General features: G+C 70.5%; 100 protein-coding genes. 67 read left to right on the forward strand and 33 right to left on the reverse strand.

Annotated elements, in window-relative coordinates; genetic code table 11:
* The first annotated feature begins 263 nt into the window (after positions 1-263).
* From ACFY3D_RS29785 to treZ, 4 genes are all read left to right on the forward strand, one after another.
* Complete coding sequence (locus ACFY3D_RS29785; RefSeq protein ID WP_389985340.1) at positions 264-3,617, forward strand: BTAD domain-containing putative transcriptional regulator; 3,354 nt, start codon at positions 264-266, stop codon at positions 3,615-3,617.
* 289 nt (positions 3,618-3,906) lie between these two features.
* Positions 3,907-6,012 (forward strand): glycogen debranching protein GlgX, encoded by a 2,106-nt coding sequence (gene glgX, locus ACFY3D_RS29790; protein ID WP_389985343.1) that lies wholly within the window; start codon positions 3,907-3,909, stop codon positions 6,010-6,012.
* A 277-nt stretch (positions 6,013-6,289) separates the two neighbouring features.
* The gene (gene treY, locus ACFY3D_RS29795; protein WP_389985744.1) at positions 6,290-8,479 is read left to right on the forward strand and encodes a malto-oligosyltrehalose synthase; all 2,190 of its coding nucleotides are present in this window, start codon (positions 6,290-6,292) and stop codon (positions 8,477-8,479) included.
* Between the two features lie 3 nt (positions 8,480-8,482).
* The gene (gene treZ, locus ACFY3D_RS29800) at positions 8,483-10,210 is read left to right on the forward strand and encodes a malto-oligosyltrehalose trehalohydrolase (RefSeq protein WP_389985346.1); all 1,728 of its coding nucleotides are present in this window, start codon (positions 8,483-8,485) and stop codon (positions 10,208-10,210) included.
* Between the two features lie 61 nt (positions 10,211-10,271).
* Here the strand turns inward: treZ and ACFY3D_RS29805 are convergent, their stop codons facing one another.
* Both ACFY3D_RS29805 and ACFY3D_RS29810 read right to left on the reverse strand, forming a co-directional pair.
* A complete protein-coding gene (locus ACFY3D_RS29805) occupies positions 10,272-11,867 on the reverse strand; it encodes a DUF1722 domain-containing protein (RefSeq protein WP_389985349.1) in 1,596 nt (531 codons plus the stop codon).
* A 268-nt stretch (positions 11,868-12,135) separates the two neighbouring features.
* Positions 12,136-13,086 carry a MerR family transcriptional regulator gene (locus ACFY3D_RS29810; protein WP_389985352.1) on the reverse strand — a complete coding sequence of 317 codons (951 nt, stop codon included), beginning with the start codon at positions 13,084-13,086 and terminating at the stop codon, positions 12,136-12,138.
* A gap of 135 nt (positions 13,087-13,221) precedes the next feature.
* Between ACFY3D_RS29810 and ACFY3D_RS29815 the strand changes: the two genes are divergently transcribed.
* Positions 13,222-14,535: a cryptochrome/photolyase family protein gene (locus tag ACFY3D_RS29815; protein WP_389985356.1), complete on the forward strand. Its 1,314-nt coding sequence runs from the start codon at positions 13,222-13,224 to the stop codon at positions 14,533-14,535.
* Between the two features lie 164 nt (positions 14,536-14,699).
* On the opposite strand, the gene ACFY3D_RS29820 is transcribed toward ACFY3D_RS29815, so the two are convergent.
* The 6 genes from ACFY3D_RS29820 to ACFY3D_RS29845 form a co-directional block, all read right to left on the reverse strand.
* Positions 14,700-15,059, reverse strand: coding sequence for a hypothetical protein (locus ACFY3D_RS29820; RefSeq protein WP_389985359.1), 360 nt, complete (start codon positions 15,057-15,059; stop codon positions 14,700-14,702).
* Positions 15,060-15,095: 36 nt separating this feature from the next.
* On the reverse strand, positions 15,096-15,773 hold the full coding sequence (locus ACFY3D_RS29825; RefSeq protein ID WP_350948528.1) for a uracil-DNA glycosylase: 678 nt from the start codon (positions 15,771-15,773) through the stop codon (positions 15,096-15,098).
* A gap of 83 nt (positions 15,774-15,856) precedes the next feature.
* The gene (locus tag ACFY3D_RS29830; RefSeq protein ID WP_350948529.1) at positions 15,857-16,732 is read right to left on the reverse strand and encodes a carbohydrate ABC transporter permease; all 876 of its coding nucleotides are present in this window, start codon (positions 16,730-16,732) and stop codon (positions 15,857-15,859) included.
* Positions 16,729-18,354: an ABC transporter permease subunit gene (locus ACFY3D_RS29835; protein ID WP_389985363.1), complete on the reverse strand. Its 1,626-nt coding sequence runs from the start codon at positions 18,352-18,354 to the stop codon at positions 16,729-16,731. Before ACFY3D_RS29835 ends, ACFY3D_RS29830 begins: the two co-directional genes overlap by 4 nt.
* Before the next feature lie 12 nt (positions 18,355-18,366).
* Positions 18,367-19,695, reverse strand: coding sequence for an ABC transporter substrate-binding protein (locus ACFY3D_RS29840; RefSeq protein WP_389985366.1), 1,329 nt, complete (start codon positions 19,693-19,695; stop codon positions 18,367-18,369).
* Positions 19,696-19,798: 103 nt separating this feature from the next.
* Entirely contained in the window at positions 19,799-21,073 is a 1,275-nt protein-coding gene (locus ACFY3D_RS29845; protein WP_362897488.1) for an ABC transporter substrate-binding protein, read from the reverse strand.
* Positions 21,074-21,201: 128 nt separating this feature from the next.
* Here ACFY3D_RS29845 and ACFY3D_RS29850 point away from each other — a divergent pair, with 128 nt between their 5' ends.
* The 3 genes from ACFY3D_RS29850 to ACFY3D_RS29860 all read left to right on the forward strand — a co-directional run bounded on the left by ACFY3D_RS29850 (position 21,202) and on the right by ACFY3D_RS29860 (position 24,930).
* Positions 21,202-21,708, forward strand: a complete 507-nt coding sequence (locus ACFY3D_RS29850) for a PadR family transcriptional regulator (RefSeq protein WP_350948533.1) — start codon at positions 21,202-21,204, stop codon at positions 21,706-21,708.
* A complete protein-coding gene (locus tag ACFY3D_RS29855; RefSeq protein ID WP_362926522.1) occupies positions 21,705-22,457 on the forward strand; it encodes an ABC transporter ATP-binding protein in 753 nt (250 codons plus the stop codon). The genes ACFY3D_RS29850 and ACFY3D_RS29855 overlap by 4 nt, the downstream gene beginning before the upstream one ends.
* A gap of 193 nt (positions 22,458-22,650) precedes the next feature.
* Positions 22,651-24,930: an FtsX-like permease family protein gene (locus ACFY3D_RS29860; protein WP_389985370.1), complete on the forward strand. Its 2,280-nt coding sequence runs from the start codon at positions 22,651-22,653 to the stop codon at positions 24,928-24,930.
* A 74-nt stretch (positions 24,931-25,004) separates the two neighbouring features.
* Here the strand turns inward: ACFY3D_RS29860 and treS are convergent, their stop codons facing one another.
* The gene (treS, locus tag ACFY3D_RS29865) at positions 25,005-26,726 is read right to left on the reverse strand and encodes a maltose alpha-D-glucosyltransferase (protein WP_389985374.1); all 1,722 of its coding nucleotides are present in this window, start codon (positions 26,724-26,726) and stop codon (positions 25,005-25,007) included.
* Between the two features lie 555 nt (positions 26,727-27,281).
* Entirely contained in the window at positions 27,282-28,940 is a 1,659-nt protein-coding gene (locus ACFY3D_RS29870; RefSeq protein ID WP_389985377.1) for an asparagine synthetase B family protein, read from the reverse strand.
* 71 nt (positions 28,941-29,011) lie between these two features.
* Between ACFY3D_RS29870 and ACFY3D_RS29875 the strand changes: the two genes are divergently transcribed.
* The 6 genes from ACFY3D_RS29875 (at position 29,012) to ACFY3D_RS29900 (ending at position 36,852) form a co-directional block, all read left to right on the forward strand.
* Positions 29,012-30,919, forward strand: a complete 1,908-nt coding sequence (locus tag ACFY3D_RS29875) for a glycosyltransferase (protein WP_389985380.1) — start codon at positions 29,012-29,014, stop codon at positions 30,917-30,919.
* 156 nt (positions 30,920-31,075) lie between these two features.
* Complete coding sequence (locus ACFY3D_RS29880; RefSeq protein ID WP_389773239.1) at positions 31,076-31,831, forward strand: DALR anticodon-binding domain-containing protein; 756 nt, start codon at positions 31,076-31,078, stop codon at positions 31,829-31,831.
* 43 nt (positions 31,832-31,874) lie between these two features.
* On the forward strand, positions 31,875-32,687 hold the full coding sequence (locus ACFY3D_RS29885) for a neutral zinc metallopeptidase (RefSeq protein WP_362897494.1): 813 nt from the start codon (positions 31,875-31,877) through the stop codon (positions 32,685-32,687).
* A 274-nt stretch (positions 32,688-32,961) separates the two neighbouring features.
* Positions 32,962-34,344 carry a diaminopimelate decarboxylase gene (gene lysA, locus ACFY3D_RS29890; protein ID WP_362897495.1) on the forward strand — a complete coding sequence of 461 codons (1,383 nt, stop codon included), beginning with the start codon at positions 32,962-32,964 and terminating at the stop codon, positions 34,342-34,344.
* Positions 34,345-34,404: 60 nt separating this feature from the next.
* Positions 34,405-35,697 carry a homoserine dehydrogenase gene (locus ACFY3D_RS29895; protein WP_350948542.1) on the forward strand — a complete coding sequence of 431 codons (1,293 nt, stop codon included), beginning with the start codon at positions 34,405-34,407 and terminating at the stop codon, positions 35,695-35,697.
* 306 nt (positions 35,698-36,003) lie between these two features.
* Positions 36,004-36,852, forward strand: a complete 849-nt coding sequence (locus ACFY3D_RS29900; RefSeq protein ID WP_389985385.1) for a polysaccharide deacetylase family protein — start codon at positions 36,004-36,006, stop codon at positions 36,850-36,852.
* Positions 36,853-37,037: 185 nt separating this feature from the next.
* On the opposite strand, the gene ACFY3D_RS29905 is transcribed toward ACFY3D_RS29900, so the two are convergent.
* The 4 genes from ACFY3D_RS29905 to ACFY3D_RS29920 are packed head-to-tail and all read right to left on the reverse strand — an operon-like array spanning position 37,038 to position 43,019.
* Positions 37,038-38,882 (reverse strand): glycosyltransferase, encoded by a 1,845-nt coding sequence (locus ACFY3D_RS29905; protein ID WP_389985388.1) that lies wholly within the window; start codon positions 38,880-38,882, stop codon positions 37,038-37,040.
* Positions 38,879-40,813, reverse strand: coding sequence for a glycosyltransferase (locus ACFY3D_RS29910; RefSeq protein WP_389985391.1), 1,935 nt, complete (start codon positions 40,811-40,813; stop codon positions 38,879-38,881). The genes ACFY3D_RS29905 and ACFY3D_RS29910 overlap by 4 nt, the downstream gene beginning before the upstream one ends.
* Complete coding sequence (locus ACFY3D_RS29915; protein ID WP_389985394.1) at positions 40,813-42,540, reverse strand: glycosyltransferase; 1,728 nt, start codon at positions 42,538-42,540, stop codon at positions 40,813-40,815. The genes ACFY3D_RS29910 and ACFY3D_RS29915 overlap by 1 nt, the downstream gene beginning before the upstream one ends.
* On the reverse strand, positions 42,537-43,019 hold the full coding sequence (locus ACFY3D_RS29920) for a hypothetical protein (RefSeq protein WP_389985396.1): 483 nt from the start codon (positions 43,017-43,019) through the stop codon (positions 42,537-42,539). Before ACFY3D_RS29920 ends, ACFY3D_RS29915 begins: the two co-directional genes overlap by 4 nt.
* 410 nt (positions 43,020-43,429) lie before the next feature.
* On the opposite strand from ACFY3D_RS29920, the gene ACFY3D_RS29925 reads away from it, so the two are divergent.
* Positions 43,430-45,172: a glycosyltransferase gene (locus ACFY3D_RS29925; RefSeq protein ID WP_389985399.1), complete on the forward strand. Its 1,743-nt coding sequence runs from the start codon at positions 43,430-43,432 to the stop codon at positions 45,170-45,172.
* Between the two features lie 85 nt (positions 45,173-45,257).
* Here the strand turns inward: ACFY3D_RS29925 and ACFY3D_RS29930 are convergent, their stop codons facing one another.
* Positions 45,258-46,829 carry a glycosyltransferase gene (locus ACFY3D_RS29930; RefSeq protein ID WP_389985402.1) on the reverse strand — a complete coding sequence of 524 codons (1,572 nt, stop codon included), beginning with the start codon at positions 46,827-46,829 and terminating at the stop codon, positions 45,258-45,260.
* Positions 46,830-47,042: 213 nt separating this feature from the next.
* On the opposite strand from ACFY3D_RS29930, the gene thrC reads away from it, so the two are divergent.
* The 24 genes from thrC (at position 47,043) to ACFY3D_RS30050 (ending at position 72,063) form a co-directional block, all read left to right on the forward strand.
* Positions 47,043-48,101: a threonine synthase gene (gene thrC, locus ACFY3D_RS29935; protein ID WP_350948550.1), complete on the forward strand. Its 1,059-nt coding sequence runs from the start codon at positions 47,043-47,045 to the stop codon at positions 48,099-48,101.
* Between the two features lie 81 nt (positions 48,102-48,182).
* Positions 48,183-49,169, forward strand: a complete 987-nt coding sequence (locus ACFY3D_RS29940) for a homoserine kinase (protein WP_389985405.1) — start codon at positions 48,183-48,185, stop codon at positions 49,167-49,169.
* A gap of 466 nt (positions 49,170-49,635) precedes the next feature.
* Positions 49,636-51,675 (forward strand): transcription termination factor Rho, encoded by a 2,040-nt coding sequence (gene rho / locus ACFY3D_RS29945; RefSeq protein ID WP_389985408.1) that lies wholly within the window; start codon positions 49,636-49,638, stop codon positions 51,673-51,675.
* Between the two features lie 254 nt (positions 51,676-51,929).
* Complete coding sequence (locus ACFY3D_RS29950) at positions 51,930-53,249, forward strand: sensor histidine kinase (RefSeq protein WP_389985411.1); 1,320 nt, start codon at positions 51,930-51,932, stop codon at positions 53,247-53,249.
* A gap of 13 nt (positions 53,250-53,262) precedes the next feature.
* On the forward strand, positions 53,263-53,907 hold the full coding sequence (locus ACFY3D_RS29955; protein ID WP_350948603.1) for a response regulator transcription factor: 645 nt from the start codon (positions 53,263-53,265) through the stop codon (positions 53,905-53,907).
* Positions 53,908-54,184: 277 nt separating this feature from the next.
* Positions 54,185-54,403, forward strand: a complete 219-nt coding sequence (gene rpmE / locus ACFY3D_RS29960) for a 50S ribosomal protein L31 (RefSeq protein ID WP_350948554.1) — start codon at positions 54,185-54,187, stop codon at positions 54,401-54,403.
* A 104-nt stretch (positions 54,404-54,507) separates the two neighbouring features.
* Positions 54,508-55,560, forward strand: a complete 1,053-nt coding sequence (gene prfA / locus ACFY3D_RS29965; protein WP_350948555.1) for a peptide chain release factor 1 — start codon at positions 54,508-54,510, stop codon at positions 55,558-55,560.
* Positions 55,561-55,569: 9 nt separating this feature from the next.
* A complete protein-coding gene (gene prmC / locus ACFY3D_RS29970) occupies positions 55,570-56,424 on the forward strand; it encodes a peptide chain release factor N(5)-glutamine methyltransferase (RefSeq protein ID WP_350948556.1) in 855 nt (284 codons plus the stop codon).
* A gap of 31 nt (positions 56,425-56,455) precedes the next feature.
* Positions 56,456-57,100 (forward strand): L-threonylcarbamoyladenylate synthase, encoded by a 645-nt coding sequence (locus tag ACFY3D_RS29975; RefSeq protein ID WP_389985414.1) that lies wholly within the window; start codon positions 56,456-56,458, stop codon positions 57,098-57,100.
* Between the two features lie 167 nt (positions 57,101-57,267).
* Positions 57,268-60,102: a hypothetical protein gene (locus tag ACFY3D_RS29980; RefSeq protein WP_389985418.1), complete on the forward strand. Its 2,835-nt coding sequence runs from the start codon at positions 57,268-57,270 to the stop codon at positions 60,100-60,102.
* Positions 60,103-60,279: 177 nt separating this feature from the next.
* Positions 60,280-60,660 (forward strand): hypothetical protein, encoded by a 381-nt coding sequence (locus tag ACFY3D_RS29985; RefSeq protein ID WP_350948559.1) that lies wholly within the window; start codon positions 60,280-60,282, stop codon positions 60,658-60,660.
* Positions 60,661-60,974: 314 nt separating this feature from the next.
* Positions 60,975-62,240 (forward strand): serine hydroxymethyltransferase, encoded by a 1,266-nt coding sequence (gene glyA, locus ACFY3D_RS29990; RefSeq protein WP_362897506.1) that lies wholly within the window; start codon positions 60,975-60,977, stop codon positions 62,238-62,240.
* Positions 62,241-62,297: 57 nt separating this feature from the next.
* Complete coding sequence (locus ACFY3D_RS29995; RefSeq protein ID WP_389985421.1) at positions 62,298-63,677, forward strand: glycosyltransferase family 4 protein; 1,380 nt, start codon at positions 62,298-62,300, stop codon at positions 63,675-63,677.
* A 152-nt stretch (positions 63,678-63,829) separates the two neighbouring features.
* A complete protein-coding gene (locus tag ACFY3D_RS30000; RefSeq protein WP_389985424.1) occupies positions 63,830-64,255 on the forward strand; it encodes a hypothetical protein in 426 nt (141 codons plus the stop codon).
* Between the two features lie 72 nt (positions 64,256-64,327).
* Complete coding sequence (locus ACFY3D_RS30005; protein WP_343975662.1) at positions 64,328-64,543, forward strand: AtpZ/AtpI family protein; 216 nt, start codon at positions 64,328-64,330, stop codon at positions 64,541-64,543.
* Between the two features lie 67 nt (positions 64,544-64,610).
* A complete protein-coding gene (gene atpB / locus ACFY3D_RS30010) occupies positions 64,611-65,399 on the forward strand; it encodes a F0F1 ATP synthase subunit A (protein ID WP_389985427.1) in 789 nt (262 codons plus the stop codon).
* Between the two features lie 65 nt (positions 65,400-65,464).
* A complete protein-coding gene (atpE, locus tag ACFY3D_RS30015; protein WP_350948564.1) occupies positions 65,465-65,692 on the forward strand; it encodes an ATP synthase F0 subunit C in 228 nt (75 codons plus the stop codon).
* A 30-nt stretch (positions 65,693-65,722) separates the two neighbouring features.
* A complete protein-coding gene (locus ACFY3D_RS30020) occupies positions 65,723-66,268 on the forward strand; it encodes a F0F1 ATP synthase subunit B (protein WP_350948565.1) in 546 nt (181 codons plus the stop codon).
* 46 nt (positions 66,269-66,314) lie between these two features.
* The gene (locus ACFY3D_RS30025; RefSeq protein WP_389985431.1) at positions 66,315-67,124 is read left to right on the forward strand and encodes a F0F1 ATP synthase subunit delta; all 810 of its coding nucleotides are present in this window, start codon (positions 66,315-66,317) and stop codon (positions 67,122-67,124) included.
* Between the two features lie 23 nt (positions 67,125-67,147).
* Entirely contained in the window at positions 67,148-68,797 is a 1,650-nt protein-coding gene (atpA, locus tag ACFY3D_RS30030; RefSeq protein WP_389985434.1) for a F0F1 ATP synthase subunit alpha, read from the forward strand.
* Between the two features lie 3 nt (positions 68,798-68,800).
* On the forward strand, positions 68,801-69,703 hold the full coding sequence (locus tag ACFY3D_RS30035) for a F0F1 ATP synthase subunit gamma (RefSeq protein WP_362897513.1): 903 nt from the start codon (positions 68,801-68,803) through the stop codon (positions 69,701-69,703).
* Position 69,704: 1 nt separating this feature from the next.
* Positions 69,705-71,132 carry a F0F1 ATP synthase subunit beta gene (atpD, locus tag ACFY3D_RS30040; RefSeq protein ID WP_389985437.1) on the forward strand — a complete coding sequence of 476 codons (1,428 nt, stop codon included), beginning with the start codon at positions 69,705-69,707 and terminating at the stop codon, positions 71,130-71,132.
* Between the two features lie 68 nt (positions 71,133-71,200).
* Complete coding sequence (locus ACFY3D_RS30045; protein WP_389985440.1) at positions 71,201-71,608, forward strand: F0F1 ATP synthase subunit epsilon; 408 nt, start codon at positions 71,201-71,203, stop codon at positions 71,606-71,608.
* 44 nt (positions 71,609-71,652) lie between these two features.
* Positions 71,653-72,063, forward strand: coding sequence for a DUF2550 domain-containing protein (locus tag ACFY3D_RS30050; protein ID WP_389985443.1), 411 nt, complete (start codon positions 71,653-71,655; stop codon positions 72,061-72,063).
* Between the two features lie 152 nt (positions 72,064-72,215).
* Here the strand turns inward: ACFY3D_RS30050 and ACFY3D_RS30055 are convergent, their stop codons facing one another.
* On the reverse strand, positions 72,216-72,806 hold the full coding sequence (locus ACFY3D_RS30055) for a cob(I)yrinic acid a,c-diamide adenosyltransferase (protein ID WP_389985446.1): 591 nt from the start codon (positions 72,804-72,806) through the stop codon (positions 72,216-72,218).
* A 65-nt stretch (positions 72,807-72,871) separates the two neighbouring features.
* Here ACFY3D_RS30055 and ACFY3D_RS30060 point away from each other — a divergent pair, with 65 nt between their 5' ends.
* The 7 genes from ACFY3D_RS30060 (at position 72,872) to ACFY3D_RS30090 (ending at position 80,654) form a co-directional block, all read left to right on the forward strand.
* Positions 72,872-76,057 carry a S41 family peptidase gene (locus ACFY3D_RS30060; RefSeq protein ID WP_389985449.1) on the forward strand — a complete coding sequence of 1,062 codons (3,186 nt, stop codon included), beginning with the start codon at positions 72,872-72,874 and terminating at the stop codon, positions 76,055-76,057.
* Between the two features lie 94 nt (positions 76,058-76,151).
* Positions 76,152-77,267, forward strand: a complete 1,116-nt coding sequence (locus ACFY3D_RS30065; RefSeq protein WP_389985452.1) for an ABC transporter ATP-binding protein — start codon at positions 76,152-76,154, stop codon at positions 77,265-77,267.
* Between the two features lie 2 nt (positions 77,268-77,269).
* Positions 77,270-78,067, forward strand: a complete 798-nt coding sequence (locus tag ACFY3D_RS30070) for an ABC transporter permease (RefSeq protein WP_389985747.1) — start codon at positions 77,270-77,272, stop codon at positions 78,065-78,067.
* A gap of 40 nt (positions 78,068-78,107) precedes the next feature.
* A complete protein-coding gene (locus tag ACFY3D_RS30075) occupies positions 78,108-79,379 on the forward strand; it encodes a sensor histidine kinase (protein WP_389985455.1) in 1,272 nt (423 codons plus the stop codon).
* The gene (locus ACFY3D_RS30080; RefSeq protein ID WP_389985458.1) at positions 79,376-79,537 is read left to right on the forward strand and encodes a hypothetical protein; all 162 of its coding nucleotides are present in this window, start codon (positions 79,376-79,378) and stop codon (positions 79,535-79,537) included. Before ACFY3D_RS30075 ends, ACFY3D_RS30080 begins: the two co-directional genes overlap by 4 nt.
* The gene (locus ACFY3D_RS30085) at positions 79,534-80,127 is read left to right on the forward strand and encodes a response regulator transcription factor (RefSeq protein WP_350948605.1); all 594 of its coding nucleotides are present in this window, start codon (positions 79,534-79,536) and stop codon (positions 80,125-80,127) included. Before ACFY3D_RS30080 ends, ACFY3D_RS30085 begins: the two co-directional genes overlap by 4 nt.
* Positions 80,128-80,336: 209 nt before the next feature.
* Positions 80,337-80,654 carry an STAS domain-containing protein gene (locus ACFY3D_RS30090; protein ID WP_389985461.1) on the forward strand — a complete coding sequence of 106 codons (318 nt, stop codon included), beginning with the start codon at positions 80,337-80,339 and terminating at the stop codon, positions 80,652-80,654.
* Between the two features lie 120 nt (positions 80,655-80,774).
* On the opposite strand, the gene ACFY3D_RS30095 is transcribed toward ACFY3D_RS30090, so the two are convergent.
* The 5 genes from ACFY3D_RS30095 to ACFY3D_RS30115 all read right to left on the reverse strand — a co-directional run bounded on the left by ACFY3D_RS30095 (position 80,775) and on the right by ACFY3D_RS30115 (position 85,363).
* Entirely contained in the window at positions 80,775-81,380 is a 606-nt protein-coding gene (locus ACFY3D_RS30095; protein WP_350948578.1) for a TetR/AcrR family transcriptional regulator, read from the reverse strand.
* A gap of 349 nt (positions 81,381-81,729) precedes the next feature.
* Complete coding sequence (locus ACFY3D_RS30100; RefSeq protein WP_389985465.1) at positions 81,730-82,353, reverse strand: response regulator; 624 nt, start codon at positions 82,351-82,353, stop codon at positions 81,730-81,732.
* A gap of 3 nt (positions 82,354-82,356) precedes the next feature.
* Positions 82,357-83,673: a histidine kinase gene (locus ACFY3D_RS30105; protein WP_389985468.1), complete on the reverse strand. Its 1,317-nt coding sequence runs from the start codon at positions 83,671-83,673 to the stop codon at positions 82,357-82,359.
* Positions 83,631-84,473: an ABC transporter permease gene (locus ACFY3D_RS30110; protein ID WP_389985471.1), complete on the reverse strand. Its 843-nt coding sequence runs from the start codon at positions 84,471-84,473 to the stop codon at positions 83,631-83,633. Before ACFY3D_RS30110 ends, ACFY3D_RS30105 begins: the two co-directional genes overlap by 43 nt.
* Positions 84,474-84,520: 47 nt before the next feature.
* Complete coding sequence (locus ACFY3D_RS30115) at positions 84,521-85,363, reverse strand: ABC transporter ATP-binding protein (protein ID WP_389985474.1); 843 nt, start codon at positions 85,361-85,363, stop codon at positions 84,521-84,523.
* A gap of 462 nt (positions 85,364-85,825) precedes the next feature.
* Between ACFY3D_RS30115 and ACFY3D_RS30120 the strand changes: the two genes are divergently transcribed.
* The gene (locus ACFY3D_RS30120) at positions 85,826-85,918 is read left to right on the forward strand and encodes a DUF397 domain-containing protein (RefSeq protein WP_389985477.1); all 93 of its coding nucleotides are present in this window, start codon (positions 85,826-85,828) and stop codon (positions 85,916-85,918) included.
* A 56-nt stretch (positions 85,919-85,974) separates the two neighbouring features.
* Here ACFY3D_RS30120 and nucS read toward each other — a convergent pair whose 3' ends face one another.
* The 5 genes from nucS to ACFY3D_RS30145 form a co-directional block, all read right to left on the reverse strand.
* Entirely contained in the window at positions 85,975-86,634 is a 660-nt protein-coding gene (gene nucS / locus ACFY3D_RS30125) for an endonuclease NucS (RefSeq protein WP_389985480.1), read from the reverse strand.
* Positions 86,635-86,760: 126 nt separating this feature from the next.
* A complete protein-coding gene (locus ACFY3D_RS30130; RefSeq protein WP_389985483.1) occupies positions 86,761-87,915 on the reverse strand; it encodes an ABC transporter permease in 1,155 nt (384 codons plus the stop codon).
* Positions 87,912-88,790 (reverse strand): ABC transporter ATP-binding protein, encoded by an 879-nt coding sequence (locus ACFY3D_RS30135; protein WP_389985486.1) that lies wholly within the window; start codon positions 88,788-88,790, stop codon positions 87,912-87,914. The genes ACFY3D_RS30130 and ACFY3D_RS30135 overlap by 4 nt, the downstream gene beginning before the upstream one ends.
* Positions 88,787-89,191, reverse strand: a complete 405-nt coding sequence (locus tag ACFY3D_RS30140; RefSeq protein WP_389985489.1) for a winged helix-turn-helix domain-containing protein — start codon at positions 89,189-89,191, stop codon at positions 88,787-88,789. The genes ACFY3D_RS30135 and ACFY3D_RS30140 overlap by 4 nt, the downstream gene beginning before the upstream one ends.
* A complete protein-coding gene (locus tag ACFY3D_RS30145; RefSeq protein WP_362897545.1) occupies positions 89,188-89,628 on the reverse strand; it encodes a hypothetical protein in 441 nt (146 codons plus the stop codon). Before ACFY3D_RS30145 ends, ACFY3D_RS30140 begins: the two co-directional genes overlap by 4 nt.
* 125 nt (positions 89,629-89,753) lie before the next feature.
* Here ACFY3D_RS30145 and ACFY3D_RS30150 point away from each other — a divergent pair, with 125 nt between their 5' ends.
* Positions 89,754-90,203: an ATP/GTP-binding protein gene (locus ACFY3D_RS30150; RefSeq protein WP_389985492.1), complete on the forward strand. Its 450-nt coding sequence runs from the start codon at positions 89,754-89,756 to the stop codon at positions 90,201-90,203.
* Positions 90,204-90,366: 163 nt separating this feature from the next.
* Positions 90,367-91,080 carry an alpha/beta hydrolase gene (locus tag ACFY3D_RS30155; protein WP_362897547.1) on the forward strand — a complete coding sequence of 238 codons (714 nt, stop codon included), beginning with the start codon at positions 90,367-90,369 and terminating at the stop codon, positions 91,078-91,080.
* Positions 91,081-91,294: 214 nt separating this feature from the next.
* On the opposite strand, the gene ACFY3D_RS30160 is transcribed toward ACFY3D_RS30155, so the two are convergent.
* Together ACFY3D_RS30160 and mce are read right to left on the reverse strand one after the other, a co-directional pair.
* Positions 91,295-92,575 (reverse strand): DivIVA domain-containing protein, encoded by a 1,281-nt coding sequence (locus ACFY3D_RS30160; protein ID WP_362897549.1) that lies wholly within the window; start codon positions 92,573-92,575, stop codon positions 91,295-91,297.
* A gap of 157 nt (positions 92,576-92,732) precedes the next feature.
* Positions 92,733-93,194 (reverse strand): methylmalonyl-CoA epimerase, encoded by a 462-nt coding sequence (mce, locus tag ACFY3D_RS30165; protein ID WP_389985495.1) that lies wholly within the window; start codon positions 93,192-93,194, stop codon positions 92,733-92,735.
* An 83-nt stretch (positions 93,195-93,277) separates the two neighbouring features.
* On the opposite strand from mce, the gene ACFY3D_RS30170 reads away from it, so the two are divergent.
* Both ACFY3D_RS30170 and meaB read left to right on the forward strand, forming a co-directional pair.
* A complete protein-coding gene (locus ACFY3D_RS30170) occupies positions 93,278-94,465 on the forward strand; it encodes an acetyl-CoA C-acetyltransferase (protein ID WP_389985498.1) in 1,188 nt (395 codons plus the stop codon).
* Positions 94,462-95,406 carry a methylmalonyl Co-A mutase-associated GTPase MeaB gene (meaB, locus tag ACFY3D_RS30175; protein WP_389985501.1) on the forward strand — a complete coding sequence of 315 codons (945 nt, stop codon included), beginning with the start codon at positions 94,462-94,464 and terminating at the stop codon, positions 95,404-95,406. Before ACFY3D_RS30170 ends, meaB begins: the two co-directional genes overlap by 4 nt.
* A 160-nt stretch (positions 95,407-95,566) precedes the next feature.
* Here meaB and ACFY3D_RS30180 read toward each other — a convergent pair whose 3' ends face one another.
* Both ACFY3D_RS30180 and ACFY3D_RS30185 read right to left on the reverse strand, forming a co-directional pair.
* Positions 95,567-96,244 carry a DUF4230 domain-containing protein gene (locus ACFY3D_RS30180; protein ID WP_350948594.1) on the reverse strand — a complete coding sequence of 226 codons (678 nt, stop codon included), beginning with the start codon at positions 96,242-96,244 and terminating at the stop codon, positions 95,567-95,569.
* A gap of 55 nt (positions 96,245-96,299) precedes the next feature.
* The gene (locus ACFY3D_RS30185; RefSeq protein ID WP_389985504.1) at positions 96,300-97,715 is read right to left on the reverse strand and encodes a hypothetical protein; all 1,416 of its coding nucleotides are present in this window, start codon (positions 97,713-97,715) and stop codon (positions 96,300-96,302) included.
* 291 nt (positions 97,716-98,006) lie between these two features.
* Here ACFY3D_RS30185 and ACFY3D_RS30190 point away from each other — a divergent pair, with 291 nt between their 5' ends.
* The 10 genes from ACFY3D_RS30190 to ACFY3D_RS30235 all read left to right on the forward strand — a co-directional run bounded on the left by ACFY3D_RS30190 (position 98,007) and on the right by ACFY3D_RS30235 (position 109,580).
* Complete coding sequence (locus ACFY3D_RS30190) at positions 98,007-98,540, forward strand: MarR family transcriptional regulator (RefSeq protein WP_350948596.1); 534 nt, start codon at positions 98,007-98,009, stop codon at positions 98,538-98,540.
* A gap of 379 nt (positions 98,541-98,919) precedes the next feature.
* On the forward strand, positions 98,920-100,587 hold the full coding sequence (locus tag ACFY3D_RS30195; protein WP_350948597.1) for a methylmalonyl-CoA mutase family protein: 1,668 nt from the start codon (positions 98,920-98,922) through the stop codon (positions 100,585-100,587).
* 46 nt (positions 100,588-100,633) lie between these two features.
* Positions 100,634-101,572, forward strand: a complete 939-nt coding sequence (locus ACFY3D_RS30200; protein ID WP_389985507.1) for a tetratricopeptide repeat protein — start codon at positions 100,634-100,636, stop codon at positions 101,570-101,572.
* 178 nt (positions 101,573-101,750) lie between these two features.
* The gene (locus ACFY3D_RS30205) at positions 101,751-103,163 is read left to right on the forward strand and encodes an NAD-dependent malic enzyme (protein WP_389985750.1); all 1,413 of its coding nucleotides are present in this window, start codon (positions 101,751-101,753) and stop codon (positions 103,161-103,163) included.
* 187 nt (positions 103,164-103,350) lie between these two features.
* Positions 103,351-103,929: a YqgE/AlgH family protein gene (locus tag ACFY3D_RS30210; RefSeq protein WP_329091052.1), complete on the forward strand. Its 579-nt coding sequence runs from the start codon at positions 103,351-103,353 to the stop codon at positions 103,927-103,929.
* A gap of 155 nt (positions 103,930-104,084) precedes the next feature.
* A complete protein-coding gene (locus tag ACFY3D_RS30215) occupies positions 104,085-104,336 on the forward strand; it encodes a DUF3039 domain-containing protein (protein WP_362504743.1) in 252 nt (83 codons plus the stop codon).
* Positions 104,337-104,579: 243 nt separating this feature from the next.
* Positions 104,580-105,344, forward strand: a complete 765-nt coding sequence (locus ACFY3D_RS30220) for a zinc metalloprotease (RefSeq protein ID WP_389985510.1) — start codon at positions 104,580-104,582, stop codon at positions 105,342-105,344.
* Positions 105,341-106,726, forward strand: a complete 1,386-nt coding sequence (locus tag ACFY3D_RS30225) for an MFS transporter (protein ID WP_389985513.1) — start codon at positions 105,341-105,343, stop codon at positions 106,724-106,726. The genes ACFY3D_RS30220 and ACFY3D_RS30225 overlap by 4 nt, the downstream gene beginning before the upstream one ends.
* Positions 106,727-106,825: 99 nt before the next feature.
* Positions 106,826-107,692, forward strand: a complete 867-nt coding sequence (locus tag ACFY3D_RS30230; RefSeq protein WP_350949853.1) for a hypothetical protein — start codon at positions 106,826-106,828, stop codon at positions 107,690-107,692.
* A gap of 136 nt (positions 107,693-107,828) precedes the next feature.
* Positions 107,829-109,580 (forward strand): DEAD/DEAH box helicase, encoded by a 1,752-nt coding sequence (locus ACFY3D_RS30235; RefSeq protein ID WP_362925131.1) that lies wholly within the window; start codon positions 107,829-107,831, stop codon positions 109,578-109,580.
* 242 nt (positions 109,581-109,822) lie between these two features.
* On the opposite strand, the gene ACFY3D_RS30240 is transcribed toward ACFY3D_RS30235, so the two are convergent.
* A complete protein-coding gene (locus tag ACFY3D_RS30240) occupies positions 109,823-110,596 on the reverse strand; it encodes a hypothetical protein (protein ID WP_389985517.1) in 774 nt (257 codons plus the stop codon).
* A gap of 198 nt (positions 110,597-110,794) precedes the next feature.
* On the opposite strand from ACFY3D_RS30240, the gene ACFY3D_RS30245 reads away from it, so the two are divergent.
* Positions 110,795-111,358 (forward strand): hypothetical protein, encoded by a 564-nt coding sequence (locus tag ACFY3D_RS30245; RefSeq protein ID WP_389985520.1) that lies wholly within the window; start codon positions 110,795-110,797, stop codon positions 111,356-111,358.
* 7 nt (positions 111,359-111,365) lie between these two features.
* Here the strand turns inward: ACFY3D_RS30245 and ACFY3D_RS30250 are convergent, their stop codons facing one another.
* Together ACFY3D_RS30250 and ACFY3D_RS30255 are read right to left on the reverse strand one after the other, a co-directional pair.
* Complete coding sequence (locus tag ACFY3D_RS30250) at positions 111,366-111,941, reverse strand: isochorismatase family protein (protein WP_350949849.1); 576 nt, start codon at positions 111,939-111,941, stop codon at positions 111,366-111,368.
* Positions 111,942-111,945: 4 nt separating this feature from the next.
* Positions 111,946-113,235 (reverse strand): nicotinate phosphoribosyltransferase, encoded by a 1,290-nt coding sequence (locus tag ACFY3D_RS30255; protein WP_389985524.1) that lies wholly within the window; start codon positions 113,233-113,235, stop codon positions 111,946-111,948.
* 40 nt (positions 113,236-113,275) lie between these two features.
* Between ACFY3D_RS30255 and clpS the strand changes: the two genes are divergently transcribed.
* From clpS to ACFY3D_RS30280, 5 genes are all read left to right on the forward strand, one after another.
* Entirely contained in the window at positions 113,276-113,563 is a 288-nt protein-coding gene (gene clpS, locus ACFY3D_RS30260) for an ATP-dependent Clp protease adapter ClpS (protein WP_329091067.1), read from the forward strand.
* Positions 113,564-113,681: 118 nt separating this feature from the next.
* On the forward strand, positions 113,682-114,206 hold the full coding sequence (locus ACFY3D_RS30265) for a DUF2017 domain-containing protein (protein ID WP_389985527.1): 525 nt from the start codon (positions 113,682-113,684) through the stop codon (positions 114,204-114,206).
* Positions 114,207-114,215: 9 nt separating this feature from the next.
* Positions 114,216-114,632, forward strand: a complete 417-nt coding sequence (locus ACFY3D_RS30270) for a M67 family metallopeptidase (protein WP_350949846.1) — start codon at positions 114,216-114,218, stop codon at positions 114,630-114,632.
* A 144-nt stretch (positions 114,633-114,776) separates the two neighbouring features.
* The gene (locus ACFY3D_RS30275) at positions 114,777-114,941 is read left to right on the forward strand and encodes a hypothetical protein (protein WP_350949845.1); all 165 of its coding nucleotides are present in this window, start codon (positions 114,777-114,779) and stop codon (positions 114,939-114,941) included.
* An 89-nt stretch (positions 114,942-115,030) separates the two neighbouring features.
* Entirely contained in the window at positions 115,031-115,309 is a 279-nt protein-coding gene (locus ACFY3D_RS30280) for a MoaD/ThiS family protein (protein ID WP_350949844.1), read from the forward strand.
* Positions 115,310-115,343: the final 34 nt, after the last annotated feature.

A 115,343-nucleotide genomic window follows, 5' to 3' on the forward strand; every position in this document is an offset into this window, starting at 1 on the left:
TGCACCTCCTGTTCGTGATGGCTGGGGCTGGTCAATACGGGCTCAAGGCACCAGGCGGCACCTCAAGCCCCCTCCTTCAGGAGGGGGTCGTTGACTCGTGAGGACGGTCGCTTTGCCCACCTGGCGGCGGCCAAACTTCCGTCTTTTTCCGGAATTTTCTCCGGTGAGGACAATACCGGCAAGCCTGCGCGCAGCCGTACCGGCCGAATGGGGCAGCGAGGGTGAAAGGTTACTATCAGCGCATTCACGAGCGAGGTGGCCGGATGGACTTTCGTGTGCTGGGCCCTGTCGAGGCGTTCACCGACGAAGGGGTGGCGCTGGACATCGGCCCCTACCAGCAGCGGCTGGTGCTGGCCATGTGCGTCCTCGCCGCCCCGCGGCCGGTCGGCCCGCACCGGCTGATCGACGCGCTCTGGGAGGGCGACCCCCCTCCGGGGGCGCTCAACACCGTGCAGGCGTACGTCTCCAAGCTCCGCCGCGTCTTCGAGCCGGGCAGGACGAGGAACGTTCCCCCGACGGTTCTGGTCAGCAAACCGGGAGGCTACCTGCTGGACGTCCCCGGCGACGCGATCGACCTGGGCAGGGTGCGGGAGCGGCTGGCCGAGGGCAGGAGCCTGGGGGCCGGGGGCGACCACGAGGGAGCGGTCGGGCGGTTGCGGCTGGCGTTGGGGGAGTGGAGGGGGGAGCCGCTCGCGGACCTCTCCGACACCTCCTGGGCGGTGGAGGAGAGCTCACACCTGGCCGAGCTGCGGCTCACGATCGAGGAGGATCTGGCCGAGGCGGAACTCGCGCTCGGCCGGGGGGCGGCGCTGACGAGTGGGCTCGCCCACCTGATCGGCGCCCACCCCTTCAGGGAACGGCTGCGCGTGCTCTCCGCCCACGCGCTCTACCAGGCGGGACGGCAGGCCGACGCGCTCGGTGTGCTCGCCGAGGGACGCCGGTTGCTGATGGAGGAGATGGGGCTGGACCCCGATCCTCGGTCGAGGGAGATGGAACGGCGCATCCTCGACCAGGATCCCGAGCTGAGGCCCCGCCTCGTGGCGAGCACGGGCCAGGCGACGGTGAAGGAGTCGGCGAAGGGGGAGGGCGCCGGCCTGGTGGGCCGGGACGCCGAGGCCGAGGTGCTGGAGCGGGCGGTCGCCGGTGAGGGGCATCGGGTGGTGCTGCTCGCCGGGGAGCCCGGTATCGGCAAGACCAGCCTGGCCGAGCACGCCGCGGAGGCCGCGCGGGCGCGGGACCACCGGGTGGTGTGGGGGCGCTGCTGGAGCGATGCCGGCGCGCCGCCCTTCTGGCCCTGGACACAGGCCGTGCGGGACCTGGTCGGCAGGGACGGCGAGCTGGCGCGGCTGGCCGGAGCCGGGCAGGCCGGCGCGGGGCAGGCCGGGCAGTTCGCGTTGTACGAGGCGTTCGCCCGGCTGCTGAACGAGCACGGCCGGGTCCTGGTGGTCCTCGACGACCTCCAGTGGGCGGACACCTCGTCGCTGCGGCTGCTGGAGTTCCTCGCCTCCACCAGGCTCTGCCCCGAGTTGACCGTCGTGGCCACGTACCGCGACACCGACGTACGCCCCGGCGAACCGCTGGATCACGCCCTCGGCGCGCTGCTGCGGCTGCCGCACGTGCGGCGGCTGCTGCTGCGGGGCCTGGCCGAGGAGGAGATCCGCGAGTATCTGGGACGGGCGGGCGCGGACCCGGACCTGGCGGCGGAGATGGACAGGCTGACCGCGGGCAATCCGTTCTTCCTGGGGGAGGTGCTGCAACTGGGGGAGACCCCCGAGGCGCTGTCGGACGTCGTGCGCGGCCGGATGGCCGGTCTGCCGCCGGGTACCGAGGAGGTGCTGACCGTCGCGGCGCTGCTCGGCAGGGAGGCGGCGACCGACATCCTGACGCGCGTGGCGGAGCTGCCGGAGGAGCGGATCCTCGACATCGTCGACGCCGCCGTGGGCGCCCGGTTGCTGGTGGAGGGGGACGGGCCGAGCTGCCGGTTCGTTCACGACATCGTCCGTGACGTGCTGCGCGAGGCACTGCCGCCCCTGCGCCGCAGGAAGCTGCACGCGCGGATCGCGGAGGTGCTGGAGGAGCGCAGCGGGACGCGCCTCACCGAGATCGCCCACCACTACCGCGAGGGCCTGCTGAACTCCCGGATGGCGGGCAGGGCGATCGGCTACACCCGGCGCGCGGCGGCCCAGGCGACCGCGCAGTTCGCCCACGAGGACGCGGTGGAGAACCTGGAGAGGGCGATCGCGATGATCGACCGGCTGCCGGGCCCCGACGACGCGCTCCGCTGCGACCTCCTGCTCGACCTGGCCGAGGCGCAGGCCGCGGCGGGGATGAGCGCCGCGGCCCACGCCTCCCTGGAGGCCGCCGCGGAGATCGCCGAACGGTTCGGCGACGACAACCGGCTGGCCAGGGCGGTCCTGGGGTTCTCCGACCCGATCTCTTCCGCCATGTACGAGGAGATGACCGGCATCGCCCGGCTGGCCGAGCGCATCGATCGGGTCCTCGCCTCCGGCCTGGCCGGGGACTCGCCGTGGCGGGCGCGACTGCTCGCCGCCGCCGCGCTGACCGGCTCCACCGTACGGCCCGTCGAGCGGAGCGCGGAGATGGCGGAGGAGGCGGTGCGGATGGCCCGTCTCACCGGTGACGAACGGACCCTGTCCAGGACGTTGATCGTCCTGCAGATCCTGCTGCGCTCCGGCCACGACCACGGGCGCCGCGAGGCGGTCGCCCGCGAGATCGCGGAGATCGGCCGCCGCGGCGGGGACCTGGTCGTCGAGTGGATCGGCAGGGAGAACGAGTACGTCGAGCTGAACGCGAGCGGGGACAGTGGGGACACGGAGCGGGCCGTGGAGCTGCTCGCCTGGCTGCGGGAGACCGCGGAGCGGCTCAGACTTCCCTCGATGATCAGCCTGGCCGCCTGGCAGACCGCGGTGCACGCCTACCTGTCCGGACGCTTCGACGACGCGCTCGCCGCGGCCGACGCCTCCGGTGCGGCCCACCCGGAGGGGGCGCTGGGGCGGGACGACGCGTCGTTGCGCCGGGAGATGTTCCGCTTCCTGGCCCTGCGGGCGGCGGACAAGGGCGACGGGCCGGATCGGCCGCACGAGGTGGGTGCGGGGCACGGGCCGGGCGGGGCTCACGAGGTGGGGAAGGGCCGCGACCGGGGCAGGGCGGACGAGGCGCTCGCGCTGGCCGACGCGATGCTCGCCCGGCGCCCCGGCCAGAAGCCCTGGCGCGTCCTGCGCTGCCTGGCCCTGATCGACCTGGGCCGCACGGCCGAGGCGCGCGACGCCTTCGCCGAGCTCTCCCGCGACGGGTTCGCGGAGATAGGTCCCGAGTTGTCCTACCGGTTCGTCCCCGACGCGGTGAGCGAGGTCTGCGCGGCGCTGGGCGACGAGGCGGCGGGGAAGATCCTGTACGGCAGGCTCGCCCCGCACGCGGGCCGTCTGCTGGGCTGGTCCCTGACCGACCTGTGCCTGGCCAGGCTCGCCCTGCTCGGCGGTGACGAGGATCGGGCGAAGGCCCACCTGCGGGCGGCCGAGGCGTTCGCCGCCGGGGCGGGGACACGCGTCTACGAGCCCGCGATCCGCGCGCTGGGCGAGAGGCTCCGCTCGCCGTGACGTCTCGCGGTCCGCTCGCCGGGCCGGTACGTTTCGCCCGTGACGAGCGGGTTAGGTGATGAAGGTGCGAGGAGGTTCACGGCCGGGCAGAGATCACCGTCACAGGAATGGGAATGTGCGCATGGCCACGCGAACATGGGGCATATCTCTCCACCGCCGAAAGGCGGTGCGTTGACATCCTCCCCACCGGCCGAGTCCGCTCATACTTTCGAGAGAAACCGCAGTACGGCGATGCGCCGTGTTCCCTCCCCCGCCTGAAGGCGGGGGTCACCACGCTCAAGAGGGACTGATGATCGAGATCTGGCCGGGTGACCCTTATCCTCTCGGGGCCACTTACGACGGCGCGGGAACCAACTTCGCGCTCTACACCGAGGCCGCCGAACGCGTCGAGCTGTGCCTGTTCGACGAGGAGAACAAGGAGACCAGGGTCACCCTCACCGAGTGTGAGGGCTTCGTCTGGCACGGATATCTGCCGGGCGTCGGCCCGGGACAGCGGTACGGCTACCGGGTGCACGGCCCGTACGACCCGCCGAGAGGGCAGCGGTGCAATCCCGCCAAGCTCCTCCTCGACCCGTACGCCAAGGCGGTCGAGGGGGATGTGAAATGGGACGAGGCGGTGTACGGCTACCGCTTCGGCGAGCCCGACAGCCGCAACGACGCCGACTCGGCCGACTTCGTGCCGCGCTCCATCGTGATCAACCCGTTCTTCGGGTGGGGGCACGACCGGCCGCCGAGCACCCCGTACCACGACACGGTGATCTACGAGGCGCACGTCAAGGGCCTGACGATCAACCACCCGAAGATCCCCGAGCGGATCCGCGGCACGTACGCCGCGATCGGCCACCCGGAGATCATCGATCACCTGACCGCGCTCGGAGTGACGGCGATCGAGCTCATGCCGGTGCACCAGTTCGTCACCGACCACGTCCTCACCGAGCGGGGCCTGACGAACTACTGGGGCTACAACAGCATCGGGTTCTTCGCGCCGCACAACGCCTATTCGAGCACCGGGCAGCGCGGCGGGCAGGTGCTGGAGTTCAAGGCCATGGTCAAGGCCCTGCACGAGGCGAACATCGAGGTCATCCTCGACGTGGTCTACAACCACACGGCCGAGGGCAACCACCTGGGTCCGACGCTGAGCATGCGCGGCATCGACAACGCCGACTACTACCGTCTGGTCGACAACGACAAGCGGTACTACATGGACACCACGGGCACCGGCAACAGCCTGTTCATGCGCTCCCCGCACGTGCTTCAGATGATCATGGACTCGCTCCGCTACTGGGTGATCGAGATGCACGTGGACGGCTTCAGGTTCGACCTGGCCTCCACGCTCGCGCGTGAGCTGCACGAGGTCGACCGGCTGAGCGCCTTCTTCGACCTGGTCCAGCAGGACCCGGTGCTGTCGCAGGTCAAGCTGATCGCCGAGCCGTGGGACGTCGGGCCGGGCGGCTACCAGGTGGGCAACTTCCCCGCCAGGTGGACCGAGTGGAACGGCATGTACCGCGACACGATCCGCGACCTGTGGCGGGGCGAACCCGCCGCGCTGCCCGAGTTCGCCTCCCGGCTGACCGGCTCCAGCGACCTCTACCAGGACGACAGCCGCCGCCCCGCCGCTTCCATCAACTTCGTCACCTGCCACGACGGGTTCAGCCTGCAGGACCTCGTCTCCTACAACCACAAGCACAACGAGGCCAACGGCGAGGACAACCGGGACGGCGCCGACGACAACCGCTCCTGGAACTGTGGTGAGGAGGGGCCCGCCTCGCTCGCGATCGAGTCCCTGCGCGAGCAGCAGAAACGCAACTTCCTGACCACGCTGTTCCTGTCCCAGGGCGTTCCGATGATCTCCCACGGCGACGAGTTGGGCCGCACCCAGCGGGGCAACAACAACGTGTACTGCCAGGACAACGAGCTGAGCTGGGTCGACTGGTCCGACATCAGGGAGAACTGGCTGCTGCTCGAGTTCACCCGGCGGCTCGCCAAGCTCCGCGCCGACCACCCGGTGTTCCGCCGACGCCGGTTCTTCTACGGGCGGCCCGTACGCGGTTCCGAGGAGAACCTCAGCGACATCGCCTGGCTCACTCCGAGAGGGGAGAAGATGACCGACGCGGACTGGAACGTGGGGTACGCCAAGTCGCTCGCCGTCTTCCTGAACGGCGACGCCATCACCGAGCCGGACCGCCGGGGCCGGCAGATCGTCGACGACTCCTTCCTGCTGCTGTTCAACGCCCACCACGACGTCATCAAGTTCACGCTTCCGAAGGACTACGGCGAGATGTGGCTGACGGAGATCGACACGGCGATGCCGATCACGGTCGACACCCGGGTCTGCCGGGCCGGAGAGAGCGTGCCGGTGGTCGGCCGCTCGGTGAGGGTGCTGCGCCGTGTCTGAGCCGACGACCCAGCCGGTCCCCGAGCCGGTTCCCGAGCCCGCCTCTGAGCCCGCTCTGCCGCCGGACCCCCTGCCCGATGTCCGGCCCGGTTCGGTGCCGCCGCAGGTCGCCCATGACGAACTCCTCGCGGACGCCGCCCTCGGGACCGGCGGGGACGTGACCGACCCCTTCGAGCTCCCCGAGGAGGCGCCCGCGCCTCCGCCGTCGCCCGGCTCGTACGAGGTTCCGGTCTCGACCTACCGCTTCCAGCTCACCCCCGACTTCGGGTTCGACAAGGTGGCCGAGCTCGCGCCGTACCTGCGCGATCTGGGAGTGAGCCACGTCTACCTGTCGCCGATCCTGCAGGCCGTGCCGGAGTCGCGGCACGGCTACGACGTGACCGACCACTCGCGCGTGCGCGAGGAGTTCGGCGGCGTCGAGGGGCTGCGGGAGCTGTCGGCGACCATGGCCCTGCACGGGATCGGCATCGTCGTCGACATCGTGCCCAACCACATGACGATCCCGGTGCCCGAGTCGGGCAACGCGCAGCTGTGGTCGGTGCTCAAGGACGGGCCGGGCTCGCCGTACGCGTCGTGGTTCGACATCGACTGGTCCGTGGAGGACGGCGACGGCGGCGTCGGCAAGGTGAACATGCCGGTGCTCGGCGACGAGGGCGAGACGGTGGCCGACGGCGACGTGCTGCGCTACCACGACCACGAGTTCCCGCTGCCCGACACGTACTACCGGCTGGTCGACTGGCGGCGCGGCCCCGGCTACCGCCGGTTCTTCGACGTGTCCTCGCTGATCGGGGTGCGGGTCGAGGACCCCGAGGTGTTCGACGCCACGCACGCCGTCATCCTTTCGCTGGTGGAGGAGGGGGTGATCCAGGGGCTGCGGGTGGACCATCCCGACGGGCTCGCCGAGCCGCGCGGCTACCTGTCACGGCTGCGCGAGAGGTCGGGCGTGTGGACCGTGGCGGAGAAGATCCTGGTCGGCTCCGAGCGGCTGCCCGCCGACTGGGAGTGCGACGGCACCACCGGCTACGAAACGCTCAACCGGATCACCGGCCTGTTCGTCGACCCGGCGGGCAGGGAGCCGCTGGTCGAGCTGTTCACCCGGCTGACCGGGGTCGGCGGCGACTACGCGGCGGTGGTCCGCGAGTCCAAGGCGGAGGTCCTGGACCTGTTCTTCGGCGCCGAGATCGACCGGCTGCACGCCGTCGTCGGCTCCGACCGGCAAACGCTGGTGGAGTTGCTCGCCGCGATGCCGGTCTACCGGGCCTACGCGGTGCCGGGCGAGCCGGTGCCCGAGGTCTCGGCGAGGATCGTCGAGGAGGCGGGGCGGGTCGCCGCCGGACGGCTGCCGGAGGGCGCCCCGGTGGCGGAGGTGGTCGAGCGGGTCCTGACCGGGCCCGCCGACGCGGTCACCCGCTTCCAGCAGACCTGCGGCCCCGTGATGGCCAAGGGGGTCGAGGACACCGCCCTCTACCGCTGGTACCCCCTGTCCTGCCTGAACGAGGTGGGCGGCGAGCCCGACCGCTTCGGCGGGTCCGTCGAGGAGTTCCACGCGTTCTGCCGGGAGATGTCACCGGGCACGATGACGACGCTCTCCACGCACGACACCAAGCGTTCCGAGGACGTACGGGCCAGGCTCGCCGTGTTGTCGGAGATGCCGGAGGAGTGGGCGGCCGCGGTCGGCGAGTGGTCGTCGAAGGTCTCCTTCGACCCGGCCCTCGACTACCTGGCCTGGCAGAACCTGATGGCCTCCTGGCCGATCGGGCCCGACAGGTTCTTCGACTACCTGTTCAAGGCGGCCCGCGAGGCCAAGACCTCGATCTCCTGGGCCACCCCCGACCCGGCCTACGAGCGTGGCATCCGCGACTTCGTCGGCCGGGCCGTCGAGGAGTGCGGCGCCTCGGTCGCGGAGTTCGCCGCGAGGATCGAGCCGTACGCCAGGTCCAACTCGCTGGGTCAGAAGATCGTCCAGCTCATGCTGCCCGGCGTGCCCGACGTGTACTGGGGCAACGAGATCACCGACTTCTCCCTGGTCGACCCGGACAACCGGCGCCCGGTCGACTTCCAGCTGCGCCGCCGGATGCTCTCGGCGGCCCAGGCCCACGCGAGCCAGGAACACCCGGACGAGCCGCACCCGAGCCCCGCCGCCACGGCCGCCCTCAGCTGGGACGAGGCCAAGCTGGCGATCACCGCCCGCGCCCTGGACCTGCGCCGGAGGCTGGACCCCGAGGCGCCGTACGTCCCGATCGAGGCCGGGGAGCACGCGATCGCCTTCGCGAGGGGGGAGCGGGCCGTGACGGTGGCCACCCGGCTGCCCGTCGGCCTGGAGCGGCGCGGCGGGTGGGGGAGCACCACGCTCACCCTGCCGCATGGCACCTGGCGGGACCTGCTGTCGGGTACCGAGTACACCGGCCGGATCCCGCTCGCCCACCTGCTCTCCGTTCACCCTGTCGCGCTTCTGGAAAGGGTCTGACCGATGTTCGAGGTATGGGCGCCGTCGGCGACGGCGGTTGACGTGGAGATCGGCGAGGTCCGCTACCCGATGTCGTCGGCGGGCGGCGGCTGGTGGGCGGTGGAGGTCCCCGGCGCGGGGCACGGCACCGACTACCGGTTCCGGCTGGACGGGGGCGAGGCGCTGCCGGACCCCAGGACGAGGTGGCAGCCCGAGGGGATCTTCGGGCCGAGCCGGGTCTACGACCACGGCCGCTTCGAGTGGGGCGACGCGCTGTGGCGGGGGCGTGACCTGCCGGGCGCGGTCATCTACGAGCTGCACATCGGCACCTTCACCCCCGAGGGCACCTTCGACGGGGCGATCGGCAGGCTGGAGCACCTGGCGGAGCTCGGCGTCGACTTCGTGGAGATCATGCCGGTGCCGCCGGTGCCCGGCGGGCGCAACTGGGGTTACGACGGTGTGGACCTGTGGGCCGTCACCGAGACCTACGGCGGCCCCGACGGGCTCAAGCGTTTCGTGGACGCCTGCCACCGGCGCGGGCTCGGCGTGATCCTCGACGTCGTCTACAACCACCTCGGCCCCTCGGGCAACTTCCTCGCCCCCTTCGGCCCGTACTTCCACTCCAGTGCCTCCTCCTTCTGGGGGCAGGCCGTGAACCTCGACGGCCCGGGCTCCGACGAGGTGCGCGCCTACTTCGTCGGCAACGCGCTGCAGTGGCTGCGCGACTACCACATCGACGGCCTGCGGCTGGACGCCGTGCACGCCCTGCACGACAACCGGGCCGTGCACCTGCTGGAGGAGATCGCCGTCGAGGCGGAGGCGCTGTCGGCGGCGGTGGGCAGGCCGCTCACCCTCATCGCCGAGTCCGACCTCAACGACCCCCGGCTGATGACCCCCCGCGAGGCCGGGGGGTTCGGCCTCGCGGCGGCCTGGAACGACGACGTCCACCACGCCCTGCACGTGGCGGTGACCGGTGAGCGGCACGGCTACTACGACGACTTCCACGGCGCGCTGCCCAAGGTGCTGGCTCGCGCCTACTACCACGACGGGACCTACTCCTCCTTCAGGGGGCGCTCGCACGGCCGCCCGGCGTCCCACGTGCCCGGTTACCGCTTCGTCTGCTGCGCGCAGAACCACGACCAGATCGGCAACCGGGCCGAGGGCGACCGGATGGCGCCCGAGGCGCTGCGGCTCGCCGCGGGACTCCTGCTGACCTCGCCGTTCACGCCCATGCTGTTCATGGGGGAGGAGTGGGGGACGCGATCGCCGTTCCTGTTCTTCACCGACCACGTCGAGCCGCAGTTGCGCGAGGGCGAGGGGGATCGGCGGCGGCGGGAGTTCGTCGGCTTCGGTTACGACGACTGGGCGGACAAGGCCCCCGATCCCGGTGAGGAGATGACGTTCCTGCGCTCCAAGCTCGACTGGAGCGAGCTGGACGACGACGCCCACCGGGCACACCTCGACTGGTACCGGGCGTTGATCGCGCTGCGCCGCGCTCACCCGGAGCTGACGGACCCGAGGCTGGACCGGGTACGCGTCGATCACGGCGAGTCCTGGCTGGTCGTGCACCGGGGAGGGCTCAGGGTGGCGGCGAACCTCGGCCCGGTCGCGCTCACGGTGAGGCTCGGGACGGGCAGGGCCGCACCCGGTCACATCCTGCTCGCCTCCGACCCGTCGGCGACCGTGGAGGGGGAGGAGCTCTTCCTGCCTCCCCGATCCCTCGCGATCGTGCGGCTGGATCCGGCGCTCTGACCGGCCGGTGATCCCCTGATCCGCCTGACCGTCGCGGCGGCCGTCACGGCGGCGGTGACGGTCAGGCGGCCACGTGGTTGCGCAGCCGGAGGTCCTCCGGGTACGGGGAGAAGTAGGTCTGGTCCCGCACGTAGTCGGCGGCGAGGCTCTGGGCGTGGTGGCGGATCAGGGTCGCCGGGACGCTCAGCGCCACCTGCCCGGCCCGGTAGGAGGCGATGACCTCCGCCAGGTCGGCCCGGCGTGCCGGGTCGAGCGCGTCGCCCACCATTCCCACGCAGTGCTGCAGGACGTTGACGTGCCGGCCGATGCTCGCCTTGGTGGCGAACGCCGTGTCGAACACCCGGGTGTAGTCGGCGGCCAGCTCCTCACGGGGCCGCGTGCCCGCGCCGGCCACCAGCCGGCCCGCCTCCCTGAAGGCGACGGGGTCGTGGGCGAGTAGCTGCATCTTGTGCCGGGCGTGGAAGGACACCAGGTCGCGAGGGCGCCAGTCGCTTTCCAGCAGGGCGCGGAGCCGGGCGCGGGCGAAGATCCGTTCCACGAAGTTCTCGCGGAGCAGCGCGTCGTTGAGCCGTCCCTCGTCCTCGACGGGCAGCAGTGGATAGGCGTCGAGGACCACGCCCGCGAACACCCCCCTGCCCTTGCGGCCCACGGTCGTGCCACCCGCGTGGACGGGGATGCCGTGCACCCCGCAGCTGGGGCTCTTGGACTTGAGGATGTAGCCGTCCACCTCCAGCAGGGCGGGAACCCGCTCGGCGGCGAGGGCGGTCATCCTGTCGGTGAGGTCCACCCGGCTCTTCCTGGTGACCAGCCGCGTGCCCTCCGGTGAGCGCTCCAGGCGCAGCGTCTCGCGCGGGCTGCCGAGGCCGATCTCCATCTCCGGGCAGATGTGCACCCACTCGACGTGTTTGTCCAGTTCGTTGTTGAGGAATCGGTTGCGGCTGTGTCCGCCGTCGAACCGGACCGGCTCGCCCATCAGGCAGCTGGACACCGCGACCCTCGGCCTGACGGCCCGCCGGCCCGCCTCGCCGGTTCCGTTCATCTCGCCCACCTCGTCCATCTCGTCCATCGCGCTCGAACCGCTCGCGCCACGCACGGCGGACACTGTCTCCCGGTGTGGTGCGGCGTCCCGGTCGCGCGCCGTGACGGTGCCGAGGATGCCGGACAGGCGGCGCAGGCCGCGTGCCGTACGGGCCTTGATCGTGCCGAGTGGGATGCTCAGCTTCTCGGAGATCTCCCGCTGGGTCAGGTCGTCGTAGTAGGCCAGCTCGATCGCCTGGCGCTGCGGCTCGGGCAGCCTGGCGAGTGCCCGCCGCACCTGGTCGCGCTCCGCCAGCTCCTCGCCGTCGTCCCGGCCGTCGTCGCCGACGGGGTCCGCGATCACATCCAGCGGCACCGTCTGGAAGGTGCGTATCCGCAGCTGGTCGACCGCGCGCTTGTGGGCGATCCCGAGCATCCAGGCGGGGAGGCTGCGTTCCGGGTCGAAGCGGTGCCGGGAACGCCAGACCTCCGCGAACACGACCTGCTGAAGATCCTCCACATCCTGCGGCCGAACGAATCGCCGCAGGTAGGAGCGGATGAGGGGCCCGTGGGTGCGGAGGCACTCGGTCAGGGCCGCCTCGTCGCCCTCGGCGAACCGGGTGTTCAGGTGGTCTGTCATGATGCCCCCCTTGCCTCAATAACCTACTCAAAACTTATTCATAGTCGCTCGACGGCGGTGATCGCAAGTGGAGGCAGGGAGATATCCGCAGGTCCGGCGGGTCTGGCGGAGAGTTCGGTGAGGAGAGGACGACACCACGTGACCGGGAGCGAAGAAGGCGGGACATTTCCGAAAGGTGGCCCCGCGCGACAGGAGGAGGCGACGCGGGACGGTCAGGAGAGGGCGGGCCGAGGGAGCCGAGGGCGGAGGACGGCGTGCCGGGAAGGGGTCAGGCGAGGGCCGCGGTGGTGACGCGGGTGAGGGCGTCCTGGAACGACGTGACCCGGGGGACGGACGCGGGCAGGCTGTCCCACCAGCCGGGGCCGCCGGCGACGATCAGGCTCGACGGGCGGAGCGTGGGCAGAGAGGCGAGGGGGGCGGGGTCGCCGGTCTCGGACTGCTGGGACCAGACGAAGACCACCGAGGGGCGCAGCCGCCGCATCGCGTCCGCCAGCGCCGGGTACGGGGTCCTGGCGCCCAGCACCCTGGTCTCCACGCGGTGGTCGGTGGTGAGCGCCGCGGCGAGCGCGTAGAGCGGCAGGCTGTGCAGGTCGTGCTCGGCGCAGGCGAGCAGGACGGGGCGGTCACCGGCCGGCCGGGCGGGGCGCTCGGTGAGAGGGATGAGCGCGGCGAGCAGCCGGTCGGAGAACAGATGCTCGATCTCGATGCTCGCCCCGCTCTCCAGCTGGCGCCTGCAGATCGTCTCGAAGACCGGCAAAACCAGGCACTCCCAGGTCCACCGCACGCCGTGTCTGGCCAGCGCCGCGCCGATCCACTCCTGGACGGCCCTGCTGTCCAGCGTCATCGTCGCCCGCTTCAGCATCGCCACCGTCGGCACGCCCGGCGGCCGCGTCGCCGTGAAGGGCGAGATCTTTTCGCGGGCGGGCCGCCCGGACTCCCGCTCCACCGGAGGCGGTGGGACGGTCTCGATCTTCAGGACCTCCCGTGCCGCGTCGGAGGCGGGCACCCCGCTCCTGATGAGCCGGTTCATCTCCTCCAGGCGCCACAGGTCGCGGGCGTCGTAGCGGCGGTGCCCCCCCGGGCTCCGGCGGCTCGGACCCACGCCGTAGCGTAGGTTCCAGGTCCGCAGTGTGGGGGCGGGCACTCCGAGGCGTCGTGCTACGGCCCCGATGCCGTAGCTCGGTTCCCCGACGATCGCCACCTGACGCTGCTCATCCATCTCGTCCCATTTTAAGCCTGCTATCCGCCGTACCAGCCTGACAGGCGACGCGAGCGGTTGCTCCATGAACACCTATTCGATTTCCGGGCCCCTGGCGGATGCAACCAACGGAGTGTGACCGGCCGAAGGGGAATCGTGACCGATACTGTGATCGTTTTGTTCAGCCGTGATCTTCGGGTGCACGACCATCCCGCACTCGCCGCGGCGTGCGAGCACGCACGTCATGTCGTCCCCCTCTTCGTCGCGGACCCCTCCGTGCCCGGGGGCGACCGCCGGGGATTTCTCGCCGAGTGCCTCGCCGATCTGAGCGAATCGCTCCGCGAGCGGGGTGGTGAGCTGGTCGTGCGCCGTGGTGATCCGATCGCCGAGACGATGCGCCTGGCGCGGGAGACGGGGGCGCGGGCCGTCCACGTCAGCATGGACGTCAGCACCCTCGCGCGGCGCAGGCAGCGACGCCTGGCCGAGGAGTGCGAGCACGCCAGGACGGCGTTCCACATGTTTCCCGGTCTGACGATCGTGCCCCCCGACGCGCTCAGGCCGTCGGGCGGAGGCGACCACTACCGGGTCTTCACGCCCTACTGGCGGGCCTGGGCCCGGCAGCCGCGCAGGGAGGTGCTCAAGGCCCCCGGTGTGGTGCGCGTTCCCGAGGGCGTGTGGGCCGGGAGGCCGCCCGAGCCGGGGCGCGCGTCGCACGAGCTGTTCAGGGGCGGTGAGACGGTTGGGCGCCGGAGGATGAGGCAGTGGCTGAAGCACTGCGTGGACGACTACGCCGACGGCCACGACGACATGGCGGGTAACCGCACCTCCAGGCTCAGCCCCTACCTGCGCTTCGGCTGCGTCTCGCCGCTGGAGCTGGAAGCGCTCGCGAGGGAGGTGGGAGGCGTGGGAGAGGGCGAAGGCGGGGGTGCCGAGGAGTTCGTCAGGCAGCTGTGCTGGCGTGACTTCTTCTACCAGGTGACGCGGGCCTTCCCGCGCATCAACCGCGACGACTACCGGCCGCGCGGGCACGAGTGGCGCGACGACGACCACGCGGCGCAGGCGTGGAAGGAGGGCATGACCGGAGTCCCGATCGTGGACGCGGGAATGCGGCAGTTGCTCAGCGAGGGATGGATGCACAACCGGGCCCGCATGATCGTGGGCTCGTTCCTCGTCCGGCGGCTCGGCGTCGACTGGCGCGTCGGCGCCGACCACTTCTTCGATCTGCTGCTCGACGGCGATGTCGCCAACAACTACGGCAACTGGCAGTGGGTCGCCGGGACGGGCAACGACACCCGGCCCAACCGGCCCGTCAACCACATCCGGCAGGCCAAAAGGTACGACCCGGAGGGCGAGTACGTCCGCCGTCACGTCCCCGAGCTCGGCACCGTGCCCACGAGGATGATCCACGAGCCCTGGAGGCTCCCCTCGGGTGTCCCGGGCTATCCGGCGCCCCTGGTGTCCATGGACTGAGCCGGCCGGGTCGTCGCCCGCCGAGGCGCGAGCCCTCGCGACGGGGCCCCACGATGAGAGGCCCCGGCGGCAGTGGGCTTTCCCGGCCGAGGCGCCTGGCCGGGAAAGCCCACCACCGCCGGGGGCGGGGTCGTTCTCAGTGCCGCGTGCTCAGTCTCGCGGTCTCAGTGCTTGTGGTCGTGGCCCGCGTGGTCGTGGCCTGCCTCGTCCTCGTCGTCGTCCTCGTCCGAGGGGCCGTCGGAGGGCTCGACGCCCAGCACGGCCTCGCGGGGCTCGATCTGTTCGACGTGCTCGATCAGCCCAAGGACGTGGTCCGGCTCGATCAGCCACTGCAGTGCGGTGGCGCCGGTGTCGTCGGCCGAGACCAGCTCAGCCTGCTCCTTGCGCTCGTCGTCGTCCAGGTCGGCGTCAGGGTGGCTGATCTCCTTCAGCGCGGCGGCCTGCAGGGCGGCGATGTCCTGCACCTCCACGGTCAGCTCAACGGTCAGACGCAGGTAGCGTTCGGTGCCCGATACATCACTCATGGTGTAAATCCTAGTGCCTGGGTGGGGTGGACCAGCCTAAGGGAGCTTCCACTCCACGGGGGTGGTGCCCTGCTTCTCGAGAAGTTCGTTCGTCTTGCTGAACGGGCGGGAGCCGAAGAAGCCGCTGCGGGCCGACAGGGGACTGGGGTGCGCCGACTCGATGGCCGGGACGGAGCCGAGCATCGGGCGCAGGTTGCGGGCGTCGCGTCCCCACAGGATCGCCACCATCGGCTTGTCGCGGGCGACGAGGGCCTTGATGGCCTGCTCGGTGACCTCCTCCCAGCCCTTGCCCCGGTGTGAGGCGGGCTTGCCCGGCATGACGGTGAGCACCCGGTTGAGCAGGAGCACGCCCTGCTCGGTCCAGGGGGTGAGGTCGCCGTTGCTCGGCATCGGAAGCCCGAGGTCCTCGGTGAGCTCCTTGTAGATGTTGCGCAGGCTGCCCGGGATCGGGCGCACGTCCGCGGCGACGGAGAAGCTCAGGCCGATCGGGTGACCCGGCGTGGGGTACGGATCCTGGCCCACGATCAGCACTTTGACCTGGTCAAACGGCTGTTGGAAGGCGCGGAGCACATTGGCGCCCGAGGGGAGGTACTGCCTGCCTTCCGCCACCTCCCTCCGGAGGAACTCGCCCATCTCGGCGATCTTCTCGGCGACGGGTTCGAGGGCCTCGGCCCACCCGGCTTCTACGACTTCGTTCAAGGGACGTGCGGCCATGTGCAGGACCCTATCGAGGTTTTAGGCCCGGTACGGCGCGTGCTGGGAATCAGCGCGTGCCGCACCGGGCCTGCCCCTGTTAACTATTTCACCGAGCCAGCCATCATCCCCTGGACGAAATACCGCTGGAAGGCGAAAAAGAGGATCAACGGGATAATCAGCGACAGGAAAGCACCCGGCGCAAGAATGTCCACGTTGGTCCCGAATTGCCGCATTTGGGACTGTAGGGCCTTGGTCATCGGCTGGTTCTCGGTGTTGGCGAAGACCAGCGAGACGAGCAGGTCGTTCCAGACCCAGAGGAACTGGAAGATGCCGAGCGAGGCGACCGCCGGTTTGGCCAGCGGGAACACCACGGTCGAGAAGATCTTCCATTCCCCGGCGCCGTCCATCCGCGCCGCCTCCAGCAGCGAGCGTGAGATGCCCGCGAAGAAGTTGCGGAGCAGGAAGATGGCGAAGGGGAGACCGAAGGCGACGTGGAAGAGCACCACGCTCGCGATGGAGCCGAAGATCCCGGCCGAGCCGTACAGTTTCGCGATCGGGATCAGCGCGATCTGGGTCGGCACCACCAGCAGGCCGACCACCACCAGGAACAGCGCGTCCCTGCCGGGAAACTCCATCCAGGCGAACGCGTACGCCGCCATGGCGGCGATGCCGATCACCAGGATGGTCGAGGGCACCGTGATGAACACGGTGTTCCAGAACGACGCGGTGAACCCGGTGGCGAGCAGGTTGGAGTAGTTCTCCAGGGTCAGCTCGGCCGGCTTGGTGAGGATCGTCCACCAGCCGCTGGAGTTGTTGGCCGCCTCCTCGCGGATCGAGACCACGAACAGGCCCAGGGTGGGAACCAGCCAGAACAGGCCGACCAGCACCAGTACCGCCTGGACCAGGCCGTTGCCCAGCCGGTCCACGATCCTGCCGAGGACGCCGCGAGGTGGGGTGCCAAGGGTGGAGGTCGTCACTGGTTGTCCCTCCTGAACCGGCGGATGTTGAGAATCATGAAGGGAAGGACGAGGAGCAGCAGGAAGATGGCGAGCGCGCTGCCCAGCCCCTGGTTGCTGCCTCCGCCGAACGAGACCCGCCACATCTCCAGCGCGATCACATTGGCCTGCGGCTGCACCGATCCCGGTGCGATGACGAAGACCAGGTCGAAGACCTTCAGGGTATTAATGATCATCGTGACGAACACGACGAGCAGTACCGGGGAGAGCAGCGGAACGGTGATCTTGCGGAACACCTGCCACTCGGTGGCCCCGTCGATGCGGGCCGCCTCCAGCGCGTCGCGCGGGATGGCCGCGAGCCCCGCCGCGATCAGTACCATCGCGAATCCGGCCCACACCCAGACGAACGCGCCGATGATCGCCGGAGTGATCAGTGTCGGGCCCAGCCAGGGGATCCCGCCGAACGCCGCCTCGAAGTTCGACTGCGGCAGTCGCACCTGGTAGTCGCCCGGAGCGAGCCCGGTGAAGCGGAAGGTGCCGTCGGCCCCGCTGGTGGTGGTGGCCTTGACGGCGCCGTTCTGCACCGCCTCGACCGTCATCCCGGCCAGGGCCTTCTCGGTGCCGTCCACCTCGTTGGCCGCGCCGCCACCGCCCTGGGTGAAGTCGACCCAGACGGTCCCCGCCAGCTCGCCGGGACCCGGCTGGACCGCCTTCGCCGTGGAGGCCGAGGCGAGGGTGTCGGGCTTCACGCCCACGAGCGGCAGGAGCACCGCCTGCCCCGGCTGCGCGGGCTGCTTGGTGACCACCCCGCCGCCCTGTTCCGCGGTGACGGGGGACTGGTCGTTCTCCCTGGGGCGGGCATCCGGGTAGCCGTTGCTCGAACCGAAGAGACCGGTCACCGAGGTGATCACCGCGTTGGCCACGCCCCGGTCGGGGGCCTGCTCGTAGACGAGGCGGAAGATGACGCCGGAGGCCATCAGGGAGACGGCCATCGGCATGAACACGACCAGCTTGAACGCGGTCGCCCAGCGGATCCGCTCGGTCAGCACCGCGAAGACGAGGCCGATCACGGTGACCAGGGCGGGAGCCACCGCGACCCAGATCAGGTTGTTCCTGATCGTGGTCAGGGTGGAGGAGTCGCTGAAGATCGTCGCGTAGTTCTCCGCCCCGACGAAGGTGCTGCCGCCGGCGTCGTAGAGGCTACGGAAGATCGAGTAGATGATCGGGTAGATCACCATCACGCCGAGTACGAGCGCGCCCGGCAGCAGGAACCAGATCGCCATCCTCGGCGGCGGCCCCAGCCGGGAGGCCCCGGCGGGCACCTTCGCGGGCGTGGCCGCCGGGGCGGCCGCCCCCGCCGTGGCGAGCTCCGGCTCGGCGGCCGGCGCGGCCGGGTCGTCCGACCTGACGTCGGCGAGGGCCGGGTGACCGTCCCCGCCGTCCGTCTTCTCCGAGGTCTCAGGGATCTCAGGGGTCCCGGAGGTCTTCGAGGGCTCGCCGCCGGACGGGGTGGCGTCAGAGGTGTGGGGGGAGCCGGCGCCTCGCGCCGGCCGCTGGGTGTCGTCAGGTCCGGAGGAGGGACCGCGGGCGGCGTCGTCGTCGCCGCCACGCGAACCCTGCGGGCCGTCTAACCGGTCGGTCACGGCCTTACTCCCCTACTTCCAGGCCTTCTTGGCCTCGGCCTCAAGCTTGTCCTGGATGCCCTTGACGTCCGAGGGGGTGCGCACGAAGTCCTGCAGGTACTTCCACAGGGCCTTGCCGTCGGTGCCACCGAAGGCGCTGGGCGCGAGGTCGGACATGTCGTAGCGGACCGTGTCACCGGCGGCGATGATCGTCTCGGCGAGCTTCTTGGTCATGTCGTCCGGGTAGTTGTCCGGCGAGACGTTGCGGTTGGGAGAGAGGTAGCCGGGAAGCTTCGCCCAGACCTCGCCGCCCTCCTTGGAGGCGAGGAACTCCAGCAGCGCCATCGAGCCCTCGGACTCCTTCAGTGCCACCGCGATGTCGCCGCCCAGCACGACCGGCTCGGTGTCGCCGACCTTGGGGAACGGGAAGTACTTGGCCTCCTCGCCGAGCTTCGCGCCCGACTGCTCGGCCGTGACGCCCACGAAGTCCGCCTCGATGACCATCGCCGACTTGTCCTGGCCGTAGACCTGGGTCACGCAGGTCGGGAAGTCGGTCTGCAGGGCGCCGGCGGAGCCGCCGAGCAGGAACTCCTTCTTGCCGACGAGCTGCGCGATCTTCTCCAGCGCGGTGGTCACGCTGGGGTCGGTCCACGGGATCTCGTGCTTGGAGAGCTTGGTGTAGTTCTCCGGGCCCGCGGAGGACAGGTAGACGTTCTCGAACAGGTCGGTCAGGGTCCAGCCGGAGGCGCCGCAGAGGGAGAACGGCGGGGTGCCCGAGTCGGCGATCGTCTGGGCGGCCTTGATCAGGTCGTCCCAGGTGGCGGGGGGCGTCACACCGGCGTCCTGGAAGGCCTGGTCGCGATACCAGATGAGCGACTTGTGGGCCGCCTTCACCAGCACGCCGTAGGCCTGGCCGTCGGCGGAGCCGAGCTCCTTCCAGTACGGGGTGTAGTTGTCGTCGATCTGCTTCTGGACCTCGGCGGTGAGCGGCTTGAGCGCCTTCTGGTCCGCGTACTGCTGGACCAGGCCGGGCTGGGGCAGGATCGCGACGTCCGGCGGGTTGCCGCCCTCGATGCGCGGCCCGAGGTAGGCGCCGGTGTCCTCACCGGTGGAGGCGTAGGTGACCTTGGCGCCGGTCTTCTCCTCGAACGCCTTGAGCACCTGCTCGAAGTTGGTCTGCTCGGCGCCGGTCCACTTGGCGGCGACCTCGACGGTCACCCCTTCGAGGTTCTTGGCGGCCGGGGCCGACGCGGGCGCGCTGTCACTCGTGGCCGGTGCGGGGGCGGCCGATTCGCCGCCGCCGCACGCGGCGAGTGCCAGGGCGAGTCCCGCCGTCGTCACCGCTGCGATGGTTTTGCGCATACTGAACAGACCTCCTGAGACGTTGAGGCTTGAAATCGGGATATGTAGGACGAACAACCAGCCGAAATGGGGATGACGGCTTCTGCCGGGGGATGCCCCGGCCTCATTGGGCCCGGATTATCTCTTCGAGTTGACCCTTCATGGAGGAGACGACGTCGTCGCCGTCGCCGTCCTTCGCGAAAGGCGGTGTGAGGGCGTTGGAGACCGCGCTGGCGATCACCAGGCTCACCTGGTTGTAGTTGGCGCCGGCGGGCCTGGGCCGAGCGGAGAGGATGCTCTGCTTCAGGACCGGCAGGTAGGGAAAACGCCTGATCAGATCGGGATCGTCGTACAGTTCGGCCCACACGGGCGGGAACGAGCCGTCGGCGAGCACCCGCCGCTGGTTCTCAAGACCGGTGAAGTAGCGGATGAACTCGGTGGCCGACTTCTGCCGCTTGGAGAAGGCGCTCACCGCGAGGTTGTAGCCGCCGAGCGAACCGGTGCCGGGGCCGTCGAGACCGGGCAGCCGGGTCACCCCGAACTTGCCGGCGACCGCCGAGGTGGTGGCCGGTCCGTAGGCGTGCGGCCAGTTGCGGGCGAAGGCGAGCCGTCCCTCCTCGAAGGCGAGCTGCGCCTCGTCCTCCTTGTAGGAGAGCGACTCCTCCGGGATCCACCCCTCCCGGAACCCGTCCATCAGGAAGTCAAGGCCGGCCTTCGCCTTGGCCACGTCCATGGTCACCTTGGTGCCGTCCAGGCTGAGGATCTGCCCGCCCGCCGACTGCACGGCCTCGGTGAAGTTGACGGTCAGGCCCTCGTAGGCCAGGAACTGCCCCGCGTAGCCGCCGATGCCGTACTTGTCGTGCAGGGCGCGCGCCTGGGTGCGCAACTCCTGCCAGGTCCTCGGCGGCTTGAAGCCCTCCTTGGCCAGCAGGTCCCTGCGGTAGTAGAGGAGGCCGGCGTTGCTGGTGTAGGGAACCGCCCAGAGCTTGCCCCGGTAGACCGCCGTGTCGACGACCGGCGGCAGGAACCGGTCGAGCGGGAACATCGTGCGCTCCAGCGGCAGGATCCAGCCGGCCTCGGCGAACTCGGCGGTCCAGATCACGTCCAATCCGATCACGTCGTATCGGTCGCTTTTGGCCTGGAGGTTGGCGACCATCTGCGCCCGCTGCTCGTCGGCGGCCTCGGGGAGTTCGAGCAGGGTCGCCCGCTCCCCGGGGTGGGCCTGGTTCCAGCGGTCGAGCAGCGGCTGCAGGTAGGCGGTCGCGGGGCGTCCGATCACCAGGGTGAACGGACCGGTCCCGCCGAACCGCTCATCCTCCTGGGCACCGGCCGCCGAACATCCCGCCAACCCCGCCACGAGAAGCACGGCGAGCGCGACGGGGATGAGTCGGCGCACCATGACCTCCCGGTTTCCAGTTGGTTACATACGTGTTAGGTAGATGCATGCATGTTATGCATAGCGGTATCATCACCGTCAACGGATAACCCCGTAACGCTCACGTAACGAGCTCTCCGAGGAGGTGGGGCGTGCGGCTGACGCTGCTGGCGCTCCTCGCGAAGGAACCTGCCCACGGCTACGAGCTCAAACAGGCACTTGAACAGATCTTCGGCAGCGCCTACCCTTCACCGAACATCGGGCAGATCTACGTCACGCTCGGCCGTCTGGAGAAGGACGGTCTGGTGCGCGCCGTGGACGTCGAGCAGTCCAACCGGCCGAACAAGAAGGTCTACTACCTGACGGCCGCCGGCCGCGAGATCCTCGACACGTGGGTGGACGAGCCCACCGAGGGCCCCAGGGTCCGGGACGAGTTCTTCATGAAGCTCGTGCTGGCCCCGATGACCGGCATCGCCGACAGAATGGCGATGATCAATCGCCAGCGCCGTCACTACCTCGGACTCATGCGTGACCTCAACGAACTCGCCGAGCGGACCGACCCGGAGAACCAGGTCGCGCTCCTGCTGGTCGAGGGGGCCATGCTGCACCTCCAGGCCGACCTCGACTGGCTCGAACGCTGCCAGGAGGAGCTGAGTTGACCTCTCCCGTGGTTCCCGTGGTCGAAACCGTCAACCTCGTCAAGATCTACCAGGACGGCGGGGTGCCGGTGCCCGCGGTGCGAGGGGTCGACCTGCGGGTGAGCCCGGGGGAGTTCGTGGCGGTCATGGGCCCCTCCGGCTCGGGAAAGTCCACCCTGGTCCACATGATCGGTGGTCTTGAGGCGAGGACCAGCGGTGAGATCTGGCTCGACGGGCAGCGGGCCGACACGCTCAGCGAGAGCGCCTGGGCGCTGCTTCGCCGCCGGAGGATCGGTTTCGTCTTCCAGTTCTTCAATCTCGTCGCCAACATGACCGTGGCCGACAACGTCGAGCTGCCCGCGCTGCTGGCGGGGGCCTCCACGCGCGAGGCCCGCCGCCGCCGCGAATACCTCCTCGGCGAGCTCGGCCTCACCGCCCGCGCCGACGCCGCCCCCTCGCAGCTCGCCGGGGGCGAGCAGCAGCGGGTCGCGCTCGCCCGCGCGCTGGCCAACGAGCCGAGCCTGCTGCTCGCGGACGAGCCCACCGGCAACCTCGACAGCCGCAACACCCGCGACGTCCTGCGCCTGCTCGGCGAGGTCCACCGCGAGGGCCAGGCCATCATCCTGGTCACCCACGACGCCAGGGTCGCCAGCCTGGCCGACCGGGTGGTCTCCCTCCTGGACGGCCAGGTCGTCGACGACGGGGGCGCCGGGCTGGTCCGCCGCCGCCCCAAGGGCAGCGCCGGCGACGTCGTCGAGCTGAGAGGCTGACGGTGCGCCCTCCGCCCTCCCCGTCCGAGGGGCCGCCCCGGCCCGTGCTCCCCAGGCTCTTCCGGGTCGGCGACGTCGTCGCGGGCGGCATCACGGGTTCGCCTCCGCCGGTGCCTTCGGGGCTCGCCGGTCCGACGGCCCCGCGGGCTTCGGGGGCCCCACGGGTTTCGCGAATCATGCGGAAGGCATCGCGGTGAGCACCGTCCGCGCCTCCGTGAGGTGGATCCGCGCCGATATCAGGGCCCGCAGGGGCCAGGCGCTGCTCACGCTGCTCGCCGTCGCCGGGATCGTCACGGCGCTGATCACCTCCGCGACCCTCCTGGAGGACGGCACCAACCCGTGGCGGGGGCTGTTCGCCGAATCCAGGGGCGCGCACGTGTGGATACACACCAAGGACGCCCCCGACCCGGCCGCGCTGTCGAGGCTGCCCGGCGTGGTCCAGGTCGCGGGCCCCTACCGGTCGGCTCCGGTCACCCTCACGCTGGACGGCAAAAGGTCGCCGGTGGCGCTGCGGGAGATGTCCGCGACGCCGCCCCGGGTCGCCGCCCCGCTGATCCGCGAGGGGCGCCCGCTGCGCTCCGGCGACACCGACGGCGTGGTCGTCGAGCGCTCCTTCGCCAAAGCGCTCGGCCTGAGGGTGGGCGGAGCCTTCCCGGTGACCGCGCTCAACGGCGCCACCCACCCGCTCATCGTGGTCGGCCTGGCCGACACCGCCGACCAGGGGTTCTACCCCGAGTGGACGCCCGGCCTCGCCTGGACGCTCGCGCCCGTGCTGGCCAGGGTCGAGCCCGCGCTGGGGCGCAGCGAGTCGGTCACCGGGCTGCGCCTGGCCGACGGGGAGGCCACGCTGCCCGCCGTCCACGGCGCCGTCACCCTCCTGGACGAGCAGATCCAGCGGATGTCCACCTGGCGTGAGGTCCGCGCCTCGATGGAGCTGGACAACCGGCTGCTCGGCCTGCTGCTCGCGCTGTTCGGAATCACCGGGCTGGTGGCCGCCGCGCTCGCCATCGCCAACGCGGTGGGCGGCCGGGTGCTGAGCCAGACGCGCGACATCGCCACCCTCAAGTCCCTCGGCTACACCCGGGGCCAGGTGTTCGGCGTGCTCATGGCCGAGCACGGCGCGCTCGGGCTGCTCGGCATCGCCCTCGGACTGGTCTGCGGGCAGATCGCGGCCTCGTTCGTCCTGGACGGGGTGCCGATACTGCCGCTCTCCCCGGTCCCGCTGCTCGCCATCACCGGCGGCACCGCCGCCGTGGTCCTGATCGCGGTGGCACTGCCCGCCTGGCGGGGCGGCCGTACCGCTCCCGTCCCCGCGGCGCCCGTCGCGCCGCCCAGGAGGCACCTGTCCCGGCTGGCGCGCCTGGCGCTCCTCGTACGGCTGCCTCCCGCCCTGGTCCTGGGCACCCGGGACGCCTTCACCCGTCGCGTCCCGGCGTTCCTGAGCATCTTCGGCGTCGCGATCCCGATGATGATGATCACTATTGGGCTCGGCTGCTGGGCCACCCTGGACGACTTCCTGCGGCACCCGGAGCGGGTCGGCCAGGCGGCGGCGCTCACGGTGCGCCCGGACAAGCTCTCGGCCGACGACGCTCTGCGGATCGCGAGGGCCGACCCCGGGGTGCTGGCGGTCTACCCCGGCACCGAGGTGCCCGCGCTGGAGCCCGAGCAGACCAGGAGTGTGCTGGCCCGCGCCGCCGGAACCTCCGCCGAGCCGTACCCCTTCTCGGTCGTCGAGGGGCGGATGTACGCCGCCAGGGGGGAGGCCGTCGCGGGGCAGGGGCTGCTCGACCTGCTGGGCGTGAAGATCGGAGACCGGATCCGGCTCACCGTCGGCGGCACCCCGCTGATCGTGCACCTCGTGGGCCGGGTGGTGGAGCCCGACCAGGACGGCGAGGTGCTCTCCTTCGGGATCGACAGCCTCGCGGCCAAGGACGCGGTGCCGCCGCAGTTCTACAGTCTGGTGCTCAGGCCGGGCGCCGACCCGGCGGAGGTGAGGGCACGGCTGATGGTCGCCTCGGGAGAGGCCCTCGAGGTCCGGCGGGTGGTGAATCCGGCGGAACGGCTCGCGATCATCCGCGTGGTGATCGTGGCGCTGATCGTCGTGCTCGCCCTGCTCGGCCTGGCGAACCTCCTGACGGCGAGCGCCCTCGGCCTGCGCGACCACGCCCTCGACCTCGCGGTGCTCAAGGCGATGGGCCTCACCCCCCGGCAGGTGGCGGCCACCCTGGTCACCGGGACCGGCCTGCTGATCGTGCTGGGGGTGGTCGCGGGCACCGCGGCCGGGGCCTCACTCGTCGGCGGGCTGATCGACCTGCAGGGGCACACCAGCGGCGTCGGCGCGGGCATCGGCCGTACGCCCTCGGCCCTGACGCTCGCCGTCGCGGTGCTCGTCGCGGTGGGGAGCGCCCTGCTGGTGACGCTGATCCCGGCGGGGTACGCGGCCCGCGCCCAGGTCCCGGTCACCGCGAGATGACCCTGAACCGTCGGCGTTCACCCGGGACGGCCCCGGGACGATGACCGTCCCGGGGCCGTCCAGGAAAAGGGGGTTCAGCCGTCGATGCCGGGGACGTCGGCGTTCTTGAGCGAGAACCAGTAGAAACCGTGGCCGGGCAGGGTGAGCAGGTACGGCAGGGTGCCCACGGGGGGGAACCGCACCCCGCCCCTCGCCTCGACGGGGATCATGCCCGCGAAGCGGCGCAGGTCGAGCTCGACCGGCTGCGGATACTTCGAGAGGTTGTTGACGCACAGCATCAGGTCCTCGCCGTCCTCGCGGACGAAGCTGAGCACCGCCGGGTTGCTCGACCACAGCTCGTTGTAGACGCCGGTGCCGAAGACCTGGTGGCTGCGGCGGATCGCCAGCATGTTCCTGGTGAAGTGGAGCAGCGAGGCGGGGTTCTTCTGCTGCGCCTCCACGTTGACCGCCTGGTATCCGTGGATCGGGTCCATGACGACGGGCAGGTACAGGCGTCCGGGGTCGGCCGTGGAGAAGCCCGCGTTGCGGTCGGGGCTCCACTGCATCGGGGTGCGGACCGCGTCGCGGTCCTCCAGCCAGATGTTGTCGCCCATGCCGATCTCGTCGCCGTAGTACATGACCGGGGAGCCGGGCAGCGAGAGCAGCAGCGCGGTGAACAGCTCGATCTGGTCGCGGTCGTTCTCCAGCAGCGGGGCGAGGCGGCGCCGGATGCCGAGGTAGGCCCGCATGCGCGGGTCCTTGGCGTACTCGGCGTGCATGTAGTCGCGCTCCTCCTCGGTGACCGTCTCGAGCGTCAGCTCGTCGTGGTTGCGAAGGAAGATGCCCCACTGGCCGCTGTCGGGGAGCTTCGGGGTCCGCGACATGATCTCGGAGATCGGCTCGCGGCTGCCCCGTCGCACCCCCATGAAGATGCGCGGCATGAGCGGGAAGTGGAAGGCCATGTGGCACTCGTCGCCGCCGGTCGCGGGGTCGCCGAAGTATTCGACCACGTCCTCGGGCCAGCCGTTGGCCTCGGCGAGCAGCACCCGGTCCGGGTAGAGACGGTCGACCTCGGCGCGGATCTTCTTCAGGTAGGCGTGGGTCTCCGGCAGACCCGAGCAGTCGGTGCCCTCGCGCTCGAAGAGGTAGGGCACCGCGTCGAGCCTGAAGCCGTCGATGCCCAGGTCCAGCCAGAACCGCAGGACCTCCAGCATCGCCTCCTGGACCGCCGGGTTCTCGTAGTTCAGGTCCGGCTGGTGGTGGAAGAAGCGGTGCCAGTAGTACTGCTTGCGGACCGGGTCGTAGGTCCAGTTGGACTCCTCGGCACCGATGAAGATGATCGGCGCGTCGGGATACCCGGTCGGGGTGTCCGACCACACGTAGAAGTCGCCGTACGGCCCCTCGGGGTCGTGCCGGGACGCCTGGAACCAGGGGTGTTTGTCGCTGGTGTGGTTCATCACCAGGTCGGTGATGATGCGCAGGCCCCGCTGGTGCGCCGACTCGATCAGCTCCACGAAGTCCCCGAGGTCCCCGAAGTCCGGAAGGATCTTCATGTAGTCGGAGATGTCGTATCCGCCGTCACGTAGGGGAGATTCGTACAGCGGAAGGAGCCACAGGCAGTCGACGCCGAGCCACTCGACGTAGTCCAGCTTCTCGATGAGACCGCGCAGGTCGCCGGTGCCGTCGCCGTTGGAGTCCTTGAACCCGCGGACCAGCACCTCGTAGAAGACCGCGCGCTTGTACCACTGGGGATCCGCCGAGACGAAGTCCTCGGCCACGGACTCCTGGGAAGGGGAGGGGAAGGGGGATGGGGTCATCGTGTTCTCGCTCACGGTGATGAAGGGCAGGACGAAGTCACCGGATGCTCCGGCTGATGATGTTTGGTGACCGCGCCGGCGGGAGCCGTCATCCCCACGAGCTCCATGGCCGCGGACAGGACGAATTTGTGATTCAGGACTGTCCGTTGTGGCGCTTTCTGGGCCGAACACTACCAGCCACCTGAGACCCCCGAAGCCCTCTTGGCGTGGTACATCGCCGCCGCCCCACGGAATTTTCGCGCGCATCGCGCCACGACCGCGTAATCGTCGCGTCGCTGATTGTTTTCCTGCGTGAAACACGACACGCCGCAGAGGGGTGACCTCGTCCTATGCCCGGGGATCCGGCCGATACACGGATCCTCCCGCGCGGCCGGGAGCCGGTCCTTTGCGCGGATGTTGCGCATCGGGTCCCCGAAGCATTCCCGAAAGCATTCTCAGGGCACTCCGGGGGCACTCACGGGGCACGGAGAAACCCTCACGGAACGGACGCCTCGGAAAGGACCGGGGCGGGCACAGGACGGACGGAGACCGCTCCCGACGCGGAAGGGGAGGGGATCAGTTCCAGGGCGGGGTGAGGTCGGGAAGGTGGTCCTGGTAGTCGCCGAGCCAAGCGCCGAACAGCACCAGGCCGCGCACCCAGAATCGGTCGTTCCAGCCGTTGAACCGCGCCAGCGCGTCGGGGCCCTCGGCGACCACGGCGTGGAGCTGCTCCGACAGCAGCGAGGGCACGGCGCCGGCGACCCGGGTGAGCATCAGGTGGCCGTACTCCCTGGCGGGCGCGGCGGCCGAGCGGAGCGGGACCCGCTGGAGCGGCTGCTTGACCACGTTGGTGGAGGGCAGCGCGGCCACGCGCGGGTTGGCCGCGTACAGGACCTCGCGGTAGAAGCGCCCCTGGTCCTTGCGGTGCACGCCGACCGAGAGCGCCGCGTCGAAGAAGGCGGGGTGGATGAACGGTGCCGCGAAGGACGCCTCGGGGCCGACCAGGTTGACCGGGGAGCGGGCGATGCCCCGCGCGGTCCTGGTGTGCAGGACCGAGAGCGGCAGCTCGGCCCGGTGGCCGTTGAGCATCGCGGTCGACTGGGTGAAGGCGTGCCTCACGCTGTCGGTGATCCACGCCTCGGCCCCCTCCGACAGGAACGGCACGGACGGGGAGCCGAGCGCGAGCGAGCCGAGCAGCGCGGCCTTGCGCTCGGCCTGCGTGGAGGCGCCGAGCGCGGCCCCGCTGACCATGAAGTTCTTCAGCAGCGGCCCTCCGGCCAGCCCGTCGACGAGGGTCCGCCCCGCCCGGTGCACCTCGCGGGCGAACGGGGTGTACCAGGCGTGGTGCGGGGTGAGGAACTCCAGCCGCCGCGCCGCGGCCAGCGCGTCGTCGGGATAGGCGTCGGCGTCCTGGGTGATCACCCTGTGGCGTACGCCCAGCTCGCGGGTGATCGCCTTGGCGAAGACGATGTCGGTGTCGGTGCCGTCGTCGGGGCTGGTCGTCCACGATTCCACGTCGGCGCCACGCGCCACCGCCACCGAGCACAGCAGCCGTGAGTCGTAGCCGCCGCTGACCGGGACCAGCAGCGGGCGCCCGTCGAACTCCTTGTAGACCTCGTGCAGGATCTCCAGGATCTCCCCGGCGGTCCTGCCCGCCTCGTAGGGCTCCTCGCGCAGCCAGCGGGGCAGCATCCGCTCGACGCCGATCCGGTCCGACGCCCGGTCGAAGACGAGCGCGCTCGCCCCCGCGAGCCGTTTCACCTGTGTGTACGGGGTGTCGTCGCGCAGCGGGAAGGTGAGCTGGATGATCGAGGCCCAGGCGTCCCAGTTGATCTCGTACGGCGTGCGCGCGAGGGAGAGCAGCGGTTCGAGCAGCGAGGAGAAGTAGACGGCCCCGCCGTAGGACAGGTAGTAGACGTCCACGAGGCCGAGACCTCCGGTGTGCAGCGTGATCCGCTCACCGTCGTCGATCAGGCCGGGTGTCTCGTAGGTCTCCGCCACCGTGATCCACGGCGCCGCGCCGCCGGGCCTGCGCTCGCCCCAGGCGAAGGCCCAGGTGCGCTCGTCGCGCCGGTACGGGGGCAGCGGGGAGGAACTGAACAGGGCCGCGTTCTGAGCCTGGACGGCGGGTCTGACCCGCGGCCCCGCCTCGCGCAACCTCTCCAGGACGGCCTCGTCGAGGTGTCCGATGCCGCCGCAGACGTACGGCCTCACATTGAACGTCGGCCACTGCACCGTGCTGACTCCTCTGTGTCGCGATTGACCAAAGGGTATCCTTTCGCCCGGCTCACGAAACGGAGGACGGCGTGGCGGGCGAGCAACTCGAAAGCACACGACAGGCGTTGCGGGAGGCGGTGGCGCACGCGGAGAGGGCTTCCGAGCTGGCCCGCCTGCTCGACGCGGCACAGGCCAAGATCGCCGATGCGGAACGTGCGGCCGAGGAGCTGCGCGGGGTGAAGGAGCTGCTGAGCGAGACCGAGGAGCGCCTTGAGGCCGCGAACGCGGCCGAGGAGAAGCTCCGCAAGGAGCTGGCGGAGCAGCGCTACCAGGCCGAGGTGGCCAAGTGGAAGCTCTCCTCGGTGCAGGTGGCCCGCTGGTCACGGCTGGGCGACGCGATCAAGACGGGCAAGAGCAACCCGGTGCGGCTGGCGCGCGGCCTGCGCGGGGCGGCCAAGCCGGCCAAGCGCCCGACCGCTCCCAAGCGCCAGCCGGTGCCGCGCAAGGCGGGCGACAAGGCGCCGGTGCCCGGGGCGTCCTTCCAGGCCACCAGCTCCGTCAGGACCGTCGGCGGCAGACCGGTGAAGCTCAAGCCGTACCGCGTCCCGACCGGCCCGAACACCCGCCCGCACCTCACCGCCGCCGTGATCGCCGCGCCGCACGGCGAGGCGCTGCTGCGCTACGAGTGGCGCCAGACCACCGGTTTCACGCCGAAGGACTTCGCCAGGGTGCTGGCCGCCGAGGTCCCGCACCTGCTGCTGGTCGAGTCGGTGACCGAGGGGCCGTGGGCGGAGGAGCTGCGCCGGCCCGGCCAGGGACTGCACGCGCTGCTGGCCTGGTGCGCGGAGCGGGGCATCCGCACGGTCTTCTGGCACACCGGGGGCACGCCCGCCGAGTTCGTCGCCGCGGCCCGGCTGTTCGAGCACGTCGTGACCGCGCTGCCCAAGTCCGTGAAGCCGTGGGGCACCGCGCTGGCGGCTCAGGAGCCCGAGCAGGGACGCCGGGCGCCCTCGCTGGGAATCCTGCCCTTCGCGATCCAGCCGCGCGTGCACAACCCGTTGCCGCTCGCCGGGGACCGGTTCGAGCGGGTGCTCTCGCTGGAGGAGCTGCTTCCGGGGCACCTGTCGTACCCGGACGTCCTCACCTCCTACCGCTGGCCCGTCGCGGTCGACTGCCCGCCGGGCACGGAGCCCTGGCGGATGGCGGAGCTCGCCGCCTGCGGCACCCCCATCGGCACCGAGCCCGACGCGCGCCGCGCCCACCTGGCGCTCCGCCAGGCGTACGCCTCGGGCACGATGACCAACAAGGTCGACGACCTGCTGGACGCGATCGGCCTGCCCAGCGGCAGGGCCACCCTGAACATCTCGGTGATCATGATCGACCGGGGCGACCTCGACTACGCGCTGGCCCAGGTCGCGCCGCAGAAGGGCGTCGTGCAGCTGGTGCTGCTGTCGGACGCGTCGGACGCCGCGGCGCGTGCCCGCGACGCGATGCCCGACGGCGTGCACGTCACGGTGCGCCGCCCCACCTCCAACCTGACCACGGGCGGCCTGCTCAACCGGGCCCTCGACCTGTGCCAGGGCGACCTGGTGGCGGTCATGGACGCCCGCGACCGGTACGGCGAGCACTACCTGGCCGATCTCAGCCGGGCGTTCCTGTTCGCCAGTGCCGACATCGTCGGTAAGGCGGCCTACTACGCCCACCTGCGCGACGTCGCGGCGACCGTGCTGCGCCAGCCCTCGGCCGAGTACTCCTACCTGCCCGACGTCGCGGGAGCCACCCTGCTGGCCCGCCGCGCGGTCCTGCGGGACATCGGCTTCGCCGACGTCTCGGACAACTGGGCCGACGTGCTGATGCGGCAGTGCCGCGCGGACGGGATCAAGGTCTTCTCCGCCGACCGCTTCGGCTACGTCTGCCTCCGCGACCGTGACCGCTGGCTGCTCGGCTCGGCCCAGCTCGTCGACTACGGTCCGGCCGACCCGCACGCCCTGGTCTGAACACCGGCGACCGTCAGGCGACCGTCGGGCGGTCGACGGCGCCACCGACCGCCGGCCGCCCCGTCGCCGCCTGACGACCTCACCGGGAAGTTAGGCTGCCGGGTTGACTTCCTCTCCGGGGCCGAAGCCCGGGGTCTCCACGCTGGAGGGATTTCGATGACGCCCGGCACGCTCGGCGAGGTTCTCGGCCTGCCGCCGATTCCCAGGGGGACGTGGGCGGGGGAGGCGGTCTACGTCTCCCCGGTCGCGCTGCGCAGGGGCGAGGACCCCGAGGAACTGGCGGAGCGGCTGCGCGCGCTGCCGGGGATCACGGCCGTCCGGGTACGGCCCCGGGGTTTCCTGGAGATCGTGGTGGCCGTCCCCGGCGAACTCGTCACGGAGATCGGCGCGACCGTTCCCGTGCCCACGGGCGAAGAGCCCGTTCCCGCGAGGGAGGTCCCCGTGGCCCCCGGTGACACCTCCGTCGTTCCGGTGGCCGAGGGCGGAGTTCCCGTGGACACGCTCGGGGGAGGGTCCGCGTGGGGAGACCTGCCCAGGACGTGGGCCAACCCCGGGTTCGTCGTCAGGTACGCGCACGCGCGGGCGGTCGCCGTACAGCGCTGGGCCGTCGAACTCGGCGTCGGCGGGGATTTCAGGCCCGAGTTGCTGGAGGACCGCAGGGACCGGGCGGTGCTCAGGCTGCTGGCCGAGATCCACGGCAGGCGGGTGAGCCGGGACCCCGGGTGGGCCGCCTACGCCGAGCAGCTGGCGCTGGCGTACCACGACGCGTTCGAGGGGGCCGCCGCGCTTCCCTCGGGGGACGAGGAGCCGTCGGAGCTCCACACCGCCCGGGTGCGCCTGGCGCGGGCCGTGCGGGACGTGCTGGCCGAGGCGTTGACGGCGCTTGGCGAGACGGCGCCCGAGAGACTGTGATAGACCCTCCCAAAGGAGTTCAAAAGGATCAGGGGAGAGGTGAATGGTCGGGCCTCGTGACTGGGAGGCGCACGAGCCGCGCCGATCAGGGGTGGTCCGGCGGACGCTGCCGACCCTGCTCGCCTTCGCCGTCATCCTCGGCGGGCTCGCCTATCTCGGCGGAGACCTCAGGGAGCTCCTCGGCACCGCCCCCGGCTCGCCCATCTCGGCCGCGGCCAAGCATCGCCTCTACGGGGACACCGAGCCGGTCGACGGCCGCTGCGACACCCTGCCGAAAGACATCGACGCCGACGTCAGGGCGTCGTTGGAGGCTCTGGCCGGCTGCCTGGAACGGATGTGGGCGGCCACCCTGGCGCGGGCGGAGATCGACTACGAGCCGCCGGGGGAGGTGCGGCTGGTCGACGCTCCCGAGGAGGCCGCGTGCGGGATCGACGACTACGACTGGGCCGGGATCTACTGTCCGGGGCCTCGCGTGGTGAACGTGCTGGTCGAGGGCGAGCGGGCCTTCCCGATGATGTTCACCCTCGCGCACGAGTACGCCCACCATGTCCAGGAGGTGAGCGGGATCGCCGACCAGAGGGGTTCCGAGGCCTTCGACGAGGCGTGGTCGCGACGGCTCGAACTGCAGGCCGACTGCCTGGCCGCGGTGGCGCTGCGAGGCGTCGCACCGCGCCGGCTGGAGAATTTGCGCCTTCTCGCCGGGCGCGGCCCCGGCGCGGACGAGGGGGCGGAGGCGGGCTACCGGCAGTCGCACGGCTCGGGGACGAGCAGCGCCGGGTGGATGCTGCGCGGCCAGAAGGGCGGCACCGTGGGGTCCTGCAACACCTGGGGCGCTCCCGCCGAGCAGGTCTCCTAGGCTCGGCGGGCCTTCACCGGTCTTCCCGCCGTACCCTCACGCTTGGCGCGGCGCGTCCGGCTTCCCGCCGTACCCGCCACGCCGAGCGCTCGGTCCTCCGGCCTCCGGGAACGCGCTCACCCGGTCTCTCCCGAGGATCGTGTCGCGGTGCGACCTTAAAATATGTCGTCAAAATGGCCCATAACGTAAAAAGTTCGCGTGTTCGAGCAGGATCGCGTCTCGATGGGTGGGCAATCGTCTCAGGGGGATCACCGGGTCCGATAGCCTCGATCGGGTGAGTCGATTCGTCCACCCCGCCGGTGACCGGCATGCAGAAGTGCTGCCCGAGGAGCGCCCTCCGCACGCACCCGCAAACCTGAACGCGCTCGATCCGACCATCTGGCCCCGAACGTCGAGCCGCGCCGACGGCTCGATCACGATCGGCGGCGCGGACGTGAGGGACCTGGTCGCGGAGCACGGCACCCCGCTCTACGTGGTGGACGAGGAAGACTTCCGCTCCCGCTGCCGTGACTACGCGAGCGCGTTCTCCGGCGGCGAGGTCCACTACGCGGGCAAGGCATTCCTGTGCCGAGAGGTCGCCCGCTGGATCATGCAGGAGGGCCTCGGCCTGGACGTCTGCAGCGCCGGGGAGCTCGCCGTCGCGCTCAGCGTCGGGTTCCCGCCCGAGCGGATCACCATGCACGGCAACAACAAGTCCCTCGCCGAGCTGGAGAAGGCCGTCGAGGCCGGGATCGGGCACATCGTGGCCGACTCCTTCGAGGAGATCGCCCGCCTGGGCTTCCTCGCCGACAAGCACGGCACGCGTCCCAAGGTGATGATCCGCGTCACCGTGGGCGTCGAGGCCCACACCCACGAGTTCATCGCGACCGCCCACGACGACCAGAAGTTCGGCTTCTCGCTGAGCAGCGGCGCGGCGGCCGAGGCGGCACGGCGGATCCTCGCCCTGCCCCAGCTGGAGCTCGTCGGCCTGCACTCCCACATCGGCTCCCAGATCACCGACACCGCGGGGTTCGAGGTGGCCGCGGCCCGCCTCGCCACCCTCCTGGTCAAGATCAAGGACGAGCACGACGTCGTGCTGCCCGAACTCGACCTCGGCGGCGGCTACGGCATCCCGTACGTCGAGGGCGACACCGCGCCCGACGTCAAGGAGATCGCCGACAACCTGCGGGAGATCGTCAGCAGGGTGGCGAGGGGCGCCGGCCTGCCGGTGCCCAAGCTCACCGTCGAGCCGGGCAGGGCGATCGCCGGGCTGGCCGGCGTGACGCTCTACGAGGTCGGCACGATCAAGGACGTCGAGGGCCTGCGCACCTACGTCAGCGTCGACGGCGGTATGAGCGACAACATCCGCACCGCCCTCTACGGTGCCGACTACACCGCGCGCCTCGCCTCCAGGGAGAGCGACGCCAAGCCGATGCTCTCCCGCATGGTCGGCAAGCACTGCGAGAGCGGCGACATGGTCGTGCGCGACCTGTGGCTCCCGGCCGACCTGGCCACCGGTGACCTGATCGCCGTCGCGGGCACCGGCGCCTACTGCCGCTCGCTCGCCAACAACTACAACTACCTCCCCAAGCCCGCCGTGGTCGCGGTCAAGGACGGGGTGTCTCGCGTGATCGTCCGCAGGGAGACCGAGGACGACCTGCTGAGAGGACAGCTGTGAAACGACCCGGAGCGGCCGAGAGCGCCGTCCACGGTGTGAGTGACAAGGGGGCGTGACCGGATGGCACTGAAAGTCGCACTTCTGGGATGCGGCGTCGTCGGTTCCCAGGTGGTCAGGCTCATGCACGAGCAGGCCGACGACCTCGCCGCCCGCGTCGGGGCGCCGCTGGAGCTCGCCGGGGTCGCCGTACGGCGCCTGGGCCGCAGGCGGGACGCCGACGTCGACCCCGCCCTGCTCACCACGGACGCCGAGGCCCTGGTCACCCGCGACGACATCGACGTCGTCGTCGAGGTGATCGGCGGCATCGAGCCCGCCAGGGCACTCATCCTGGCCGCGCTGAACAGCGGCAAATCGGTTGTCACGGCGAACAAGGCGCTGCTCGCCGAGCACGGGGCGACCATCCACGCCGCGGCCAGGGCCGGTGGCGCCGACCTCTACTTCGAGGCGGCCGTCGCGGGCGCGATCCCGCTGATCAGGCCGCTGCGCGAGTCGCTCGCCGGTGATCACGTGCATCGCGTGCTCGGCATCGTGAACGGCACCACCAACTACATCCTCGACCAGATGGACTCCAGCGGGGCCTCGTTCTCCGACGCGCTGGAGGAGGCGCAGGCGCTGGGCTACGCCGAGGCCGACCCCACCGCCGACGTGGAGGGCTTCGACGCCGCGGCCAAGGCCGCGATCCTCGCGGGGATCGCCTTCCACAGCCGGGTGACGGCCGCCGACGTGCACCGCGAGGGCATCACCGAGATCACCGCGACGGACGTGGCCAGTGCCAAGGCGATGGGATACGTCATCAAGCTGCTCGCGATCTGCGCCCGCTCCGAGGACGGCAGGTCGTTCGGCGTACGGGTGCATCCGGCGATGATCCCCAGGACGCACCCGCTGGCCGGGGTCCGCGAGGCGTACAACGCGGTGTTCGTCGAGGCGCGCTCCGCCGGGCAGCTCATGTTCTACGGCGCGGGCGCGGGCGGCGCCCCGACCGCGAGCGCCGTGCTCGGCGACATCGTGGCCGTGGGACGCAACGTGCTGGCGGGCACCCGAGGACCTGAGGAGTCCACGTACGCGGACCTGGTCGTGCACCCGATGGGCGAGACCGTCACGCGCTACCACGTCTCCCTGGACGTCGCCGACAAGCCGGGCGTGCTCGCGAGGGTCGCCGACATGTTCGCCAAGCAGGACGTCTCCATCCAGACCGTGAGGCAGGAGGGGCACGGCGCGGACGCCCAGCTGGTGCTGGTCACCCACCGGGCGAGCGACGCCGCGCTCTCCGCCACGATCGAGGGCCTGCGCGAGCTGGACATCGTCCGCGACGTGGTGAGCGTCATGCGGGTGGAGGGCGAGGACGCCTCCTAGCGGCATCCGCCGGACTGTTCTCCTCCGCGTGGGCGGGTCGAGGGCGGGGACGCGCCTCCTGGCGGCGCCTGCCGGTCCGCCGTGGCCGGCCCGCCCGCCCGAGCCCGTTCGGCGTCGGCTCGGTGTCGGTCCGCGCCCGCGCCGAACCGGCGCGGGCGCGGACCGCTGTCGGTCGGCACCGTCGCCGACACTGCCGAGGGCTCTCCCGGCACTCGCGGTGATCATGCCGTGTCGGCCCGGCATCGGGTTCCTGGGCATTTGATAACGGTTCATTTGGTGGTCTTTACCGACTTATAGGGTTCTTTCATGCCCTGTCTGCCGTTCCGCGAAAGGGAGTCCACCGTGAAGGTCTTCCACCGGGTGGTGGCGTTCGCCACGGCGCTGGCCGTCGTGGCGACGCTGAGCCCGGCCGCCCACGCGGCGACCGCGCGTCCCTCCAAGAAGATCAAAACGATCGTCGCGCTCACCTTCGACGATGGCGACTCCACCCACCCCGCCGTCGCCCGCATGCTGGAGAAACGCGGTATGCGTGGCACGTTCTACGTCAACACCGACACCGTCGGCGGCGAGGAGAAGCTGACCCGGCGCGAGCTCGCCGCGATCGCGAAGAAGGGGCACGAGATCGGCGGTCACACGCTGACCCACGTCCGCCTCACCGAGCTGACCCGGAGCGAGCAGGAGGGGCAGATCTGCGACGACCGCAGGGCGCTGATCGCGTGGGGGTACCGGCCCACGACCCTCGCCTACCCGTTCGGCGCGGTCGACTCCGACGCCAAGGCGGTGGCGCGGCGGTGCGGCTACGACGCGGCCCGCGGGGTCGGCGGGCTCAAGGAGTGGGGCTGCCCCGGCTGCCCGGCCGGTGAGCCCTTCCGCCCGCAGGACCGCTACGACATCCGCACCTCCGGTTCCGTCCGCGAGGACACCCTGCTGCGGCACCTGAAGCAGCAGGTGCTCAACGCGGAGAAGACCGGCGGCGGGCTGGTTCCGCTCGTCTTCCACCGCGTCTGCGACGACTGCGGCCTCTACTCGACGACTCCCAGGCTCCTGAATCAGTTCCTCGACTGGCTGGGGACCAGGAAGTCGCACGGCACGGTCGTGCGTACCCTGCAGAGCGCCGTCGGCGCCCGCTACCGCCCCCTGCCCGTGCGGGAGTGAACGCGGCCGAGACCGCACGGAGACATCCGGGTGTCCTCGGCGGCGGGCCTCGGCGAGCCCGCGGAGGCGGCGGAGCGTCAGGTCCCTCGGCGAGCCCGCGGAGACAGTGGGACGTCAGGTGCCCTGTGAGCCTGCGGAGGCGGTGGGACGTCAGGTGCCCTCGGTGATCCTGCGGCGGTGGGGCGTCAGGTGCCCTCGGTGAGCCTGCGGAGGCGGCGGGCGGCGCGGGAGAGCAGGGAGCGCTGCTGGGCCTGGCGCAGGGCGACGGCCTCCAGGCGGCGCTGCTCGGCCTTCTCCTTCCACCTGAGGGTGTCCCGGCTGCCCTTGGCGGCCTTGGAGCGCAACTCCTTCAGTTCGGCCTTGAGGGCGGCGACCTGCCGCTTGGCCCGCTCGGCCTCCTTCGCCCGCGACTCGGCCGCGGCCTTCCAGCGCGCGGCCTCCCTGTTGCGGTTGACGGCCCAGTAGGGGTAGGCCTGGGCCGCGGGCCGCAGCTTCCACGACTCCGCGTCCAGCCAGGTCGCCCCGTGCAGGTCGGCGATCACGTCGTCGAGCCGCTCGCCCTCGCGGGCCACGCGCATCGCCCTCGCGACGGCGGAGGTCCGCTCCAGGCGGGCGGCGAGGACCCCCGACTCGTCCTCGTCCAGCGCCACGAGCAGCAGGCCCTCGTCCTCCTTCTCCGCCCGCTCGATCAGCGTGGCCAGCGAGTCCGCCCCCGGCACCCATCCGGCGGGGCAGAGCAGGCGGAACGGTGCGGGCGCGGAGGTCGCGGGGACGTGCTCGGCGAAGGAGACGCGGCCGTCGTGGGCGTACTGGCCGCGCAGCAGCCGCAGGTCGAGCAGCGGGTCGTCCAGCGGGGCCGGGCGTTCGCCGGTGAGCGACCCCCACGGCCCGGTGAGGGTGACGCGCACGTCGGGCAGGGTGCTGGCCAGCGCCCCGTCGACGCTCGCCCTGACGTCCTCGAAGGAGGCGCCCTCGGCGTCCACCACGACGTCGACGTAGGGCACCAGCCACTGCCTGCCCGCGTCGGTGCGCAGGTGGCGCCGGTACGGGATCCGGTCGGCGATGAACGGGTCGTTGTGCCGCCTGACGTCCGCGGGCCTGCGCATCGCCGTCGTCGTACCCAGGTGCCAGCTCAGCGCCTCGGCGTCGGGGACGAACACCGCGCCCGTCTGGGTGAGCCGGTAACCCAGCTCGGTGTCCTCGCCGAGGGTGAGGGAGGTGTCCAGCCCTCCCGCCTCCCTCAGCAGGGCGGCGGGCAGCGAGACCGTCGCGCCCACGTGGACGCGGTGCAGGAGCGAGCTGGGCGCGTCGCGGAAGTCGCGGTGGGTGGCGACGAGCTCGCCGATCCAGTCGTGCCCGTGCTCGGGATCCTCCTCGAAGAGGGAGTCGGCCCTGTCCTTGGCGACGGCGATCTGGACCTCGGCCGGGGTGGGCGGGGTGCCGGCCATGGCGGTGAAGCGCAGTGTCCCCGTCACCACCAGGTAGCCGGCCAGATGGTGCCAGCGCATGTGCGCCTCGACGTGCTCCCGGTAGGAGACGATGTCGGCGTCCATCCGGTGGATCACCTCGCCGTCCGCGACGGCCACGCCGGTCTCCAGGGCCCAGGCGATGCCCCGGCGCCCCGAGGCGTTGCCGACGAGCCGGGTGTGTTCGGGGGCGATCTCGGGGAGCCGGAGCGGGGGCGCGCTGCCGTCGTCCACGACGATCACCTCAAGGAGGTGGGAGGGGTAGGTCTGGGCGGCGAGCGCGGCCAGCGTGAGGTCGAGCCTGTCCTGCCGTCCCCTCGCGGGGATCACCACGCTCACCGGCAGGCGCGGCTCCCACGTGCCGGGCGCGGGTGCGGGCAGCACCCCGTAGTCGTTGCCCGGAATCCGGGGCGTGGCGACGGCGTCGCCGGCGAGGGCCCGCGACGTGCCCGCAGCGCCTTCCGTGGCCGGAGCCGGGGACGGGGCCGGAGCTGGTGTCGATGTCGGTGTCGGGTACGGCGTGCCGGGGACACGCCGTGCGTCAGAGGGGGGCGGCGTGCTCACGGCGTCTCCGTGGAGAGTTCCATGAGCGCGCTGGGCCGGAAGCCGCGCCACTGGCGCTTGTTGCGCCGCAGGAACGTGCCGATCGGCTCGCGCCAGGTGTGGTTGGCGACGTTGCCGCGCCGCAGGATGTAACCCAGTCCCTGAGTGCGGTAGATCTGCCCGCCCGCGGCCTGCACGGCGTGCTGGAACTGGGCGTCGATCGTTCCCGGCAGGGGACGGAAGCCGCCCACGGCCTCGAATGCGGAGCGTTCGGAGAAGATGGTTCCTCCGGCGATGAAGTTCGTGATCTGCTCGGTGATCTGCTCGCGGTGGACGGTCACCCCGATCGAGGCGAGATAGACGAACTCGGGGACCATGCCCACGACCTGGGCTCCCGAGTAGGAGTGGGCGAGCAGCAGGTCGGAGATGAAGTCGGGCCCGTACCAGTCGTCGTCGTCCATCTTCAGCAGGAACGATCCCGACGCCCTCGCCGCAGCCTGGTTCAGCACGGTTCCGAACACGGTCTGCTGGTCGGCCTCGACCACGGTGATCGGCCGTTCGAAGGACGCGAGGGCCTCGGCGACGCCCGGATGCGTCGCGGGGACGCCGTGCAGGGCGAGGATCACCTCGAACGTGGCGCCGCGCTGCCTGGACAGTTGCCTCAGCGCGAAGCCCACCATCTCCGGGCGGCGGGTGACGAGCAGCACCGAGACCGTCGGCACGGGCGCCACGGGGGCGCCCAGCTGCTCCCATCGGGCGCGGACCCCGTGCAGGCGCAGCGCCTCGCGGCGCAACCGGATGCTGTGCTCCTCGCGCTCCAGGTCGTCCTTGAGCGCGGGCTCGTCGACCGAGGTGATCAGTCTGGCCAGCTCGGGGCCGAGGGCGCCCGCCCAGCGCGGCACGGTCTCACAGATCAGGGGAACCCCGGCCGCGGCCAGTCCGGTGACGACCCGCAGTGCGGCGGCAGGGCCGGTGTGGCTGTGCCGCCAGTCCACCCGTACGCCCCTGACCTGCCTGATCCGGCTGACGTCCACGTCCGTGACGCGGCCGGAGGCGTCGAAGGAGGTGAGCGTCCCGCCCCCGCAGGTGATCGTCCAGCGCCCGGACTCGGAGGACAGGTCGGCCGTGCCGAGGGTCGGCACGGTGACGAAGTTCATGGGGTTGACCGAGCGGCTGTCGACCGGGGGAATGGTCCAGGGCTCCGACAGGTCGCCGATGCCGTTCTCCAGGATCTTGCCGCCGCCGGGGCGACCGAGTCTCTCCCAGGTCATCAGCTCGGCGACCGGGCGGTCCACCGTGGTCTCGCCGGTGGGATCGGCGCCGGACCAGGGCGGCGGCTCCTCGCCGACCGCGCGCACGACCAGGTCGGCGCCGCGGGCGCCGAACCTGTCGGGAACGGGGCCGGTGAGGGGCGCGGGGGCCGCGTTCGGGTCGCCGGGGCGCCAGTGGGCCGCTCCCGGGCCCGCCAGCGCGCCGACGGGGCCGGCGACGGCGTCCATCCGGTGTCCGCCGAACGCCCGCGCGGTCGCGGCGAGCGTCCGCCCGGCGGGCACCGGTTTGGAGAAGCCCGCCTCGACCACCCAGGCGGGCTGTTTCGGCTGGTGGACGCGGAGCTCCACGAGCGCGCGCCAGCGGTGGGCCGGGGTCGGGGACAGCACCGGCGCGGTGTACCAGTGCGGCGTCTCCAGTACGGCGACGACGACCCGGGGGGCCATGGCGAGCAGCGACTGCAGGCTCGCGGCCCTGCGGACGTCGGTCGCGGTGCGGGCGAGCACCAGGATCTCCGCGGCGCCCTCCTCGGCGCGCGGGAGGCCGTCGAGGTCGCCGTCGAGGTCCATCGCCCCGTACGCCTCCAGCTCGCCGAGCGTCTCGAGGCCCGCGCAGTAGACGAGGACGCGTCGCTTGCCGGCGCGCTCCCTGGCGGCGCGGACCAGATCGATCAGAAGGGACATCAGCCGGTCTTCCCCCGCAGCCTGGCCGTTGAGATGATCTTTTTGAGTGGCCCGCGCCGCAGCTCGTCCTCCAGGCGCGCGTTCTTCGCCCGCAGCCGTTCGGTCTCGGCGCGGAGGCTCTTCACCTCGCTCCTCAGGCTCTCCGCCTCACGCTTCCGGCGCGCGGAGTCGGCCCGCCACCTCGCGGTGTCCCCGGCGACGGGCTCCGCCTCGCCCGCGGTCGTCACGCCGACCTCGGCGGCGCCCACCCAGAGTGAGCCGAACAGCTCGTGGACGACCCCGTCGATGTCACCGTCGATGTCACCGTCGGGATCACTGCCGAGGCTCCGGCGTCCGTCACCGCTCACCAGCGCGGCCCTGGCGAAGGCGGCGGTGCGTTCGAACCTGGCCGCCCTCACCCCGGAAGGCCCCTCGTCGAGTGCCACGCTCAGCAGCCCGTACTCCTCGCGTTCGGCGAGCTCGACCAGTTCGGCCAGGCTTTCCGCGCCGAGCGCCCATCCGGCGGGCAGGGTGAGCCTGAACGGCGCGGGAGCGGAGTCGGCGGGCGTCTCCTCGGTGAAGGAGACGCGTGGCTCGTGGGCGTACAGGTTGCGCACCAGGCGCAGGTCGAGCAGTGGCTCGTCGAGGGAGGGGCGGCGCCCGGTGGGGAGGTCCGTCCACGGCCCGACCACGGTGACGGCGACGTCGACGAGGGTGCCCGCGAGCGCGGAGTCCACGCTCGCCCGCACGTCCTCGTAGGAGGCGTCGCGGGCGTCGACGACGACGTGCACGTACGGCACCAGCCAGGTCCTGCGCGGGTGGGTGCGCAGCCATCGCAGGTCGGGAATGAGATCGGGCAGTACCGACCAGTTGTGCCGGTGCACCTCCTTCTCCCGGATCATGACCGTGGACGGTCCGAGATGCCAGCCGCGGGCCCGCGGGTCGGGGATGAAGACCGCGCCCGCCTGCGCGAGACGGAAGCCGAGATCGGTGTCCTCGGCCATGTTCAGGGTGGTGTTCACGCCGCCGACCGAGCGCAGCAGCGTCAGGGGGACCGAGGTGGTGGCGCCGGAGTGGAGCCGGTAGGCCCCGGTGCCCGCGTCCCGCAGCCACCGGGTCTCCTCCAGCACCCCGGCCCGCCACTCGTGCGGCGCGGACTCGTCGAACAGCTTCTCCGCGTCCCGGGCGTTCACGGCCGAGAAGACCTCGTCGGCCGAGGGCCCGATCCCGCCGGGGGTGAAGCGGACGTCGCCCATCACGACGGCGTAGGGGAGGAGATGGTGCCAGCGCATGTGCGCCTCGACGTGCTCGGTGTCGAGGATCATGTCGGAGTCGACCCAGTGCAGGATGTCGCCCGCGGCGGCGGTGGCGCCGGTCTGACGGGCCCAGCCCCGGCCCCAGCGGCCCTCGGGCACCCGGACGAGCCTGGTGTTGGCCGGGGTGATCTCGGGGACGCGCATCTGCGGGTCGCTGCCGTCGTCGACCACGACCACCTCCATGAGGTGCGCGGGGTAGGTCTGCGCGGCCAGCCCGGCGAGCGTGCGGTCCAGGGCCTCCTGGCAGTCGTGCGCGGGGATCACCACGCTCACCCTGAGCCGGGGCTCCCACGTGCCCAGGTCCGGCGGGAGCAGGGAGCCGTAGTCGTTGTGCCTCACCCCGGCGCGCGGGACGGCGGTCCGGTCGTCGCGGGGGTGGGCGGGAGAGGGAAGGGAAGCGGTGTCGGGGGTGGCGAAACCAGTCCCGGTCACGCCTTTCCCTCCACTTTCTCCCCCGCGCCCCGTGCGGTTCTCGCCTCCACCGCGGCCAGGCGCGGCAGCAGGTCGTGAACCATCTCCTCGATTTCCTGATGCCGGGGTACGGAGGCCAGCCGGTCCTCTCCCAGGGAGACCAGGATCGCCTGCAGATCCTCGTCGCGCTTGTGCTCGTGCTTCTTGAGCAACTCGACGATCTCGTCCAGTCGCCGGTCGAGCCGCTGGGTGGCCGCCTTGACCGTGGCGAGTTCCGTCTCGTAGCGCTTGACCCGGGCGTCGATCCGCTGGGCTTTTCCGTCGACCCTGCGTACGGTCGCGACCGCGAACACCTGGACGGCGAGCACCGTCGCGATCGCGCCGAGCACGATGGCCGCGGTGACCGAGATGATCTCGAAGCTCGCGAGCAGCGTCAGCGCGATCAGGAACACCGGGCCGAGTGTCGCCGCCAGAAGCGTCAGTTTTCGGGGTGTGGACATCCGCGCTTACCTTCCGTGCCGCTCTGTAATCTTTACCTGTCCTTGTCAGTGGTAAATGAGGTTATCGGCTCTTCAAGTGCAAATACGTCGACAAATAAGAAATTCGAAGGTTCCTGTGACCTGTGTGACAGCTGTGAGCCTTTAGCAGTGATCCTCAATGTCAAGTGGGAAGTGTGGTGAGAAGGGATCTTCCTGCCTCGCTATCCTTCGCTCGTGCCCGCGCAGCCGACCTCCCCCTCCCCGCCCCCTTCGGCCACTCCGACGGGCCTCCCGCGAGCGAGCGCCCACCGCGCCGGCGGCCCGGATCACCCGCCCCGGCACCCGGTCCCGAGGCCCCCTCGACACCGGCTCCCCTCCGTCGCCCCGAACCCGTGGCGCGGTCCTCGCCGGAGCCCGACCCCGGAAGCGCCATGACGGCACGGATCACCGGTAACGACTACCGGAGCCTCACGCCGGCCGCCCTGGGCTCCCTGGCACCCTCGCTCCGGGTCAGCGTCGTCGTTCCCGCCTACGGTGACCAGGAGAAACTCGACCTCGCGCTCGCCGGGCTGGCCACCCAGACCTACCCCGCGGCCCTGACCGAGGTGATCGTGGTCGACAACGGCAGCAGCCCGCCGTTGCGGCTGCCCGCGCTGTGTCCCGAGAACACCCGCCTGATCGTCTGCCCCGTCCCCGGCCGCGCCCACGCCAGGAACGCCGGGCTGTCGGCCGCCACCGGCGACGTGATCCACTGGCTCGACTCCGACGTCGTCCTGGACCGCAGGTCGGTCGAGGCGCACATGCGCTGGCACCACGCCGCCCCGTACCTCGTGGTCACCGGATACCTGCGCTTCACCCCGGCGGCGCTGCCGGCCCCCGAGGTGGTCGCCGCCGCCGACGACCTGGCCGAACTCTTCGAGCCCGCCGAGCCGCACGCCTGGCTGGTCGACCTCGTCGAGCGCACCGACGGCCTCACCGCCAACCCGCACCGCGCGTTCAGCATGCACGTCGGCGGCGCGACCTCGGTCAACGCCGCGCTGCTCGCCGCCGCCGGGCCGATGGACACCGACCTGATCCTCGGCCAGGACACCGAGATGGGCTACCGGCTCGCCCAGGCGGGCGCCGTCTTCGTCCCCGAGCCGCTGTCGCGCGCCTTTCACCTGGGCCCGACCATGCGCATGCGCGACAAGGCGCCGATCGACCGGGTCAGCCACGCCTTCGTGGCCGACCGGATCCCGTCCTACCGCTGGCTCCGTTCCCACCCGGCCAGACAGTGGAAGGTGCCGTACGTCGAGGTGGTCGTCGAGCCGGGCGGAACAGGAGGGCCCGGGAAGTACGCCTACGACGAGGTCCGCGCCACCGTCGACGCCGTGCTGGCGGGCACCGTGCCCGACGTCGCGGTCACCCTCACCGGGCCGTGGGACCGCGTCGGCGTCGAGGGGCGCGCCCCCCTGAGAGACCCCGACCTGGACCTGGTGCTGATCCGCGGCCACTACGCCCACGAACCCAGGGTCCGCTTCGCCGCCGAGACCGCCGAGACCTCCGAGACCTCCGAGACCTCCGAGGCTCCCCGTGACCGGCCGGGGTCCTCGCCGAGTCCCGCCCGGGCGGTTCCGTACCGTCTCCGGCTGCCCGCGGGGTGGGTGCCGGGCGAGGACACCCTGGCCCGCCTGCTCGACCTGGCCGTGGACGAGGGATACGGCCTGGTCTCGGTACTGCTGGCCGAGGAGGACGGCGGCGGCACCGACGGCACGGGTTCGGGGCGGGGGGTCGTCGCGGCGCGGCTGGAACGTGCCGCCGCGTTCGCGCGCGCCGCGATCGTGTCGAGGGAGGGGGAGGACCTCGACGACGCCGTGGACGACACCTTCGGCGTGATCTGGGTGGACGCCGAGACCTACGGGTTCGCGCCGGAGGCCCGTGCCCTCACCGGCCGCCGCAGCGCCTACCGGGTCAGGAGCGAGGCGGAGGCCGAGGTGGCGCGCCTCGCCAAAGAGGCGGAACGGCTCCGTGAACAGGTGGTCAAGTGGCGCGACGAGGCGGGTCGCTGGCGCAGGAGTACCGTCGAACTGCGCCGCGAGGTCGGCACCCTGCGCAAGGAGCTGGCGGCGGCCAGGAAGGTCGTCCAGTACGGGCTGCTGTCCTCCGTGAAACGGGTCATCACCCGCCGTCGCTGACGACATGACCGCATCTCGGCCGCCGCTCGCCTCCTGAACGCGGAGCTCCGTGTTCAGGAGACGCCCCGGGGGCCTGCGCCCGCGCTCAGCTCCTGAGCGCGGTGCGGAGCCTGCCGAGGAGGGAGCCACGCCCCTCCCGGCGACTTCCCTCCTGGTGCCGTTCCTGTCCGGGAGCCCGCTCCGCCACGGGTCTCGCGGGTTCCCGCCCCCGATCCGGGGCCGGACTCTCGGACGTGGCCGGAACCTGGGCGGGCGGAGGAGCGGGGATCGGGGAGGCGGGCCAGAACTCCGACCGGTCGCCGCGCCGTACGCCGTGGGTGGCCTCGATCGACGCGGCGACGTCGTCCGCGCCCAGCAGCCTCGCCCGGCCCAGCGCCTCGGTCCGCTCCAGCCTCGCCTCGCCGTCGTCGCCGAGATCGGCGACGAGCATGCCGGAACGGTCGTCCTGCATCACGCGGATCATCCGCTCCAGCGTCTCGCGTCCCAGCGGCACCGAGACCGGGCCCGTGTAGCGGAACGCGATCGGGGCGGGGGTCGCGGAGATCTCGTCGGCGAAGCGTATCCGCTCGTCGTGGGCGAAGTGCTCGCGCAGCAGCCGCAGGTCGAACAGGGGATCGTCCAGCACGGGGCGACGCTCCCCGGACAGTTTCGACCACGGGGCGACCAGGGTGACGATCACGTCGCCGAGCGACCCGTCGAGCGCCGCGCCCACCGCCTCGCGCACCTTCTCCCAGGGCCCGTCGGCGCGCAGCACCACCTCCACGTACGGGACCAGCCAGTGACGGCCCCGGTCCTTGCGCAGGTCGCGGCGGAGCGGCACCCGATGGGCCAGGTAGGGGGCGACGACCCGCACCGCCCGCTCCGGATCGCGCCGCTGGGCGGGAAGCCCCAGGTGGACGGCCTGGGCGGCCATGTCGGGGACGAAGACCACCCCGTGCGCGGCCAGCCGGTAGGCGAACTCGGTGTCCTCACCCCGTAGCACCCCGGGGTCGACCCCGCCCACGGCCTGGAAGATCTCGCGCCGCATCGACACCGTCGGCCCCGTGCACACGTGGTAGGGGTTGCGGCTGGCACGCAGGCCGTCGGTGCGGGAGATCGTCTGCTCGGTGGAGCTGGGCAGGGCGCCCGACAGGTCGAAGAGGGACGCGAGCGAGCCCGCGCGCACGCCCTCGTGGACCCGCGCGGCCGTGAGCGCCGGCTCCTCGACGAACTTCTTCGCACCGATCGTGACCAGGTAGCCGGCCAGGTGGTGCCAGCGGGCCAGAGCCTCGATGTGCTCGCGGCAGACGACCATGTCGGCGTCGAGGCGCTGGATGATCCGCCCCTCCGCGAGGGCGGCACCGGTGTTCACCGCGTGGGCGATCCCCCAGCCCGAGGAGCCGGTGGTCACGATCCTGGCGCCACTCGGAGTGATCTCCGGCAGCCGCAGCGGCGGGTCGCTGCCGTCGTCGACCACGATCACCTCCATGAGGTGATCGGGGTAGGTCTGCGCGGCCAGGGCGGCGAGGGCGAGGTCGAGCCTGTGCTGCCCGCCGTGGGCCGGAATGATCACGCTCACCGAAAGCTCCGGATCCCACGCGCCGAGCGCGGGCGGGTCCAGGGGTGAGTAGTCGTTGTGCCGGATCGGCGGCAGGTCCGCCGCCGTGCCGCCCGTCATGATGTGGCACCCCTTGTCTCGATTCCCCGTCTGTCAAGCCCTGTCAAGGCTCGCAGACCATATCGGCTGATCCTTAGAGTTCCCTGGAGAGACGCCTGGCTTGTCCATTTGGTGGACATCGCATCCCGGGGCCGAGCGCGTTGCCCGTAGACTCGTTTCCCAATACCGCAGGTAGCACGCGCACGGATCGGCCGTGCGCGGTGAGGAGCAATCATGACCAGGGCGTGGCGTGGCCTCATCGAGGAGTACCGTGACCGACTTCCGGTGACCACGGCGACGCCCGTTGTCACGCTTCTGGAGGGCGGCACCCCGCTCGTCCCGGCGAACCGGGTGTCGGCGCTGACCGGCTGCGAGGTCTATCTGAAGGTCGAGGGCCTCAACCCGACCGGAAGCTTCAAGGACCGTGGCATGACCATGGCGATCAGCAAGGCCGTCGAGGACGGGGCGAAGGCCGTCATCTGCGCCTCGACCGGCAACACCAGCGCCTCCGCCGCCGCCTACGCGGTCCGGGCGGGCCTGACCTGCGCGGTGCTGGTGCCCCGAGGCAAGATCGCGATGGGCAAGCTGGCCCAGGCGCTGGTCCACGGGGCGAGGCTGCTCCAGGTCGAGGGGTCCTTCGACGACTGTCTGGAGATGACCAGGAAGCTGTCGGAGAACTACCCGATCGCCCTGGTCAACTCGGTGAACCCGTTCCGGCTCCAGGGCCAGAAGACCGCCGCCTTCGAGATCGTCGACGCGCTCGGGGACGCCCCCGACATCCACTGCATCCCGGTCGGCAACGCGGGCAACATCTCGGCGTACTGGATGGGCTACACCGAGTACGCCGGGGACGGCGTCGCGACGAGGACGCCGCGGATGTTCGGCTTCCAGGCCAGCGGCGCCGCGCCGATCGTCAACGGCGCGCCGGTGACCCACCCGCACACGATCGCGACCGCGATCCGCATCGGCAACCCCGCCTCGTGGCAGCTCGCCGAGGCCGCCCGCGACGAGTCGGGCGGTGTGATCCAGTCCGTCACCGACCGTCAGATCGCCGCCGCGTACAAGCTGCTCGCCCAGGAGGAGGGCGTGTTCGTCGAGCTCGCCTCCGCCGCCAGCGTGGCGGGCCTCCTCCAGGCCCACGGGCAGGGCCTGGTCGAACCGGGACAGCGCATCGTGTGCACGGTGACCGGAAACGGCCTCAAGGACCCCGACTGGGCCATCTCGGGCGCCCCGACGCCGGTGACGATCCCGATCGACGCGCACGCGGCGGCCACCGCCCTCGAACTCGCCTAGCCGGACCTCAAGCTCGCCCAGTGAACATCACGTGAACCTCAGGAGAAGCGACGTGCCCCTCACGGCCCCCCGAGGACCCCGATGACCGGCGGCACGGCGAAGGTGACCGTCCACGTCCCCGCGACGTCGGCCAATCTGGGGCCCGGATTCGACACGCTGGGGCTCGCTCTCGACCTTCACGACGAGATCGAGGCGGAGCTGTTCGATCCCCAGGGCGGGCCGGACTCCCGAAGCGTCGACATCGTGGTCGAGGGCGAGGGGGCCGCGGAGCTCGACCTGGGCGAGGGGCACCTCATCGTCACCACGATGCGCGCGACCTTTGACGCGATGGGTCTCCCACGGCCGCGTGGCATCCGGCTGCGCTGTCTCAACCGGATCCCGCACGCCCGTGGCCTCGGCTCCTCGTCCGCGGCGATCTGCGCCGGAATCCTCGCCGCCCGCGCCCTCGCCGCCACCCCGTACGCGCGAGACGACCGTGTCGGGGATCGGTCGCCGGAGGGGCCGCCCGAGCTGACCGACGACGCCGTCTTCGCGCTGGCCACCGAGATCGAAGGGCATCCCGACAACGTGGCGCCGTGCCTGGCCGGCGGGTTCACCGTGGCGTGGACGGACGCCGGGGGCGTGCCGCACCTGGTGCGGCTGCCGCCCCACGAGGCCGTCAGGCCCGTGGTCCTCGTCCCCGCGCACCGGCTGTCCACCGAGGTCGCCCGCGGGCTGCTGCCCAAGGACGTCCCGCACGCCGACGCCGCCGCGAACGCGGGAAGGGCCGCGCTGCTGGTCGCGGCGCTGACCGCCAGACCCGAGCCCGAGTTGCTGCTCGCCGCCACGCAGGACCGTCTCCACCAGGATTACCGCGCACCCGCCATGCCGCGGACCGCCGATCTGGTGCGACGGCTGCGCGAGGCGGGGGTCGCCGCTGTCGTCTCGGGAGCGGGGCCCACGGTTCTTGCGTTTTCAACGGTGAATACGCAGGATTTGATCGCACCGGAAGTGGGTAATGACTGGCACATCCAGCCACTGGATGTCGAAACCAGAGGAGCCCGCGTTGTTTCTCTCGAGACACGCTGACACCTCTTCGACCCTCAGGGAATAGCTGTGTGCGCTGGTGATGTTAGGCTGATAGCCGCACCAGGTGCCCCGCGTTGGGTGCGTGCTTGTCAGCCACACATCGCTGTGCCATGTCTCACCTGGTGAGACATGGGCGCCGCAGTGGCCTCCCCGAATCCGTTGCCTCCGAATGCCCCGTATTTCGGTAGGGGCATTGAGAAGCGGCGTTTAGGGGGGCATGCGCGTTCGAACCACCTCGACATCTGGTTGCCGGTAGCAATCCGGGGGGTGTCCTCCAAGTCCCACCGTCGGCGATTCTCGATGGTGACGGCCTGGATCCGCCCTTCTCCGACAGTGGCGGCGGCTCTCGATGGGCCGTCGAGGATCGCAACGTGCAACCCGACCCGGTCTGTCCCACCGGGTCGATCGCACCACCGGGACGATTGGCTGATCATGGCCACGCCCGACCCCTGGGAAGGACCCATTAGTGAGCGACACCACCGAACTCCTCTCCGACGTCACCGGTACGGCGCCGGCGTCCGGCGACACCCCCACCCGCCCCGCGGCCAAGCCGCGCCGTCGCTCCGGCACCGGCCTTTCCGCCATGGTGCTGCCTGAGCTGCAGGCCATGGCCTCCGGGCTCGGCATCAGCGGGACCGGGCGGATGCGCAAGAGCCAGCTGATCGCGGCCATTCAGGAGAAGCAGGGCGTCTCCACCGAGAGCGCCCAGGCTCCCGCCGCCGTCAAGGAGACACCTGCCGTGGCCGCCCCCGCCGTCGTGGCCGAGCCGGTCGCCGAGCGTCCGGCGCGCACCCGCAGGGAACGGTCCCGTCCCGTCGTGGCCGCCGAGCCCGTCGTGGAGCAGGCGCCCTCCGCCCCCACCCCCGAGCCCGTGGCCGCCGTCGTCGCGCCCGAGCCCGTCGTGGAGCAGCAGACCATCGAGACCGCCCCGGCCGAGGGCCGTGGCGAGCGCGAGAGCCGTCGCGAGCGCGGCGAGCGCCGTGGCCGCAACAGCGAGCGCCGCGAGCGTGGCGAGCGTGGCGACACCCGCCCCGACAACCGGACCGACGGCCGCCCCGACCAGCGCGCCACCGACACCGGCCAGAGCCGTGGCGAGCGGACCAACGACCGTGGCGAGCGGGCCAACGACCGCGGAGACCGTCTCAACGACCGCGGTGAGCGGACCAACGACCGTGGCGATCGTGGTGACAGGGGCGAGCGAGGCGACCGTGGTGACAGGGGCCCGCAGAACCGAGGCCCGCAGGACCGCAACGACCAGCACGGCGTGGGCGACGACGACGACCGCCGTGGCCGCCGTGGCCGGTTCCGTGAGCGCAACCGCCGTGGCCGTGAGCGGTTCGACAGCAACGAGCCCGTGGTCGGCGACGACGACGTCCTCATCCCGATCGCCGGAATCCTCGACATCCTCGACAACTACGCGTTCGTGCGGACGAGCGGTTACCTGCCGGGCTCCAACGACGTCTACGTCTCGCTGGCCCAGATCCGTCGCAACGGCCTGCGCAAGGGTGACGTCGTCACCGGCGCCGTCCGCCAGCCCCGCGACGGCGAGCGCAGGGAGAAGTTCAACGCGCTCGTCCGCCTCGACACGGTCAACGGCATGGACCCGGAGCAGGCGCGGCAGCGGCCCGACTTCAACAAGCTCGTCCCCCTCTACCCGCAGGAGCGCCTGCGTCTGGAGACCGAGCCGAACATCCTGACCACCAGGATCATCGACATGGTGGCGCCGATCGGCAAGGGCCAGCGCGGTCTCATCGTCTCCCCGCCCAAGGCGGGCAAGACGATGGTGCTCCAGGCGATCGCCAACGCGATCACCCGCAACAACCCCGAGTGCCACCTCATGGTCGTCCTCGTCGACGAGCGTCCGGAAGAGGTCACCGACATGCAGCGGTCGGTGAAGGGCGAGGTGATCCACTCGACCTTCGACCGCCCCGCCGAGGACCACACCACGGTCGCCGAGCTGGCCATCGAGCGCGCCAAGCGCCTGGTGGAGCTCGGCCACGACGTGGTCGTGCTGCTCGACTCGATCACCCGTCTGGGCCGCGCCTACAACCTGGCGGCCCCGGCCTCCGGCCGCATCCTGTCCGGTGGTGTCGACTCCACCGCGCTCTACCCGCCGAAGCGTTTCTTCGGTGCCGCCCGCAACATCGAGAACGGCGGCTCGCTGACGATCCTCGCCACCGCGCTGGTCGAGACCGGCTCCAAGATGGACGAGGTCATCTTCGAGGAGTTCAAGGGCACCGGCAACCTGGAGCTCAAGCTCAACCGGCAGCTCGCCGACAAGCGGATCTTCCCCGCGGTGGACGTCGACGCGTCCGGCACCCGTAAGGAGGAGATCCTCATGGGTAAGGACGAGCTCCAGATCATCTGGAAGCTCCGCCGCGTGCTGCACGCCCTGGACATGCAGCAGGCCCTTGAGCTTCTCCTGGAGAAGATGAGGGAGACCAAGTCCAACGCGGAGTTCCTGCTCCAGGTGCAGAAGACGACGGTCAGCTCCGACCGCGACTGATCGTCCGCCGTACGTCGAACGCCCCGGCCCCTCCGGCCGGGGCGTTCACGTTTTCCAAAGCCCTTGTGTGACCCGGTACTTCGGGATATCCCTACTTCAGGACCCCTTTTCCCCGTGACTCTCGTGCCCGGGACGGTCGCGAGTGCGGACGGCACGCGAGGAGGGCGGGCGCGGGGAGACGCCGGGGGCAGCGGGAACGTCGGGGACGGCGGGGCACAGATGACGAGGGTGGGCATCGGGGGCAGAGGAGGCGCATGACGGCCGAGACGCTGGGAGGCACGACCCCGGTCAGGACGCCGCTCAGGTGGCGTGTCCCGCTCGGGCCGAACGGTCCCCTGGGCATGCTCGTCGACCCGATGACCTGGCGGGCCGTCCCCTACCTGCTGGTGAGCGTGTTCTACGGCCTCGCCTGCTTCGCGTTCCTCGCGTCCGTGATCCCGGCCTCCCTGGTGATGGTGCTCGTGTGGATCGGGCTGCCGCTGCTCGCCCTGACCATGCTCGCCTGGCGGGGCGCCGCGATGCTGGAGCGCCGGTTCCTGCGCCTGGCCTTCGGCGTCGACATCCCCAGCCCCTACCGGCCCTCCGAGGGCGACAACCTGTTCCTGCGCTGGAAGGACATGTTCGTCGACCCCGCGACCTGGAAGGACCTGCTCTACCTGTTGTTGCTGCTGCCGGTCGGGATCGCGGAGTTCACCGTCACGGCGGTCCTGTGGGTCCTCGGGCTGGGCCTGACGTTCGCGCCACTGCCCCTGCTGCTGGCCGGGCAGCCGATGACACCCATCGGCGGGCTGCCGATCGACAGCGGGCCGAGGGTGCTGCTGTGCGCGTTGATCGGGGCCTGCTTCCTCCTCGCCGCCCTGTACGCGACCCGGGGCATGGCCTGGCTGCACGTCCTGTTCGGCGTCGCCCTGCTGGGGACGAGTGAGAAGAACCGGCTGGCTGCCCGCGCCGCCCACCTGAGGGCCAGCAGGGCCCGCGGGGTGGACGCGGCGGAGGCCGAGCGGCGCCGGATCGAACGGGACCTGCACGACGGCGCCCAGCAGCGGCTGCTGTCCGTGGCGATGGACCTGGGCCGGGCCCAGGCCAAGCTGGACTCCGACCCCGACGCCGCGAGGGAGCTCCTCGCCCAGGCGCACCGGGGCACCAAGGCCGCCATCGCCGAGCTGCGTGACCTCGCCAGGGGCATCCACCCGGCGATCCTCACCGACAGGGGGCTGAGTGCGGCCCTGTCGTCGCTCGCCGCCCGCGCGCCCGTACGGGTGGACCTGTCGGTGGAGGTCTCCCACCGGCCGCCGCCCGCGGTGGAGAGCATCGCCTACTTCGTCGTGGCCGAGTGCCTGAGCAATCTCGCCAAGCACTCCGAGGCCACCGAGGCGTTCGTCCGGGTGAGCCGCGAGGGGCAGCGGGTGATCGTCGAGGTCTACGACAACGGGGTCGGCGCCGCCGTGCCGCGGCCGGGCAGCGGCCTCGCCGGGCTGGCGGACCGGGCCGCGACCATCGACGGCACCCTGAGCATCGACAGCCCGCTGGGCGGTCCCACGATGATCAGGGCGGAGTTGCCCTGCGAATGGTGAGAACGTGGGACCCATGCGGGTGGTGATCGCCGAGGACTCGGTGCTGTTGCGTGAGGGACTGGCGAGACTCCTGGCGGACGGGGGCATCGAGACCGTGGGGGTGGCGGGCGACGGTCCCGGGCTGGTGGCGGTGGTCGACGAGCACGACCCGGACCTCGCCGTCGTCGACGTGCGGATGCCGCCGACCCATACCGACGAAGGGCTGCGCGCCGCACTGGAGGCGAGGTCCAGGCGGCCGGGGCTGCCGATTCTCGTCCTGTCGCAGTACGTCGAGGAGCAGTACGCCACCGAACTCATCGGCGGCGGCGCCGCGGCGGTCGGCTACCTGCTCAAGGAGCGGATAGCCGACGTGGCCGAGTTCCTCGACGCCGTACGCCGGGTGGCGGCCGGTGGGACGGTCATCGACCCCGAGGTGATCGGACAGCTCCTGAGCCGCCAGCGCAGGGGCGATCCCCTGGAGTCCCTGACCGCGAGGGAGAGCGAGGTCCTGGCGTTGATGGCGGAGGGGCGCTCCAACACCGCGGTCGCCGGGCGGATGCTCGTCACCGAGGGGGCCGTGGAGAAGCACATCTCCAGCATCTTCTGCAAACTCGGGCTGGAGCCCGCCGCCGACGATCACCGCCGTGTCCTCGCCGTGCTGGCGTACCTCGGACGGTGACAGCCTGGAGCACCCGGTTTCCTCGCGGACGCCCGCCTGGCGCGGCCTCCGCGCGGATATCGCGACAGGCGTGGGCCGTGAGCGGCCTGAAGGGGCAGGTCACGGGGGCGGGGAATGTCTTGTGGCCTGGGATGGTTGGAGGATCTGGCACACTGGTAGCCGAACCGTAGCGGTTCCGGTTCCCGCCCGCGCGCACCTCGGTGTGCTCAGCGCGCAAGCCCCACAGGCGAGAGACAGTGGCGACCCGGCGACCGCGTTTTGGAGAGGAAAAGGCAACATGAAGCCCGACATCCACCCGGAGTACCACGCCACGCAGGTGACCTGCACCTGTGGTAACTCCTTCACCACCCGCAGCACCGCCAAGAACGGCGTGATCCACGCCGACGTGTGCTCCGCCTGCCACCCCTTCTACACGGGCAAGCAGAAGATCCTGGACACCGGCGGCCGGGTGGCGCGCTTCGAGAAGCGCTTCGGCAAGAAGCCCGCGGGCCAGTAGCTCTCATCTCGGCGCCGGCTCGGATAACCCCCTTCGCGGGGTGCCCGGGTCGGCGTTCGTGGTGATGAGGCAGGCTGACAAGGGCTTTCAAGGAAGGACGCACGGTGAATCTCGACGAGCTGCTCAGTGAGTACGCCGAGCTGGAACTCAAGCTCGCCGACCCCTCCGTGCACGCCGACCAGAAGCAGGCGCGCACCTTCGGCAGGCGCTACGCCGAGCTGACCCCGATCATCGCCACCTACCGTGAGCTTGAGGGCGTCCAGTCCGACCTCGGCACGGCGAGGGAGCTCGCCTCGGAGGACGAGGGGTTCGCCGAGGAGGCGAAGGAGCTGGAGGCCCGGATTCCCGAGCTGGAGGAGAAGCTCAGGCACCTGCTCGTCCCGCGCGATCCCAACGATGACAAGGACATCATCATGGAGATCAAGGCGGGCGAGGGTGGCGAGGAGTCCGCCCTGTTCGCCGGAGACCTCCTGCGGATGTATCTGCGGTACGCCGAGCGGATCGGCTGGAAGACCGAGCTGATCGACGCCACCCACTCCGACCTCGGCGGTTACAAGGACGTCACGATCGCCCTGAAGGCGAGGGGCGACGAGGGCGTCTGGTCGAGGCTCAAGTTCGAGGGCGGCGTGCACCGCGTCCAGCGGGTCCCGGTCACCGAGTCGCAGGGGCGCATCCACACCAGCGCCGCCGGCGTGCTCGTCTACCCGGAGGCCGAGGATGTCGACGTCCAGATCGACCCGAACGATCTCCGTATCGACGTCTACCGCTCCAGCGGACCCGGTGGGCAGAGTGTCAACACCACCGACTCGGCCGTGCGGATCACCCACGTGCCGACGGGTGTCGTCGCCTCCTGCCAGAACGAGAAGAGCCAGCTTCAGAACAAGGAGTCGGCGATGCGCATCCTGCGGGCACGTCTGCAGGCGATCGCCGAGGAGGAGGCGAACGCCGCCGCCATGGCCGAGCGCAAGTCCCAGATCCGCACGGTCGACCGCTCCGAGCGCATCCGCACCTACAACTTCCCCGAGAACCGCATCTCCGATCATCGCGTCGGTTTCAAGGCCTACAACCTCGACCAGGTGCTCGACGGGGATCTCACGGCCGTCATCCAGTCCCTGCTCGACGCCGAGATGGCGGAGAAGCTCGCCGCCCATTCATAGAACGCGCCCATGACCTTTCTGCTGGACGAGATCGCCCTCGCCACCGCCCGGCTCGCCGAGGCAGGTGTGCCGTCGCCGCGCACCGACGCCGAGGAGATCGCCGCGTGTGTGCACGGCGTACGCCGCAGCGAGCTGCACATGGTGAAGGACTCCGACTTCGACGCCCTGTTCTGGGAGGGCGTCGCCCGCAGGGAGTCCCGCGAGCCGCTCCAGCACATCACCGGGCGGGCCTACTTCCGCTACCTGTCCCTGGAGGTCGGGCCAGGCGTGTTCGTGCCGCGCCCGGAGACCGAGGTCGTGGTGGGCTGGGCGATCGATCGGCTGCGGGAGATGGACGTCGCCTCGCCCGTGGTCGTGGATCTCGGCACCGGTTCGGCCGCGATCGCGCTGTCCATCGCCCAGGAGGTCGCGCTCGCCACCGTGCATGCGGTCGAGGTCGATCCCGGCGCCTACACCTGGGCGAAACGCAACATCATCGAACACGGCCAAGGCCGTGTCCACCTGCACCCCGAGGACCTGGCCGACGCCCTCTCGGAGCTGAACGGCCAGGTGGACCTGGTGATCTCCAATCCGCCCTACATCCCGCCGGGCGCGATCCCCCGTGACCCCGAGGTTCGCGACTACGACCCGCACCGCGCGCTGTACGGATCGGGCAGCGACGGCCTCGACGAGGTCAGGGCGGTGGAGCGGACCGCGAGGCGGCTGCTGCGCCCCGGCGGGTTCGTCGCCGTGGAACACGCCGACCAGCAGGGCACTCCGGTCTATCTGATCTTCTCTGAGGAGAACGGCTGGCGCGACGTTCGCAGCCGCCAGGACCTGACTCGCAGGGACCGCTTCGTCACCGCTCGATTCGGCCAGGAATAGGATGCACGCCGTGAGCCGACGTTTTGACTGTATGGATGCCACCCAGCGAGCCACGGGCCTACTCGAGGCCGCGTCCGCCCTCCAGCGGGGGGAGCTCGTGGTGCTCCCGACCGACACCGTCTACGGTGTCGGCGCCGACGCCTTCACGCCCGCCGCGGTCACCGCCCTGCTTGACGCGAAGGGACGCGGCCGTGACATGCCGGTTCCCGTGCTGGTCGGGACCGTCCGGGCCGCGAACGCCCTGGTGGAGAACCTCGGTCCGTACGGCCAGGATCTCATCGACTCCTTCTGGCCGGGGCCGCTCACGCTGATCTGCCGGGCGAACCGGTCGCTGTCGTGGGATCTCGGCGACGCCAAGGGCACCGTCGCGATCCGGATGCCGCTGCACGCGGTCGCCCTCGACCTGCTCAAGGAGACCGGCCCGCTCGCCGTCTCCAGCGCCAACCGCTCGGGGGCCCCCGCGGCGACCACCGCCGCCGACGCGGAGAAGCAGCTCGGCGACTCGGTGTCGGTCTATCTCGACGCCGGGCCGTGCGAGAGCGACATCCCCTCGACGATCCTCGATCTGACCACGGCGGTGCCCAGGCTCCTGCGGCGTGGGGCGATCAGCGTGGAGAAGCTGCGCGGCGTGATCGGCTACGTCGCCACGGACGCGGGCCCGGAGCCCGGCGACTGACGGTGAGGGCGGTGTGAGGACACGGGCGAGCGCCTCCACGGGGGCGCCCCGATGTCTGAGCGCGCGTCTCCGGCATATGCCGTGATCCATGCCATCTGATTATCACCGTGACGCCGGGCTGTCTCCCCGGTACCTTGAAGTGGGCCGACACTTCCTGGGAGACGTCCATGGGCAAGTTCGAAGGAATGGACCCCAAGCTGGTCCGCGATCTGTTGTCCGAGGTTCAGCGGGCGGCCGAGCGGATGCGGGACGTCGAAGGCAAGGTCTCGCAGATGATGAGCGGGGCGGGCCTGTCCTCTCAGTCGACCCACAGACCCGTCCAGATCGCCGACGCGTGCGACGTGATGGTCCGCGACGTCTCCGCCCGCGTGGCGCTGCTGGAGAAGAGGGTCAGCCAGAACGGGACGGCGCCCCCCACCGAGCCGAAGGCCGGGGACACGAAGCCCGAGGCGGGTTCCCAGGGCGAGGGCGCGAAGCCGGAGACGGACGCCCAGAACGGTGCCAAGCCCGAGTCGGGCTCTCAGAACGGCGCCAAGCCGGAGAGCGGTTCTCAGAACGGGGCCAAGCCCGAGACCCCGAAGGCGGACGAGCTCAAGCCGGCCGTCGGGACGGACGACAAGCCCCGCGTCGGCGACCAGTCGGCGGAGGCCACCCAGCGCGACGATCCCAAAGACTCCTCCAAAGACGACAGCAAGCCTGACTCCAAGCACGAGTCCAAGCCCGACGGCAAGCACGACTCCCCGAAGGCCGACTCCCCGAAGGCCGACGAGGCCAAGCCGGAGGCCGGTTCGAAGAGCGACGAGACCTCCCCGCGGGATGAGCGGGATGATCGGAAGGAGACGCGGAAACCCGAGGCGTCCGGGGCCGACGACCGGAAACCGGAAACGGGGTCGAAGGCCGACGAGACCTCTCCGCGCGAAGGAGAGAAGGCCAAGGAGGAGCGGGAGGGGGAGAAGTCCAAGGAGGAGCGGGAGAAGCCCAAGGAGACCGCGAAACCGACTGAGACCGCGCCGCGCGAGACCTCCAGGCCCGATCCCACACCTGAGCCGCCCAAGGCGGAGCAGCCGCGTCCTGAGCCTCCCCGGCCCGATCCGACGCCTGAGCCGCCCAAGGCCGAGGAGCCCCGTCCCGAACCTCCCAAGGCGGAGGAACCCCGTCCCGAGCCTCCGAAGGCCGAGGAGCCCCGTCCTGAGCCTCCCCGCCCGGACCCCGTGCCGGAGGCCCCGAGGGACGATGCCGTGCCTCCGTCGGAGGTGTACAACCCGGACTCCCAGTCCGTACCGGACGTGCCGAGGGGCGAGGACACCCGGCCGGAGGCCCCCGCGCCGGGTCGCGTCCCCGAGATGCCGAACGTCGAGGGCGCGCCCACGCCGGGTGCCCCGAACGCCGAGGGCGCGGAGGTGCCCAGGCAGGATTCCGCGCCCGCGCCGGACGTCCCCAGAACCGAGGGGACGCATCCCGAGACGCCGAGGGTCGAGGATCTGAAGCCCGCGGTTCCCGGACCGGGGGAGAACCCGCAGGGGGGAGGGCAGCCCGTCGACACCGCGCCGCGCGAGACGCCCGACCTCCCGCGTACGCCCGGGGCTCCCAACCCGGACACCGCCCCCGCGCCCGGGGCGCCGCAGGGGGACTCCACGCCCACGCCGGAGCCGCCCAGGGCCGACGACGGGGGGAGGGAGGTCATCAACTCGGGCGACACGACGCCGCGCGGGCAGGATTCGACCGGCACCGTGCCGGTGAACGATTCCGACGCGAAGGGCGACACGGGGTCCAAGGGTGATGAGACGACGCCGCGTGGGGATTCCACGGGGAACGCGCCCGACGCCAAGGGCGATGAGACGACGCCGCGCGGGCAGGATTCGACCGGCACCGTGCCGGTGAACGATTCCGACGCCAAGGGCGACACGGGGTCCAAGGGTGATGAGACGACGCCGCGTGGGGATTCCACGGGGAACGCGCCCGTGAACGATTCCGACGCCAAGAGTGACACCGGCTCCAAGGGCGACGAGCGCTCGCCCAGAGACGGGGGAGGGTCGTCCGGCGACACCGTTCTCGACACCCCGAGGAAGGATCACCCCGACGACATCGACCAGAGCGGCGATTCCAGGGCGAAGGTCGTGGAGGTCGACGGGGTGAAGGTGCTCCAGATCCCGCTCGACGCGCCCACGGCGGCCGAGGTCGACGAGCTGCTGAAGAACATCGAGGACATCCCGCCGCTGGAGATGCCGGGTGTCGACAACGTCTCCGTCACCGGGGGGCAGCCCGGCTGGGTTGAGCCGCACCAACCGCTCGATTCCGCCAAGCCCGCGTACCCGCTCCTCGACACGGCGGGCCCGACCACGGACCAGACCGTCCAGCCGCCGGGCACCGGTGGCGACGCGACTCCCCAGTCCACGGGTACGACCTCGGGCGATCCCGCCCCGAGGCCCGCCGATGTGACGCAGGGAGACTCCCCTTCCCGGTCCACCGGTGAGGCCGCGCTCCGGCCCGTCGGGACGGCTTCGGGCGAGCCCGCGATCCAGACGGCGAATACGACCTCGGGCGAGGCCGCCGCGCGGCCGGACGGGATGCGGGTGCCGGCCGTCGGTGACGCGGTTTCCGCTGTGGCGCAGGATGCGGCAGGGGTTTCCGGACAGGCGGGAGCGGCTCCCGAGGGTGTGTCCGCGCAACCGGCCGTACAGCCGGACGCGCAGCCGCCCGTGCGACCGGACACGCAACCGGTCGCACAGCAGGACGGGGGTTCGGTCGCCCGGTGGGCGAACGACGGCAGCGACGTCGTCACCGCGGAGGCGGGTCCGCTCGACCTCGACGCGCTCAGGACGCTCGCCGACAACGCCCGCGAGATCGAACCGCTGGAGATGCCCGGCGTGAGCGTGCCCGACGGGGAGACCTGGGGCGAGGGCGCCTGGGTGCCCATGGACATCCTGCCCGACGGTCCTGCGGGCGATGTGGAAGCGGGAGATCCGCTGCGGCCTGTCCCGCCTCCGGGGGACGGCCGGTGACCGTCGCGAAGGCGGCACCGAGGCGGCGAGCGGGTGGGTGAGAGGCGCCTGGGAAGCGAAGGGCGGCAGGCGGTGAGTGTGCCGGCGGTTCGTCCTCGTCCTTGAGCGTGGTCGGCGAGTGAAGAGGGTCAGTGAGCAGGAGGCAGGGAGCGTGTCAGCGAGGGTGAGGAGCCTGTGATGTTCGTGGATCCACCCGCACCGCAGCCGATGCAGCCGGGGGAGACCCCTCCGGCCTCGGCCAGCACCGGTCTGCCGTCCCCGGACGCGGCCACGTCGTGGGAGTTCAACCCCGACTACCAGCGGCTGGTCATGATGTGGAGGCAGGTGCTCCCCGTGCTCGACACGCTGACCTCCAGCCTGGACAAGGCCTACCAGCTCGCCAGGAGCAGCGACGTCTGGGACGCGCCCGTCTCCGGCCGCTACGTCGAGGACATGACGGAGTGGCGCACCCGCCTTGGCCTCTACCGGCAGGCGGTCCTGACGTCGATCAGCGACCAGGCGGCCGACACGCCGAGGTGGGTGCCGGTCAGATCCGGAGCCCCGCACGCGTTCTCGTGAGGCGGCCCCGCCGGGGTGCCGAACCCTCCGGAAACGCGGTCTCGTGGGACGGTTCTCCGGGCGGCGTCGCGTCTGCCTGACGGGTGTTCGTGAGGCGGCCCCGTCGAGGGTGTCGATCTTCCGGGAAACGCGGTCTCGTGGGACGGTTCTCCGGGTGACGTCGCGTCTGCCTGACGGGTGTTCCTGCGATGCGGTCTCTGCGATGAGGGCGCTCCCTCGCGACACGCCTTCCGGGGCGGCACGTCCTTGACCTGGGACAACCGGGGCGGGCGGGCTTACAGTGGGGGTGAGTCGTCGTCTTCGGGGTGTGAGCCATGGGCGCAGAACCGTACTACGGGCCGGATTTCGGTCTCCTGCAGCGCGAGGACCCGGAGATCGCGAGTGTGCTCCTCGACGAGCTCGACCGGCTCCGTGGCGGCGTCCAGCTGATCGCGAGCGAGAACTTCACCTCACCCGCCGTGCTCGCCGCGCTCGGCTCGACGCTCACCAACAAGTACGCCGAGGGTTATCCCGGCAGGCGTTACTACGCCGGGTGCGAGGTCGTCGACCGGGCCGAGCGGCTCGCGATCGACCGCGCCAAGCTGCTGTTCGGCGCCGAGCACGTCAACGTGCAGCCCCACTCCGGCGCCTCGGCGAACCTGGCCGCCTACGCGGCCCTGCTCCAGCCCGGCGACACCATGCTCGCGATGGAGCTGTCGCACGGCGGCCACCTCACCCACGGCTCCAAGGTCAACTTCTCGGGGCGCTGGTTCGACGTCGTGGCGTACGGCGTGCGCAGGGACACCGAGCTGATCGACTACGACGAGGTGAGGGAGCTGGCGCTTCGGCACCAGCCCAAGATGATCATCTGTGGCGCCACCGCCTATCCGCGTGAGATCGACTTCGCCGCTTTCCGCGGGATCGCGGACGAGGTGGGCGCCTGGCTGCTCGCCGACGTCGCGCACACCGTCGGCCTGATGGCCGGACTGGCCCTGCCGTCCGCCGTGCCGTACGCGGACGTGGTGACCTTCACCACGCACAAGGCGCTGCGCGGTCCGAGAGGCGGCGGGATCATGTGCACGGGGGAGCTGGGACCCAGGATCGATCGCGCGGTCTTCCCGTTCGTGCAGGGGGGCCCGCTCATGCACGCGGTGGCGGCCAAGGCGGTCGCGTTCGGCGAGGCGCTGCGGCCGGAGTTCGCACAGTACGCGCGACAGGTGGTGGCGAACGCCCAGGTGCTGGCCGAGGCGCTCGCCGCCGAGGGTATGCGGCCGGTCTCCGGGGGCACCGACAGCCATCTGGCGCTGATCGATCTGCGCGATGTCGGGATCTCCGGAGCGGTGGCCGAGCAGCGGTGCCAGGCGGCCGGGATCACGCTGAACCGCAACGCGATCCCCTACGATCCCGAGCCGCCCACGGTGACCTCGGGGATCCGGGTCGGCACCCCCTGTGTCACGACTCAGGGAATGGGCCCCGAGGAGATGAAGGAAGTGGCCTCGATGGTCGCGCAGGCCATCCGAGATCCGGACGCGACGGGGGAGATACGGGAGCGCGTCGAGGTGTTGACGAGGGCTCATCAGATATATCCCAGCGAACTATGAGCTGTTCTGTGTCGTTTTCCGGTCACAGGTGGCCGGACTATCCGCGAAACTGGTTCCGTGCGCGAATACCTACTCATGGCGCTCGTCGCGGCCGCGGTGACGTACCTGCTGGTTCCCCTGATCCGCGTTTTCGCCGTTCGGATCGGCGCCATGCCCGAGGTTCGCAGCCGTGACGTGCACACCACGCCGACCCCCAGGCTCGGTGGCCTGGCGATGTACGGTGGCCTGGTCGCCGGTCTGCTGATCGCCGGAGAGCTGCCCTACGCCGGGGGCAAGCTGGCGGCCGAGGGCCAGGGCAAGACCGTGATCGCGCTGATCGCCGCGGGTGGCCTGATCACGCTGACCGGCTTCCTGGACGACTGGCTGGGCATGGACGCGCTGGTCAAGCTCGCCGGGCAGATCGGCGCCGCGGGGGTGCTCGTCACCTTCGGTGTCAGCCTGCCGTGGCTCCCGCTGCCCACCGCGCTGGGCGGGCAGACCATCCTGGACTCGACGCTGAGCCCGCTGATCACGATCCTGATCGTGGTCGTCATGATCAACGCGGTCAACTTCGTCGACGGGCTCGACGGGCTCGCCGCGGGGATCGTCGGCATCGCCGCGATGGCCACGTGGACGTACTCGGTGGCCCTGTCGAAGGACTACGGCAACACCAGCATCAACGCGACGGCGGTCATCGCCTCGGTGCTCATCGGGATCTGCCTCGGCTTCCTGCCGCACAACTTCCACCCGGCGAAGATCTTCATGGGCGACACGGGGGCGATGCTGATCGGCCTGGTCCTCGCCTCCACGATGATCCTGGTCACGCCGCTCGACTCCAGCAGCATCAACCGTTTCCCCGTCATCCTTCCCCTGCTCGTGCCGGTCGCGATCCTGGTGCTCCCGCTGTTGGACCTGATCATGGCGGTGATCCGGCGCACGTCCAACGGCCTGTCGCCGTTCTCACCCGACCGGGGGCATCTGCACCATCGGCTGCTGGACATCGGCCACTCGCACCGCCGCAGCGTCATGATCATGTACGCGTGGACCTTCCTTTTCGCCTTCGCGGTCGTGGCGCTGTCCATCGAGGGCGTCCCGCTCATCCTGTTCCCGCTCACCGTGCTGCTCGCGATCGGTGTGCTGGTGATGATGGCGCTGCCCCGCTGGCGCGCCCGCCGCGACCTCGGCGGGGCCGAGGGCGAGGCCGAGGGGGGGAGCGAGGGGCGTGGTGGGCCGGATCCTGCCTATCCCACGGGTCCCGCGGGTCCGGCGGAGGGGCCGGGGCGGCACGCGCGTCCCGGCGGGCAGCCGCACCGAGGCAGGCCCCATCCGTATCCCTCGGAGGCGTCGGGACCCCGTCCGGCCGCCGCCGGCGACGACACGGCGACGCTCTCGGCGCTGCCCGACCTGTCGCTCAGCGCTCCCCGTCAGGGTTTCTCGAACTCTGAGACGCCGCTTTGAGCCGTTTTCGGCAGCACCTTGATCGTTTACTTGAAACAGCAGGTAAAGGCGGCCTTCCGAGAGCTTGTGATAGCTTTCACTAACGGGTCCGGGGGTCAGCCGGATCTGCGACGTAGCAATCGCTCGCTTGATAACAGCCACAGGGAGTGCCGATGCATGCCAACGACGTGCGCGTCCTCAAAGGGGCCGTGATACCCACCGCCGCCGCGGGCGTGGTCGTCGTGCTCGCGGCGACGCTGCTCTCCGGTGGCAAGGGGGCGCTGGGGGCCGCGCTCGGCCTCCTGGTGGTGGCGGTCTTCTTCACGGTGAGCCTGGTCGCGGTCTCCTACGCGAGCAGGATCTCTCCCGCCATGATGATGGTCGCCGCGATCGTCACCTACGCGGTGAAGGTCCTGATCATCATGGCGCTCCTTAAAACTTTCGAGAGTGCCACCGCCTTCGAGCCCCGAGCCTTCGGCTGGTCGGCGATCATCTGCACCGTCGTCTGGACGGCCGGTGAGATGTGGGGGTTCATGAAGACGAAGATGCTCTACGTCGACCCGAGTGCGACCGTTCCCGGTCGGGGTGACCCCCGGTGAGGCGTATTATGACCGGGCGGCGGGGACCCGATATGACTAGTCATCTGCCTGGCTGCTATTGTCATGCCCGCAATGAGCGAACAAGAACGCAGGCCCGAGAGCGATGGCCGCGACTTCGCCAATGCTGCCTGGTCGGTTCCCAGTTACATTCTCTCCGGGATCATTCTGTACGGCGGCGGTGGTTGGTTGCTGAGCCGTTGGACCGGCGTGGCTGTGTTCACACCGATCGGAGTGATCGTCGGTGTCGTTCTCGCCATCTACCTGGTCTACCGGAAATACGGTCGCTGACCTCGCGCGGCGGTCGCTTCGCTGAGGAAGCAATCTTGATCCACTACCACGTTGAAGGGAACGCCGCGTGAAGGCGCTGACGGTCCTCGCCGCCGACGAGTTCAAGGCCCCCGGGCTTGAGCTGTTCGATCTCCCCCCGATCATTCCCGGCGTCGCCTGGTTCACCAAGCCGGTCCTGCTCGCCCTGCTGAGCTCGCTCCTGGTCATAGCCTTCTGCTGGTCGGCCTTCGCCAACCCGAAGCTGGTCCCCAGGGGCATCCAGAACATCGGTGAGGTCGGCTACACGTTCGTCCGCGACCAGGTGGCCCGCCCCTTCCTCGGTAAGGACGCCGACCGCTGGATGGGCCTGCTGCTGAGCCTGTTCTTCCTGGTCTGGATCTGGAACCTGATGGGGGTCGTCCCCTTCCTGCAGTTCCCGGTCGCCTCGCACATCGCCTTCCCGATCGTCCTGGCGGTGAGCATCTACGTGCTGAAGATCTACCTGGGTGTGAAGCACCAGGGCGGTATCGGCTACTTCAAGAACATGATGTTCCCGCCCGGCCTGCCCAAGCCGATCTACCTGCTGCTCGCGCCGATCGAGTTCCTCTCCAACATGATCGTGGCGCCGTTCACCCACGCCGTGCGACTCTTCGCCAACATGTTCGCGGGCCACATCATCCTCGCCTTCTTCAGCGCCGTCGGTTTCTGGTTCCTCTTCGAGCAGCTCACGCCGTTCGGGGCTCCGGTGGGTGTCGTCGGCGTCATCATGACGATCGCGATGACCGGGTTCGAGATGTTCATCCAGTTCCTCCAGGCCTTCCTGTTCGCGCTGCTCGCCGCGATGTACATCGGCGGCTCGCTGCACGCCGAGCACTAAGACCCTTCTCGTCCAGTTCAGACCGGTGAGACTCGTTCACCGGCCATCTTGTAAAGGAAACAGCAATGAACGTCATCGCTGAGGTCTCCGGCAATATCGGTTCCATCGGTTACGGACTCGCCACGCTCGGCCCCGGCATCGGTGTCGGTCTCATCTTCGGTAACGGTCTGCAGGCCATCGCCCGCCAGCCCGAGACCTACGGCCTGATCCGCCAGAACATGCTGCTGGGCTTCGTGCTCGTCGAGGCGCTGGCCCTGATCGGTCTTGTCGCGCCGTTCATCTACGGCCTCTGATAGAAAACACCCTGACGGAAGGCTGCATCGATGACTACCGCAGCTAAGCTCCTGGCGGCCGAGGGCAACAGCCCGCTCATGCCGCACCTCTACGAGCTGGTCGTCGGCGGTTTCGCGTTCTTCGTCGTCCTCTTCGTCGTCGGTAAGATCCTCACCCCGCGCATCCAGAAGACCCTGGCCGAGCGGACCGACGCGATCGAGGGCGGCATCAAGCGAGCCGAGGACGCCCAGGCCGAGGCCCAGGCGCTGCTCAAGCAGTACAAGGACCAGCTCTCCGAAGCCCGTCACGAAGCCTCGCGGCTGCGTGAGGAGGCCCGCGAGCAGGGCGCGCAGATCAAGGCCGAGCTCCGCGAGGAGGCGCAGGCCGAGGCCCGCCGCCTGGTCGAGGCCGCGCACCTGCAGATCGAGGCCGACCGCCAGCAGGCGTTCGCCCAGCTCCGCACCGAGCTCGGCCGCCTGTCGATCGAGCTCGCCGGCCGCATCGTCGGGGAGTCCCTGGAGGACGAGGCGCGTCAGCGCCGCACCGTCGACAGGTTCCTTGAGGAGCTCGAGTCGAGCAGCGCGGCGGTCCGCTGATGACGCGGCGAACCGGGCGTGACGCGCGAGTGTCGGTGAGCAGCCGATGAGGGGCCTGAGCAGGGCCTCGCTGGCCGAGGTCGAAGAGCGCTTCAACGCCGTGGCGGGAAGCGCCGACCTCGGCACGCTGGCCGACGAGCTTTTCTCGGTCGCCGACCTGCTGGACCGTGAGCACGGGCTCCGCCGCAACCTCTCCGACCCCGCACGTCCCGCGGCCCAGAAGGCGCAGGTCGTACGGGTGCTGCTGGAGGGCAAGATCAGCGGTGCCGCGCTGGAGACGGTCATCGCGGCCGTGTCCGCGAAGTGGGCGCGCCTGGGCGACCTGGCCGACGCACTGGAGCGCCTCGGCGTCATCGCCGCCGCGGCCGAGGCGGAGGCACAGGGCAGGCTCGACGACGTCGAGGACGAGCTGTTCAGGTTCGGGCGCATCACCGCCTCGAACCTGGAGCTTTACCGGACCTTGACGGCGCCGGCGGCCCCGGCACCGGCCAAGCGGGAGCTGCTGAACTCCCTCCTGGCCGGAAAGGTGGCCCCCACCACCCTGCGCCTGGTCATCCAGCTCGTGCTGCATCCGAGAGGACGTAGCCTGGACAGTGGGCTTGCCGAGTTCGGCAGGCTGGTCGCCGCCCAGCGGCAGCGCCTCGTCGCGGTGGTGCGCAGCGCCGTCGTGCTCTCGGAGGTGCAGAAGCAGCGTCTCGCCACGTGGCTGCGCACCTCGTACGGCCGCGACGTTCATCTGAACGTCGAGGTGGATCCGCGGGTGCTGGGAGGGTTCTCGGTCCACATCGGGGACGACCTCATCGACACCACCATCGCGGGACGAATCGAAGAAGTCCGCCGCCGGTTGGCCGGCTAGGCGAATAGGGAGACTGAAGAGAGATGGCGGAGCTTACGATCCGGCCGGACGAGATCCGGGACGCACTTGAGCGCTTCGTCCAGGCGTACGAGCCGGAAGGTGCCGCGCGCGAGGAGATCGGGACCGTCGTCGACTGCGGCGACGGTATCGCCCATGTCTCCGGCCTTCCCTCGGCGATGGCGAACGAGCTGCTTGAGTTCGAGGACGGCACGCGTGGCCTGGCACTGAACCTGGACGTCCGAGAGATCGGTGTCGTCGTTCTGGGCGACTTCAGCAAGATCGAGGAGGGCCAGTCGGTCCGCCGGACGGGCGAGGTCCTGTCCGTGCCGGTCGGCGACGGCTTCCTCGGCCGGGTGGTCGACCCCCTGGGTGTCCCCCTGGACGGCAAGGGCGCGATCGAGGCGGAGGGCCTGCGCGCCCTCGAACTCCAGGCCCCCTCGGTGGTCCAGCGCCAGCCGGTGAAGGAGCCGCTGCAGACCGGTCTCAAGGCGGTCGACGCCATGACGCCGATCGGCCGCGGTCAGCGCCAGCTGATCATCGGTGACCGTGGCACGGGCAAGACCGCCGTCGCCGTGGACACCATCCTCAACCAGCGGGAGAACTGGCTCTCCGGCGACCCCGACAAGCAGGTTCTCTGCGTCTACGTCGCGGTCGGCCAGAAGGGCTCCACGATCGCCCAGGTCAAGGGCCGCCTTGAGGAGGCGGGCGCGATGGAGTACACCACCATCGTCGCCGCTCCGGCCTCCGACCCGGCCGGCTACAAGTACCTCGCGCCCTACACCGGCTCGGCCATCGGCCAGCACTGGATGTACCAGGGCAAGCACGTCCTCATCGTCTTCGACGACCTGACCAAGCAGGCCGACGCCTACCGCGCGGTCTCCCTCCTGCTGCGCCGTCCGCCGGGTCGCGAGGCGTTCCCCGGCGACGTCTTCTACTTGCACTCCCGCCTCCTTGAGCGCTGCGCGAAGCTCTCCAAGGACATGGGGTCCGGCTCGATGACCGGCCTGCCGATCATCGAGACCAAGGGCAACGACGTCTCGGCGTTCATCCCCACCAACGTCATCTCCATCACCGACGGCCAGTGCTTCCTCGAGACCGACCTGTTCAACGCGGGTGTGCGTCCGGCCATCAACGTCGGTGTCTCCGTCTCCCGAGTCGGCGGCTCGGCGCAGATCAAGGCGATGAAGAAGGTCGCCGGCACCCTGCGTCTCTCGCTGTCGCAGTTCCGTGACCTGGAGGCGTTCGCCTCCTTCGCCTCCGACCTGGACGCGGCCTCCCGCGCCCAGCTGGAGCGCGGTCAGCGCCTGGTCGAGCTGCTCAAGCAGGCCCAGTACAGCCCGTTCCCCGTCGAGAAGCAGGTCGTGTCGGTCTGGGCCGGCACCACCGGTGAGCTCGACGACGTCCCGGTCGAGGACATCCGCCGCTTCGAGTCGGAGTTCCTCGACTACCTGGGCCGTGAGAACAAGGGCGTCTTCGACGGCATCCGCGAGACCCGTGACCTGTCCGACGACACGATCACCACCCTCAAGGACGCCATCACCGAGTTCAAGAAGAGCTTCGAGACCTCCTCCGGCGAGTACCTGGTCAACGACGAGCCGGTCGCCGCGCTCGGCGAGGCCGAGGTCGGCCAGGAGAAGATCACGAAGCGAGTCCGCTCGGTGGAGAAGAAGTAGCCGATGGGTGCCCAGCTAAGACTGCTGCGGCGGAGGATCAAGTCGGTCAAGTCCACGGCGAAGATCACCCGCGCCCAAGAGCTCATCGCCTCGTCCCGCATCGTCAAGGCCCAGCAGCGCATGCAGGCCGCGGTGCCGTACGAGCGCGAGATCACCCACGCCGTCACGAGCGTGGTCAGCAACACCACCGTCACCGACCATCCGCTGACGGTGGCCAAGGAGCAGCCCTCCAGGGCCGCCGTCCTGATCGTCACCAGCGACAGCGGCTTCTGCGGCGGCTTCAACGCCAACATCCTTCGCGAGGCGGAGGCGCTCGGCAACCTGCTCAGGGACAGGGGCGTCGAGCCCGTGCCCTACGTGACGGGTCGCAAGGGCGTCGCCTGGCACACCTTCCGCAACCGTGAGATGGGCGGGCAGTGGACGGGGTTCTCCCGTAAGCCCGCCTACTCCGACGCCAAGGCGATCGCCGGCACGCTGATCGAGGCGTTCTCGGACGACGACGGGGTGGACGAGATCCACATCGTCTCCACCGAGTTCGTCTCGATGCTGACGCAGGAGGTCGTGGTCAAGCGGATCCTCCCGCTGGAGGTCGAGGAGAGCGTGGAGGAGGCGTCCGACACGCCGCTTCCTTACTTCGAGTTCGAGCCCAACGCGGGCGAGGTCCTCGACACGCTGCTGCCGCGTTACGTGGAGTCGCGCATCTTCAGCGCGCTGCTCCAGTCGGCGGCCTCGGAGGAGGCCTCGCGCCGCCGGGCCATGAAGTCGGCCACCGACAACGCCAACGAGCTCATCCGCGTGTTCACCCAGCAGATGAACCAGGTCCGCCAGGCCGAGATCACCCAGGAAATCAGCGAGATCGTCGGTGGCGCGAACGCGCTGGCCGACTCCGCAGCGGGGAAAGAGTGAAATGACTGCACAGACTGTTGAGACCGGCGTGGGCCGCGTCGCGCGGGTCACCGGTCCCGTCGTCGACGTGGAGTTCCCCGTCGAGGCGATGCCCGATATCTACAACGCCCTCAAGGTGGACGTCGAGCTCCAGGGCGAGGCGAAGGTCCTCACCCTGGAGGTCGCCCAGCACCTGGGTGACAACCTCGTCCGCGCGATCTCCATGCAGCCCACCGACGGCCTCACCCGTGGCGCCCCGGTGACCGACACCGGCGCGGCCATCTCGGTCCCCGTCGGCGACGTCGTCAAGGGCCACGTGTGGAGCACCCTGGGCGAGTCGCTGGACGTCGAGACCTCGTCGCTCCAGATCAGCGAGCGCTGGGGCATCCACCGCCCTTCGCCCTCCTTCGACACCCTTGAGTCGCGCACCGAGATGCTGACCACCGGCATCAAGGTCATCGACCTGCTCACCCCGTACGTGCAGGGCGGCAAGATCGGCCTGTTCGGCGGCGCGGGCGTGGGCAAGACCGTTCTGATCCAGGAGATGATCCGCCGGGTCGCCCGTAACTTCGGTGGCACCTCGGTGTTCGCCGGCGTCGGCGAGCGCACCCGTGAGGGCAACGACCTCTGGCTGGAGATGGAGGAGGCGAACGTCCTCAAGGACACCGCCCTCGTCTTCGGTCAGATGGACGAGCCCCCGGGCACCCGTCTGCGCGTCGCGCTCTCCGCCCTGACCATGGCGGAGTACTTCCGTGACGTCCAGAAGCAGGACGTGCTGCTGTTCATCGACAACATCTTCCGGTTCACCCAGGCCGGCTCCGAGGTGTCCACCCTGCTCGGCCGTATGCCGTCCGCGGTGGGTTACCAGCCGACGCTGGCCGACGAGATGGGTGTTCTCCAGGAGCGCATCACCTCGACCCGCGGTCACTCGATCACCTCCATGCAGGCGATCTACGTCCCCGCGGACGACATCACCGACCCGGCCCCGCACAACGCGTTCGCGCACCTCGACGCGCAGACCGTTCTCTCGCGGCCGATCTCGGAGAAGGGCATCTACCCTGCGGTGGACCCGCTCGACTCCACCTCGCGGATCCTCGACCCGCTGATCGTCGGCGAGGAGCACTACCGCGTGGCCCAGGAGACCAAGCGGATCCTGCAGAAGTACAAGGAGCTGCAGGACATCATCGCGATCCTCGGTATCGACGAGCTCTCGGAAGAGGACAAGGTCACCGTCAACCGGGCCCGTCGTATCGAGCGTTTCCTGTCCCATCCGATGTACGCCGCCGAGGCGTTCACCGGTCAGCCCGGCGAGAACGTCCCGCTGGACGAGACCATCGCCTCGTTCAAGGGTCTGTGCGCCGGCGACTACGACCACCTGCCCGAGCAGGCGTTCTTCATGGTCGGCGGCATCGACCAGGCCGTGGCCAAGGCCAAGGAACTCGCCCGCTAGTCGCCTTCGGCGCCGGTACGGTCATGCGGCCGTACCGGCGCCTGGTTCGATAAGGAACTGGAGAGAAAGTGGCGAAGCTGCGAGTAGGCGTCGTCTCCCCGGAGCGTGAGATCTGGTCCGGTGAGGCCGACATGGTCATTGCCAAGACCGTCGACGGCGAGATCGGTATCATGCCTAAGCACGCGCCCGTGCTCGGCGTTCTCGTCGAGGGCGGGTTGCTGAAGATCAAGCGAGGCAACGGCGAGGCCGATCTCGTCGCCGCCGTCCACGGAGGGTTCCTCTCGGTGGCCGACGACGAGGTGTCGGTTCTGGCCGAGGTGGCCGAGCTGGGGTCCGAGGTCGATATCGCCCGCGCGAAGAGTGCGCTGGAGCGGGCTCAGGCCTCGATCGAATCCGAGCAGGAAGACGCGGACGCGGCCGCCGGGGCGAGGCGTGCCAAGGCCCGGTTGCGCGCGGCCGGGGAAGAAGTCGGATAAATTCTGCTTCTTAGGCTGTACGCGCTTTTGGGGGGCGAGCAGACATGGTGGTGGATGTTCTCATCGTGCTGGGGCTGCTCGTCGCCCTCCTGGGCCTTCGGGTTCTGATACTCACCCGCTCCCGGGGATCGGTGCTCTGTTGTCTGCGCTCGCTGTCGAAGAAGCGGGGCTGGCGGGTCGGGGTGGCCCGCTACGCCGACGGCCACCTCAACTGGATTCCGCTCATAGGTCTGCTCCCAAGGCCGCGCCACGTCATCGTGAGGCGCGGCCTTGTGGTTTCCGGACGGCGCAAGGTCGGGTCCGGTGAGTTCTTCGGGTTCATCGAGGGCGTGACGGCGATCGAGTGCCGCAATGGGAATGACACCTTCGAGCTCGCGATGGGATACCGGGCACTGACGGGCTTCGTCGCCTGGCTGGAGTCCGCCCCGCCCAGCGCCTACCTCGACGTCGCCTGACCCACCTGCCCGGCACCCGCCGGGCAGGGCGCGATCCTCGCTCTCCGCGTGTGCCGACGGGTTTCTCCGTGGGCTGCCGTCGGGCCGGCCGCGGTCCGCGTTCTTCGCGTGTGCCGACGGGTTTCTCCGTGGGGATCCGTCGGCGCTCGCTCTCAGCGGGTGCCGCCGGGTTTCCAGAGGATCTCGTCGCCGCCCGCGGCCACCCGGCAGAGGATGAACATCAGATCACTCAGCCGGTTGAGGTACTTCGCGGTGAGCGGGTTGATGTCGTCGTGGGCCTCCATGGCCGACCAGGCGGTCCGCTCGGCCCGCCGGACCACGGTCCTGGCGACGTGGAGCGCGGCCACGGCCGGGGTGCCGCCGGGCAGGATGAAGCTGCGCAGCGGCGTGAGGCGTTTGTTGAACTCGTCGCACCGCGCCTCCAGCCAGTCGATGTAGGAGGGCTCGACGCGCAGCGGGGGGAACTCGGGGTTCTCCACGACCGGGGCGCACAGGTCGGCCCCGACGTCGAAAAGTTCGTTCTGGATCCGGCTGAGGACGGCGGTGACGTCCGCCTCCAGGGTCCCCGCGGCGAGGGCGACGCCGATCGCGGCGTTCGCCTCCTCGACGTCCGCGTAGGCGGCCAGGCGCGGATCGGTCTTGCGAGTGCGGCTCATGTCGCCGAGCGCGGTCGTGCCGTCGTCCCCGGTACGGGTGTAGATCTTCGAGAGCACCACCGGGTTGTCTCTGTCAGCTCGCGTCATGAGGCTCAGCGTATCGGCAGGAAAACCATCCTGTTTAACCTGATAGAGGACCATATGATTTGTCGATGGTTTCTGGTTTCTACCTGCGATTCCCCCACATCTCCCACGAGACGCTCACCTTCGTCGCCGACGACGACGTGTGGGCGGCCCCGGCGGACGGCGGCCGTGCGTGGCGTCTCTCCTTGGACCGAGCCCCCGCGAGCCACCCTCGTCTCTCGCCAGGCGGCACCAGGGTCGCCTGGACCGGTGTCCGTGACGGCGCTCCCGAGGTCTACCTGGCGGACCTGGAGTCCGGTTCCGCGGAGCGGCTGACCTACTGGGGAGACGCGCGGACGCGGACGCGCGGCTGGACGCCGGACGGCGAGGTCCTCGCGATCAGCGCGACCGGCCAGCCGTTCGCTTCGCAGACCTGGGCCTACGCGCTCGGTGAGGGACGGGTCGAGCGGCTGCCGTACGGCCCGGTCAACGACCTGTCGATGGCGGGGGGAACCGCGGGGGACACGGTGGCGCTGCTCGCCGGAGGGCTTCCCCGCGACCCCGCGGTCTGGAAGCGCTACCGGGGCGGCACGGCGGGCCGCCTGTGGGTGCGGCGCGGCGACGGTGACTTCACCCGGATCCTGACCGACCTGAACGGCCACCTCGCGAGCCCGATGCTCGTCGGGGGGCGGCTCGTCTTCCTCTCCGACCACGAGGGCATCGGCAACCTCTACTCCTGCGACCTGGACGGCGGCGGCCTGCGCCGCCACACCGACCACGAGGTCTTCTACGCCCGGCACGCCACCACCGACGGGACCCGGATCGTCTACCAGAACGCCGGAGACCTCTACCTCCTGGACGATCTCGACGCCGAGGCCCGCAAACTCGACGTCACCCTCGGCTCCCCGCTGCGCGGGCGGCAGCCGTACCAGGTCAACGCGGGCAGGCGGTTGCACGACCTGGCCGTGGACGCGACCGGGCGTGCCAGCGCGGTGGAGGTCCAGGGAACGGTGCACTGGGTGACGCACCGGGACGGCCCGGCGCGGCAGCTCAGCGACGGCCTGTCGGCGGGGCGGCCCCGCATGCTCGGCGACGACCGCGTGGTGTGGGTCTTCGACGACGGCGAGACGCAGGGGCTGGAGATCGTCCCGGCGGGCGGCGGGGAGAGCCGCAGGATCGCCGTGGGGACGCTGGGCGAGGTCGGTGACCTCGCCGTCGCGCCCGACGGGAACACGATCGCGGTGACCGCGAGGAACGGACGGCTGCTCCTGGTCGACGTGGCCTCCGGCGAGGCCGTGGAGCTGGCCAGGGCCGACGGGGAGATCCACGGCCTGACCTGGTCGCCCGACTCGGCCTGGCTGGCCTGGTCGCACCCCGACGGCCCCCAGCTGCGCAGGATCAGGCTGGCGAGGGTGGCGGACCGGGTCGTCACCGACGTCACCGACGGCCGGTTCGTGGACATCTCACCCGCTTTCGCGGGGGACTATCTGGCGTTCCTGTCGCGACGCGGCTTCGACCCGGTCTACGACGCGCACTCCTTCGACATGTCCTTCCCCTTCGGCTACCGGCCCTACCTGGTGCCGCTGTCCGCGTCCACGCCGTCCCCGTTCGCGCCCAGCGCCGCGGGAAGGGCGGCCGACCCCGACTCGGACTCGGGTTCCGGGTCCGGCGACGACGGCAAGAACGACGGCGCGCTCACCGTGGACCTGGAGGGCATCGCCGCCAGGGTCGTGCAGGTTCCGGTGCCCGAGGGCCGCTACTCGGACCTGCGCGCGGTCAAGGGCGGGTTCGTCTGGCTGCGGGAGCCGCTGGCGGGGGAGCTCGGCGAGGACAGGGACGAGGTGGGCGGCGAGGCGCCCCGCCCGGCGCTGGACCGCTACGACCTGGTCAAGCGCGAGTGGAAGGAAGTGGTCGACAAGCTCGACTGGTACCGGGTGAGCGGTGACGGCACACAGCTCGTCGTCAGCGACAAGGGCACGCTCACGGTTCGTCCCGCCGGGGGCAAGCAGGGCGGCAAGAACGGTGACGACGCGACCGTCGACCTGTCCAGGATCCGGATCACCGCCGACCCGCGCGTCCTGCGGCGGCACGCCTACGCCCAGGCGGGCCGCAGGATGCGCGCCGACTTCTGGGTCGAGGACATGGCCGACGTCGACTGGGAGAACGTGCTGGAGGAGTACCGGCCGCTGGTGGACCGGGTCGCCACCGCCGACGACTTCGCCGACCTGCTCTGGGAGGTCCTGGGGGAGCTGGGCAGCTCGCACGCCTACGTCGACGCCGCTCCCTGGGGCTACCCGGCCTCAGAACCGGTCGGGCTGCTCGGCGCCGACCTCTCCAGGGGCGACGACGGCCGCTGGCAGGTGGACCGGGTGCTGCCCGCGGAGTCCTCCGACGTGCACGCCCGCTCGCCGCTCGCCGGGCCGGGGGCGGGCGTCCAGCCGGGAGAGGCGCTGCTCGCGGTCGACGGGCGCCCGGTGCCGCCGGAGGGACCCGCGCGGCTGCTGGTCGGCGCCGCCGACAAGCCGGTCGAGCTGACCCTGGGCGGCGGGCGGCGGGTGGTCGTCACACCGCTCCGCGACGACCGGCGCCTGCGCTACCAGCACTGGGTGGCCGGATGCCGGGCACGGGTCAGGGAACTCGGCGACGGACGCCTCGGCTACCTGCACATCCCGGACATGGTGGCCGAGGGCTGGGCGCAGTTCCACCGCGACCTGCGCAGGGAGATGACCTTCGAAGGGCTCGTGGTGGACGTACGGGGGAACCGAGGCGGCCACACCTCCGAGCTGGTCATCGAGAAGCTGATCCGCCGGGTCATCGCCTGGGACCTGCCCAGGGGCATGACGCCGATCACCTATCCCGAGGACGCGCCGCGCGGTCCGCTCGTCGCGATCACCAACCAGAACGCCGGATCCGACGGCGACATCGTCACCGCGGCCTTCAAGATCCACAAGCTCGGGCCCGTGGTGGGCACCCGAACCTGGGGAGGCGTCATCGGTATCGAGGACGACCACCGCCTGGTCGACGGCTCGCGCGTCACCGTGCCCAAGTACTCCTTCTGGTTCGAGGAGCTGGGCTGGGGCGTGGAGAACTACGGTGTCGATCCCGACGTCGAGGTCGACATCACCCCCGACGACTGGGCGCAGGACAGGGACCCGCAGATCGAGGAGGCGGTACGGCTCGTGCTGGCCGCGCTGGAGGAGCGTCCGGCGGCGACCCCACCCGATCGCTCCACCCGGCCCTCCCGGCGGCGTCCCGCGCTGCCCCCCCGCCAGTAGTTGACATTTGTCACCCGGAACACCGTAAAGATCACTGTTTTCCGGTGATATCCACGACTACCTGGTCGAATGCCGGACGACGACGATTGTCGTCATGAGAACACCACAGGTGACGGACCCGCCGGGCCTCGACAGTGTGATCGAGGTCGGTGGGCTCCGGCAGGCGTACGGCGACTTCGAGGCGGTGCGCGGCGTCTCCTTCGACGTCCCGAGGGGCGAGTTGTTCGCCCTGCTCGGCACGAACGGCGCAGGCAAGACCACCACCGTGGAGGTCCTGGAGGGTTTCAGGGCCCCCACCGACGGCAGCGTCCGGGTGCTCGGGCTCGACCCGGTCAGGCAGCGCCGGACGCTGCGGCCCCGTGTGGGGATCATGCTGCAGGAGGGCGGCTTCCTCGGTGACCTCACGGTCGCGGAGACCGTCGGCCTGTGGGAGGGGCTGAGCCGCGACGGCCGTACCGCCGCCTCCGCGAGGACGTTCTCCCTTCCCGGCCGGCGCAGGGGCACGGATCCGGGGACCATGGACGCGCTGGAGGCGGCGGGGCTGGCCAGGAAGGCGAGGACCAGGGTCCGGCAGCTCTCCGGCGGCCAGCGGCGCAGGCTCGACCTCGCACTGGCGGTGATCTCCCGGCCGGAGGTGCTCTTCCTGGACGAGCCGACCACCGGCATGGACCCCGAGGCGCGTCGCGCCACCTGGAAGGTGATCGAGGACCTGCGGGCGGGGGGCACCACGGTGCTGCTCACCACCCACTACCTGGAGGAGGCCGAACGCCTCGCCAACCGGCTGGCCATCATGCACGAGGGCCGGATCCACCTCCAGGGCACCGTCGAGGAGGTGGTGGCCGGCTCCGGCGACCGGATCTCCTTCCGCCTTCCCGGCATCTCCTGGACCTTCGGCGAACTGCCCCCGCTGGACGGCGTATCCCCCGTACTGACCTACGGCGGCGACACGGGCGATACGGGGGTCGCCTACACCCTGACCGGCGCGCGAGCGGAGGCCCGCGCGCACGCGGCGGTCCGGCTGCTGCTGGACTGGGCCGACGCGCGGGGCGAGACCCTGGAACGGCTGGCCGTACGCCGGGGAACCCTGGAGGACGTCTTCCTGCGGGTGGCAGGGGAGGCGTCGCCGGCCGGGGACGCCGGAGACGACGGTACGGATCGGCGGGCCGACGGCGGGCCGGTGGCGGCAGGACCGGCGAGAAGGGGCGAGTGACCATGAGAACCGACGTGCTGCACGCGATCAGGCTCGCGAGGATCGATCTCACCCTGGTGAGCAGGAACACCACGGTCCTGTTCAACGTGCTCCTGCTGCCGCTCCTGATGGCCTGGCTGTACACCCAGGCGGTCGGCGCCGAGAAGATCGACGGCGTGGCCGGGAGGCTTTTCGTCCTGGCCGGGCTGCCAGGGGTGCTGCTGGTGTTCGCGGTCTTCGTCAACCTGGTGAACTCCTTCACCGCCCGGCGCGAGGAACTGGTGCTCAAGCGGCTGCGCGCGAGCCAGCCGTCGGGGCCGGCGATCCTCGGTGGCGGCGCCCTCGGGGCGCTCGTGCTCTATCTCGCCCAGGTGGCGCTTCTGGCCGTCTGGATGCGGCGGGCCGAGGGGGTCACGCCGGCGAACGTGCCGATGCTCGTGACCGTCGCCGTCCTGGGGGTCACGCTGTTCTGCCTGCTCGCCGCCGCCTTCTCCGGCCTCACGCCGAACGCCGAACTCGCCCAGGTCACGGTGCTGCCGGTGCTCCTGCTCGTGCTGGTCGGCGCCCCGATCGCGTTCCCCGCGGACACGCTGCCCGGTGTGCTGGGCCACGTCGCCGCCCTGCTTCCCGCGACTCCGATCGTGGAGATCGCGCGTACCGCCTTCCTGGGCGGTGACCACATCTCCGGGGGTGGTGAGGCGCTGAGCACGGGCGGGCAGTGGGTGGCCGCGCTGCCCTCATTCGCGATCCTGCTGGCCTGGATCGCGGTGGCCGGGCTGCTGGCCCGATGGCTGTTCCGCTGGGAACCCCGGCACGGCTAACGTGCATAACGAAATGCCGGCCGACTTCGCGAGACAAGGGATGAGGCGCCTCGCGCGCCTCGTCCCCTCCGCGTTCTCCACGCACCGCGTCCCCGCCGCCCCCGCCGCCCCCGCCGCCCCTTCCGTGCTTTCCGTGAGAAGGCGGCGCTCGTCCGTCCAGCGGCTCCGCCGGATGACCATCTTCTCCCTCACCATGGGCCTCGTCCTCGCCTGGATCAGCCCTCTCGCCGAGCTGGCGAACGAGGACGGGGGAAGCAGGCCCTCGCTGCTGACCGTCGGGATACCGGGCCTGGTGATCTTCAGTCTTCTGTACCTGAGGATCATCAAAGCGGCCGTGGACGGAACCGGCGCGCGAGGCGAGATCGTCGCCTCTGCCGTGGTCGTGGTGGTCCTCATGCTGACCCAGGACGGCGGTCCCTGGCCCTGGGGGCTGCTCGGCCCGGCGTGGGCGTCGGGTGCCGCGCTGCTGCTCGGCAGATCCGCCACGACCGCCGCCACCGTCGCGGCGGCCGCCGCCGGACTGTTCCTCGCGTGGCCGGGAGACGGATTCGCCGAGGTGTTCGCGGCACCGAACGCGGAGAGTCACCTGCCCGGCCTCGGCGCCTACCTCGGGGTGGCCGCGGCGGCGCCGTGGTCGAACCGGTTCCAGCTCTGGTTCTGGCAGCTGTTCAGGGCCGCGGAGGAGGGCAAGGAGGCGCGGGCCAGGCTCGCCGTCACCGAGGAGCGGCTCCGCTTCTCCCGCGACCTGCACGATCTGGTCGGGCACAACCTCTCCGCGATCGCCGTCAAGAGCGAGGTGGCCTCCAAGCTGTCGGGGGTGGACGCCGGACGGGCGGCGAGGGAGATGGACGAGGTGAGGATCCTCGCACGGCAGACGCTCAAGGAGATCCGTGGGGTGGTACGCGGCTACCGGACGGTCGACCTCACCGCCGAGCTGCGCGCGATGACCGCGGTGCTGGAGGCGGGCGACATCCGCTGCACCCTGGAGACGCCGCGCGAACAGGTGCCCGAGGGGACGGCCACCCTGCTGGCCTGGGTGGTGAGGGAGGGCACCACCAACGTGCTGCGGCACAGCTCCGCCACTCGATGCCGTATCACGATCACCCTCCGCGGGGGAGACGCCGTGCTGGAGATGACCAACGACGGGGTGGACGAGGACGGGGGTGGCGACGGGGTGGACGGCCGGGGTGGTACCGGCCTCCTCGGGCTGTCGGAGCGGGTCGCCGCGATCGGCGGGACCGTCACGGCGGGCCCCGGCGCTCCCGGGACGTTCAGGCTGCGGGCGACGATCCCGCTGGAGGGAGAACGATGATCCAGACGATGGCCGTCGTGCCGGGCCGTCCCACCGTCTCGTACCGTCTCGCCGTGCGGGGCTGTCCGGTCGAGGTGGGCCGTTCCGGTGGGGTGAGTGGTCCGGTCGAGGTGGGGCGTCTCGCCGTGCCGGGCTGTCGGACCGAGGAGGCACGGTGATCCGGACACTGCTCGCCGACGACGAGCACCTGGTCAGGAAGGCGATCGCCACCCTGCTCGGCCTGGAGCCGGACATCGAGGTGGTGGCGGAGGTGGCGAGGGGAGACCTGGTGGCGGCGGCCGTGCTGGAGCACCGGCCCGATGTGGTCGTGCTGGACATCGAGATGCCGGGGATGGACGGGCTGAGCGTCGCCGAGACGCTGCGGGGCCACGCGGTGCTGATGCTGACCAGCTTCGGGCGGCCCGGATACCTGCGGCGGGCGCTCGCGGCAGGGGTGCGCGGCTTCGTCCCCAAGGACGCCTCCGCCGACGAACTGGCGACGGCGATCCGCAAGGTCCACGCGGGTGGGCGCTATCTCGACCCGGAGATGGCCGCCTCGGCGATGATGGCGGGGGAGAACCCTCTCACCGAGCGCGAGCGCGGCTCTCTGGAGCTGGCCGCGCAGGGCGCCTCGGTCGCCGAGATCGCCGTCGCGCTCCACCTCACCCAGGGCACCGTACGCAACTACCTGTCCAGCGCCATCACCAAGCTGGGCGCGACCAACCGGATCACCGCGATCCGGGCCGCCCAACAAAAAGGTTGGCTTTAAACGCGTTTTCTCCTTCGAATCGGGCAAGGGACTCCCGTGTTCGCCGGAAGATCGACGTCAGGGACGAGGGAGGTTCGCACCTTCCTGCAGGAGTGACGACCTTCTTCCGCGCGGTGACATCGGATGAACGCGATGCGTGACCAGTCGGCGGGTGACGCGTCGCCGTGGTGCCGGGCCGGTTTCTCCGTGGCCGGGCGTGAGGAGGAGGCATGCGCGTCTCTGGTAACCCCCGGGCTCAGGTGGTCGGCGTCGGGAATCGTCTCGACGTGGGAACCGTGGCCCAGGTGCGCCCGCGACTGCACGAGGCGGTCGACTCGGGGCGGGGCGACCTGATCGTAGATCTTTCCGGGTTGGAAATGATCGACGCCACCGGTCTCGGGGTGCTGGTGGGCACGCATCGCCGCGCTGTGAGCGCGGAACGCCGCCTCATCCTGCGGAGGGTGCCGCCCAGGGTCATGCGGGTGCTGGCGGTGACCCGGCTCAACCGGGTCCTCACCGTCGAGCTTCCGGTGGCCGCGGTGGCCTGATCCGGAAGGTCGCCGGAGTCGGGGGAGTCCGGCGACACCGGAGCACGATGCCGGAGGACGGGCACGGCGGGCCCGCCCTCGTGTCACACCGCTGTCGTACACCGCTGTGTTACGCCGCGATCAGGTCACGAAGGACCTGTGGAAGATGTGCGTGGCGGTGTCGATGAGCCTGGCGACCGGAGGTGGGTCGTCGGCCAGGACCCACTCGATGAGCAGTTCCTGGATCGCCCCGATCATCCCCAGCGCGAGGAGGTGCTGGTTGGCCTTCGTCGCCTCCGGCATGTCGGCGACGTTCGACTCGATCGTCCTGGTGAGGGCCGCGACGGCCGACTGCCTGGAGGTGAGGAGGCAGTCGCCCGCCCGGCGGACCTCCAGATGCATGATCTGCGCGCGACGCCTGTCTTCGGTGACGAAGCTGATATAGCTGGTGATTCCCGTCCTGACCCGGTCGGCCAGGGTGTCGGGGGCCTGCTCGATCGCTTTCGACATCGACTCCAGCGTCTCGCGCACGCATCGGGTGTACACGGTCTGCATCAGCTCCTCGCGTCCTGAGAAGCACTCGTAGAATGCGCGGTTGGAGATACGTGCCTCGGCACACAACCTCTCGATCGTCGTTTCGGGGAATCCGGGGTCGGAGAAGAGGGTGTACGCCGCGGAGATCAGACGCTCCCGGCGCTCCTCAAGTCGCTCCTCCGCTGACATTCCCCGGTAGGACCGTCCATTCATGTCAAGCTCCCACAGATCAGTGCGAGGTTGACAGATACTCGCTTTATCACTTCCACCTCATGGCTCTGGCCCCCGGAATCAACCATTATGGGTGCAAGATCCTTTTTGCGGAAGAGTCACTATGTTATTTCTTGCATTATCCGTGTAAGAAGGCGACATGTCTGAGTAGTCGGTCAAGGTGTTTTCGGCCGCGGCGGAATGGGGGGGATTCGTCGCGGGCGGCGCGGGAAAGTCCGGCCCCGGGTCGCGAACCTCGGGGCACCGTTCTGTTCGAAGGCCGCTCGGCCTCAAGAGCGAAGCCGGCCTCGGAAGAGCGGCCGGGGTGGCGCCGGTCCCGGTGGGCGACCGCCTAGCGAGTGAGCAGGCCCCGGTCCAGAGCCGTGGTCACGGCGGCGGTGCGGTCGGAGACGCCGAGCTTGCCGAAGGCGCGCAGCAGATGGGTCTTGACCGTGGTCTCGCCGATGAACAGGGCCCTGCCGATCTCCGCGTTGGTCAGCCCTTTGGCCACCAGGGAGAGCACCTCCGTCTCACGCGGCGACAGTGACTCGGTCACCGGAGCCCGCATCCGGGTGACCAGCCTGGTCGCCACCGACGGCGACAGGACGGTCTCCCCGCGCGCCGCCGAGCGGATCGCGGCGAGCAGGTCGGCCCTGGAGGTGTCCTTCAGCAGATAGCCCGCCGCGCCGGCCTCGACCGCCCGGACGATGTCGGCGTCGGTCTCGTAGGTGGTCAGCACGACCACCCGGCTCTCCGGCCGCCCGGTGAGGATACGCGAGGTGGCGCTCACCCCGTCCCCGTCCGGCATACGCAGGTCCATCAGGATCACATCCGGGGTGAGTTCCGCTGCCCGTACGACGGCCTCGTCCCCTGAGGCCGCCTCGCCCACCACCGTGATCCCGGGGGCGGCCTCCAGCATCCCCCGAAGGCCCTCGCGGACCACCGGGTGATCGTCGACGATCATCACGCGAAGCATGTGTCACCCCTCCTGGTCGGGACGGCCGGTGCCGTCGCTCTGGCCGGTTCGGTCGGTGGGGGGAGCGGGCCGTTCCGGAGGGTCGTCGGCGGTGAGGACGGGCCGGTCGGTGGGGACGACCACCTCAAGCACCGTCCCCTCGCCGGGGAGTCCCTTCACGGTGAGGGTGCCGCCGACCTGCTCGACGCGGGCGCGCATGCCCCGCAGGCCGTACCCCTCGCCGTCGGACGGCTCGAAACCGCGTCCGTCGTCGCGTAACCCCAGCCGTACGGAGCCGTCCCGGTAGGCGATCGAGACCGCGACGGACGCCGCGTCCGCGTGCTTGCGCACGTTGGCCAGCCCTTCCTGGGCGGCGCGGACGAGCACCACCTCGGCCGAAGCGCTCAGCGGCCGGGACCTTCCGTACGCCTCGAATCCGGCGGACAGGTTCGTCTCCTCGCCGAAGCGGTTCGTCAGCCGCCGCAGCGCCTCGTCCAGGGTCGAGCCGTCCAGCGGCGCCGGGCTCAGCGTGGTGACCAGCAGGCGGGCCTCGGTGAGGTTCTCCCGCGCCGTCCGCATGGCCAACGCCAGGTGGCGGGACGGGTCGGGCTGTGCCTCGGCCGCCTGGAGCAGCATGATGATGCTGGTGAACCCCTGAGCCAGGGTGTCGTGGATCTCCCCGGCGAGCCGTTCGCGCTCCGCCTGCGCCCCGCGCTCGGCCGAGAGCGTGGACACCTTCGCCCGGCTGCTCTCCAGCTCCTCGATGAGCGCGGCCCGCTCCTCGCTCTGCCGGGTGATCCGCTCCATCCAGATGCCGAACGTGGCGGAGAAGACGACGACGATCGTGGCGACCACCAGGAAGTTGAACGGCTCCGCCCCCTCGACCAGGAACAGGTAGCGGATCATCGCGGGGAGGTTCAGCGCGGTCACGGCGATCATCGCCCGCCTGGCGGGGAAGACCATGAAACACTGCGGGCAGAGCCCGAACAGGGCGTAGGTCGCGTACGACGCGGTGAGTCCCGGGGGAGTGAACAGCGCGATCAACAGACCGATGTAGACCGCCCCTCGCAGCCGGTCACCGCGGATGATCGCCGGACGGCCGAACAGGACATAGAGCGGCAGGATCGCGCCCAGGCAGCTCGCCACGATCACCTTCTCGCGCACGGGTACGTCGATGATGAACGCGGTCGAGGTGGGCAGGAGGAGCCCGAAGGTCAGAAGCAACTCCCAGCCGCGCAGCGACTCCCACGCGTGCGGTTCGGTCCTTCGGGCGGAGGGCTCGGTGCGGTCGGCGAGACTCACCCGTCTCGGCGGCTCTTCCAGCGGAACGTCATCAGGCACAGCACCAGTCCTCCGACCGCCCAGGCTCCCAGGACCAGGGCGACCCGGTTGAGTTCGTACGAGTTCGCGACTTCAAGTGTGGCACCGGCGTCCCCCAGGAAGACCGACCGGAACCCCTGGCACATCCACTTGAGCGGGAAGAGCGAGGCGATGTTCACCAGCCAGGACGGCAGCTGTCCGATGGGGATGAACACCCCGGAGATGAACTGCAGCACCACGAACGGCATCGCGATCACCGCGGAGGCGCTCTTGGCCGACCGGGGCAGGCTGCTGATCGCGACACCGAGCAGGGCCGAGCCGACCACGCCGAGCACGAACACCCAGGCGAAGGTCACCCACCGGAACGCCTCCGACGGCAGCTTCAGGCCGAACAGCGCGACCCCGATCGCGAGCAGGATGACGACCTGCAGGAAGGAGACGAACAGGGTGTTGAGGGCCTTGCCGATGAAGTAGGAGGTGCGCGGCAGCGGGGTGCCCGCCAGCCGTTTGAGCGTGCCGTCGTCGCGGTCCACCGCGATGTTGATCCCGAGGTTCTGGAACCCCGTCATCGCGGCGGTCCCGATGAGCCCGGCCACATAGAGCTGGGAGACGGTGAGGCCGGTCCCCTCCATCTCACCGGAGAAGATCGACCCGAAGATCACCAATATGATGATCGGGAAGGCGAAACTGAAGATCACCGCGTCTCGCTCGCGAAAGAACATCCTGTTCTCGACGACCGTCCGTGACAGCCCCAGTCGCATCACGGAAGGTTGCCCGGCGGATGACGCCGGGGCGGAGGGGCGGGCAAGGGTCTGGCTCATCTGGTTGGTCACCTCGGGGGGCCGGTCGACGCTCGTACGGGAGACGGTCAGGCGGGGGTCTCGATGAGGCGGAGGTAGACGTCCTCCAGGGTGGGACGGGTCACGGCCAGTTCGGGGACCTCTCCGTCGAAGCGACGGGTCAGCTCCAGCACGGTCCTGGTCGGCGTGTCCGTCTCCAGGAAGTGGCGCTCACCCGCGCCGGACCAGCTCACCAGTGCCTTGCCGGCGGCCCTGCCGCCCAGCGTCTTCGGCTCGCCCTCGGCCACGATCCGTCCTCCGGCGACCACCGCCACCCGGTCGGCGAGCGCCTCGGCCTCGTCCAGGTAGTGGGTGGTCAGCACGATCGTGGTGCCGTCGCGGGCCAGGCTCTCGATCAGCTCCCAGAACCGCCTGCGAGCCTCCGGGTCGAACCCGGTGGTCGGCTCGTCCAGGAAGAGCAGCTCCGGATCGCCGATCACCCCGAGCGCGACGTCCACCCGGCGCCGCTGCCCGCCCGAGAGCTTCCGGATGCGCTGGTCGGCCTTCTCGGTGAGCCCGACCTGCTCGATCACCTCGTCCGGGTTCTTGGCGCCGGGGTAGTAGCCGGCAAAATGCCGTACGGTCTCCCGCACGGTCGCCTCGGCCACGTCGTTGGCCGTCTGCAGCACGATGCCGATCCGTGAGCGCCACGCGCGGGTGGGCCTGCCGGGGTCGACCCCCAGGACACTCACCTCCCCGGCGTCCCTGGAGCGGTGCCCCTCCATGATCTCCACCATGGTGGACTTCCCCGCCCCGTTCGGGCCGAGGATCGCGAACACCTCGCCCGCGCGGATGTCGAGATCGACTCCTGCGACGGCCTGAACGTCGCCGTAGCGCTTGGTCAGACCTCTCACTCTTACCGCTGTGTCCATGTGCCAAGCGTCGCGTCCACGCGGTTCTCGCGGTACCGACGTTCGATGGAGCCCCGTGTCCACCGAACGGAGGACACGGGGCCCGTCGTTTCTCTCTCGATCGGCGGCGTGCCGCGACGGACGGCCGCTTCATGCGCTCGGTCTCAGGCCGGATGATCCGGACGTGGTGCACATCGAGTGTGCCACCGGCACACCGTATTTGAAGAGCGATTCAGAAGGTGCGGGATAACCACTGATATTCGGCTGTTTTCCGGCGGCCGCATTGCTCGTCGAGAATTCAGTAACGCCTATCGCGAAAAGGGTGGCCGAGCTTGGGTGGCGGGCTGGGAAGAAGGGAGGCGGAAATGTCGATCAATGATCGACCGGTGACCCCGTCGGGTGCCGAATGGCGCGAGAGCGCGCGGTAATGGCCAGGGTGGGCCTGCGTCGAGGTGGCGCGGAAACCCGCCCGGTGTCATCGCCGTGCGCGACGGCGAGGATCCGAACGGCCTCGCCCTGGACTTCGCACCCAAAAAGTGGTCGGCGTTCCCGGGCGGGGAGCTCTGCGTGCCGTGACAGCCGTCGGATTCCGTTTCGCACGCCTCCTCCGGGCCTCGGCGGCACTCAGCTCGTCAGAACAGGGTGTCCTCGCGTTCGATGCCGCGCAGCTCGTCGTAGTCGAGGGTGACGCAGCGGATGCCTCTGTCCTCGGCCAGGGTCTTGGCCTGGGGCGCGATGCTCTGGGCGGCGAGGATTCCGGAGACCGGGGCGAGCAGGGGGTCGCGGTTCATCAGCTCCAGATAGCGGGTGAGCTGTTCCACGGCGTCGATGCCGGCGCGGCGCTTGAGCTCCACGGCGACGGACGCGCCCGTGTGGTCGCGGCAGAGAATGTCGACGGGGCCGATCGCCGTCATGTATTCGCGGCGGACGAGCGTCCAGCCCGCGCCCAGGGTGGTGATGTGCTCGGCGAGCAGCTCCTGCAGGTGGGCCTCGACCCCGTCCTTGATCAGGCCCGGATCCACGCCCAGCTCGTGGCTGCTGTCGTGGATGATCTCCTCCATGGTGAGGACGAGCTTCTCGCCGGTCTTGCCGTGGGTCACCGTCCAGGTGCCCTCCTCCTCGCGGAGCTTGCACGGCGGGTTCATCCAGTTCAGCGGCTTGAAGGCCCGGTCGTCGGCATGGATCGAGACGCTGCTGTCGGCCTTGATGAGAATGAGCCGGGGTGCCATCGGAAGATGGGCGGTGAGTTTCCCGACGTAATCCACGCTGCACCGAGCTATGACCAGACGCATGACCGAACCCTATCGGCCCGACGGGACCCCGGTCCCCGTGATCCATACGGACGGCCCGCCGGCGGTTGGGGCGTGACTCCCCGGTCGTACGAGAGTCGTACGAGATCGGGAAGTCACGCCGAGGGGTCAGCGCACCGCCTCGGAGAGCTTGACGCGGGCGCCCGTGCGCAGGACCGCGCGGCTGTAGATGCGGGCGCCGAGCATGAGGGTGCCCACCGTCGCGAGGAGCATCAGGACCGCCGCCAGGGCGATCTCCCAGGCGAACACCTCGCCTCCGGCCATCCGGACCGGCATGACCATCGAGGAGAACGGCGGCACCAGCGAGAGGATCCTGGCCACCGGGCTGTTCGGCTGGACCGCCGCGAAGTAGGCCACCAGGTAGGTGACCATCATGAGCATCGTCATCGGGGTGAGGACGCTGTTCGCGTCCTCCTGCCTGGACACCAGGGACCCGAGCGCCGCCGCCATCGCGGCGAAGAAGGCGTATCCGAGGACGAACCAGAACAGCGCGCTGACCACGATGCCCGTCATCCCCGGGGGCAGGTCGGCCGCGAGACCGGTCGCCGCCGCCGCGCCGAGACCGGCCACGATGATCACCACCATGTTGGCGAGCGCGAGCGCGCCCAGCCCCACGATCTTGCCGCCGAGCAGCTGCCAGGGACGGACCGAGGTGAGCAGGATCTCCACGATCCGGCTGCCCTTCTCCTCGACCACGCCCATGGCGACGTACATGGAGGAGTAGATGAGCAGGAAGAACAGCACCATGACCAGCAGGGACGCGATGCCCACCCGCACGCCCGCGTATCGGGTGTCGGCTCCGATGGAGACCTGCTCCAGAGGGGCGACCCGCATCGCCTCCGCCACCTTGGCCGGGTCCAGGCCCGCCTCGCCCAGCCGCCTCTCGGTCTGGGCGGCCTGGTTCGCGCTCTCCAGCAGCAGACCGAGGTCGCGGTCCACCTCGCCGTCGGCGAGCACCTTGCGGCCGTCCACCACGGCGGCGTCGACGTCGCCGGCGGTGACCGCGGCGCTCGCGGCGGCCTCGTCGGGGAAGTCTCTGACGGTGAGCTCCACGTCCTTGGCCGCGCCGGTGAGGGCCGGCCGCAGCGCCTGCGACTGCGCTCCGGCGAGCCCCACGGTGTAGGAGTCGGGCCCGGAGAAGAGCTTGGGCAGGAACGCCAGTGCCGCGACCAGCACGGCACTGACCACGAGCCCGATGACGAACGCCTTCGTACGGCCGCGCGTGACGATCTCCCGCCGCGCGACCAGCCACAACCCGTTCACGCTACGGCCTCCCTGAAGATCTCGGTGAGTGTGGGGCGCTGCCACCCGAAGTGCTCGACCCTTCCGGCCTTGGCCGCGAGGCGCAGGATCTCCTGGTCGTCGCCGTCGACGCCCGCGACGAGGACCTCGTCGCCCTTCTCGACGACCTCCCCCGGCAGGGAGGTGGCCCAGCCGGGGGAGGCGTCCCTGACGACCACCCTGAGCAGGCCGCGTCCCTCACGGTCGCGCAGCTCCTCGACCGTTCCGCTCGCCACCATGCGACCGGAGGAGATGATGCCGACCGAGTCGCAGAGCCGTTCGACGAGGTCCAGCTGGTGACTGGAGAAGAGCACGGGAACGCCCGCGGCGCGCCGCTCGGCGAGCACCTCGGCGAGCGAGTCGACGGCGAGCGGGTCGAGCCCGGAGAAGGGCTCGTCGAGAACGAGCGCCTCGGGATCGTGCACCAGCGCCACCGCGAGCTGCACGCGCTGCTGGTTGCCCAGGGAGAGCGCGTCCACCGCGTCGTTCGCGCGCTCGGTGAGCGAGAGACGTTCGAGCAGGTCGCCGGTGGCCTTCTTCGCCCCGCTCGCGGTCAGGCCGCTGAGCCTGCCGAAGTATTCGACCTGCTCGGCGACCTTCATCTTCTGGTACAGACCGCGCTCCTCCGGCATGTAGCCGAACCGGCGCCGGTCGTCGAACGTCAGCGCCCTGCCGCCGCGGCGCACGGAGCCCGAGTCGGCGGTCAGCACGCCCATCAGGATGCGCATCGTGGTGGTCTTGCCCGCCCCGTTGGCCCCGACGAAGCCGAACATCTCGCCGGGTTTCACGGAGAACGTCACGCCGCCCAGGGCGACCTTGTCGCCGTACCGCTTGTGCAGGTCGTCTATCTCGATCATTGGGGGGATCCCTCGGTGAGACGTCTCAACACGGAGACGTAGTCATGGAACGCCTGGCGGCCCTCATCGGTGATGGCGAGCCAGGTGCGCGGGCGCTTACCCACGAAGGCCTTCTCCACGCTCACGTAGCCGGCCTCCTCCAGGGTGATGACGTGCTTGGAGAGCAACGAGTCGCTGACCTCGATCGTGTCGCGCAGGAAGCGGAACTCGGCCTTGTCGGTGACCGAGAGCGCGGCCATGATCGACAGCCGGACGGGCGCGTGGATGACGTCGTCGAGGTCGTGCCGAGGGTGTGAGCCCGTGCCGCCCGCGGCGCTCCCGGCGCCGCGCGTCGCCCTGCCCGCGCCGCCGTCCGCCGGGCCCGGGTGTCCCGCCTCCCGCGCGCTGTGGGTCTCGCTCACCGCTCCACCCGCAGCACACGCCAGGCCGCGTAGAAGATCGGGACGCTCGCGCAGATCGACAGCGCGATCAGCGCCGCGCTCCAGACCACGCCGGGGTCGTCGGGGCGCAGGAACGCGCCGAACACGAACACGAACAAGACCAGGGCGACGTACGAGATCGTCACGGGCCCCGTCGCCTTGTTGGCCCAGGCGACCTCCGGGTCCTGAACCCTCATGCCGCCGAGATATCCGACGAACAGGACGGTGAGGACGAGCCACGCCGCCGCGGCCGTGTTTCTGGACCAGCCGGGGCCGAGGAACATGACGGGCCAGTAGACGATCGTGCCAACGCCCACGATCACGTAGAGCAGGCCGGCGAGGCGCGCCGGTCGCCGGGTGCGCCGGCCGACCTCGTCGATCTGTCGCAGGGCGTCCTCAGGTGTCAGCTCGTCCTTCACGACTCCTCCTCCGCTCATGTTCTCAAACGCTACTGGTTACTCAACTCCGGTTCAAGTACTTTCTGTTCGCTCTTTGGCTACCTGCCCGGCTTTTGGGGTAGCCGGTACCTCTCTGGGAGACTGTTGTGACGCCGGAGTGGCGGTTCGCCAGGTGGGCGACCCGGTGGGCGGGGTGGGAGAGCGATGACGAGCACTTCTCGGGCGGCGCGGGCGGTCGGAAGGACCGTGATGGCCGGCCTCGGCGCGACGGGCTCGTGAGCCCCCGCAAGGCCCGCCGCGCCGACCCCTTCGACCGGGGCGGCAAGCGGGGCCTCGCCCGTCCCGTCGGGGGCTCCGTGCCCGGCGTCGACCGTACCGAGGAGTGGCCCGACGGTGACTGGCAGGTGCGCCGGGTCACCGGTGGCGCGGCGGACAAGGTCTACCGCTGCCCCGGATGCGATCAGGAGATCAGGCCAGGACTGCCACATCTGGTCAGCTGGCCCGCCTGGCCGGGCGGGGAGGACGAGCGCAGGCACTGGCACACCGCGTGCTGGCGCAACCGGGTCAGGCGCGGACCCGGCAGAAGCAGATACTGACCGGCGCACGCGGACCGGCCATCACCGGCCACTATCGGCCACGACCGGCGCAGACGCGGGTCGGCCACCACTGACCTACCACTGACAACGACCGGCCATCACCGGCCACCATCGGCCACGACCGGCTCCGACGCGGGCCGGCAGGGCGGATTCGAGGAGAGACATGGAGATTCGGGCCTCTACGGTGTTGCCCGCGCGCAGGGAGCCGATCGAGTTGCACACCGGCGACGGTCTGACACTCGTCGGTGAGCTCGCCCTTCCCGCCGACCGGCCCCCGGTGGCCACGCTGGTCTGCCTGCATCCGCTGCCCACCCATGGCGGCATGATGGACAGCCACGTCTACAAGAAGGCCGCCAACCGGCTGCCCGCCCTCGCCGACCTGGCCGTGCTGCGTTTCAACACGCGCGGCACCACCTCGGAGCGGGGCACCTCCCAGGGAGCCTTCGGCGCCGGCGAGGACGAACGCATGGACGTCGCCGCGGCCCTGGAGTACGCCGACTTCCACGACCTGCCCCGGGTCTGGCTGCTCGGCTGGTCCTTCGGCACCGAACTGGCGCTCAAGTGGGGGCACGACCCGCTGGTGGAGGGGGCGATCCTGCTCTCCCCGCCGCTGCACCGGGCCACCGACGCCGACCTCGACGCGTGGGCGGAGTTCGGGCGGCCGCTGATCGCGCTGATCCCGGAGTTCGACGACTACCTGCGTCCCGAACAGGCCCGTGAACGCTTCGCCAGGGTGCCCCAGGCCGAGGTCGTCGGGGTGGACGACGCCAAGCACCTGTGGGTCGGCGAGCCGTACGTGCGCATCGTCCTCGACCAGATCGTCCAGCGGGTGAATCCGGCGGCCCATCCCCTGCCCACCGAGGTTCCCGGATCGTAGGAGCCTGTCCGGTCCGGTCGTCCGACGAGATCATTGTCGCGTACGCCGTTCGTCGAGGCCGGGGCACCGCGAAGTCCTGATCTCCGAGCCCGCCGGAACGCCCGCGTGATCCGGGCGGTGAGAAGGGACGAGACATGAAGAGAGCCCGGCGACCGTGCAGGTCGCCGGGCTCTCTTCATGTAGCCGTCGCGAACGCCCCGGAGTCAGCGGCCGCCTATTCCTGCCACCACTCCGCGTCGTCGTCCTTCGTCTCGGTCCTCGCGGGCGCGGGAACCGGCTTCTCGGCGCCGTTGGCGGCGGGGATGGCCGGCTTCGGCGGTGCCGCGGCGATCGCGGGCTCCGGGTCGGCGGCCGGGAGCGGTGCGCCACCGAGCAGCTGGCGCAGCTGCGCGAGGTGGCTGGTGATGCTGTCGCGCTGGCGGGTCAGCTCGTCGACCTGGCGCTGGGCGACCGAGCGGCTGCGCTCGGACTCCGCCTTGGCCTCGGAGACGATGGACTCGGCGCTCGCCTTGGCCTCGGAGACGACCTGGTCGGCGTTCTTGCGCGCGTTGGCCAGCAGCTGCTTGGCGTGCGTGTCGGCCTCGCGACGGGTCTGCTCGGCCTGCTGCGTGGCCTTGGTGGCGCGCTGCTCGGCGGTGGCCGCGCGCTGCTCGGCGGTGGCGGTCAGCTGCTGGGCCGCGGCCTGCGCGTTGGCGTGGCGCTCGGCCTCCTGGCGCTCGGCCTCCTCGCGCCGGGCGGCGAGCTGGATCTCGAACTCCGCCTCGTCCTGTGCCCGCTTCGCCTCGGACTCCTCAAGCACCCGCTGGGCCTGGGCGCGCATCTCGTCGGCCTGGCGCTTGGCGGTGGTGAGGACCTCGTCGCGCTCGCGCTTGGTCGAGGCGCGTAGCTGGGCCACCTCGCGCTCGGTGGTGGTGCGCAGCTTGGCGATCTCGCGCTCGGAGTCGGCGCGCTTCTCCGCCACCTCGTGGTCGGCGGTGGCGCGCAGCTTGGAGACCTCGCGCTCGGTGGTGGCGGTCAGCTCGTCGGCCTCGCGGCGGGCGGTCGAGCGGATCTCCTCGGCCTCGCGCTCCGCGCTGGTGCGCATCTCGTCGGCTTCGCGGGTGGCGAGGGCGCGCTTCTCGGCCGCCTCGTTCTCCGCGGCGGCGCGCAGGTCGGCGGCCTCGACCTTGGACGCCGCCTTGATCTCGTTCGCCTCGGCCCTCGCGGCCTGGACCAGCTCGGTCGCCTGCTCCTCCGCTAGGCGGAGGAGTTGCTCGATCCGGGCGCCGAGCCCGGAGTAGGTCGGTCGCTCCTGCTCCTGGAGCTGACGTTGTGAGTCGGACAGCTCCCGCTGCAGGCCCTGGAGCTGCTCCCGGGACTGCCGGAGCTCGCCGTCGAGCTGCTTCAGATGGTCGTGGACCTGGTGCCGGTCATAGCCACGAAGCACCACGTCGAATTCCCGAGCGGGGGCGTCTTCAAAGAAATTGTTGAGCTGGGCATCGATGTCGGACTGCATGGAGGCTCGATCCTGGGTTGTCGAGACGGCTACACGGGCCGGACGGGGGTTTCAGGCATCCGAAGCGGGAGCCGGGGCGGGATCCACGTCCGGTGGTACGCCAGCGTACTCCGCCGTTGCCGAGTTGGCGGTCTCGTCCGACTTTATGCGCGACTTGTTACGTATCAGCGTTTCTTGCATTCGGGGTGGGCTTGGCGTGCCTTTCCGAGGCCTGTACGAGTTCGGTGAGCATTCCCCCGACGTCTTTGGGGTGAAGAAAGGCGATGGAAGAGTCCATGGAGCCGTGGCGCGGTCGCTCGTCGAGCAGCCGGACCCCCCTGCCGCCGATCTTGTCCATCGCCTGCACGACATCCGGGACGCCGAAGGCGACATGATGGACACCTTCCCCGCGCTTCGCGAGAAATTTGCCGACCGGCGTGTCGGGGCCGAGCGGTTCGAGAAGCTGGATATACGATCCACCGCCTTCGCCGTCGGCGATGCGCAGCATCGCCTCCTTCACTCCCTGCTCGATGTTCACCTCGCGGGCCACCACCGTGAGCTCGAAGGTCTGCTCGAAAAAAGCGATCTTCTCCTCAAGGTCGTGGCAGGCGATTCCTACATGATCGATGCGCATGAACATGGGGCCATCCTCCATGGGGTCGCCGATGTACTCATGGGTATGGTGGCAAAGTCGCTCCAAGTCCCGTCAGGGAGGCCCCACTTATGTCTGGTTCCGTCATCGTCGCCGGAGCTCGTACCCCCATCGGACGGCTGCTCGGTTCGCTGTCCGGCCTGTCGGCCGCCGAGCTCGGCGGCATCGCCATCAAGGCCGCGCTGGAGCGTTCCGGCGTCGCTCCCGACGCCGTGCAGTACGTGATCATGGGGCAGGTGCTCCAGGCGGGTGCCGGTCAGATCCCCTCCCGCCAGGCCGCCGTCAAGGCGGGCATCCCGATGACCGTGCCGTCCCTGACGATCAACAAGGTATGTCTCTCCGGCCTGGACGCCATCGCCCTGGCCGACCAGCTCATCCGCGCCGGCGAGTTCGACATCGTGGTCGCGGGCGGCATGGAGTCCATGTCGAACGCCCCGCACCTGCTGCCCGGCCTGCGCAGGGGCGTCAAGTACGGCTCCGCGGACATCGTCGACTCGATGGCCTACGACGGCCTCACCGACGCCTACGACCAGGTGGCCATGGGCGAGTCCACCGAGCGGCACAACGCGCGCCTCGGCCTGACCCGCGAGGAGCAGGACGAATACTCCGCGCGCTCCCACGGACTCGCCGCCGCCGCGATCAAGAACGGGACGCTCGACGACGAGATCGTGCCGGTGTCCATCCCGCAGCGCAAGGGCGAGCCGGTGGTCTTCTCCGCCGACGAGGGGGTGCGCGGCGACACCACCGTCGAGGTCCTGTCGCGGCTGCGGCCCGCGTTCACCAAGGACGGCACGATCACCGCCGGATCGGCCTCGCAGATCTCCGACGGTGCCTGCGCGGTGGTCGTGATGTCCAAGGCCAAGGCCGAGGAGCTCGGCCTCGACTGGCTGGCCGAGATCGGCGCGCACGGCAACGTCGCCGGACCCGACAACTCGCTCCAGTCCCAGCCGGCCAACGCGATCAGGCACGCTCTCGCGAAGCAGGGCCTGGAGGTCGGCGACCTCGACCTGCTGGAGATCAACGAGGCCTTCGCGCAGGTCGTCCTCCAGTCGGCGAGGGAGCTCGGCGTTCCCCTCGACAGGGTCAACGTCAACGGCGGCGGCATCGCCGTCGGCCACCCGATCGGCGCCTCCGGCGCCCGCATCGTCCTCACCCTCGCCCACGAGCTCAGGCGCAGGGGCGGCGGCCTCGGGGCGGCGGGCCTCTGCGGTGGCGGCGGGCAGGGCGACGCCCTGATCATCCGCGTACCCTCGGCATGATCGCGGAGGTCTCCGACCTGGTCGCGATGGCGCGCCAGGGAAGGCCGCGGGCCGTGGCCCGGCTGATCTCCATGGTCGAGAACGGCTCCCCGAGGTTGCGGGAGATCACCGAGCTGCTCTGCGCCGACCGGCCGCACCGGGCACGGATCATCGGGCTCACCGGCTCTCCCGGCGTCGGCAAGTCCACCTCGACCGGAATGCTGGTCCACGCGTTCCGCAAGCGGGGCATGCGGGTCGGCGTGCTCGCCGTCGACCCGTCCTCACCGTTCACCGGCGGGGCGCTGCTGGGCGACCGGGTCAGGATGCAGGACCACGCCACCGACCCGGACGTGTTCATCAGGTCGATGGCGAGCCGGGGCCACCTGGGAGGGCTGTCGTGGGCCACGCCTCAGGCGCTGCGTGTCCTGGAGGCGGCCGGTTGCGAGGTCGTCCTCGTCGAGACCGTCGGGGTCGGGCAGGCGGAGGTCGACATCGCCTCGCTCGCCGACACCACCGTCGTGTTGCTCGCCCCGGGGATGGGCGACGGCATCCAGGCGGCGAAGGCGGGCATCCTGGAGATCGCCGACGTGTTCGTGGTGAACAAGGCCGACCGCGAGGGCACCCAGGCCACCGTCCGCGAGCTCCGCAACATGATCGCCCTGGTCGAGCGGCCCTGGAGGCCGCCGATCGTACCGACCGTGGCCTCCAGAGGTGAGGGAGGCGAGGAGGTGGTCGACGCCCTCGGCGACCACCTGGCCTATCTGGAGGCGTCGGGGGAGCTCGTCCGGCGCCGTCACGCCAGGGCGAGGGACGAGATCGAGGCGATCGCCCTCACCACCCTGCGCTCCCGCTTCGCCCACCTGCACGGCGACCGGCGCCTCGACGCCCTCGCCACCCGCGTCCTGGACTCAGAACTCGACCCCTACACCGCGGCGGACGAGCTCCTGGCCGCCACGGGCTGAGCGAGACCCGCGCGCCTCGGGCACCGAACCGGTTACCGAGCCGCGCGGGACCGTGATCCGGACTTCGGATCCCGTGGTCCGAACCTCGTCCTTGGGACCCCGCGATCCGGCGGCCGTGGCACATGCCCGATCCGGGGGATCGAGATCACGGCTCCGGGGCTCAGGTCTCGTCGGCGAACTTGACGGTGACCTTCTCGAAGCCGAGGCCCTTCAGCAGGCCCTCAAGCATGATCTTGGTGTTCTGGTCGGCCCGGTTGCGCAGGTCGCTGGCCTGGGCGGCCTCGGCGATCTTCTTCTCGGCGAGCATGTAGAGCTCCCGCTGGTCGGCGGGGGAGGAGGACAGCAGATCCTCGACCCGGTCGAAGAGACCGCGCTGCTGGGCGTAGACGTACGAGCGCTTGTTGTCGATGTTCGGCTTCTCCAGCTGGGCGCGGGGCAGCTTCACCGTGACCTCGGTGCGGTCGGGGGAGACCGTGAGGGCGTTGCCGGCGATGCCGCCGAAGTCGACGTAGGCGTCGACACCGCCGGCGCCGACGAAGAGGGTCCTGCTGCCCTTGATCGCGTCGGGCAGGAAGGCCGCGTCCTTCTCCAGGTCCACCACGACCTGGAAGTTGCCGGTGGCGGCCTCGAAGCGGCTGAGGTTGTGGATGGACTCCAGCAGCACGGGCTGGCTGCGGTCGATCGTCTCCTCACCGAACGGGTTCAGCCACGACCAGGCGAGGCGTGCGCCGACGACGAGAAGGATCACGACGACGAGCAGCCCGGCGAGAAAACGCCAGAAACGCCCGCGGCGCGCCGTAGGGGGCGCCGCGGGCGGAGCTTCTTGGGAGGCTTTCACGGCGCTTTCCTTCCCCGCACGGTGACCTTCTCACGCGGAGCCTATGCCGATCTTCCTACCCCCGGGGAGAGGGCGGCGCGCCCCGTTCCGCGAAGGGGGCGCGCCAGGGGCCGGTCGGGGTGATCACTCCGGGGGCGGGGGGAACGCCGGGTGCCTGGTGGACGGTGCCCGGCCGCGGTTCGGGGCCGGTCGAGGCGCCCCCCGCGCCCTGCCCGCTCTGCCCTGTCTGGGAGGTCTGTCCGGCCTGGCCGCCGAAGTGAGTGCTTTGTAGCCGGCAGTCGGTGAAGTCGGCGTAGTGGAGGCGGAGCCAGTCGCGCCGCTGGACGTCCGTGAGGCCGGAGAACCAGGCCGCGGCGTACCGGTGCTCGGGGAGCGGCCCGCCGGGAAGCGGCTCGCCACGCAGCCACGCGGTCACGATGTCGCGGTAACCCGACGCGGGACCGGAGCCGCACCGGGCGGCCAGGCCGTCGACGAACTCGTCGGCGGCCTTCTCCGCGAAACCGGCCGCCAGGTCGTCGACATGGATCGCGATCACGCCCGCGGAGGCGGGAGGGCTGTCGCGCCTGGGATGCTGTTCCACCCGGGAGAACTCCCCGGGCGTCCCCGCCAGCCGAGACGCGATCTTGATGAACTCCGAGCCCAGCTCGGGGAGGCCGGCGCGCATGCCCGGGTGCACACACACCATGATCGGCCATTCCTGGCAGCTGTAGACGACCTGCTGGGCGGAGACCGGCTGCGGCTCGGTGAACAGCCTGGCCATGCCGGTCCCGGCGGCGAGCACCGCGATCAGCGCCGCGGCCAGCACCAGGGCCTGGCGCGTCACGACCGCCGCCCAGCCGAGCAGCAGCGCCGAGCTGATCCCCACCAGCCAGAGCGTCTGATCGGTGAACGCCGCCGCGTTCAACCCCTGGAACGGGTCGTACGGCTCCCGCGTGGCGGGGGCGAGCCGGTCACCCCAGGCCGGCCCCTGGCACAGCCAGGTGAACAGGCTGTAGCAGCCGAGCCCGGCGAGGGCCGGTGTGATCGTCCAGGGCATCAGCCAGCCGATCACCCAGCCGATGACGACGTACAGCGCGAGCCCGGCCGCCCCCATCACCAGACCGCTGGGCAGCAGCCGCCCGGCCTGCTCTGTGATCATGGTTCTGACCGCGAGGACCAGGACGGTGGCGGTGAACGCGCCTCCCGCCACCACCAGGATCGCGAGTGGTGCCCGTACCGCCTGCCACGGGCTCATCGCCCCCCCACGCGTCCCGCGCCGTCTGCGCACCGCCACCCAGGCGGCGAACGCGGCCGCCACCGGGCCGGTGAGCCGGAGTGAGCCGATCACCGCGACGACGATGTTCTCCCACGCGCTGACCCCGGGAACCAGGACGCTCCACGCCGCGACCACCCCGAGCACGAGCAGGACGGCGACGGCCATCAACCCGCTCTGCTGGAGTTCCTCGCGTGAAACGCCCCCCTGCTCACGCACCGGTGGGCGTGGTGAGAGCCCACGCCGCGTCGGTGCGGTCAAGGTCTGTCCGGCGTCCGAACGCCGTTGAGTTGTCGTTCATGAAGCACCCCCCGTGCCGTGAATGTGCGGATGCCGGTCCCCTCGGCACCGGTCCGGCTCGCGTCCCCCGCAGGCCGGACTGAGTCATCGTGGCCACTTGGCCACGGCCTCACCATTCGATGTGGGAACCATAACGGAGCGTGACGTTTGGCGTCCGGGTTCTTGGTGAAGCCATCAGCGCGGTGACTCTACGTATACGGGCGAATCGGGATGAGGCCGCGCTACCGTAGCCCTGTGGTTACAGGTCAGCTGAATCTCCCGTTTGACCCCATCGAACGTGCCGCGGAGACGTGGCGCGTTCACTTCGGGCCCTCCTCGGCCATGGCCGCCGTCACATCGATCATGAGAGCGCACCAGATCCTGCTGTCGCAACTGGACACGCTGCTCAAACCGCATGACTTGACCTTCGCCCGGTACGAGGCGCTGGTGCTGCTCACCTTCAGCAGGACGGGGGCGCTGCCGCTCTCCAAGATCGGTGAGCGTCTGATGGTCCACCCCACGAGTGTGACCAACACCGTGAGCCGTCTGGAACGTGCCGGTCTGGTGCGGCGCCTGCCCAATCCCCGTGACGGCCGGGGCGTGCTCGCCGAGATCACCGGTGAGGGCCGCGAGACCGTCGGACGGGCGACGGCCGACCTGATGGCGGCCGACTTCGCCATGCCGATGTACGACGAGGCGAAGCTGGAGCAGATGTTCGACCTGTTCAGGACCCTCCGCGTGGCGGCCGGCGACTTTCAGTACTAATGCAGTGCTGTTGGCGACGCTAACGCGTCGCGGTGAGGCCGCTCTTACCCGGCTCCTTCCCTCGTCGAGGAAGATCGCTCGTTCCTCACGACCTCCCTCTCCTCAGTCCAGTCGCCGGCGCGGCCTCACGGGTAGTCCCGCAATTGGGGACGCTGGGGCGTTGCGGTGGACGGTTCTTGTCCGGCTCCATTCCTCTCCTCGGTCCAGTCGCCGGCGCGGCCTCACGGGTAGTCCCGCAATTGGCGATGCTGCGTGTCTCCGGTGGCGGTTCCCGGCGGCGGGTGGTCGCACGCCTGGCCAAGAATTACTAGGACGTCCTAGTATCTGGATGAGGCCACAAGCCGGATAAGAAGCCACATGCCATACAAGGGAGTCGGCCATGGACGCTGAGCGAGTCGAGGCGGGGCGGGCGCGCTGGCAGGCGCGCTTCGACGGGGCGCGCAAGCGCGAGGCGGAGTTCCGCACCCTCTCCGGGATCGACGTGGACCCGGTCTACGGCCCCGAGGGCGGCGATCCGCGCATGGAGCGCATCGGCTGGCCGGGGGAGTATCCGTTCACGCGCGGCCTGCACCCCACCGGTTACCGGGGCAAGGCGTGGACCATCCGGCAGTTCGCCGGATTCGGCAACGCCAAGCAGACCAACGAGCGCTACAAGATGATCCTCGGCGCGGGAGGTGGCGGGCTGAGCGTCGCCTTCGACATGCCGACGCTGATGGGCCGCGACTCCGACGACCCGCGCTCGCTCGGCGAGGTCGGCCACTGCGGTGTGGCGATCGACTCCGCGCTGGACATGGACCTGCTCTTCGACGGCATCCCGCTCGGCGAGACCACCACCTCGATGACGATCAGTGGCCCCGCCGTCCCGATCTTCTGCATGTACGTCGTCGCGGCCGAGCGGCAGGGGGTGCCCGTCGGGAAGCTCAACGGGACCCTGCAGACCGACATCTTCAAGGAGTACATCGCCCAGAAGGAGTGGCTGTTCGCCCCCGAGCCGCACCTGCGGCTCATCGGCGACCTGATGGAGTTCTGCGCCGCCGAGATCCCCGCGTACAAGCCGCTCAGCGTCTCCGGCTACCACATCCGCGAGGCGGGGTCCACGGCCGCGCAGGAGCTGGCCTTCACGCTGGCCGACGGGTTCGGCTACGTGGAGCTGGGCCTGTCGCGCGGTTTGGACGTCGACGTCTTCGCCCCCGGTCTGTCCTTCTTCTTCGACGCCCACATCGACTTCTTCGAGGAGATCGCCAAGTTCAGGGCCGCCCGGCGGATCTGGGCGCGGTGGCTGCGCGACGTCTACGGCGCGAAGACCGACAAGGCCCAGTGGCTGCGCTTCCACACCCAGACGGCCGGGGTGTCGCTGACCGCGCAGCAGCCGTACAACAACGTGGTGCGCACCGCGGTCGAGGCGCTCGCGGCGGTGCTCGGCGGCACCAACTCGCTGCACACCAACGCGCTTGACGAGGTCCTCGCGCTGCCCTCGGAGAAGGCGGCCGAGATCGCGCTGCGCACCCAGCAGGTGCTCATGGAGGAGACCGAGATCGTCAACGTCGCCGATCCGCTCGGCGGGTCCTGGTACGTGGAGGCGCTGACCGACCGGCTGGAGGCCGAGGCCGAGGCGATCTTCACGAGGATCAGGGACATGGGCTCGGACGGCACGATGACCTCGGGCATCCTGCGTGGCATCGAGGACGGCTGGTTCATGTCCGAGATCGCCGAGGCGGCCTTCGACTACCAGCGGAAGCTGGAGAAGGGCGAGAAGAGGATCGTCGGGGTGAACTGTCACACCGCCTCCATCGACGAGCCGCTGGAAATCCTCCGGGTCAGCCACGAGGTCGAGCGCGAGCAGAACCGCGTCCTGGCCGAGCGCCGAGCCACCCGTGACCAGGCGGCCGTGGACGCCGCCCTCGCCGCGATGACACAGGTCGCGAAGGGGGAGGGCAACATGATCCCCGCCATGCTCGACGCGGTCAGGGCCGAGGCGACGCTGGGCGAGATCTGCGACGCACTGCGCGACGAATGGGGCGTATACACCGAACCTGCCCGCTTCTAGCGGTGGCGCGTCGGGGCACCGGCCGGGATGCGGCAGGATTGGAGTCATGAGCCCAGCGGACTTCACTCGACCCGGATCGCTCTACGGCGCCGTCGATCTCGGCGCTCGCAAGCAGGCACTTGAGGCACAGGCGCGGCGGGAGACCGCCGCGCAGGAAACCGGCGGTGTTCCGGCGCCGGTCATCGACGTCGACGACGCCAACTTCGCGACCGAGGTCGTCGAACGCTCCATGAACGGCCTCGTGCTGCTGGAGCTCACCGTCACCCGTGCCGAGCAGGCCAAGCAGTACAGCGGGCTGCTGGAGAAACTGGCCGCGGAGAACGCCGGCCGGTGGGTCCTGGCCAGGGTCGACGTCGAGCTCAGCCCTCAGATCGCGCAGGCGCTCCGGGTGCAGAACGTGCCCGCCCTGTACGCCATCTTCCAGGGGCAGCCGGTGGCCGTCGTCCCGGGCATCGCCACCGAGCCGCAGCTGCGCGACTGGCTGTCGCAGCTGATGGAGGCGCTTGCCCAGTATCTCCCGCCCCCCGGTGAGGAGGCCGCGGCAGGCGAGGAGCCGCAGCCGCAGGAGCCCCCGGTCGACCCGGACGTGCTCGCCGCCGAGCAGGCGATCGACGCCGGCGACCTCGACGGCGCGGTGGCCGCGTACGAGCGGCTGCTGGCCCGCTCGCCGAACAACCAGGACGCCAAACTGGGCCTGGCCGGGCTCGGCCTGATCCGCCGCACCCAGGACGTCGACCCCGCCGATGTGCAGCGCCGGCTGGCCGACCCCGCCGACGTCGAGGCCCAGCTCCTCGCCGCCGACTTCGAGATGCTCTCCGGCGAGGTGGACAAGGCCTTCGACCGGCTCGTCGACGTGGTGCGCCGCACCTCGGGCGCCGACCGCGACATGGCCAGGGTGCACCTGCTCGGGCTGTTCGACACGCTTCCCGGGGACGATCCGTCCATCGGCAGGGCCCGCAGAAACCTGGCCAGCGCCCTGTTCTGAGCGATCGACGGCCCTCGGAGCCCGGCTCACGTCTCCTCGGCGGGGGCCGGGCGGCGTGAAGTATGTCGTGACCGCATCTATATGTGCAGGTCGGCCGACACAGGCGCGCTCACCCACGACGGGATGGCACGATGGAAGGCATCCCAACCAAAGTCAGTCGCAAAGGAGCGGATTGGCTGTGGCCACCGTGCCGAGTGTGTCGTACTCCATCACCGTGCGTCTCGAGGTGCCCGCGGGCGGCAACGCCGTCAGCCAGCTCACCCACGCCGTAGAGTCCGCCGGAGGTGTGGTCACCGCGCTTGACGTGACCACGGCCGGACATGAAACGCTGCGCATCGACGTCACCTGTGCCGCGCGTGACACCGACCACGCGCAGGCGATCGTCGACAAGCTGGAGGGCGTCGAGGGCGTCGTCATCCACAAGGTCTCGGACCGGACCTTCCTCATGCATCTCGGCGGCAAGATCGAGATGCGGTCGAAGGTGCCGCTGCGCAACCGTGACGAGCTCTCCATGGCCTACACGCCCGGCGTCGCCCGGGTCTCCATGGCGATCGCCCGCAACCCCGAGGACGCCCGCCGCCTCACCATCAAGCGCAACACCGTCGCCGTCGTCACCGACGGCTCGGCGGTGCTCGGCCTGGGCAACATCGGCCCGGCCGCCGCGCTCCCCGTGATGGAGGGCAAGGCCGCGCTGTTCAAGCGGTTCGCCGACATCGACGCCTGGCCGATCTGCCTGGAGACCCAGGACGTCGACGAGATCGTGCGCACGGTGCAGATCATCGCCCCCGGCTTCGGCGGCATCAACCTTGAGGACATCTCGGCCCCGCGCTGCTTCGAGGTCGAGCGGCGGCTGCGCGACCTGCTGGACATCCCGGTCTTCCACGACGACCAGCACGGCACCGCGATCTGCGTGCTGGCCGCGCTCACCAACGCGCTGCGCGTGGTCGGCAAGGACCTGGGCGAGGTCCGTATCGCCCTGGCGGGGGCGGGCGCGGCCGGTACGGCGGTGCTGCGCCTGCTGCTCGCGGCGGGCGCCCGCAACGTGGTCGTCTGCGACTACCTGGGCGCCGTGCACCGCGGCCGCCAGGACCTGGACGACTCGCTCCAGTGGATCGCCGACCACACCAACACCGAGGGCTACTCCGGTGACCTGCGCGGCGCGGTCAAGGGGGCCGACGTGTTCATCGGCGTGTCCGCGCCCGGCATCCTCAACGGCGACGACATCGCCTCGATGGCCAAGGACGCGGTGGTCTTCGCGCTCGCCAACCCCGAGCCGGAGATCTCGCCCGACGACGCCCGCGAGTACGCGGCCGTGGTCGCCACCGGCCGCTCCGACTATCCGAACCAGATCAACAACGTGCTCGCCTTCCCCGGCGTCTTCCGCGGTCTGCTCGACGCCCAGGCCACCGTGGTCAGCCAGGAGATGCTGCTGGCCGCGGCCAAGGCGCTCGCCGCCGTGGTGACCCCCGAGGAGCTCGGTCCCAACTACATCATCCCCAGCGTCTTCCACCCGGACGTGTCGGGCGCCGTCGCGGCGGCCGTGCGCGAGTCGGCCGGTGGCCGGGCACGTACGGGTATGACGGAGGCGTGACCGCGCGGTCCACGGGCACGGCGGGGGCGGAAGAGGAGGGCCTTCAGGCCTCCTCTTCCGCCCCCGCCGCCCTTCTCGTCTCGCGCGGTGCCCTCACATGCGCGTCACGTGACACTGAGCGGGGTCCGAACCATCGGAACAGCGGGTGGAGCAGCGCGAAAGGGGGTTCACCCCTCATTATGGAGGCATGGCGGAGGCGATCTACGTCGGTGGGCTTCTGGTGGCGACCCCGCAGCTGGAGGATCCCAACTTCCGGCGCAGCGTGGTCCTGGTGCTGGAACACGATCTCGACGGCGGCACCCTGGGCGTAGTGCTCAACAGACCGAGCGACATCTCGGTGACCCAGGTGCTCCCCACCTGGGACACCATGGTCACCGGCCCGTCCGTGCTGTTCCAGGGCGGTCCCGTCCAGACGGACAGCGCCCTCGCGCTGGCCGCCGTCCCGAGCGGGCAGGAACCGCTCGGCTGGCGGCGGTTGCACGCGGGCACCGCGGCCGTCTCCAGGCTCGGCACCGTCGACCTCGACGCGCCGCCGGAGATCCTCGCCGGGGAGATCGCCCAGATGCGCATCTTCGCCGGGTACGCCGGATGGTCGGCGGGGCAGCTGGAGAGCGAGATCGGCGAGGGCGCCTGGTACGTCGTGGACTCCGAGCCCGGCGACACCTTCCACCACGAGCCCGAGTCGCTGTGGCGGGCGGTGCTGCGCCGTCAGAGGGGCGAACTCGCCTACGTGGCCACCTGCCCCGACGACCCCTCGATGAACTAGCCCTCCGCTCCGCACCCGCCGGGTCCGGACGATCATCGGGATCACCGCCCGGGCGGCCGATCCCGGGATGTCGCTCCGGCGCCGATGGGTCGTGTTTCGCGCCCGACCGACCGCCGGTGCCCCGGGCGCGGCGGTACGGGCATAAAATCGCGAGGGTGAGTACGAAGATTCTCCCTGAGAGCGACGTCCGCCCGGACCTGTCGCACGGCGACGGCGACCACGAGCGCTTCGCCCACTACGTCGAGAAGAACAAGATCATGGAGAGCGCGCTGAGCGGGGCCCCGGTCCGCGCGCTCTGCGGGAAGGTCTGGGTGCCGAACCGCGACCCCCAGAAGTTCCCGGTCTGCCCGGAGTGCAAGGAGATCTACTCGGGACTTCCGAAGGGCGAAGACGGCAACAACGAGTGAGTGTTGCTCATGGGTGATCGCCACAGATGAGGTTACGGTCGGGATGCCGCCGGAGAGCGGCGAACGTCCAGCGCCTGGGATCTGTCGGGGGAGTCCATGTTTCGGCGTGCGATCGCCGTTGTTTCCGCATGCCTGTTCACGGTGGGAGCCTCATCTCCCGTTCCCGTCGTTCCCGGCCGGGGAAGCGCCGCCTCCGGGCCACCGGGGTGTCCCCCCGATCCCTCCGGGTGGGCCGCCCGCTCCGTGGTGCCGCGACACGCGCCCGCGCCGTCCCCCGCGCCCGCAGGCGGGCGGCGTGGGGCGAACCCGCTCAGGCCCGCGCTCCCCATCACCGTGCCCACCTGGGTGCACGTCCTCACCGACGGCAGGCTCGGCGCGCCCGACGCCGCCGTCCGCGCCCAGATCACCACGCTCAACGCCGCCTACTCCGGGCAGCTCGGTGGCGCGGACACCGGGATCCGGTTCAGGCTGGACGGCGTCACCCGTACCGTCAGCGCGACCTGGTTCCGTGAGCCCGTCACCCACGAGCGGATGATCAAGCGGATGCGCAGGGGCGGCCCCGAGACCCTCAACCTCTATCTCGCCCAGCTCGGTGAGCTGGTGCTCGGCTACTCCACCTATCCCCACGGGTACGCCAAGGAGCCGGCCCTCGACGGGGTGGTCGTCGACTGGCGGAGCCTGCCCGGCGGGGCGATGCGCAGCTTCGACCGGGGATACACCGGCGTCCACGAGATCGGGCACTGGCTCGGGCTGCTGCACACCTTCGAGAAGGGCTGCGAGCCGCCCGGCGACGGCGTGGCCGACACCGAGCCCGAGGGGCAGCCCACCGAGGGCTGCCCGCTGCTCAAGGACACCTGCAAGGGCGGCGGACCCGACCCGATCCACAACTTCATGGACTACTCCGACGACCGCTGCATGTCCGGGTTCACCGTGGGCCAGGCCGTCAGGATGCAGGAGATGTGGGCCGTCTACCGAGGCCGGGGGGCGAACACTACCCTTGACAGGTGACAGCACCGAAGACAGTCGACGCTCCATACGAATCCCCCCGGATCTTCGGTCCCGAATACCGGACCGCCTCCCTGGGCATTCTGCTCGTCGTCACGCTGATCGCCTTCGAGGGCATGTCCGTGAGCACGGTCATGCCCGCCGTCTCCGTGGACCTCGACGCCCTCGACCTGTACGGGGTGAGCTTCTCGGCCTTCCTCATCGCCGGTCTGCTCGCCAACGTCGTCGCCGGGCTCTGGTCCGACCGGCGGGGGCACGCCTGGCCGTTCCTGCTCGGGGTGGGGCTGTTCACCGCCGGTATGGTCATGGCCGGAGCCGCCGCGTCCAAGGAACTGTTCATCGTCGCGCGGGCCGTACAGGGCCTCGGTGGCGGCGCCGTCATCGTCGCGATCTACGTGATGATCGCGCGGGTCTACGTTCCGGCGACCAGGCCCCGGATATTCGCCGCGCTCTCGGCGGCCTGGGTGCTTCCCGCCCTGATCGGGCCGGGTCTCACCGGGATCATCGCCGAGACCGCGGGATGGAGGTGGGTCTTCTACGGCATCGTGCCGCTGGTCGTCCCCGCCCTCGTGATGCTCCTGCCCGCCCTGCGCGTCGGCGGTCCGATGCCCGAGCCCTCCTCAGGACCCCGCTCCAGGCCGCTGGCGATGACCCTGGCCGCCACTGCCACCGCGTGCGGCGGCGGGACCCTGCTGTACGGGGTGGGCCGTCTCCACGAGGCCCCGATACCGGGAGGGATCGCCACCGCCGCGGGGCTCGCCCTCCTCGCTTCGGGCCTGCCGAGACTGCTGCCTCCCCGTGCCCTCAGGTTCGGCCGCGGCCTGCCCACCACGGTCATGATGCGCGGCGTGCTCGCCTCGGCGTTCTTCGGGGTCAACGCCTTCATCCCGCTGCTCCTCACCGAGGTGCACGGCTTCTCCGTCGCCGGGGCGGGGGTCGCGCTCACCCTCGGCGCCATAGGCTGGACCAGCGGCTCCTACCTGCAGACCCGCCGCTCGTACGACAGGCCGCTGCTGGTGCGGATCGGCGCCGTCGCGATCACCGTGGGCATCCTGACGACCCTGCTCGCGCTCGTGCCCGGGGTCAGCGGCTGGGTCACCGTGCCCGCCTGGGTCATCGCGGGATTCGGCATGGGCATCGGCGTGACCAGCGTCAACGTCACCGCGATGCGTCAGTCGCCCGACGCCGAGCAGGGCGCCAACTCCGCCGCCCTCCAGGTCGTCGACACCCTGGGCAGCGCGATCACCATCGGCTTCGGCGGAGTCCTGGTCAACCTGATCGGCCACGACGACATCGCCACCGGCTACACCACGATTGTCGCCCTGATGGCCTCCATCGGCCTCTTCGGGGTCGTCGTCGCCCGGCGTATGAGGGACATCTCATGACTCATTGGTCACTCTCGTAACAGCGATCACCCATAGCCGGGTCACGCCCCCCGATGCGTGGTAGGACGGTAGGACCGTCGCCGCCGGGGAGGAGGTCCCGTGCACGAACGACCTCGCCGGTCGGACCCGCCCGACGAGCCCGGCCGTGGCGGGGGACGCCGGTCAAGGCGGGCCCGCAGGGCCGCGCGGGCGGCCGAGGATCAGGTGTGGCCGCCCACCGACCCGGACCTCGACGACGAGCGCCGCCCCTGGCCGGCGCCCGAGGACGACGAGTATCGCCCCTGGCCGCCGCCGGAGGACGAGCCGTCCGACGCCCGCTCCAGTCTGACCTGGCCTCCCCGCATCCCCGAGCCCGGCGACGACCTGCCGCCCTCCGCCCGCTGGTACGGCACGCCCATCGCCCCTCCCGAGCGTCGCCCCGGGCGCCTGCGCCGTGTGCTGCTCGTACTGCTCACCCTGGCCGCCGGTGCCGGCGTCATCGCCGTGGTGGCCGTACTGTCCCTGCGGGCACTGCCCTCCCCGCCGCCGGAGCGGGTGGACGATCCGGTCGCGGGGGTGAGCTACCCGCTGCCGGAGCGCTGGCTCACCGGTACGGTGCCGCCGGTCACGGAGTTCACCTCGGCCGCGGGCGACGGCGTCAACACGACCGTGATGGTCATGCCCGCCGAGCCCGCGAACGACGCGCGCGCCACCACCACCGAACTCAGCGACCTGTACGCGCGGCTCCTGCTCCACGGTGACGAGGTGAAGGTCGTGGACGACACGGAGATCACCGTGGGCGCGCGTACCGGGCACACCCGCGCCCTGCGCGCGGAGTACCTGGACGTGGTGAACCGGCCGGCGTACCTGCGTGTGGTCTTCCTCACGGGAGCGGGAAAGCGCCCGGTGGTCGTGGTGGCGATGACCCAGCCGGACGACCCCGTGTCGAGGGCCGAGATCGACACGGTGATCGCGGGCTTGCGGTGAGCGGGCGCCGCGCGAGTCCGGCTCCGCGATTCGACGATCTCCGCTCCGCGGACCAATAGCACGAAGGGACGACCTTGGCGAGGATCTCGGCCGATCGGCACGTCTTGTCGGCGGCGCAGATTACCCTGGGGACACTGTGAGCACTTTCGCCGCATCCCACCTCTCGCCCTCATATCCGGACCGTGCCGCCTGGGGCACCGCGCCGAAGCTTCGCGCGTGGCAGCAGGAGGCCTTTGACCTGTACTCCAGCCGTGCGCCGCGCGACTTCCTCGCGGTCGCCACACCGGGTGCGGGCAAGACGACCTTCGCGCTCCGCATCGCCAGCGACCTCCTGTCACGAGGGATCATCCGGGCTGTGACGATCGTCACACCCACGGAGCACCTCAAGCAGCAGTGGGCGGACGCCGCGAGCAGGGTCGGCATCGCGATCGACCCCGAGTTCAAGAACAGTCAGGGCGCGACCTCCCGTGACTACATCGGGGTGGCCATCACCTACGCCCAGGTTTCCATGCACCCGGCACTGCACCGCGCCCGCACCGAGGCTCGCAAGACGCTCGTGATCTTCGACGAGATCCACCACGCGGGCGACGCGAAATCCTGGGGCGACGGCGTGCGGGAGGCGTTCGAGCCGGCCGCCAGACGCCTCGCCCTGACCGGGACCCCCTTCAGGTCCGACGTCAACCCGATCCCCTTCGTCACCTACGCCGAGGACGGCGACGGGGTCCGGCGCAGCGTCTCCGACTACTCCTACGGGTACGGCCCGGCACTCGCCGACGGCGTCGTCAGGCCGGTCATCTTCCTCGCCTACGCCGGTGAGATGCGCTGGCGGACCCGCGCGGGCGACGAGATCGCCGCGACCCTCGGCACCCCGCTCACCAAGGACCAGCTCGGCCAGGCGTGGCGGGCCGCACTCGACCCGAAGGGCGAGTGGATCCGCCAGGTCCTCCGGGCGGCAGACCGGCGCCTGACCGAGGTGCGCAGGGGCGTGCCCGACGCCGGTGCCCTGGTCATCGCGACCGACCACGAGACCGCGCGCGCCTACGCCCGCCACATCCGGACCATCACCGGAGAGGGCGCCACGGTCGTGCTCTCCGACGACCCCACGGCCTCCAAGAAGATCAAGGAGTTCTCCGCCTCCGAGCAGCGCTGGCTGGTCGCGGTCCGGATGGTCTCGGAAGGGGTCGACATCCCGCGCCTCGCCGTCGGCGTCTACGCGACGAGCATCTCGACCCCGCTGTTCTTCGCCCAGGCCGTCGGACGCTTCGTCCGCGCCCGTAAACGGGGCGAGACCGCGTCGGTCTTCGTGCCCTCCGTGCCGACCCTGATGGGCCTGGCGGGGGAGATGGAGGCCGAGCGCGACCACGTGCTCGACCGCAAGCCCGCCGAGGAGGGGCTGGACGACTTCCTGCTGGAGGACGCCCAGCGTAAGAAGGACAACCCCGACGTCGTGGGCGACGAGCTGCCGTTCGAGACGCTGGAGGCGGTCGCCACGTTCGACCGGGTCCTCTTCGACGGCGGCGAGTTCGGCAGCGCCGCGGAGACCGGATCCCCCGAGGAGGAGGACTTTCTCGGCCTGCCGGGCCTTCTGGAGCCCGACCAGGTCCGCACCCTGCTGAGCAAGCGCCAGTCCGACCAGCTGAAGGCCAAGCGGAAAAATCCCGAGCCCAAGGAGCCGGACCTCGCCCCGCACGAGCTGATCGCCAACCTCCGCAGGGAGCTCAACGGCCTCGTCGGCGCCTGGAACCACCGCACCGGCCAGCCTCACGGAGTCATTCACGCAGAGCTACGCAGGGCCTGCGGCGGACCCGCCATCGCGCAGGCCTCCGCCGAGCAGATCCAGGAGCGGATCGGCAAGATCCGCCACTGGGCCACCCAGCGCTCCCACTGACCCGGCCACCGGGTCGGACGGCCTTCCGTCCGATCCGGTGACTCGACCTCGATCACCCCGGCGAGAGTTCCCCGGCCAGGCCATCCGGTCGGGGGTTCGAGCCCGGTCCGGTCGCCGGGCGCACTCTCGGCCCGGCCACCTGTCCTGACGAGGGCGCGCCCGGTCCGGAGATCCGGGCGGTACGGGTCGCCCTGAACGGCGGGCCGAGTGGTTCGGGCGAGCCGGGCCCTGGATCACCGGACTCACCGGGCCGTGGACGGCTCCTCCGGTACGCGACCCGGCCTGGCGAGGGCGATCGGCCTGCCGGTCCGCCCGTCGATCGCCCTGAACGCCCCCGTGTCGCGCACCGGTACCGTGAGCGGCACCTCCAGGGAGGCGACGCCGCCGGCGACGCTCACGGGCCACGTGGTGGCGCCGGAGGAGCGTCTGCGTGCCCTGTCCTCCCGCATCCAGACCTTGATCGTGCGATTTTCGTGGTGCAGGACCACGGTCGCGGTGTCGCACTCGTCGGCTCTGGCCTTCCAGAAGAGCGTCACGCCCCGTGGTGCGCCCTGACGGCGAGCCAGCCGCACCCGCTCCGGAGCGGGCATCCGTCCCCGGCAGGAGAGGCCCCGCCTGCCGGAGGAGACACCGGGCCCGTTGCCCGGCACCCGCTCCCCTCGCACCGCCTGCGCTCCCCGCGTGTCCCACATGCCCTGCCGCGCCGCGTCCGGAAGCGGTGCGGGCACCCGGGACGGCGCGAGCGGGGGCCGAGGCCGGATCCAGGACTCGGTCCGGGGGGCGATCCGGGATCCGGCCGGAGGGCCTGCCAGGGAGCCGGTCAGGGTCGCCGGGCGCGGGAGCGCGGTGATCGGAGTTGGGGCGGGAACCTGGACGACGGTGGTGGCCCAGACCGTGGCCGCCTCCAGCGCGACCAGCGAGAGCACGCTCGTCAGCCGTACCAGCGTCCCTCCGCGAAACAGGTTCCACAGGCACAGCGGGGTCAGGATCAGCCAGGAGACGCCGAGCACGAACATATGAGATCACCACCGGTAGTAAGAGGTATCAACTCTCCGTGATACTCCTGCCGCCACCGGTGATGGTGCTGTTTGCCCATCCATGCCGATCCGGTAATCGTTCGAATGCTCAGAGTAGGCGTCGCTGGTAGCGTGTCGTTGTCACTACCCCGGGCCCGCCACCGGGTTCCCCCGCAATGCTTTCAAAGAGGACAAGTGTTGGCCGAGATGATCCGTACCGAGATCATGGAGTACGTGGCTCCGATGTTCGAGCAGATCATGGCGAGGATGGACACCCTCGCCACCAAGGACGACGTCGCCGGACTCCGGCAGGAGGTCACCGAGCTTCGGTTCGATGTGGCCAAGTGCGCCACGAAGGAAGAGCTCGCCGAGGTCAAGGAAGACATCGCTGAGTTCAAGGCCGAAGTCAAGGAAGACATCGCTGAGTTCAAGGCCGAGGTCAAGCAGGACATCGCTGAGTTCAAGGCCGAGGTCAAGCGGGATGTCGCTGAGCTCAGGGCCGAGGTGGCGGAGGTCAAGGAGGAGGTGGCCGAGCTGAAGGTGGGGCTCGCGGAGGTCAAGGAGGATGTCGCCGAGCTTCGGCTCGATGTGGCGAAGTGCGCCACCAAGGAGGAGCTCGCCGAGGTCAAGGAGGAGGTCGTGGGAGTCAAGCAGGACATGAGGGCCATGGCGTACGACATCGGCGAGCTCAAGGAGAACTACAGGACCATGGACGGGAAGCTCGACCGGATGATCCTCTTTCTGGGGATGCCGAAGAGCTGAGAGATCGTCAGGCCGATCGGACCACGGGGGTTCCCGTGAGGCGGGCTCCGGCGGAGCCGAGTTCGGCGAGGGTGGTCTCGGTGGTGGGGGCGGACACCCCGGCGGTGAGGTCCAGCAGCACCTGAACGGACAGTCCGTGCGCGACCGCGTCCAGGGCGGTGGCCCGCACGCAGTGGTCGGTGGCGATGCCGACGATGTCCACCGCGTCCACGCCGCGTTCGCCGAGCCAGTCGGCCAGGGAGGTCCCGTCGGAGGTGACGCCCTCGAAGCCGCTGTAGGCGGCGCTGTGGGCACCCTTGCTGAAGACCTCCTCGACGCGTGAGGTGTCGAAGGCGGGGTGGAAGTCGGAGCCGGGTGTCCCGGCGACACAGTGGGCGGGCCAGGTGGTCACGTAGTCGGGTTCGGCGGCGAAGTGGGAGCCGGGGTCGATGTGATGGTCACGGGTGGCCACGACGTGGTCGTAGCCGTGCGAGGCGGCGTGTGCCGAGATAGCGGCGGCCACCTCCGCGCCGCCGCCGACCGGGAGGCTCCCGCCCTCGCAGAAGTCGTTCTGGACGTCGACGATGATCAGTGCTGTTGGCATGCGATCAGTCAAACACGGTTGGGATCGCGGCGTAGCCCCGGGACAGCTGATAGGCGTTGGAGGGCAGCTCGGCGACGGCCTCGCGGTGCCGCGCGCGGCTCTCCTCCAGCTTCTCGCGGCCGACGACCTCCCCCTCCCTGACCAGCGGAACCTGTAGCGGGCGGGCGTTCGAGGGGTGCTCGCCGGAGACGGTGACCACCTCGGCGGCCGCCGTGCCCTCGGCGTCGAGCTCGCGGAACGCCTCCTTGCGTCCGCCCCGGCTGGGCTTGCCCACCGACTTCTTGGCCACCGGCCGCATGACCCCTTCGGCGTCCTCGCGGGCGACGAGCTTGTAGACCAGGGCGGCGGTGGGCGAGCCGGAGCCGGTGACCAGCGACGTGCCGACGCCGTAGCCGTCCACGGGCGCGGCGGCGAGCGCGGCGATGGCGTACTCGTCGAGGTCGCCGGTCACGATGATGCGGGTCTTGTGGGCGTCGAGCGCGTCGAGCTGCTCGCGGACCTCGTGGGCGACCTGGCCGAGGTCGCCGGAGTCGAGGCGGACCGCCCCGAGGGAGGGGCCGGCGAGCTCCACCGCGGTCCGCACGGCCTCGGCCACGTCGTAGGTGTCGACGAGCAGCGTGGTATCGGCGCCGAGGGAGGCGATCTGGGCCCGGAATGCCTGCTCCTCCGAGTCGTGGAGCAGGGTGAAGGCGTGGGCGGCGGTCCCGGCGGTCGGTATGCCGTACTCGTGGCCCGCCATGAGGTTGGAGGTGGAGGAGAACCCGCACAGGTAGGCGGCCCGCGCCGCGGCCACCGCCGCCGCCTCGTGGGTGCGCCGCGAGCCCATCTCGATGAGGGGCCTGGTCCCGGCGGCGCGGATCATGCGTGTGGCGGCGTTGGCGATCGCGCAGTCGTGGTTGAGGATCGACAGGATCACGGTCTCCAGCAGCACGGCTTCGGCGAACGTGCCCTCCACCGTCATGATCGGGGAACCGGGGAAGTAGCACTCGCCCTCGCCGTAGCCGTCCACTTTCCCGGAGAACCGGTATCCGGCGAGGAACTCCAGGGTGGGCTCGTCGACCACCTCGTTGTCCCGCAGGAACGCCAGCGACTCCTCCTCGAAGCGGAATGACTCCAGCGCGTCCAGCACCCGGCCGGTCCCCGCCACGACCCCGTAGCGCCGCCCGCCGGGCAGCTGGCGCGCGAACACCTCGAAAACGGCCCGTCTGGAGGCGGCCCCGCTTCTCAGCGCCGCCTCAAGCATCGTCAGCTCATAGTGATCGGTAAGCAACGCGGTGCTCATGCTCTTTGTCACGAGTCGAAGACTAAGCCCGGGGTAGGGCAGACTGGTGAATGTGGGTAGCACCGCTCCAACGGAGGTCGAGCGTCCGTCAATTGACGTACGGCCCGATCTGCCATGGTTGACGATCGTCTGGAACGACCCGGTCAACCTGATGTCCTACGTGACGTACGTCTTCCAGTCCGTTTTCGGATACTCCAAGGAGAAGGCGGAGAAGTTGATGCTCGACGTGCACCACAAGGGCAAGGCCGTGGTTTCCAGCGGCACCCGCGAGGAGATGGAGCGCGACGCGCAGATCATGCACTCGTACGGGCTGTGGGCCACCGTCCAGCGGGATTCGTGAGCGCGCGAGCGGCCGGGCGTCACCTGTCGTCGCGCGGTGACCTGCCGGGCCCGAGGCGGCAGGACTCGAAACGGCGGGCGGGTCTCGGGCGGAGCCCGCGAGAAATGGTGGGCGAGAGATGAGTTCGGGGTTCAAGCCGGGGCACGGGGGCGGTGTGATCACGGTTTTCGACGCCGCCGAGGTGTCGATCCTGCGCTCGCTGGTCACGCAGATCCTGGGCCTGATCGAGCCGGGGGAGACCGGTGACGACCCCCTGGAGAAGGCGCTCGGCATCGGCCCCTCCGAGCAGTCCGACGATCCGGTGCTGGCCCGGCTCTTCCCCTCGGCGTACGAGGACGGCGAGGCGGCCGCCGAGTTCCGCAGATACACCGAGGCGACGCTGCGCGAGGGCAAGCGGGCCGACGCCAAGGCGATGCTCGACAGTGCGGAGGCCGGCAGGGTCGAGCTGACCAGGGAGCAGGCGCAGGCGTGGATGCGCGCGCTGAACGACGTGCGCCTCGCGCTCGGCACCCGGCTGGAGGTGACCGAGGAGGTGCACGACGAGATCGCCGACATGCCGGAGAGCGATCCCCGCTATCCGGCATACGTCATCTACGACTGGCTCACCTACCTCCAGGACACCCTGGTCCGCGCCCTTTGGTAGCTTCCAGTCATGCTCACCATCTCTCGGGAACTGGTTGACCGGATCATCGCGCACGCTCGGGCGGACCATCCCGACGAGGCCTGCGGCGTGATCGCCGGGCCCGTCGGCTCCGACTCCCCCGAACGGTTCATCGCGATGGAGAACGCCGAGCGGTCGCCGACGTTCTACCGGTTCGACTCGCTGGAGCAGTTGCGTGTCTGGCGGGAGATGGACGACCGCGACGAGGAGCCGGTGGTCATCTACCACTCCCACACCGCCACCGAGGCCTACCCCTCTCGCACCGACATCTCCTACGCCGCCGAGCCGAACGCCCACTACGTGCTGGTCTCCACCCGCGAGGAGCTGGGGGAGAAGGCCGAGTTCCGCTCGTACCGGATCATCGACGGTGTCGTGAGCGAGGAGGAGGTGACGATCACCTCCGGGTGAGCGTCACCTTTTCGGGTCCTGGCGCCGGGGCCTCCGGGGTGGGGACCTTACCTCCATGCCCTGGTGTCCCGGCTCCCTCGTCTCCGCGTTCGGGTGGCATCCGGGATTCGTACGGGGTCGGTGTCCGGTACGGCCGTGGGACGAATGAACCCTTTGGGTAAGCTGGTGGGCATGCTGACCGCCGCCCCGAGCCAGGAGGACGTGGTGCTCTCGCGTCCCGGCCCTCGGGCACGGCGCGCGGGTGTCGCGCCCGTGCAGAACTTCCTGTTCGCGCACACGCCCTTCGTCGTCGTCTACGACTGTCGCTGACCGGCTTTTCTGGAATCCTCCGGTGCTCACCGGTGTTCTGATCCGGTGGGCCTCTCACTCCCATGACGACACAAGGAGACTGACCCGCGATGGCCATCGAGGTTCGCATTCCGACCATTCTGCGCACCTACACCGACGGCGCCAAGGCCGTCGACGCCAAGGGCGCCACGCTCGAGGAGCTGATCGGCGATCTGGAGGTCCGGCACCCCGGGCTGAAGGAGCGCCTGGTGGACAAGGGCGCGCTGCGCCGCTTCGTGAACGTCTACCTGAACGACGAGGACGTCCGCTTTCTGGGCGGGCTGGAGACCCCGGTCGCCGACGGCGACACGGTCACCGTCCTGCCCGCCGTGGCCGGCGGATCCCGCTAGCCGCGTGGCGCCGCCCGCACCGCGGGAGTTCCGT

The sequence above is a fragment of the Streptosporangium sp. NPDC000509 genome, assembly GCF_042898365.1.
Lineage (GTDB): Bacteria > Actinomycetota > Actinomycetes > Streptosporangiales > Streptosporangiaceae > Streptosporangium.

Coding starts and splice junctions, on each gene's coding strand:
- ACFY3D_RS29785 (WP_389985340.1), top strand. CDS start 264: ATGGACTTTCGTGTGCTGGGCCCTGTCGAGGCGTTCACCGACGAAGGG.
- glgX (WP_389985343.1), top strand. CDS start 3,907: ATGATCGAGATCTGGCCGGGTGACCCTTATCCTCTCGGGGCCACTTAC.
- treZ (WP_389985346.1), top strand. CDS start 8,483: ATGTTCGAGGTATGGGCGCCGTCGGCGACGGCGGTTGACGTGGAGATC.
- ACFY3D_RS29805 (WP_389985349.1), bottom strand. CDS start 11,867: ATGACAGACCACCTGAACACCCGGTTCGCCGAGGGCGACGAGGCGGCC.
- ACFY3D_RS29810 (WP_389985352.1), bottom strand. CDS start 13,086: ATGGATGAGCAGCGTCAGGTGGCGATCGTCGGGGAACCGAGCTACGGC.
- ACFY3D_RS29820 (WP_389985359.1), bottom strand. CDS start 15,059: ATGAGTGATGTATCGGGCACCGAACGCTACCTGCGTCTGACCGTTGAG.
- ACFY3D_RS29825 (WP_350948528.1), bottom strand. CDS start 15,773: ATGGCCGCACGTCCCTTGAACGAAGTCGTAGAAGCCGGGTGGGCCGAG.
- ACFY3D_RS29840 (WP_389985366.1), bottom strand. CDS start 19,695: ATGCGCAAAACCATCGCAGCGGTGACGACGGCGGGACTCGCCCTGGCA.
- ACFY3D_RS29845 (WP_362897488.1), bottom strand. CDS start 21,073: ATGGTGCGCCGACTCATCCCCGTCGCGCTCGCCGTGCTTCTCGTGGCG.
- treS (WP_389985374.1), bottom strand. CDS start 26,726: ATGACCCCATCCCCCTTCCCCTCCCCTTCCCAGGAGTCCGTGGCCGAG.
- ACFY3D_RS29880 (WP_389773239.1), top strand. CDS start 31,076: ATGACGCCCGGCACGCTCGGCGAGGTTCTCGGCCTGCCGCCGATTCCC.
- ACFY3D_RS29885 (WP_362897494.1), top strand. CDS start 31,875: ATGGTCGGGCCTCGTGACTGGGAGGCGCACGAGCCGCGCCGATCAGGG.
- ACFY3D_RS29895 (WP_350948542.1), top strand. CDS start 34,405: ATGGCACTGAAAGTCGCACTTCTGGGATGCGGCGTCGTCGGTTCCCAG.
- ACFY3D_RS29900 (WP_389985385.1), top strand. CDS start 36,004: ATGCCCTGTCTGCCGTTCCGCGAAAGGGAGTCCACCGTGAAGGTCTTC.
- ACFY3D_RS29910 (WP_389985391.1), bottom strand. CDS start 40,813: ATGTCCCTTCTGATCGATCTGGTCCGCGCCGCCAGGGAGCGCGCCGGC.
- ACFY3D_RS29920 (WP_389985396.1), bottom strand. CDS start 43,019: ATGTCCACACCCCGAAAACTGACGCTTCTGGCGGCGACACTCGGCCCG.
- ACFY3D_RS29925 (WP_389985399.1), top strand. CDS start 43,430: ATGACGGCACGGATCACCGGTAACGACTACCGGAGCCTCACGCCGGCC.
- ACFY3D_RS29930 (WP_389985402.1), bottom strand. CDS start 46,829: ATGACGGGCGGCACGGCGGCGGACCTGCCGCCGATCCGGCACAACGAC.
- thrC (WP_350948550.1), top strand. CDS start 47,043: ATGACCAGGGCGTGGCGTGGCCTCATCGAGGAGTACCGTGACCGACTT.
- ACFY3D_RS29940 (WP_389985405.1), top strand. CDS start 48,183: ATGACCGGCGGCACGGCGAAGGTGACCGTCCACGTCCCCGCGACGTCG.
- ACFY3D_RS29950 (WP_389985411.1), top strand. CDS start 51,930: ATGACGGCCGAGACGCTGGGAGGCACGACCCCGGTCAGGACGCCGCTC.
- ACFY3D_RS29955 (WP_350948603.1), top strand. CDS start 53,263: ATGCGGGTGGTGATCGCCGAGGACTCGGTGCTGTTGCGTGAGGGACTG.
- rpmE (WP_350948554.1), top strand. CDS start 54,185: ATGAAGCCCGACATCCACCCGGAGTACCACGCCACGCAGGTGACCTGC.
- prmC (WP_350948556.1), top strand. CDS start 55,570: ATGACCTTTCTGCTGGACGAGATCGCCCTCGCCACCGCCCGGCTCGCC.
- ACFY3D_RS29975 (WP_389985414.1), top strand. CDS start 56,456: ATGGATGCCACCCAGCGAGCCACGGGCCTACTCGAGGCCGCGTCCGCC.
- ACFY3D_RS29980 (WP_389985418.1), top strand. CDS start 57,268: ATGGGCAAGTTCGAAGGAATGGACCCCAAGCTGGTCCGCGATCTGTTG.
- ACFY3D_RS29985 (WP_350948559.1), top strand. CDS start 60,280: ATGTTCGTGGATCCACCCGCACCGCAGCCGATGCAGCCGGGGGAGACC.
- glyA (WP_362897506.1), top strand. CDS start 60,975: ATGGGCGCAGAACCGTACTACGGGCCGGATTTCGGTCTCCTGCAGCGC.
- ACFY3D_RS30000 (WP_389985424.1), top strand. CDS start 63,830: ATGCATGCCAACGACGTGCGCGTCCTCAAAGGGGCCGTGATACCCACC.
- ACFY3D_RS30005 (WP_343975662.1), top strand. CDS start 64,328: ATGAGCGAACAAGAACGCAGGCCCGAGAGCGATGGCCGCGACTTCGCC.
- atpE (WP_350948564.1), top strand. CDS start 65,465: ATGAACGTCATCGCTGAGGTCTCCGGCAATATCGGTTCCATCGGTTAC.
- ACFY3D_RS30020 (WP_350948565.1), top strand. CDS start 65,723: ATGACTACCGCAGCTAAGCTCCTGGCGGCCGAGGGCAACAGCCCGCTC.
- ACFY3D_RS30025 (WP_389985431.1), top strand. CDS start 66,315: ATGAGGGGCCTGAGCAGGGCCTCGCTGGCCGAGGTCGAAGAGCGCTTC.
- atpA (WP_389985434.1), top strand. CDS start 67,148: ATGGCGGAGCTTACGATCCGGCCGGACGAGATCCGGGACGCACTTGAG.
- ACFY3D_RS30035 (WP_362897513.1), top strand. CDS start 68,801: ATGGGTGCCCAGCTAAGACTGCTGCGGCGGAGGATCAAGTCGGTCAAG.
- atpD (WP_389985437.1), top strand. CDS start 69,705: ATGACTGCACAGACTGTTGAGACCGGCGTGGGCCGCGTCGCGCGGGTC.
- ACFY3D_RS30050 (WP_389985443.1), top strand. CDS start 71,653: ATGGTGGTGGATGTTCTCATCGTGCTGGGGCTGCTCGTCGCCCTCCTG.
- ACFY3D_RS30055 (WP_389985446.1), bottom strand. CDS start 72,806: ATGACGCGAGCTGACAGAGACAACCCGGTGGTGCTCTCGAAGATCTAC.
- ACFY3D_RS30060 (WP_389985449.1), top strand. CDS start 72,872: ATGGTTTCTGGTTTCTACCTGCGATTCCCCCACATCTCCCACGAGACG.
- ACFY3D_RS30065 (WP_389985452.1), top strand. CDS start 76,152: ATGAGAACACCACAGGTGACGGACCCGCCGGGCCTCGACAGTGTGATC.
- ACFY3D_RS30070 (WP_389985747.1), top strand. CDS start 77,270: ATGAGAACCGACGTGCTGCACGCGATCAGGCTCGCGAGGATCGATCTC.
- ACFY3D_RS30075 (WP_389985455.1), top strand. CDS start 78,108: ATGAGGCGCCTCGCGCGCCTCGTCCCCTCCGCGTTCTCCACGCACCGC.
- ACFY3D_RS30080 (WP_389985458.1), top strand. CDS start 79,376: ATGATCCAGACGATGGCCGTCGTGCCGGGCCGTCCCACCGTCTCGTAC.
- ACFY3D_RS30090 (WP_389985461.1), top strand. CDS start 80,337: ATGCGCGTCTCTGGTAACCCCCGGGCTCAGGTGGTCGGCGTCGGGAAT.
- ACFY3D_RS30095 (WP_350948578.1), bottom strand. CDS start 81,380: ATGAATGGACGGTCCTACCGGGGAATGTCAGCGGAGGAGCGACTTGAG.
- ACFY3D_RS30100 (WP_389985465.1), bottom strand. CDS start 82,353: ATGCTTCGCGTGATGATCGTCGACGATCACCCGGTGGTCCGCGAGGGC.
- ACFY3D_RS30110 (WP_389985471.1), bottom strand. CDS start 84,473: ATGAGCCAGACCCTTGCCCGCCCCTCCGCCCCGGCGTCATCCGCCGGG.
- ACFY3D_RS30115 (WP_389985474.1), bottom strand. CDS start 85,363: ATGGACACAGCGGTAAGAGTGAGAGGTCTGACCAAGCGCTACGGCGAC.
- nucS (WP_389985480.1), bottom strand. CDS start 86,634: ATGCGTCTGGTCATAGCTCGGTGCAGCGTGGATTACGTCGGGAAACTC.
- ACFY3D_RS30135 (WP_389985486.1), bottom strand. CDS start 88,790: ATGATCGAGATAGACGACCTGCACAAGCGGTACGGCGACAAGGTCGCC.
- ACFY3D_RS30155 (WP_362897547.1), top strand. CDS start 90,367: ATGGAGATTCGGGCCTCTACGGTGTTGCCCGCGCGCAGGGAGCCGATC.
- ACFY3D_RS30160 (WP_362897549.1), bottom strand. CDS start 92,575: ATGCAGTCCGACATCGATGCCCAGCTCAACAATTTCTTTGAAGACGCC.
- mce (WP_389985495.1), bottom strand. CDS start 93,194: ATGTTCATGCGCATCGATCATGTAGGAATCGCCTGCCACGACCTTGAG.
- ACFY3D_RS30170 (WP_389985498.1), top strand. CDS start 93,278: ATGTCTGGTTCCGTCATCGTCGCCGGAGCTCGTACCCCCATCGGACGG.
- meaB (WP_389985501.1), top strand. CDS start 94,462: ATGATCGCGGAGGTCTCCGACCTGGTCGCGATGGCGCGCCAGGGAAGG.
- ACFY3D_RS30190 (WP_350948596.1), top strand. CDS start 98,007: ATGAGGCCGCGCTACCGTAGCCCTGTGGTTACAGGTCAGCTGAATCTC.
- ACFY3D_RS30195 (WP_350948597.1), top strand. CDS start 98,920: ATGGACGCTGAGCGAGTCGAGGCGGGGCGGGCGCGCTGGCAGGCGCGC.
- ACFY3D_RS30200 (WP_389985507.1), top strand. CDS start 100,634: ATGAGCCCAGCGGACTTCACTCGACCCGGATCGCTCTACGGCGCCGTC.
- ACFY3D_RS30210 (WP_329091052.1), top strand. CDS start 103,351: ATGGCGGAGGCGATCTACGTCGGTGGGCTTCTGGTGGCGACCCCGCAG.
- ACFY3D_RS30240 (WP_389985517.1), bottom strand. CDS start 110,596: ATGTTCGTGCTCGGCGTCTCCTGGCTGATCCTGACCCCGCTGTGCCTG.
- ACFY3D_RS30250 (WP_350949849.1), bottom strand. CDS start 111,941: ATGCCAACAGCACTGATCATCGTCGACGTCCAGAACGACTTCTGCGAG.
- ACFY3D_RS30265 (WP_389985527.1), top strand. CDS start 113,682: ATGAGTTCGGGGTTCAAGCCGGGGCACGGGGGCGGTGTGATCACGGTT.
- ACFY3D_RS30270 (WP_350949846.1), top strand. CDS start 114,216: ATGCTCACCATCTCTCGGGAACTGGTTGACCGGATCATCGCGCACGCT.
- ACFY3D_RS30275 (WP_350949845.1), top strand. CDS start 114,777: ATGAACCCTTTGGGTAAGCTGGTGGGCATGCTGACCGCCGCCCCGAGC.
- ACFY3D_RS30280 (WP_350949844.1), top strand. CDS start 115,031: ATGGCCATCGAGGTTCGCATTCCGACCATTCTGCGCACCTACACCGAC.